The sequence below is a fragment of the Achromobacter aloeverae genome (assembly GCF_004121055.1).
Taxonomy (GTDB): Bacteria; Pseudomonadota; Gammaproteobacteria; order Burkholderiales; family Burkholderiaceae_B; genus Bordetella_C; species Bordetella_C aloeverae.
The window spans coordinates 455883-541329 of record NZ_PYAL01000005.1; the positions used below are offsets into that span (position 1 = coordinate 455883).

Genomic DNA, 85447 nt, shown 5'->3' on the forward strand with positions numbered 1-85447 from the left:
TCGGCGACATGCCCCTGACTTTGCAAGCGCGCCTGCTGCGCGTGTTGCAGGCGCGCGAAGTCACGCCGCTGGGCGGCGGCCGCGCGGTTCCGGTGGATTTTGCTTTGATATGCGCCACGCACCAGGCGCTGGACATCGGCATCGGGCGTGGCGCGGTGGTCGACGGCGGCGGTCTCGGCGCGGCGGGGTCGGGTGGCGTGGCGCCGACCGGCCGCGTGGGCGCGACCGGAGCGCCGCCCGTGGCAGTGAGCGGGCCGGTGCGCAGCGACCTGTATTTTCGCATTGCCGAATATACGGTGCGCCTGCCCGCCTTGCGCGAGCATGCGGACCGCGCCTCGATCGTGCGTGCACTATGGCAAGCGGCGTGTGGTGATGGCGGTCCGCGCTTGTCGGCCGACGTGGTGCGTCTGCTGTCCGATTACGCCTGGCCGGGAAATTTTCGCCAGTTGTCGACGACCCTGCGTACGCTGCGCGTTCTGGCGGGTGACGAAGACGTGCGGGTGGATATGCTGTCGGCCGATATCCGCGGCGCCTTGCCGGTATTGGGCGCGGAGGCCGTCGCCGGGACGCTGCAAGGCATGACCGACGCGGCCATCCGTACTGCCTTGCAGGCCTGCGACGGGAATGTCAGCCAGGCGGCGCGCCGCCTGGGCGTGCACCGCAGCACCTTGTACCGCCGGGTCAAGAGCGGCGCGGACTGAACGCACCGCCTGGCGCGGCGGCATGATCGCCGCCGCATATCCTCGGTGTCATCGGCGCCGTGTGCTGCACGCCTGTGACCGATCCAATGTGATCGACGCCATGTGATCGACGCCGATTGCCACGGGCCCGCGCCTTCGTCAGGCGATCAGGCGCGCCAGTTCCGCGCCCGGATCCGGCGCGCGCATGAAGGCTTCGCCCACCAGGAAGGCATCGACGCCCTTGCCGCGCATCAGCTGGACATCCTCGGGCTTGAGGATGCCGCTTTCCGTGACGACGCGGCGGCCCGCGGGTATGCGGGGAAGAAGGTCGAGCGTGTTGCGCAGCGACGTTTCGAACGTGCGCAGGTTGCGGTTGTTGATGCCCAGCAGCGGCGTGCGCATGCCCAACGCCACATCCAGTTCCTGGGCGTCATGCACTTCCACCAGCACGTCCATGCCCAGCTCCATCGCGCACGCTTCCATGTCCTTGAGCTGGGACGGCGTCAGCGCGGCCGCGATCAGCAATACGCAGTCCGCGCCCAGCGCGCGCGCATTGATGATCTGGTAGGGATCGATGACGAAGTCCTTGCGCAGGACCGGCAGCGGGCACGCCGCGCGGGCTTGGCGCAGATGGTCGTGCGAGCCCTGGAAGAACTGCACGTCGGTCAGCACCGACAGGCAGGCGGCGCCATGCATCGCGTACGACGCCGCGATTTCGGCAGGGTTGAAGTTTTCCCGCAATACGCCGCGCGAGGGCGAGGCTTTCTTGATTTCGGCAATGACACCGGGCTTGCCGGCGGCGATCTTGTCTTCGATGGCTTGCGCGAAACCGCGCACGTCCTGGCGGGCTTGCGCTTCGCGCAGCAGTTCCGCTTCGCTGCGCAGCTGGCGCGCGGTGGCGACTTCCTCGGCCTTGACGGCGAGGATCTTCGCAAGAATGTCGTTCATTTCAATGTTTTCCCGTTCATACCTTCCGGGTGTAGGCGCAGAATTGTTCCAACTTGTCCCGGGCAGCGCCGTTAGCAATGGTTTCAAAAGCGAGCTTCAAACCCGCGTCGATGGAAGGCGCGCCATTCCCGGCGTAGATCGCCAGGCCTGCGTTCAATGCGACGATGTCGCGCGCGGGCCCGGCCTTGCCGGACAAGGCCTCGACGATCAGCTCGCGCGATTCCTCCCGATTGGACACCTTGATGCCGCGATTGGACATCATGGATAGCCCGTAGTCCTCGGGATGGATCTCATACTCGCTGACCACGCCATCCTTGAGCTCGCCTATCATCGTGGCGGCGCCCAGCGAAGCCTCGTCCATGCCGTCCTTGCCATGCACCACCAGCACGTGGCGGGAGCCGAGCCGCTCCAGCACACGCACCTGGATGCCGACCAGGTCCGGATGGAACACGCCCATCAACTGGTTCGCCGCCCCGGCGGGGTTGGTCAATGGACCCAGAATATTGAAAATGGTTCGCACGCCCAGTTCCTTGCGCACCGCCGCGACGTTCTTCATGGCGCCGTGATGGGCAGGCGCGAACATGAAGCCGATGCCGGTGGCCTCGATGCATTCCGCCACTTGCGCGGGCGTCAATTGCAGGTTGGCCCCCAGGGCTTCCAGGACGTCGGCGCTGCCGGAGGAGGACGATGCGCTGCGGTTGCCATGCTTGGCGATCTTCACGCCGGCCGCGGCGGCCACGAACATGGCCGTGGTCGAGATATTGAAGGTGTGGCTGCCATCGCCGCCGGTGCCGCACATGTCCAGCAGCCGTTCCGGATAGGGCGTTTCCACCGGCGTGGCGAACTCGCGCATGACCTGGGCGGCGGCGGTGATCTCGCCTATGGTTTCCTTCTTGACGCGCAGCCCCATCAATAGCGCGCTGGCGATCTGCGGCGACATTTCACCGCGCATCAGCAGGCGCATCAGGTGAAGCATTTCGTCGTGAAAGATTTCACGGTGTTCGATGCAGCGGGTCAGTGCTTCGGTGGGAGAGATGGTCATGGTCTATGCCTTTGCGGCTTATCGTCAGATATTCAGGAAGTTGCGCATGAGGGCGTGGCCATGCTCGCTCAGCACCGATTCCGGGTGGAACTGTACTCCGTAAATCGGCAGTGTTTTATGACGCACGCCCATGATGTCGCCATCCTCAGCCGTGGCGGTCACTTGCAGGCAGTCCGGCAGCGTGGCGGGGTCTATGGTCAGGGAGTTGTAGCGGATCACCGTATAGGGCGAGGGCAGGCCCGTGAAGATGTCCGTGCCCGTATGCGTGATGCGCACGGTCTTGCCATGCATGATGTGCGGGGCGCGCACGATGTCGCCGCCAAACGCGGTGCCGATGGCCTGGTGGCCCAGGCATACGCCCAGGATGGGCAGCTTGCCGGCGAATTCCTTGATCAGCGCCACGGAGATGCCGGCTTCGTTCGGCGAGCAGGGGCCGGGCGAGACGCAGATGCGGTCCGGCTTCATGGCGTGGATCTCTTCCAGCGTGATCTGGTCGTTGCGGGCCACCTTGACGTCCTCGCCCAATTCACCGAAGTACTGCACGAGGTTGTAGGTAAAGGAGTCGTAATTGTCGAGCATGAGCAGCCGGGACATAGTCAACCTCTGGAGCGGGAGCGCGTAGCGGGGAAAAGGGAGAAAAAGCAGGGCAGGGCGGGCTGCATGGCGCACGCATGGCTGGCGCGGGCCGGGCCGGCGGCTGGCGGGGAGGGATGGGTAAGGCGGTGAGGCATCGGGCAATCTCCTGGATTCTTGGAGCCGCCGTGCCGGATAGCCGTCTGGATGGGACCTTGCTGCCGGTACGGCGGCAAGGTGCGATCTACATACGCAACAACGTGCCGCTTCTTAAAAGAAGCGCCACCACTGAGTGTTGAGCGTTGCGTAAGTCATCACGGATGAAAGTACCGGAATTGGATGCGGGAGCGATTCCGCTTGCGGGTTGCCTGACCGCCGCGCACTGTGTGCAGCCAGTCAAACGCCGTCGAGTGTATCGCAAGTCGCGCGCGCCTGTCGACTGCGCATTTATTAGATGATGTCCATCATATTAAATAGTATGATGATCATCATCTAATGGCGGGGCGTCCTGCCCGCCATGCAACCGGAGTGCTTTTCCATGCAGAACAGTCAGGCTGCCGGCGACGGGCCGGCCGCACCCGAGGTCGTCCGCAAGCGGCGGCGGCTGCCCCTGGTCCTGCTCATGGCGGCGTGTGTCGCCGCGATCGCGGGCGGGGCCTATTGGGGATTGGAAGGACGGTTCCAGGAGTCCACCGACGATGCCTATGTGGGCGGCAATGTCACGGTGATCTCACCCCGTGTGTCGGGCTACGTCGCGCGCATCCTGGTGGAGGACAACGCGTTCGTCCATGCGGGCCAGCCCTTGCTGGAACTGGATCCCGCCGACTTCCAGGCGCGCCTGGACGCCGCCCGCGCCGAAGCCGATGCCGCGCGCGCCGCGTTGTCTCGCCTGGCGGCGCAGGCGGACCTGGCGCGGGCCGATATCGACCAGGCCCAGGCCCAGGCCGCGGTGGAACAGGCCGCCATCGACCTGGCCGAGCGGGACGACCGCCGCTACGCCAACCTGGCCGATACGCATTCGGGGACCCAGCAAGACGCCCAGCGCGCACGGACCACCTTGACGCAGGCGCGGGCTCGCTTGCGGGCGGCGCAGGCCGCCGTCAGTGCGCGCCAGCACGAGGCGGCCGTGGTGGCGGCGCAGGCGGGCGAGGCGCGTGCGCGCGTCGAGCAGGCCGATGCCAGCCTGCGCGCGGCCAGCCTGAACGTGGGCTACACGACGCTGATCGCGCCGATCGATGGATACGTGGGCAACCGCTCGGCCCATCCAGGCACGTTCGTCGCCGCGGGCACCCAGCTGATGTCGCTGGTGCCGGCGCAAGGGCTGTGGGTGGATGCCAATTTCAAGGAAGACCAGATCCGCGACATGCGGCCCGGCCAGCCCGTACGCATCGCCGTCGACGTCGATAGCGGCCTGCGCGTCACAGGCCGCGTACAAAGCGTGGCGCCGGCCACGGGCGCCATCTTCAGCGTCATTCCGGCGCAGAACGCGACAGGCAACTTCACCAAGATCGTGCAGCGCGTCCCCGTGCGTATCGTGCTGGACCAGGCGCTGGCATCGGTAGGGCCGTTGCGGGCGGGGCTGTCGGTGACCGCCACGGTCGACATCCGGGATGCCCGGCCATGAACGCCGCTGCCACAGGCGTATCGGGCGGGGCGGCGCCGTCGAGTGCGGGGGCTCCCCCGCATCCGCCGGTGCTGCCCTTCGCGATCATGTGCATGGGCATGTTCGTGGCGCTGCTGGACATCCAGATCGTCGCCGCGTCGCTGCAGGATATCGGTGGCGGCCTGTCGGCGGGACAGGACCAGATCGGCTGGCTGCAAACGGCCTACCTGATCGCCGAGATCATCGTGATCCCGATGTCGGGATGGCTGACGCGCGTGTTCTCCACGCGCTGGCTGTTCTCGGTTTCCGCGCTGGGTTTCACGGTGGCCAGCCTGCTGTGCGGGCTGGCCTGGAACATCGAGAGCATGATCGTGTTCCGTGCGCTGCAGGGCTTGATCGGCGCATCGATGATACCGACGGTCTTCACGTCCACCTTCCACTACTTTCCCGGCAAGCGCCAGCCCCTCGCGGCGGCCACCGTGGCGACGATCGCGTCCGTGGCGCCGGCGTTGGGGCCGGTGATCGGCGGCTGGATCACGGACACCCTGTCCTGGCGCTGGATCTTCTACATCAATCTGGCGCCCGGCCTGCTGGTGGCATTGAGCACGGCCTCCCTGGTCGACATCGACGAGCCCGATTTATCCCTGCTAAAGGGCGCCGACTATCCCGGCATCGCATTGCTGGCGGTCTTCCTGGGATTTCTGGAATACGTGCTGGAAGAGGGCTCGCGCTGGAACTGGTTCGACGATGCCGGGATACGTCGCGCGGCATGGATAGCCGGGGCGGGAGGCGTGCTGTTCGTCTGGCGCAGCCTGGTGTTTCCACGGCCCGTGGTGGACCTGCGCGCGCTGGGCAACCGCAACTTCCTGATAGGCTGCATCCTGTCCTTCATCACCGGCATGGGCATCTTCAGCACCATCTACCTGTTGCCCCTCTTCCTCGGCTACGTAAGAGGCTTGTCCGCCTTGCAGACGGGGAGCATCGTCTGCGCGACGGGACTCGGCGCCCTGCTGGGAGTACCGGTATACGTGGCGCTGGCGCGCCGCGTCGACGCGCGATTGCTGATGACCGCGGGACTGGCCATGTTCGGCCTGTCCATGCTGAGCTTCAGCCGCATCACGTCGGACTGGGACGGCGACCAGTTGTTCTGGCCGCAAATCATCCGCGGCTTTCCGCAGGTGTTCGCGGTGGCGCCCGCCGTGACGCTGGGATTGGGCAGCCTGGCCATGGCGCGCCTCAAGTACGCCAGCGGGCTGTTCAACATGATGCGCAACCTGGGCGGCGCCGTCGGCATCGCCCTGTGCGGCGCGATATTGAACAACCGCACCAACCTGCATTTCGACCGCATCGCCACGGCGTTCAACAGCGCCAACGCGGCGATGCAATCGCTATTGGATGGCACGCAGGCCCGTTATGGCCAGGTCCTGGGCGACGCGGCCCATGCGCAGGCCGCGGCCCTGGCGCAGCTGCGCGCGCTGGCCTATCGCGAAGCGTCGACCATGGCCTACGCGGACGCCTTCATCGTCATCGCCACCGCCTTTGCCCTTGCCGTCCTGCTTGCGCCCATGCTGCGCAAGGTCGGCGCGCGCCCGGCCGGTACTGATACGGGACATTGAGATGGATGCCTTGAATAAACGAAACAAGTGCAATGATGGGCGCGCGCGGCATATGCGCGCGATGGTGGTCGCGCTTATCGGCGCCTCGCTCCTGGCCGGCTGCATGGTGGGACCGGACTACATCCGGCCCGATACCGCCATGCCGGGCCGCTACCGGGCCGACACCGCGTCGCTCGCGCGCGACCGCGTACCGGCCGAGGACCTGGCGCAGTGGTGGGCGGGATTCCACGATCCCGTGCTGGCGGGCCTGGTCCAGCGCGCATTGGGACAGAACCTCGACCTGGCCGCCGCGCAGGCCCGCGTGGCGCAGGCGCGGGCCGCGGCCGGCGTAGCCTCCACGGCATGGCTGCCGCAAGGCGCGGTGGACGGCAGCGTGACGCGCGAGCGGCAGTCGACCGTCGGCGCCCTGGGCACCATCGCCAGCCAGTCGCCCGGGTACGACCGCAACCAGACCGTGCGCGCGCTGGGCGCCGGCGCCAGTTGGGAACTGGATCTCGCGGGCGGCCTGCGGCGGCGGGCCGAGGCCCTGCGCGCCCAGGCCGAGGCCGCGGAGGCGGCTAGCATGGGAGTGCGGATATCCGTGGTTGCCGAGACAGCCGATGCCTATTTCCTGCTGCGCGGCGCGCAAGACGCACTGGCGCTGCTGCAATCGCAAGTGGACGCGGATGCGCGCTATGTCGCGGTCATGGAGGACCGGATGCGCCAGGGCGTCGCCGTGGATCGCGAACGGGACGACGCGCTGGCGCGCCGTCGGCAGGACGAGGCGCTATTGCCTGCCTTGCGCGCGCAGGTGGAGAAGCAGGGCAATCGCCTGGACGTGCTGGTGGGCGATCATGCAGGCACCGATGCGGCCGGCCTGCGCAAGCCGGAGATTCGCGCCCTGGTGGCCTTGTCCACGGCGAAGGGACCCGCCCTCGGTGTCGCCGACACTGAAGCCGACACCGAAGCCGACACCGACACCGGCGTCACGGGACGGCTGGCATGGACGCTGCCCGCCATGCCAGGCAGCCTGGAGCCCGCCGCGCTGCTGCGGCGCCGGCCCGATGTGATGGCCGCGGAGCGCCATCTGGCGGCCGCCACGGCCGGCATCGGCGTGGCGCTGGCACAGTACTACCCCGACGTATCGCTGGCCGGACTCCTGGGCTACGAGCGGCTGGGCAATGGCAATCTATTTTCCAGCCAGGCTTTCCAGCCGTCGGTGCTGGCCGGCCTGCATGGGCGCTTGTTCGATTTCGGCCGCGTGGATGCCGAAGTGCGGCAGGCCCGCGGTGCACGGGCGGAGGCATTGGCCGCTTATCGGCAGGTGGTGCTGCGTGCCGGCGAGGACGTGGAGGATGCACTGGTGACGCTGGCCCAGGTCGATGCGCAAGCCGGCGCGTTGCGGGCGGCGGCCGATGCCGATGACCGCGCCGAGCAATCGGCCCGGCGCGCATACGGCCAGGGGACGGCCAGCCTGGCCGAGATCCTCTTGCGCCGGCGCGAGCAACTGCAAGCGCGGCGTGCATGGGTGTTGGCGGAGGTCGATCGCGCCCGGGCCACCGTGGATGCCTATCGCAGCCTGGGCGGCGGCTGGGATCCCGGCGTTGCGTCCGGGGAAGGGGCGCTGGCCGATGGCGGCTGAGGGTGGCCGCGGCCGCAGCCGCGGCCACGGGCCGCACTCATGATATGTTGTATGTCATCCCATTGAGGTCCAGACCATGCGATATCGCCCCGAACATAAAGAGGAAAGCCGCCGCAAGGTGTTGGCGGCCGCCGCGCGCGCCATCCGCGCGCAGGGGCCCGATGGCGTCAGCGTTGCCGCGGTGATGGGCGAGGCCGGCCTGACCCACGGCGGCTTCTATGCGCACTTCCCGTCCAAGAGCGCGCTGATCGCGCAGAGCATCGATTTCATGTTCGAAGAGATGGCGGCGCGCCTGGATGAAGTCATGCGGGGCAAGCCGCCGCGCGAGGCGCTGGCGGCATACATCGACAGCTACTTGTCGGGCCGCCACTGCGAGATGCGCGATGCCGGATGTCCCGTCGCGGCCCTGGGATCGGAAGTGCCCCGGCTGGACGCGCCGGCCCGCGAGGCCTTCGCACGCGGAATGGCCCGGCGGCAGCAGCGCCTGGCGGGGCTGCTGGCGGCGATGGGCGTGGCCGATGCCGATGCCAGCCGCGAGGCGCGGTCCATGCAGTCCGAGCTGCTGGGCGCCCTGGTCAGCTCCCGCCTGGTGGAAGATGCCGACAGCGCCGCCATCCTGGATATTTCACGCCGCGCCTTGCATGCGCGCTACAAGCTGGACGGGGCCAACTGAGGGCGCGCAGGGGGATGTGCTGAGAGGCAGCGTCTCTTGGCACGCGCTGCCAGGCCCGGCTCAGGCCTCATGCTGCGCCCAGCTTCATGCCCGGGCCGTCAGGCCTTGCGGATCCGGCCTATTGGGCCTACCTGTCGGGCCTACCCATTGGGCCTACTTACTGGACCTACCTATTGGGCCTACCTATTGGACCTATTGAGGCGGCGCGGCCGCCTTGTCGACGAACCACAACAGGTCCCCGCGCGGCGCGACCAATCCCGCCGGTGTGCGGGCGTCGTGGCGCCGGGCCCGCGCGATCGGATCGCGCTTGGCCGCGCCCTGTGCCAGGAACAGGACGGTGTCGGCGCTGTCCAGCACGGGATACGTCAGCGTGATGCGTGGTTCGGATTTTTGTCCGACGACCGCCACCGCCCACTCCTTTTCCTCCAGCAACTGCGGCGCGCCGGGGAACAGGGACGCGGTGTGGCCGTCGTCGCCGATGCCCAGCAGGTTGACGTCGAACAGCGGTCGATTGATGTCCAGCTTCTCGGTGCCATAGAAATCGCGCAACGTCCGTGCATAGCGCTGCGCGGCCGACTCCGGCGTGCCGTCGGTGGGCACGGGGTGCACGTTGGCGGGCGGGATGGGCACGTGGTCGATCAGCGCCTGTTTCGCCATGCGGTAATTGCTGTCCGGATGATCGTGCGGCACGAAGCGCTCGTCGCCCCAGAAGAGGTGGACGCGCTGCCAATCGATGCGGCTCGCCAGGTCGGGCCGGGCGAGTCTTTCATACAGGGGCTTGGGGGTGGACCCCCCGGACAAGGCCAGGGCGTAGCGGTCCTCGCTGGCCTCGATGTGTTCGACCAGCCATTTGGCGGCACCCTCGATCAATTCGGCGGGCGTCGCGTAGACATGCAAGGTGCCGCTGGCGGCGGGGGTACGGGAAGATCCGGTCATGGCTTGCTCCAGGTAGAGGACGCTGTGCACAGGTCCTTGGGGGTTGGGGCCAGGGTGGCGGTTTCATCCAGGTAAGGCCGGTCCGCGGCCATGCCGGGGCCGGCGCCCCGGACATGCACGCGGCATGCCCAGGGTCGATGATGCTAGTCCTTCTTTTCAATATGACCGCCGAAGCCGAACCGCATGGCGGACAGGACCTTGTCCGCATACGTGTGTTCCTGGCGTGAGCGGAAACGCGCGAACAGGGCGCCGGCCAGGACCGGCACCGGTACGGCCTGCTCGACCGCGGCGTCGATGGTCCACCGGCCTTCGCCGCTGTCGGCCACTTCGCCGGAGAAGGTGCTCAGCTCGGCATCGCGCGCCAGCGCGATCGCCGTCAGGTCCAGCAGCCAGGACGACACCACGCTGCCGCGTCGCCATACTTCTGCAACGTCGGCGACGTTGATCGACAGGCGCTGGTCTTCCGGAACGGCGTCCGTACCCTTGGAGCGCAGCAGGTCGAAGCCTTCCGCGTAGGCCTGCATCAAGCCATACTCGATCCCGTTGTGCACCATTTTCACGAAATGCCCGGCGCCGGCGGGGCCGGCGTGGATATAGCCCTGCTCGGCGCGCGGATCGCTGCCCTCGCGGCCCGGCGTGCGGGGGATGTCACCCAGCCCGGGCGCCAGGCAGGCGAAGATGGGATCGAGATAATCGACCACTTTCTTCTCGCCGCCTATCATCATGCAGTAGCCGCGTTCCAGGCCCCACACGCCGCCGGACGTGCCGACGTCGACATATTCGATGCCGCGTCCGGCAAGGTCGCGGGCGCGCCGCATGTCGTCCTTGTACATGGTGTTGCCGCCGTCGATGATGACGTCGCCGGCCTGCATCAGCCCGGCCAGCTCGTCGACCGTGGCTTGCGTGACGGCGCCGGCGGGCAGCATGACCCACACCACGCGAGGCGCGGGCAGGGCCTGCACCAGTTCGGCGACGCTGGCCGCGCCGCCGCCGCCATCGGCGCGCAAGGCGGCCACCGCGGCCTCGGCGCGGTCATATCCGGTCACGGCATGGCCGCCGCGCAACAGGCGGCGGGCGATGTTGGCGCCCATCCGGCCCAGGCCGATCAATCCTATATGCATATTTCTTCCTTCCATGGCTGGAGCTAGCGGGGGAGGCGACGCTGGCCGCCGCCTGGCCCGATTCTCGATACTTTATCGCGCTGGCGGGACTGACACCCAGCTGACGTTCACGGGGACGGCCTGAAGCGCGGTGGCGGAGAAATGTCGGTGCTGCTTTTATACAGGTAACCTTTGAAGGTAAACTTCATATATTCCATTGCGGGTCCATGGTCTGTACCCCATGGCAGGCACCCGCCCTCGAAGGACACCCATGAATACCCCTCCAGCCCGATCGGGCACCCAGGAGACGCTGCGGATCGCGGCCGACCTGCGCACGTCCATGAGCCGCCTGCGTCGGCGGCTGCGTGACGAGGCGCCCGCCGCCGAACTGACCTGGCCACAGATCAGCGTGGTGTCGCAGCTGGAACGGTTGGCGTGCGCCACGGTGAGTACGCTGGCGCGCGCCGAAGGGGTCAAGCCGCAAACGATGGGCGCCCTGGTGGCCGCGCTGTACGAAGGCGGCTATGTGGACGGCGTGGCCGACCCACACGACGGGCGCCAAACCCTGTGGTCGCTTACGCCCAAGTGCCAGGCCTGGTTCAAGACGCACCGCGCGGTGCGGGTCGATTGGCTGTCCGGCGCCATACATACGCAGCTGGACGCGACCGAACGCAAGACACTGGCGCAGGCGGTGCAACTCCTGGAAAGGCTGGCACAGGCATGAAAGCAACCTTGCCCCGCGTGCGCAACTGGGGCCTGCTTATCGCCGTGTCCGCCACGCTGGCCGCGCTGCTTCATCACGCCGGCCTGCCGGCGGGCTTGATGCTGGGCCCCATGCTGGCGGCCGTGCTGGCGATGGTGGTGGGCATGCAGGTGCGTTTGCCCGGTCCCTTGTTCGTGGCGGCGCAAGGCGTGATCGGCTGCATGATCGCGCGCGGCATTCCGCCTTCCGTGATCGGCACGGTGGCTGAAAAATGGCCCTTGTTCTTCGGCGGCGTAGCCGCCGTGACCATCGCGGCCAACGCGCTGGGGTGGGTGCTGGCGCGCTTGCGCGTCTTTCCGGGGACGACCGCCGTGTGGGGAGCGTCGCCGGGCGGGGCCTCCACGATGACATTGATGGCGGAGTCCTACGGCGCGGATACGCGCCTGGTCGCGTTCATGCAATACCTGCGCGTGGTGTGCGTGGCCGTGGTGGCTTCGCTGGTGGCGCATCTGTTCGTGCAGGGCGGTACGCCGCAAACGCCCCCGCCCGCGGCGGTGGTGGACTGGTTTGAGCCGGTCTCGCCCTGGCCCTTCCTGGCCACGCTGGTCCTGGCGGTGGGGGGCGCGTGGCTGGGGGGCGTGCTGCGTATCCCGGCCGGCGCGCTGCTGTTGCCCATGGCCCTGGGCACTGCCCTGCACCTGGTGGAAGGCGTGGCACTCGAACTCCCGCCCTGGCTGCTGGCATTGGCGTATGCCTTCGTCGGCTGGAACATCGGCATGCGCTTTACGCGGCCCATCCTGGCGGTGGCGTGGCGAGCCTTGCCCAAGGTGCTGATATCGACTTTCCTGTTGATCGGCATCTGCGGACTGTTCGCCTTGGCACTGGTGGACTGGGCCGGCGTCGATCCGCTGACGGCCTATCTGGCGACCAGCCCGGGCGGCGCCGATTCGGTCGCCATCATCGCGGCCACCAGCCATGGCGTGGACATGCCCTTCGTGTTGGCGATGCAGACCTTGCGTTTTGTGCTGGTGATGTTCACCGGTCCCGCGATCGCGCGGTTCATCGCGGGACGGGTAACGCGTGCGCGGGCGGCCACGGGCGTGTTGCCGTAGAGCCCGTCCGCGGGTTCGCGCGTTCAAGCCACTGGCAGGAGCCGCGTGCCGGCTGCCGCGATCGTGTCGGTCATCGTGCGAGGGTCGTGTCGTCCGCGTCGATAAAGGGAATGTCGCTGAAGCCTTCCTCGGACAGTTTCCGGTATTCGCCCGTTCCGGCCAGTTCAGTCATTTCCTTCATTTCTTGCTTTTCGGCCTGGTACGGCGCGCGCGGCACGGGCGTGCTGGCCGGCGCGGCTGCATGGCTTGGCGCCGACATGGTCCAGGCGCGGAGTTTCGCACTCACGCGATCGAAGAGATTCGCGATGGCGGCCGGGATGTCGCGCACGCCGCGCTGGATCCGGGTCCAAAGGCCGGCGATGAACGACGACGGGGCCGCCCCATCTCGCAGCGTCGCGGCCGGTGACGCCCCGTTCCTGGCATACAGCGGTTTGGGCGAGATTTCGCCGTCCGATGGCGGCGTGGTCAGCGCGGGTACTTGCAGGGTTTCATGCTGTGTTTTCTGCACCTGCTTGAGCGCTTGCTCCAGGCTGCCCAGATGCCGCATGTAGTCCGTTCGTAGTTGCACGTACCCGTCATCGCCGCCCGCGATCTTGGCTTGCTCCCTGTCGCCTTGCCCGCTATTGGGTTGCTTCGCATATGCACTCTCATTGCCCCAATGCGTCAGGAACGCGGAGGTCCGTGGCCAGTCCGGGAACGACGCGAGCGCATCCTTGTAGTTGGAGTCCAGATTGCGGCAGAGCGTGGCGACGCTGCGTAGCGGGCCGTCTCCCGCTCCTTTCGGTTTTCCTTCCTCGGCCAGCCCGCCGTTTCGGTAGTAGTCGTGTTGCTCCTCCAGGCTGCTGAGCTTGGGCAGGTCCTGGTACAGCTGGCGCGCCTTCGCCCAGGGTTTCTCCAGCATCCCCACGCGAATGGACTCCGGCGCTTCCTGCATAAGCCGTTCGGCCAGGGTGGCTTGGGCGGCGGCGCCGACTTGCGTGACCGGGCCGCGCGGCGCGGTGCCCGGCCGGACCGGCATGGCCGCCTCGGCGGCCGGGCCTCGTCTCTCGCTGTCCGGCGTGGCGCGCGCCGGTGCCTCGTCAGTCCCGCTGTGATAGCCGTCGTCCGAGGAGGCCTCGGAGGAGGCTACGGAGCCTTCCGATGCCCTGCGGGCAGCCAGCACGGCATCCTTGTGGCTGTCGGAGGATGGAAATGCCGCAAGGACGGCTTGTGGGGCCTCCGTATCCTGGCGGGGCGACAGGGTAGATGCCGGCCTCGCGCCGCAAGGCGCGGCGCGTTGTGCCGGGTGCGGGTCGACCCTCAGGACGCGCGGTTCGCGAACCCTGGACGCCAGGGGACCCTCGTTGGTGCGAAACAACGCCCTGCGCCTACCGTGCCTGGCCGTGACGGTCAGCGCCGTGCTGTCGGACTTCAGCAGCCCGCGGAGCCGGGACAGGTCCGATGCAACGTTGAGCAGGCTTGGTCCAAGGGAAGGGATGGAAGAGAGAGGAGAGAGCGGGGGCGAGGACAAGAGCATGATGGCGGACTCACTTTCAGCGTTTCAACGCTTGCACGTTTCAACGAGTTGAGCGCCAGGCCGGGCCGCAAGACCCGGCCTGGCCGATTGCGCTGATGAGTAACCACCCAAGCCGATAGGTTCGCTGCCCGCGCGCAACGCCGCTTGACGCCGCGTTGACGCTTGCCCCTTAAAGCCGGCATGGCGTGCCGATCATGCCTTAGATCGGTTCGTCCAATCCGTTCTGCACCTGCTCGGCCGCGCGCAGGACGGCGCGCGCCTTGGCCTCGGTCTCGGCCCATTCCGCTTCCGGGCTGGAGTCGGCGACGATGCCGGCGGCTGCCTGCACATACAGCGTGCCATTCTTGATCACGCCCGTTCGGATGGCGATGGCCACGTCCATTTCGCCGCCGTAGCTCAGGTAGCCCGCCGCGCCGCCATAGATGCCGCGGCGCACGGGCTCCAGTTCATCGATCAGTTCCATGGCGCGTACCTTGGGCGCGCCGGTCAGCGTGCCGGCGGGGAAGGCCGCGCGCAGGACGTCCATGCTGGTCATGTCGGGGCTCAGGTTGCCGGCCACGTTGGAAACCAGGTGCATGACGTGAGAGTAGCGTTCGATGGCCATGGTGTCGGTCACCTTGACCGAGCCCACTTCGGCGACACGGCCGACGTCGTTGCGCGCCAGGTCGATCAGCATCACGTGTTCGGCGATTTCCTTGGGGTCGGCGCGCAGTTCCGCGGCCAGGGCGGCATCCTCCTCGGGCGTGCCGCCGCGCTTGCGCGTGCCGGCCAGCGGACGGATGGTGATCTGCGACTTCTCGGCGCCCTGGTCGATCACGCGCTCCTGCCGTACCAGGATCTCGGGCGAGGAGCCCACCACCTGGAAGTCGCCGAAGTTCCAGAAGTACATGTACGGTGACGGATTCAACGAGCGCAGCGCCCGATAGAGCGACAGCGGGGCGTCGCGGAAGGGCTTGGCGATGACCTGTCCCACCTGCACCTGCATCAGGTCGCCCGCGGCGATGTACTCCTTGGCGCGCCGTACGGCGGCCAGGTAGTCTTCCTTCTTGAAGTCGCGCCGCTCCTCGGTCTGCATGCTGGCGTGGCTATAGGGAATTTCCACGGGCTTGCGCAGCTTGGCGCGCAGTTCGCGCAGGCGTTGCTGGGCTCGTCCGTAGGCCTCGGGCTGGCGGGGATCGGCGTAGACCATCAGGTAGATGCGGCCGGCCAGGTTGTCGACGATGACCAGTTCGTCGACGTGCAGCAGCATGATGTCCGGCGTGCCTTCGTCCATGCCGGCGGGAAAGGGCTTGACCGCCGGACCCAGGCGCGGCTCGATGTGGCGCACCGTGTCATAGCCGAAATAGCCGGCCAGGCCGCCGGCGAAGCGGGGCATCCCCGGGCGCAGCGCCACCTTGAAGCGGGCCTGGTATTGCTCGATGAAGGCCAGCGGATCGCCTTCGTGCGTCTCCACCACCTGGCCGTCGCGCAGGACTTCGGTCAGCGTGCCGCGGGCGCGGATCACGGTGCTGGCGGGCAGGCCGATGAAGGAATAGCGGCCGAAGCGTTCGCCGCCGACCACCGATTCCATCAGGCAGCTCATGCGGCCGCCTTGCGGGCCGGCGTGGGCCAGTTTCAGGTAGATCGCGAGCGGGGTGTCCAGGTCGGCGTAGGTCTCTGCCACCAGGGGGATGCGGTTATAGCCTTCCTTGGCCAGCGCTTTGAATTCCAGTTCGGTCATGTCGGTCTCGGGTGGGGGTTCGTTGCCAGCCGGGTGTAAACAGCAAAAAGCCCGGCCATCATATGGTTCCGGGCTTGGGGATTGTCCTGCTGTGTGCGGCGCCGTGTACGGATACGTTCAGCGCGGCGCGTCGGTCATCGCCACCCGGAAGACAAACGCCACCAGCGCCAGGTGGCGCGAGCGGGTTGCGACAGGGTCAGGGCGATCATGATCGTTGACGTTTGCGGTGTGGGGGCTGCGTGGGGATTGCTTGCGAGAAGGCAGTCTTCAAAGGCAGTCTTCAAGCCAGGCAGTCTTCAAGCCGTTTTCGGGATGGCGCCATCGCGCGCGATCCAGTCGGCGGCGTCGACCAGCGAGGCAACTATACCATCGACTTCCAGCGTACGCACGTCCACCCCCTCGTTGTAGCCGTAAGGCACCACCAGCACCCGCGTGCCCGCGCCGCGGCCCGCCTGGGTGTCGTTCAGGGAGTCGCCGATGGTGACGGCGCGCGCCGGCGGCACGTCCAGCAGGGTGCAGGCGTGCAACACGGGCTGCGGGTCGGGCTTCTTGCGTTCGCAGGTGTCGCCGCAGACCACCGCCTGGAAAAAACCGGCCAGGCCGGTGCGTTGCAGCAGGGGCAGCGTGAATTCGGTGGGCTTGTTGGTGACGACGGCCAGCTTCAGGCCCAGGTCGCGCATTGCTTTCAGGCCGTCCAGGACGCCGTCGAACACCACGGCCTTGTCGCCGTTGACCAGATGGTAGTGGCGGTAGAAGGACTCCCGGCCTCGCTGGAACAGCGCTTCGTCGCACGCATCGCCTTCCAGCGAGGCGGCCAGCGTGCGGCGCACCAGGTTATCCACGCCCTTGCCGACGAAGGTTGCGATGACGTCCTCGCGCAGCACGTCCATGCCCAGCTCCACGCGCATGGCGTTGGCGGCCATCGCCAGGTCGGGAATGGAGTCGAGCAGGGTCCCGTCGAGATCCAGCAGGGCGGCGCGGAAGGAGGTCATGAGCGTGGGTTCCTGCACAAGAAGGCGTAAGAGAAGGCGTAAGGACCGCGGCGGCGGCCGTCGTGGATGGGATTGCGGGATCAGGCGGGCAGCGTCTTGGCGCGCGCCAGTTCCTGGCGCATGGCGTCGATGACCGCCTTGTAGTCGGGCTTGCCGAAGATCGCCGATCCGGCGACGAAGGTATCGGCGCCGGCCGCATGGATCTGCGCGATGTTCTCCACTTTTACGCCGCCGTCGACCTCCAGCGCGATGTGATGGCCGCCGGCTTCGGTCCAGCGGTCGATGCGCGCGCGCGCCTGGCGCAGCTTGACCAGGGCGTTGTCGATGAAGCTCTGGCCGCCGAAGCCCGGGTTGACCGACATGATCAGCACCAGGTCCAGCTTGTCCATCACATAGTCCATGTGCTCCAGCGACGAGGCCGGATTGAAGACCAGGCCGGCCTTGCAGCCATGGTCGCGGATCAGCGACAGCGTGCGGTCGATATGACGCGTGGCTTCCGGGTGGAAGGAAATGATGTCGGCGCCGGCCTTGGCGAACTCCGGGATGAGCGCGTCCACCGGCTCGACCATCAGGTGCACGTCGATGGGCGCCTTGACGTGCGGACGGATTGCGGCACAGACCATGGGGCCGATGGTGAGGTTGGGGACGTAATGGTTGTCCATGACGTCGAAGTGGATCCAGTCCGCGCCGGCCTCGACGACGTTGCGCACTTCTTCGCCCAGGCGGGCGAAATCGGCGGACAGGATGCTGGGGGCGATGCGGGGGGCGGGAGTCAGGGACATGATCGGCGGCGCTCGTGCAAGGAAGGAGGGCGGCGGGAATTCAGGGGATAATGTGCCATTATTGCAGTTTGCCGCGGCGGACGCGGCGGGCGGGGCGGCCTCCTGGCCGCGCGGCGTGTTCCCGTCCTTCCGCCGGGCGGGCTGTCACGCCACCCTGGAGAGCCGGAAATCCCGTGAAACCCTACGATCTTTCCGTGACGGTCGAGCCGCGCTTCGTGCCCGACCAGTCCGACCCCGGCGAGCAGCAATATGTGTTCGCCTACACGGTCCGTATCACCAATACCGGGCAGAACCCGGCGCAGGTCATCAGCCGCCACTGGATCATCATCGACGGCAACGAGCGCGTGCAGGAAGTGCGCGGCCTGGGCGTCGTCGGCCAGCAACCCCTGCTGGCCCCGGGCGAGACCTTCGAATACACCAGCGGCTGTCCGCTGCCCACGCCCGTCGGCACCATGCGCGGCACCTATCATTGCGTGGGCGAGAACGGCATACCCTTCGAAGTGGCCATCCCCGAATTCCTGCTGGCGATGCCGCGGACCTTGCATTGAAAGCGCCCCGCGCGCCGGCCTCATGACGACGATCATGCCGGCCGGCGGCGGCGTCCGCCCGCATGGGCCGCCGGCCCCTGTGGCCATTCCGGCCGGACCTTACCCGTATGTCTCAGAATTCCCGAAGATTTTCCCGCATGAACCGTTACGTTTTCTTGACCATGGGCCGTCCTGGGGCGAAAACGCCGCCCGCGACAGTCCATGACGCCGGCCGCGCGACGCGAAGACATGCGCCCGTGGCCGCGATCCTGGCCGCGACCGTCGTGCTGGCCGGCTGCTCGACCCTGGAGTCCGAACCCGAGACGCCCGAAACCCCGAGCGTGCCCGCCGTCATCGCGCCGGAAAGCCCCCTGACGGTGCCGCCCCTGTCGGCCCTGCCGGACACCGCGCCGCGCGCCCTGGCCGGACGATTCCAGCGCGTCAACTACGCCGACCTGCCGCGTTGGCGCGACGACGACCTCGCGCACTTCTGGCCGCTGTTCCTGCGCAATTGCAAAGGCCTGATGCGGCCGACGTCGGGCAGCCTGGCGGTGCCCGCCCGCGCGGCGCCGCGTGCCTGGCAGCCGGTCTGCGCGGCCGCCATCGACCCTGCCCGCATGCCTGCCGCGAACGACCCCGAAAGCGTCCGGCGCTTCCTGCAGGCCTACCTGCAACCATGGCGCCTGCTGGGCGCCGACGGCAAGCCGGCCAGCAATACGGTCACCGGCTATTACGAGCCGCTGGTGCGGGGCTCGCGCACGCAGGGCGGGCTGCACCAATGGCCCCTGTACGCGCCGCCGGCGGACCTGCTGACCATAGACCTGGGATCCATCTATCCGGAACTCGCGGGCAAGCGGGTGCGCGGCAAGCTGGACGGCAAGCGCGTGGTGCCCTATGACACCCGTGCCGCCATGGACGCCAATCCGGCGCGCCGGCCGCCCGCGCTGGTCTACGTCGACGATCCGGTGGACAACTTTTTCCTGCAAGTGCAGGGCTCCGGTCGCGTCCTGCTGACGGACGGCCCGGACGCGGGCAAGACCATACGCCTTGCCTATGCCGATCACAACGGCCAGCCGTATATGTCGATCGGCCGCTGGCTGGTGGAAAAGGGCCAGATGACGGCGGACCAGGCGTCGATGCAGAATATTCGCGCCTGGGCGCAGCGTAATCCGGGCCGCGTGCAGGAAATGCTCAACGCCAATCCGGCGGTGGTGTTCTTCCGGGAAGAGCCGGTGACGGATCCCGAACTGGGACCGCGCGGGGCCTATGGCCTGCCGCTGGCGCCCCGCCGGTCCGTCGCGGTCGACGCCAGTTTTGTCCCGCTGGGCACGCCCGTATTCCTGGATACCACCATGCCGGCGTCGGAGCAGCCGTTCGACCGGCTGGTCTTCGCCCAGGATACGGGGACGGCCATACGCGGGGCGGCGCGCACCGACCTTTACTGGGGCTACGGCGACGAAGCCGGACAACTGGCGGGTCGCATGAAGCAGCGCGGCCAGATGTGGGTGTTGTGGCCCAAACAGGCAGGGGAGCCGTCGGCGCGATGACCAAGGAAATTCTCGTTTGCGGCGCCGGCATCGTCGGCCTGGCGACCGCGCTGGCCCTGGCCAGGCGCAAGCAGCCGGTGGCGATCCTGGCTCCCGCGGCGGCGCCGCTGCCGGCGGCCGGCGACCCGTATTTCCCGCGGGTGTACGCCATTTCCCCGGCCAGCCAGCGTTTCCTGGCCGAACTGGGCATCTGGGACGCGCTGCCGGCCGACCGCATCATGCCGGTGGATGCCATGGAAATCCATGGCGACGCCGACGGCAGCGTGACGCTCGACGCCTGGCAGGCGGCCGTGCCGCGCCTGGCCTGGATCGCCGAGTCCAGCGAAATCGAGCGTGTGCTGATGCAGGCCGTCCGCTGGTCGGGCATTTCGTGGGTCCAGGACCGCTGCGTCGGCTACCAGGGCGGCGCGGTGTTGACCGAGCAGGGCGGGCAATTGCGCGCCAGCCTGGCCATCGGCGCCGACGGCGCCCGGTCGCCCCTGCGCGAGGCAGCAGGCTTGCAGCAGCAGTCGCGGCCCTATGACGACATCGCCCTGGTCACGCACCTGGATGCGGAAATACCTCATCAGGGCGCTGCCCTGCAGTGGTTTCGCGAAGATGGCGTGCTGGCGCTGCTGCCCTTGCCGGACAGCGCGCGCGGACCACAGGTCTCGCTGGTCTGGTCGCTGCGCAGCGACGCCGCCCGGGCCATCCAGGCATTGCCGCCGGCGGAGCAGGCCGTGCGGCTGGAGGCCGACCTGGCGCTTGCCACCGCCGGCCGGCTGGGCCGGTTGACCGTCAACGCGCCGATACACGGATTTCCGCTGTTCCTCGAACAATCGCAAATGATCGCCCCGGGCGTTGCCCTGGTGGGCGATGCCGCGCATCGCGTGCATCCGCTGGCCGGACAGGGGTTGAACCTGGGCCTGGGAGATGCCCAGGCGTTGGCGCAGGCCGTGGCCGACCGGGAATCGTTCCGCGAAGCCGGCGACATCCGGGTGCTGCGGCGTTATCGCCGCGCCCGGGCCGAGCCGCTGCTGGCCATGCGCCTGGCCACCGATGGCCTGCACCGCCTGTTCGGCAGCCACGCCACGCCCCTGGCCTGGCTGCGCAATGCCGGCATGTCCTGGGTGGACCGGACGCCCATGCTCAAGCGTCGCCTGATTGCGCAGGCCTCCGGGCTATGATCGGCAGCCGTGGTCCATGGATATCGCCGACTCGCTCGGCCGCCATCGCCCGGGCCGTGGATCCCTGGACCCATGAACCCTCTGGATGGATCGGTGTCCAACGCCTATGTCCTGTCGGTATCGCGGGAAAGCTGTCGTCGCGTCCTGTCGCTGTGCCGCTGTCTGTGTCGCCGTCTGTGTCGCTTTAGGAGATGTAATGAATTTTCGACTCTGGTCCGCCGTCGCGGCCCTGGCGGGCGCGCTGGCCCTGTCCGCGCCCGCGCAGGCGCAGGACAAGACCATTTCCACGCAATCGGCTGGCCAGCCCGCCGGTCCGGGTGAAAAAGTCACCGGCACCGGCCAGCCCGCCGGCCCGGGCGACAAGGTCTATGGCACCAACCGTCCGGCGCCCGCCGGCGCCAAGGTTGTCGGCACCAGCCAGATGCAGGGGTCGGCCGACCCGGCTGCCGACGAGGTAAAGCGCCGTTTCGCGGAGCGCTTCCCGGACATGCAGGTCACCGCGGTGCGCCGCACCCCCTACGGTCCCTTCGAGGTGCAGCTGGGCATGGACCTGGTCTATACCAACGAGGCGGTTTCCTGGGTGATGGAAGGACCGCTGATCGACGCCGCCACGCGCCGCGACATGACGCGGGAAAGCCAGGAGAAGATCGGCGCCGTCCCCTTCGACCAGCTGCCGCTGGACCTGGCCATCAAGCAGGTGCGGGGCAATGGCTCGCGCAAGGTGGCGATTTTCGAGGATCCCAACTGCGGCTACTGCAAGCAACTGCGCCACACCCTGGAAGGGCAGACCGACCTGACCATCTATACCTTCCTCTACCCCATCCTGGCGCCGGACTCCAAGACCAAGGTGCGCGATGTCTGGTGCGCGTCCGACAGGGCCGCCACCTGGGACGACTGGATGCTGCGCGGCAAGACGCCGCCGACCGCGAATTGCAGTGCGCCCGTGGACAAGCTGCTGGCGCTGGGCCAGCAGCTGATGGTGCGCGGTACTCCCACGCTGTTCTTCGCCAACGGCGCGCGCGTCAGCGGCGCCTTGCCGGTCGAGGAATTGCAGGCACGCCTGAACGCCAAGTAGGCGCAGGGTCATGCCTTGCCCGGTGTCGGGCAGGGCAAGCGTCCATGCACGTCGCCGTCGCTTTGCGACGGCGATTCTTTTATGCTCGCAGGAAATACGGGATAGCCTCAAGAAGTACCGACCAGGAGCGGTACCGCACCCAGGGAATTCCGGTATCGGCAGATCTGCCTCGGCTCGCGCCCCCTCATTTTTCCCTCCCCAGGAGACGGCTTTGAATATCGCGATTCTTGACGACTACCACGGCGTCGCCGCCGATTACGCCGATTGGTCGGCATTGGGCCCGCAGGCCAAGGTGCAGGTTTTTCGGGAGGCGCTGGCCGAAGCCGACCGCGCCAGCGCGCTGCAACCTTTCGACGTCATCGTCATCATGCGCGAGCGCACGCCGTTCCCGGCCGCGCTGGTCAATGCCCTGCCCAACCTGCGCCTGCTGGTCACCACCGGCATGCGCAATAACTCCATCGACATGGCGGCCTGCAAGGCGCGCGGTATCACGGTCTGCGGCGCGCCCGGCGCGGGCGATGCCGTGAACGCCACCGCCGAACTGGCATGGGCGCTGATCCTGGGCCTGTTCAAGAACCTGTGCACCGAGGATGTGAACATGCGCCGTGGCGGCTGGCAGACGGGCTTGCCCCTGCCGCTGGCCCGCAAGCGCCTGGGCGTGCTGGGCCTGGGCAAGCTGGGCCAGGCCGTGGCCCGCGTGGGCAAGGCCTTCGACATGGATGTGGTGGCCTGGAGTCCCAACCTGACGCAGGAACGGGCGCAGGAGGGTGGGGCGACCTATGTGAGCAAGGAGGACCTGTTCGCCACGTCGGATGTGGTCAGCGTCCACCTGATCCTGTCCGACCGGACGCGCAATGTGGTGGACGCCGCCTGCTTCCAGGCGATGAAACCCACGGCCTTCCTGGTGAACACCTCGCGCGCCGGCCTGGTCGACCAGGATGCCTTGATGAGCGCGCTGCGCCACAAGCGCATCGCGGGCGCGGGCCTGGACGTGTACGACCTCGAGCCCCTGCCCGCGGACGACCCGGTGCGCCATCTGGACAACGTGGTCCTGACGCCGCACCTGGGCTATGTCAACGAAGACAATTTCCGGGCCTTCTACACCAATGCCCTCGCCGCCATCCAGGCCTGGGCAGCCGGCAAGCCCATCCGCGAACTCTGATACGCCGCGCAGCCTGCGGCTTCAGGCCGGCTGCACCTGCGCGCGCACGGCGTCCGTTTCGTCGGCAACGGCCGCCGTCGCCGCCTCGGGCGGCGGCGCCGTGCGCTGGCGCAGGTGGATCGCGTGCTCCGCGCCGCTGTTCCAGATGCCGGCATGGACCCGGGCAAGCACCACGGGGTCGTCCAGCAGCTTGATCTTCTGCGGTTCGGTCAACACGTCCACGCCCAGGTCCAGTACACGCTCGACCTGCTGCCGCCGCTGCGCCTCGTTGAGCGCATTGGGGCGGTGCCGGCCGCCGGCCATGGCGCAGGCCAGGGCATTGACGGCCGGGTCGGCCACCGCGTCCTCGAACGTGGGAATGCGGGGCACGCCACGGTTTTGCGCGGTGTAGCGCCGGGTCGCCTGCAATTCCGTCGGCGGCTGGGTCTCTTCCGGAATGCGGAACAGGCGGTCCAGGTAGGCCCGGCGGCCCAGGTCGACCCGGCTGGAGTAGACCGACAGCGGGATGATCAACAGCAGGGCGGCCAGGATGGGCGCCATCCACAGCAGGAAGACGGGATTGAGCCAGGCCACCAGCGCGGCCCAGCAGATACCCAGCAAGGTCTGGCCGCCGTGGCGCTTGAGCGCGTCGCCCCAGGTGGTCTGGTCATTGTCGCGCGCCGGCGAAATCCATTTGGCCGACAGGCCCAGGAAGGCCGCCACCACGAAGCGCGTGTGGAACAACATGCGCACCGGCGCCAGCAGCATGGAGAACAGCACTTCCAGGAGCATGCTGCGCAAGGCGCGCTCGCGGCCGCCATACAGGCGCGCGCCGCGCGCCCAGACCAGTACCACACCCAGGATCTTGGGCAGGAACAGCAGGACGAAGGTGGTGGAGAACAGCGCGATGGCCTTGTCCGGATGCCACTGCGGCCAGATCGGGAACAGCTGGCGCGGCTCGACGAAGTACTGCGGCTCGGTCAGCGTATGCACCGCCAGCAGCGCGGTGGACAACAGCAGGAACAGGAACCATAGCGGCGCCGACAGGTAGGACATCACCCCGGTCAGGAACACGGCTCGGTGCACCGGGTGGAAACCGCGGATGAAGAACAGCCGGAAGTTCATCAGGTTGCCGTGGCACCAGCGCTGGTCGCGTTGCAATTCCTCGAGCAGGTTGGGTGGCAGTTCTTCGTAGCTGCCCGGCAGGTCGTAGGCTATCCATACGCCCCAGCCGGCGCGCCGCATGAGGGCGGCCTCGACGAAGTCGTGCGAGAGTATGGCGCCCGAGAACGATCCCTTGCCGGGCAAGGGCGCCAGCACGCAATGGCGCATGAAAGGCGCCAGTCGGATGATGGCGTTGTGTCCCCAATAATGAGATTCCCCCAGCTGCCAGTAGTGCATCCCGGCCGTGAACAGCGGACCGTAGACGCGCGTGGCGAACTGCTGGATGCGGGCGTAGAGACTGTCCATGCCGCTGGCCTGGGGCGAGCTCTGGATGATGCCGGCATCGGGGCTGGCTTCCATCAGCTGCACCAGCTTCTTGAGACAGTCGCCGGTCATCACGCTGTCGGCGTCCAGCACCACCATGTAGCGGTAATTGGCGCCCCAGCGGCGGCAGAAGTCGTCGATGTTGCCGCTCTTGCGCTTGACGCGGCGGCGACGGCGGCGATAGAAGATGCGGCCGAAACCCTGCACCGCCTTGCACAGCTCGACCCAGGCGCGCTGCTCGGCCACGCAGATGTCGGCCTTGTAGCTGTCGCTGAGGACGAAGATGTCGAACCGGTCCAGTGAATCCGTCTGGGCCAGGGACTCGTAGGTCGCCCGCAGCCCGGCGAAAACGCGGGAGACGTCCTCGTTGCAGATCGGCATGACGATGGCCGTGCGGGCATTCGGCTCGATGGCCTTGTCGTCGAGCCCGCGCGCCGAAATGCTGTAGCGGTCGCGGCCGATGAGCAGTTGCAGGAACCCCATCATGGCGGTCCAGAACCCCGCCGACACCCAGCCGAACAGCAGGGCGAAGAGGAAAAGGATGCCGATTTCGAGGATTTGCCTGCCCTGGTAGGGCAGCACGCCCTTCATGTAGTAGGTGGCAATGACCGTCTGCACCACGACCAGGAACAGCAAGGCCAGGCGCCGGCGGCTGCCGGCCTGGCGCCAGCGCGGATCCATGCGGGGGGCGACGGCGTTGTAGTCCTCGGCCGTGCTCGGGACCTGGCCGCGCAGGCGGCGCCACCCGCGTACCAGCGGATTGGTGATCCAGGGCTCCGGCGACATGGGCGTGCGATTCAGCGGCGGGGCCGAGGGCAGGCAGATGCCCGAAAGCTCGGTCTGCGTCGCGCGCTGGGCCGCTTCCTGGTCCACCGCGTCGCCGGCGGCCAGCCGGCCGCGCGCCGATGCGGCCACCACGTCGTCCGCCGGCGGCGCGCCGTCGGCAAGCTGGCGGTGCACCGCGGACAGCGGTGCCTCGCCCGCGCCAGCCGCCTGCGCCGCCAGCCGCTCGAACGCCGCCCGGTTTTCGGGCGGGAGGGCCAGGCGGTTCAGGTAGTCGGAAACGTCGTCCAGGGAAGAGGGGTTATTTTGCTTCGGGTTCATTGGGCAGGCGGTAGCTCCAGGTTTCCGACAAGGGCGCTTGGCCGTTGGTCAGGAAAGCCCGCATTTCCACCGGTTTGGTCTGGTCTTTCACATTCACCCTCAGCGTCAGGCGGCGGCCGCCTGTCACGGTGTTGGGACGTACGCTGTTTTCGACGATCTGGCCGTTGCCGTCGACCCAGGTGTCGGCGGTGACCGTGGCGTCCGCGGCCAGCGACTTGAGCGAGTCGCCGACGAAGTCCACCACGAAGGTGATGCTGCCGTCGGAGCGGCGCACCAGGTCCGCGCCCTTGACTTCGTCGCGCGACCGGCGGGTCTGCGCGACCCAGGCCAGCGGCGTGGTGTGCGCCTTGCTGTCATTCATCGTCCAGGTCATCCGGTAGTCCGCGTCCAGCGGCTCCCCCTTGCCGGGCGGTTTCTCCGGCACCCAGAAGGCGACGATGTTGTCATTGGTTTCATCTTTGGTCGGGATCTCGATCAGCTGCACGCTGCCCTTGCCCCAGTCGGTCTTGGGCTCGATCCACAGGCTGGGCCGTTTTTCGTAGTGATCGTCCAGGTCTTCATAGCGGCTGAAGTCGCGGCCGCGCTGGAGCAAGCCGAAGCCCTTGGGGTTTTCCGCCGAGAAGGCGCTGACCTGCAGCCGGCGCGGATTGGTCAGCGGGCGCCATATCCATTCGTCGTTGCCGGTATGAATGGCCAGGCCATCCGAGTCGTGCATTTCCGGGCGGTAGTTGGCGACCGGCGAGGGCTGGTTGGACCCGAACAGGTACATGCTGGTCAGCGGCGCCACGCCCAGGCGGCCCACCTGGTCACGCAGGAAGATGCGCGCCTTGACGTCGATCACCGTGTCCTGGCTGTTGGGTCGCAGCACGAAGCGATAGGCGCCGGTGGCGCGCGGCGAGTCGAGCAGGGCGTAAATGGTGAGGTAGGTGTCCTCGGGGGCCGGGCGGGCGATCCAGAATTCGCGGAAGCGCGGGAATTCCTCGCCCGAGGGCAGGGCCGTGTCGATGGCCAGGCCGCGCGCCGACAGGCCATAGGTCTGGCCCTTGCCGATGACGCGGAAGTAGCTGGCGCCCAGGAAGGAGGCCAGTTCGTCGTCCTTCTTGTCCGGGCTGTTGACCGGATACAGCACGCGGAAACCGGCGAAGCCCAGGTTCTTCAGGGCCGACGGGTCCAGTTTCAGGCTGCCGTAATCGAAATCGCTGGGATCGAACTGGATTTCATGCACGCCGGCGGCGTCGATCTCGTTGATCTTCACGGGGGTGTTGAAGTGCATGCCCTCGTGATAGAAATTCAGCTGGAACTTGGTGCCCGCGCCACGCCAATGCAGGCGGTCATTCTTGTAGCGGACTTGCTGGTAGCCGGCGAACTTCAGTTCCTGCAGCGAGTCGGGCAGGTTGGGCTCGGGCGCCTTGTAGCTTTTGTCGGCCAGTTCCCTGGCTTGCTTCATGACGTCGAAAAACGAGAAGGCGCGCGCGGACGGGGCGTACCCGATTCCGGCGATGACGGCCGTGACGGTCGCGGTAAAGACAAGGGCAGACAACGCGCCGGTCAGCCGGCGATAGGAAAGCGAGAACACGTGGGTCGGCCTCTGGCTCCGGGAGGTGGGAGGGATGTTACAGCGCGATTTTTGCACAATGTCCATGCTTGTTGGGCTGGCGGCCTGGGAAACGTGAAATAAATTCTTGCGAGGCGTTATGCCTTAATTCCGCGGGGGCGATGTCGACAATTCCAGTTAATGGAAATTTGGGGGACGAAATGGCGGTCTTGGCTTGGTCTTGGCTCGGTCTTGGGTTTTACACTGCCGGACACGGGCAGGATGCCGCGCGGCGCTGCCTTCCCATGGCTTGAACCCGGAACAGGCAGCACCTCCATGCATATTGCGATTCCCGACGACTACCAGGATTGCGTGCGCGGCCTGGATTGCTACGCCTCGCTGGCGGCGCACCAGGTGACGATCTATCGCGACCACACCAAGGACCCGGACGAACTGGCGCGCCGCTTCGCCGACGCCGACGCCATCGTGCTGACCCGGGAGCGGACGGCGGTGGATGCGGCGCTGCTGGACCGGCTGCCGCGGCTGCGCCTGATCAGCCAGATCGGCAAGACCGCCGCCCACATCGACCTGGCGGCCTGTACGGCGCGCGGCATCGCGGTGGCCGAAGGCAGCGGCAGCGGGGCCGCCACGGCCGAATTGACGTGGGCCTTGATGCTGGCCAGCCGCCGCCACCTGGTGAGCGAGGTCAACGGCCTGCGCGCCGGCCGCTGGCAGGCCTCGCTGGGCCAGCAGTTGCGTGGGCAGCGCCTGGGCGTATGGAGCTACGGCCGCATCGGGCGCCAGGTGGCGGCCTACGGGGCGGCCTTCGGCATGAAGGTATGGGTGTGGGGCGGTCCTGGATCAACCGCGGACGCGCGCGGCGACGGCGTCGAGGTGGCGCCCACGCGGGAGGCCTTCTTCGCGCGCAGCGACGTCGTGACCCTGCATTTGCGCCTGAGCGGCGCCACCCGCGGCGCCGTCACCGCGGCGGACCTGGCGCGCATGGGGCCGCGAGCCCTGCTGGTGAATACCAGCCGCGCGGAACTGATCGAGGCCGGCGCCCTGGAGGCGGCGCTGCGCGCCGGCGCGCCAGGCTACGCAGCGGTCGATACCTTCGAGTCGGAACCCGTGCTGGGTGCCGACCATCCCTTGCTGCATCTGGACAACGCGCTCTGTACGCCCCACCTCGGTTTCGTCGAAAAGGACAACTACGAAGCCTATTTCGGCACGGCCTTCGACAACATCAACCGCTTTTTCGCCGGTACGCCGGCGAACCTGGCCAACCCGGAAGTGTTGGGGCACTTGCGCGCATCGTAGTGCGCCATAGTGAGTGCGCCATGGTGCGTCATGGCACGCACGCAACGGATGCAAGACGCATGGGGCCGGGCGGCGGCCGGGCCAGCCGCCCGGATGCCTATTGCTCGAAATCCCCAGTTCCCAGCGGCGTGATGCCGTCGGTAGGCGCGTTGAGGGCTTCCTCGGCCGCGGCGCGTATGCGTTCGCTGCCGCGTTCAAAGGCCTTGAGCAGGGCGCTGCCCGTGCCGTCCTCGGCACCGAAGCACTCCCGCAGCGCATCGCCGGAAATTTCAAACTTGCGTGGCTCGCCCTTGATGATCAGGGAAAAGACGATGTCATCGTCCTTGACCTGGGCCTTGGTCGCGCTGGCAAAAGTTCCCATGTTGCGTCTCCCGTGCGTGAAGCGAGCGTCATGCGCAAGGCCTCTCGGCATGTGCGCATGACGATCAGAAACGGGCCGCCGCCTGCCTCGGCGCAAGCCGGGGCGAGGGCGGCCTCACGCTTAGCGGGAGCCGCCGGTGGCGGGGGCGGAATTGCTCGGCTCGGCCATATTACCGCCGGTGCCGGGATTCATGGTGCCGGAACTGCCGCGGTTCATGGTGCCCGAACCGTGCGTGCTGCCCGATTTGCCGCTGTGATGAGTGGCATCGCTGTTCCGGGTGCCCTTGTGCGTATTGGAGCTGGGCGTGGCGCCGGAGTTCTTGGACGTCGGATTGGCGGTGCCGGGAGGGACCTTGGCGTTATTGGGCGGGGTCGCGGTGGTGTCGTTCGGGGTGGTCGCCGGCGTGGTGGGCGACGAGCTCTGTGCCTGGGCTGCGCCCGCGACGCAGAACGAGGCGATGGCCAGAGCGGTGGTCAGGCGGCGTAGCTTCATGAGTAACTCCTTACCGGTGGTTGGATCGAGCCTTCCACCCCGCAAGAGCCGTGCCGTCCCTGCCACATGCGCGTGTCGTCGCCGCCCTGCAGAGCAGCGCGGTCACCCGCCTTGCGTCGGCGGCGGGTGCAGCCTGGAGCGGGGACCGGCCTTCAGCAGCTGGCTGGGCACGTCATGGCCCACCATCGCCGGCAGGTCGGCGCCGATATCCAGCAGCTGCTGCACGTCGATGCCTGTGTCGTAGCCCATCAGGTTGAGCATGTGCACCAGTTCCTCGGTGCAGGCGTTGCCGCTGGCGCCGGGCGCGTACGGACAGCCGCCCAGTCCGCCCAGGGAGGCGTCGAAGCGGTCCACGCCCTCGTCCAGCGCCGCCAGCGTGTTGGCCAGCGCCATGCCGCGCGTATTGTGGAAATGCAGCGTCAGCGCCAGGTCCGGGAACAGCTTGCGCGTCTCCCGGGCAATGCGCGCCACCTGCGACGGATAGGCCATGCCCGTGGTGTCGCAGAGGGTCACGCCATGCGCGCCCAGCGTGGCGAAGCGGCCCACCAGCTCGAAGACCTGGTAAGGGTCGATGTCGCCTTCCATGGGGCAGCCGAAGACGGTGGAGAGCGACACGTTGATGGCCACGCGGCTGTCGCGCACCGCCGAGATGACGTCTGCCAGCTGGTCCAGGGACTGGGCGCGGGTCATGCGCAGGTTGGCCTGGTTGTGCGTTTCGCTGACCGACATCACCAGGTTCACTTCGTCGACATTGCATTCCAGCGCGCGCTGCGCGCCCCGCACATTGGGCACCAGGACGGTATAGACCACGTCCGGATTGCGCTGGATGCGGTGCATGACGACTTCGGCGTCGCGCAGCGCGGGTATGGCCTTCGGCGAGGTGAATGACGTCACCTCGATCTTGGCGTAGCCGGCGGCGGACAGGCGATCGATGAACGCGATCTTGTCCTCGGTTTCGATGAACTGTTTTTCGTTCTGGAAACCGTCGCGCGGGGCGACTTCCTGGATGTGCAGTTTCTTGCCGCGATGGGGCTGCTGTGCAGGCATGGTGCCGCTCCTCAAATGATGCCGCGCGCGCGCCAGTCGGCGCGGCGCTGCGCGTCCACGCCCAGGGCATCCAGCACTTCGTCCGTATGCTGGCCGAGGGTGGGCGCGGGACTGCGCACTTCGCCCGGCGTGGCCGACAGCTTGGGCACGATGCCGGGCAGCTGGATGGGCGTGCCGTCCGGCAGCTGGTCGTCCAGGATCATGCCGCGGGCGCGGTAGTGCGGATCGGCCGCGATATCGGCCACGTCGTAGATCTTGCCGGCGGGAATCTGGCCTTCGTTCAGGCGCTGCAACACCTCGTCCATGCCATGGCGTCCGGTCCATTCGGAAATCGCCCCATCGAGCATTTCGACATGGCGCACGCGGCCGCTGTTGCTGGCGAGTTCAGGCAGCTCGGCGAGGTCGGGCCGGCCGATCACGCCCATCAGGCGCTTGAAGATGCTGTCGCCGTTGCCGGCGATCAGGACATACTTTCCATCCTGGCAGCGATAGGCATTGCTGGGCGCGATGCCGGGCAGGCTGCTGCCGGCGGCCTGGCGCACCTCGCCGAACACCGCATATTCCGGCAGCAGGCTTTCCATCATGTTGAAGACGGATTCATAGAGGGCCACGTCTATCATCTGGCCCGTGCCGGCCTGGTCGCGGCTGCGCAGCGCCAGCAGGATGCCGATGACGCCGTGCAAGGCCGACAGCGAGTCGCCGATGGAAACGCCCACGCGCACCGGGGTACGGCCCGGCTCGCCGCTGAGATGGCGCAGGCCGCCCATGGCCTCGCCGATGGCGCCGAAGCCGGGCAGGTCGCGATAGGGGCCTGTCTGGCCGTAGCCCGACACGCGCAGCATGACCAGCCGCGGATTGATGGCGCGCAGGTCTTCCCAGCCCAGGCCCCACTTTTCCATGGCGCCCGGCTTGAAGTTCTCCACCACCACGTCGACGTCCTTGATCATCGCGCGTATGAGGTCCTGGGCTTCCGGCTGGCGCAGGTCCAGGCTGACGGACTTCTTGTTGCGCGACTGCACCTGCCACCATACCGAGGTGCCGTCGTGCAGCAGGCGCCAGTTGCGCAGCGGGTCGCCCTTGCCGGGGGGTTCGATCTTGATCACCTCGGCGCCGAATTCGGCCAGCATCTTGGCGGCGAAGGGGCCGGCAATGAGTTGGCCGAGTTCGAGCACGCGGATGCCGCTCAAAGGTTTGGTTGACATGATTGCCTCTTGAATCAGTGTTTCTGCTTGCCCAGATAGGCTTCGCGCACGCGATCGCTGGCCAGCAATTCCTGGCCGCTGCCTTCCATGACGATGTTGCCGACTTCCAGCACGTAGGCGCGGTCGGAGATGGCCAGGGCCTGGTTGGCCATCTGTTCGACCAGCAGGATCGTCATGCCGCTTTCCTTCAGGGACTTGATGATGCGGAAGATCTCCGCCACGATCAGCGGCGCCAGCCCCAGCGAGGGTTCGTCCAGCATCAGGATGCGCGGCTTGCCCATCAGCGCGCGGCAGATCGCCAGCATCTGTTGTTCCCCGCCCGACAGCGTGCCGGCATACTGGCCTCGCCGCTCCTTCAGGCGGGGGAACATCGCGAAGCAGGCTTCGATTTCCGGCATCAGCGCATCGACCGGCTCGCGGCGCAGGAAGGCGCCCAGCAGCAGGTTGTCGAACACGGTCTGGTCCGGGAAGACCTGGCGGCCTTCGGGCACGTGGGCGATGCCCAGGCCCACCCGCTTGTGGGCGGGAATGCCCGCCACGTCCTGGCCGTCGAACAGCACCTGGCCGGTGGATTTCTCGATGCCGGACAAGGCCCGCATCATGGTGCTCTTGCCGGCGCCGTTGCCGCCGATGATGGTGACGATTTCATTGCGGTCGACGTGCAGGGACACCTGCTTCAGGGCGTTGACCGCCCCATAGCTGACCGCGAGGTTCTTGATCTCGAATAATCGGGTCATGGCCGTCTCCTATGCTGCCGCGCCCAGATAGGCTTCGATGACTTTGGGATTTTCCTGGATGTGGTTGGGCAGGCCAGCGGCGATCTTCACGCCGTAGTCCAGCACCACGATGTGGTCGGAAATGGCCATCACCAGGTCCATGTGGTGTTCGATCAGCAGCACGGTCAGGCCCTTGGCGCGCAGCTTCACGATGAGTTCGGTCAGTTCGTCGGTCTCGGCCGGATTCAGGCCGGCGGCCGGCTCGTCCAGCAGCAGCAGGTCCGGCATGGCGGCCACCGCGCGGGCGATCTCCAGGCGCCGCTGCAGGCCGTAGGGCAGGCTGTTGGCGATGTCGTCGGCATAGCGCTGCAAGCCGAAGAACGAGAGGATGGCATAGGCTTCGCGCCGCATGCGGCGTTCTTCCGCCAGGGCGCCCGGCAGGCCCAGCAGGTTGGCGAGGAAGCCGGATTTCTGCACCCGGTAGAAGCCGACCATCACGTTTTCCAGTGCCGTCAGGCCTTCGAACAGCTTGAGGTTCTGGAAGGTGCGGCCGATGCCGGCGCCGGCGATCTGGCTGGCGGACAGGCCCACCAGGGCGCGCCCCTGGAAATGGATGGAGCCGGCGTCAGGCTTGACCAGTCCGGACAGCAGGTTCAGCGTCGTGGTCTTGCCGGCGCCATTGGGTCCGATCAAGGACACGATGTCGCCGCGCTTCAGCGAGAAGGAAACCTTGTTGGTCGGCACCACGCCGCCGAAGGCCTTGTACAGGTCATGGACTTCCAGCAGGGCGCCGCCCGCGGCGGCGTGGCCCGCGGTCGGCCGGGTCGGCGACCAGTCGCCCGCCTGGGCCCGGTCGGCGTCCGACAGCTTGCTGCGGCGGGGCAATACCTTGGCCAGCAGGCCGGACAAGCCTTCGGGCATCGCGTACAGCGCGAACAGCAGGATCAGGCCGTAGGCGAAATGCTGCACCTCGGGCCAGCGCGCCAGCATGGCGTCGATGATGGTCAGCACCACCGCGCCCAGGAAAGAGCCGGCCGGCGTGCGGCCGCCGAACAGCACCAGCACCAGGAAGAACACCGACAGGTTGAAATTGACGAAGTCCGAATTGATGTACTGGTTCTGCTGCGCCACCAGGCCTCCGGCGATGCCGCAGGTGATGGCGCTGATGGCGAAGGCCAGGATCTTGAATCGGTAGACGCTGATGCCCACGCTTTCGGCGGCAATTTCCGACGTGCGCACGGCGGCGAAGCCGCGGCCGAAGCGCCCGTTGAGCAATAGCGACGTCATTGCGTGCAGCAGCAGGCCGATCGCCACCACCACGATGACCCACTGGCGGCCGTCCAGCGGCGCGCCGTTCAGGGTCAGGCCGGTGATGCCGTAGAAACCTTCCTGGCCCTTGAAGACGTCGGTCCATTCCGAAACGATCTTCTCGATCAGCAGGCCGAAGGCAATGGTCACCATCGCCAGGCTGGGGCCTTTGACCTTCAGGGCCGGGATCGCGATCAGCACGCCGAACACGCCCGACACCGCCACCGCGGCCAGCAGGGCCAGCCAGGGGTTGACCTGGTAGTTCACCGTCAGCAGGGCGACGGTATAGGCGCCGACGCCGAACAGCCCGGCGTGGCCCAGCGACTTCTGGCCGGTCTGGCCGACCAGGATGTTGAAGCCGGTCGCGGCGATGTAGTAGATGCCGATGTTGAAAAGGATCAGCAGGTAGAAATCGTTGAGGCCGGAATAAGCGACGCCCACGACCAGGGCGGCGATGACCAGCGGCGCGAGGATTTTGGGGAGGTTCATACTTTCTCCGCGTGCACGCGGCCCAGGATGCCGGCCGGACGGAAATACAGCACGACGATGATCAGGCCGAAGACGGCGATCTCGCGCAGGTTGGAGTACCACAGGCCGATCAGGGATTCGAGCAGGCCGATCAGGAACCCGCCGAAGATGCAGCCGCGCGGATTCTCCAGGCCACCGAGGATGGCGGCGGAAAAGGCCTTCAGCGACAGCAGCGTGCCGACGAACACGGAAGCGGTGGCGATGGGGGCCACCATCACGCCCGCGACGGCGGCCAGCGCCGAACTGATGGCGAAGACGCCGATGGCCACCGCGTTGGCATTGATGCCCATCAGGCTGGCGGTGGTCTTGCTGAACGCGACGGCGCGCACGGCCTTGCCCATCTTGGTCTTGTGCAGGATCCAGTCGAATACGAGCATCAGCACCAGGGTGGTGCCGAACACCAGGATTTCCTGCGGCCGCACGCCCGTGCCCAGCACGTTGACGATCCCGTCGCCCAGCGGCGAGGCCAGCGCGATCGGGGCCGGGCCCCAGATCAGCAGCGCCAGGTTCTGGATGATGATGCCGAAGCCGATGGTGCTCATGACCCACGACAGGCCTGCCTCGCCCACGAAGTGCTTGATGGCGGTGGCGTACAGCAGGTAGCCGAGCAGGGCCAGCACCAGCATGGCGGCCAGCAGGGCGAAGAGGAAGGCGCCCCAGGTGACGTCGGCGGGATCCGGAAAGCCGGTCAGGCGGCCGTGGCTGAACAGCACGATGGCGCTGACGCCGATCAGGCCGGCCAGCGCCAGGAACGCGCCCTGGCCGAAGTTGAAGGTCTTGGTGGTCGTGTAGGTAATGCTGAAGCCGAACGCGACCAGGGCATAGACGCTGCCCATGGCCAATCCACTCAATATGGCTTGTAGTATCTGCATGCTGGGGCCCCTCGGGCGCCGCCGCCCCCGGTGGCCGTGGCGACGGGGGCGGGACGGGGTAACGATGGAAACGTGGTGCTTAGAGCTTCAGGTCGGCCGGCGTGATGGCCTTGGTGATGTCGTCGTCGACCGAAACCACCTTGCCGTCGATCCAGCGCACCAGGCGGAAGTCCTTGACCGACAGGGCTTCGTGGTTGTCCGCGGTGAACGGTTTTTCATAGGTCTTGATCACGCCCTTGGCCTGGGCCAGGTTTTCCAGCGCGGCCTGCACCTTGTCGCCGTCGGTGGACTTGGCCTGCTCCATGGCGGCGGCGAACAGCTTGACCGAGTCATAGGCCTGGGCCGCCATCACGTACGTGGGCAGGCGCCCTTCGCGCTTGAGCAGGGTCTCGTACAGGGCCTTGGACTGCGGCGAGGAATCTTCCGTGATGGAGGCGGTGAAGATCATCTTCCTGGCCAGGTCGGGGCCGGCGATGCGCAGGAACGGCGAGCTGAGGTTGGCCCAGGAAGCCAGCGTCACCGGGAAGTAGTTGATCTTCTCCAGGCTGCGCATGACGTGCGCGTTCGAGTCGGCCAGGGCGTAGACGATCAGCGTATCGGCGCCGGATGCCTTGATCTTGTTCAACTGCGAGGTCATGTCCGTGTCCTTGGGACCGAACTTCTCGTTGGCGACCGGCGTGATCTTGTGCAGGGCGAGGATTTCCTGCGCGTCCTTGGCGCCTTGCTGGCCATAGCCGGTGGTGTCGGCGATGATGGCGACCTTGCCGTTCTTGCTGGCGCGCGCGGCATAGGCGGCCAGCAGGGCGATCTGGTCGCGGTCGCGCATGGACACGCGGAAGATGTAGTTGGGCGGCTGCTTGGCGTAGCGCGCGGTGATATCGGTGGCGGTGGCCACGGGAGAGATCGTCGGGATCTTCTTCTGCTGCACGATGTGCAGCCAGGCCAGCATGTTGCCCGAGTTCACGCCGCCTATCATGGCGCTGACTTTCTCGTTGTCGACCAGTTCGTTGGTGTTCTGGATGGCCTTGGGCGGCGCGCCGACGTCGTCGCGGGCCACGATGACGACCTTGCGGCCCAGCACGCCGCCGGCGGCGTTCAGCTCGTCGGCGGCCTGGCGGGCGCCGGCCAGTGCGGAAATGCCGAAGTCGGCGCTGCCGGTGGCGGACATGTCGCTGTTGAAGCCGATCTTTAGGTCGTCGGCCAGGGCGGCGGCGCTTGCGCCGGCCAGGGCGGCGGCCAGCACGGTGGCGTGCAGGCGTTTGATGAAGGTCTTGTTCACTGCGTCTCTCTCCTTGGGGGACACCGCCGGGACGGCGGGGGTCGCGATAGCTATCGGTTCTGTATTGACGGGGACTGCGTTCGCGGCGGGCTACGTTCCTAACCCTGCCGGATCAGGTCGGCGCCCTTGTTGCCTATCATCATGGTCGCCGCGCAGATGTTGGCCGACGGCATGGCCGGGATGACCGACGAATCGACCACGCGCAGCGCCTGCACGCCGCGCACGCGCAGCTGCGGGTCGACCACCGCCAGCGGATCGTCCGCCGGGCCCATGCGCGCGGTGCCGTTGACGTGATAGGACGACACGCCGTAGCGGCGCGCGAAATCCAGCAGCTCGTCGTCGGACTGGCACAGCGCGCCGGGCAGCGATTCGCCGTCGAAATACCGCGTCAGCGCCTGCGATTGCAGCAGGCTGCGCGCCAGGCGGATGCCGCGCACCAGCGTGATCTGGTCATCGGGATGCGCCAGGTAGTTGGCGTTGATGACCGGGTCCTGCATGGGGTCGTTGGAGCGCACCCGAACCTGGCCGCGGCTTTGCGGCCGGTGCTGCCACACGCCGGTGGTCATGCCGGGGAAGTCGTCGAGCACGCCGACGTAGCCTTCCTTGTAGCTGGCGGGGGTGAAGACGCCTTGCAGGTCGGGCGCGTCCAGGCCGGGTCGCGACTGCCAGAAGTAGTGCAGCAGCGAGGGGCTGAGCGCCATGATGCTGGGTTGCTTCAGCAGCCAGCGGCTGATCTGGCCGGCCAGCCGCAATCCCTTGACCAGCTGGTTCATGGTCTGCATGTTCTTCACGCGCGCCACCACCCGCACCGAGTAATGGTCGCTCAGGTTCTCGCCTACCCCGGGCAGGTCTCGCACGACCGCGATGCCTTGCTCGCGCAGGAAATCGGCGGGGCCCAGGCCGGACAATTGGAGCAGCTTGGGCGTATTGATGGCGCCGCTGGACACGATGACTTCGCGGCGCGCCTTCACGGCGCGCGTGGCCGTGGGCTGGCGCGGATCGCAGTAGGCCACGCCGGTCGCGCGCAGCCCGTCGAACAGGATGCGGGTGGCCTGGGCGTAAGTGCGTACCGTCACCTTGTGGCGCGCCTGGGCCGGCTTCAGGAAGCAGCGCGCCGTGCTCATGCGCCAGCCGCGGTCTATGGTGCGCTGGAAGTAGCCGACGCCGGCCTGGCTGGCGCCGTTGTAGTCGGGGTTGCGCGGCATGCCCAGCTCCTGCGCGCCGGCCATGAAGGCTTCGCACAGGGGATGTATCCAATCGATGTCGCTGACGGGCAGCTCGCCCTGGCGGCCGCGATAGCAGTCGTCGCCGCCGACGCGACGCTCCATCGATTTGAAATAGGGCAGCACGTCCTCATAGGACCAGCCGGCGTTGCCCAGGCTGGCCCAGTGGTCGTAGTCGGCCGCCTGGCCGCGGTTGTAGACCAGGCCATTGATGGACGTGGATCCGCCCAGCGTCCGGCCCTGCGGGATGGGGACGCGGCGGCCATTGGTCAGGGGCGTGGGTTCGCTGGAAAACTGCCAGGCATAGGTCGGATTGAATACCGCCTTGATGAAGCCGGCGGGGATGTGCAGGAAGGGACTGCGGTCGGGCGGGCCGGCCTCCAGCACGCACACCGAGGCGCCGCCGGCGCCCAGGCGATTGGCCAGGATGGAGCCGGCCGCGCCGGAGCCGACGATGACGTAGTCGAAGGTGTCGGCATCGCGCAAGGATGCCTGTTGTGCTGGATTCATGATCTATACCCAGGCGACGGACGCCCGTTCATGCAAGGCAAAAAGGACCGGAAGCGAACGTCGCCCGCATTCCGGACAAGACCTGACACTGAGTTAGCGCGCCGCGTTGAGCGACTTGCCCGCGAGGCAGACATACTTGAGTTCGAGGAATTCCTCGATCCCGTACTTGGAGCCTTCGCGGCCCACGCCGGATTCCTTGATGCCGCCGAACGGCCCCACTTCGTTGGAAACGGCGCCAGTATTCACGCCGACGATGCCGTACTCCAGCGCTTCCATCACGCGCCAGACACGCTCCAGGTCGGCGGTATAGAAGTAGGCGGCCAGGCCCGACTCGCTGTCGTTGGCTCGCGCCAGCACGGCGGCTTCCGATTCGAAGGTGCACAAGCCGACCACCGGGCCGAAGATTTCCTCGTGGGCGATATCCATGTCGTCCGCGATGCCGTCCAGCAGCGTGGGCTGGAACAGCAGCGTGCCGGGCTGGGCCAGGCGGCCGCCGGCCAGCAGGCTCGCGCCCTTCGCCGTGGCGTCGGCTACCAGGCGGCTGACCTTGTCGACCGCGCGCTGGTCGATCAGCGGGCCGATGGTGACGTCCTGGTCCAGGCCATTGCCCAGGCGCATGCGTTCGATCTCGGCGCGCAGCTTCGCGCCGAAGGCCTCGGCCACCGTGCTGTGCACGTAGACGCGATTGGCGCATACGCAGGTCTGGCCGGCGTTACGGAACTTGGACGCCATCAGGCCTTGCACGGCCTCGTCCAGGTCGGCGTCCTCGAAGACGATGAAGGGGGCGTTGCCGCCCAGCTCCAGCGACAGCTTCTTGATGTTCGATGCGCTCTGCTGCATCAGCAGGCGGCCGGTGGCCGTGGATCCGGTGAAGGTGAGCTTGCGCACCGTGGCGTTGCCCGAGAGCTCGCTGCCGATGGGCGCCGGATCTCCGGTCACCACGTTCAGGACGCCGGGGGGAATGCCGGCCTGTTCGCCCAGCCAGGCCAGCGCCAGCGCGGTGTAGGGCGTCAATTCCGACGGCTTGAGCACCACGCAGCAGCCGGCGGCGAGCGCCGGGCTGACCTTGCGGGTGACCAGGGCCGACGGGAAATTCCACGCGATGATGGCGGCCACGACGCCCACCGGCTGGCGGATCGCCATCAGGCGCTGGTCGCCGCGCGGCGTGGGCAGGACATCGCCGTAGATGCGCTTGGCTTCCTCGGCGAACCATTCGACGAAGGACAGCGCATAGTTCAGTTCGCCGCGGGCCTCGGCCAGGGGCTTGCCTTGTTCCAGGGTGAGCAGCAGGGCCAGGTCGTCGCTGTGCTGTTCGATCAGCTGGTGCCATTTGCGCAGGATGGCCCCGCGCTCCTTGCCGGTCTTGGCGCGCCACGCCGGCAGGGCGCCATCGGCTGCCGCGATGGCACGCGCCGTTTCGGCCGCGCCCAGGTTGGGAACCGTGCCGAGGGGACTGCCGTCGTAGGGATTGCGCACCGTAATGGTGGCTTTGCTGTCGGCATCGCACCAGATGCCGCCGATATACGCCTGCTGCCGCAGCAACTGGCCGTTCTTCAAAGTCATGCCTGTCTCGCTCACTTCTTCCGGCGGCATACGGTTTTCCGGGAGGAAGCCGCCACTTGCTGGATTTTTTTCGAGTCTAGCAACGCCTCTAGGCCGGTCAAAAGCAGCCATTTGTGATGCTGCCATCGCCGTTTGCGATGGCAGGGGCGCGGGGTGGCTACAATAGGCGCGTATCTTGTCTCGTCCCTGCGTGCCATGCGTCTCGATCCGCTCTCCCTCAAGCTTTTCATCAGTGTGGTCGAACTGGGCACCATCGCCGCCGCCGCCGAGCGCGAGCATCTCGCCGCGGCCGCGGTCAGCAAGCGCATCAGCGAATTGGAAGAGACGCTGCGCATCCGGTTGCTGATACGCACGAACAAAGGCATACGGCCGACGCCGGCGGGGATGGAGCTGTCCACGATGGCGCGGCGCGCCTTGCACGAGCTGGATGAAATCGCCGTGCACATGCGCGAGTACGCGGTCGGCCTGCGCGGCTTCATCCGCGTGCAGGCGAATATTTCCGCCATCACCCAGTTCCTGCCCGACGACATCAAGCGGTTTCTCGCCGAGTATCCCAATGTGCAGGTGGACCTGGAGGAGAAGATCACCTCCACCATCATCAAGTCCGTGGCGGACAACGCGGCCGACGTCGGCATTTTCTCGGGGGAAGCGACCGGGTATGACGTGGAGGTGTTTCCCTATCGCGAGGACGTGCTGGCCCTGGTGGTGCCGGCCGGTCATCCCCTGACCGACAAGCCGGGGTTTCGCTTCGCCGATGCCCTGGACTACGACTTCATCGGCCTGCATCGGGGCAGCGCCATCAACCGCGTGCTCACGAACGCCGCCAATGACGAGAAGCGCAATATCCGGCTCAAGGTGCAGTGCACCGGCTTCGACGCCCTGTGCTTCATGGTCAATTCAGGGCTGGGCGTGGGGGTGTTGCCACTGGAGCTCGCGCAACGCTATTCGGTGATGTTCGACTTCCGCATCATTCCCCTGTCCGAGGCATGGGCGCGGCGCAAGATCCAGCTTTGCGTGCGCGCCTTCGATGCCTTGCCCACCGCCGCCAAGCTCTTCGTCCATCACCTGGGCAAGCCCCTGGAGGCGGAGCCTGGGCACGGCAAGGCCATGGCGCGGTGAGCCGCGCGGCGCTTCAGGGCGACGCGGGTATCCATCCGAGCAGCTTGAACCATCCGTAATCCAGCGGCACCAGCACGACGAAGGTGATGGCGGCGATGACCAGGCATAGCCGGAGCCCTTCGCGCGGCGGCACCTTGCCCATGCCCATGGCGACGACGAAAGGCGCGGCCTGGTAGGGCAGGACCGGCGTGGCGTAGCCGATCACTTGTATCATGAGCACCGTCAGCAAGGGCAGGCCGCTGGCATCGGCCAGGGCCTGTGCCAGCGGGGTGTACAGCGCCGGCACGCCGTTGGCCGTGACGACGAAATTGAGCACCGTGGTCAGGCCGGCCAGCGAATAGAACGTGCGCAGCGGTTGCGCCGGGTCCAGCGGCAGCAGGGCCAGCAGCCAGCGGCCGATGGCGTGGCCCAGGCCGGAGGCGGTGACGAGGGCGGCCAGGCCCAGGATGGCGGCAACGTAGAGGCAGGTGCGCACATTCACGCCGGCGGCGAATTCGTCGCCGTTCAGGAAGCCCACGCGCGGAAGCAGGCAGACGCAGGCGGCGGCCAGGCCTACCCAGGCGGGCGAGATGCCATGCCAGGCATCGGTCATCCACAGCACCAGCGTGATGACCAGCAGCGCGCTCAGGCGTTTTTCGGCACGGCTCAGGGTCGTGCGGGGGGCGCCGGCGGCGCCGGCTTGCGGACGGGCGGGGAACATCAGGCAGATGCAGGCCAGCAGCGCCAGCCCCTTGAGGATGCCCATCACGGGCGTATGCAGCCAGAGATACGAGAGATAGGCGAAATGCAGGCCGTAGGCCTGTTCCGCCGCGCCCGCCATGACCAGGTTGGGGACGTTGGCCGGCAGGATGCTGGCCGACAGTTGGTAGGTGCCCATGCCCACCGCCAAGGCCAGGCCGATGCGTCCGCGGCTACCCTCGGCCAGCCCGGCGTGGTCGGCCAGCGCCATCACGATGGGCATGAGCAGGGCGATGCGGCCCATGTTCGACGGCATGACGAAGGCCAGCCCGTAGGTCAGCAGGATCACGCCGCCCACCATGCGGGGCCATGAGCCATCCAGGCGCGCCGCCAGCGCGCCGGCCATGCGATCGGCCAGGCCGACCTTGCGGATGGCCAGGCCCAGCACGAAGCCGCTCAATACCAGCCAGAACGCCGCCGACGCGAAGCCCGAGAAAATGACGTCTACCGAAGAGATATGCAGGATCGCGGCGGCCGCGAAGAACAGTAGCGCGACCAGGTATTCGGGCAGGCGCCCGGTCGCCCACAATACGATGGTCACGGTCACCAGGATGGCGGCCGGCAGCAAGCCATGATCCACGACGTTCTCCTCACCCTATCTTCATGTTTGGCGCGGAGAATAAAGCGAAACCGTGAATTTGGAAAATCGCGCGGATCGCGTGGCTGGCGGCGCGGGGGACGGCGCCGTCGCCCCGTGTCGCTTCACGGTGCAGCTATTGTCATGCCTTGCGCGAGGGTATCTGCCGATACACTTCGTTCTTGTCGCGACGACCCACTGACAAGACCAGTACCGTGATGGTACGGTCATGCACTTCATAGACCAATCGATAGCCTGCGTCGCGCAGCTTGATCTTGGCGCCAGTCCTTCAGCGCGGCTTCGTGGAATTCGAGCTTATAAGTCGTCAAGTGTCACCTTGACTGTCTTTCCGCCACGTCGTTTTCGGACGGTATCAGCCAGTTCCGCGTCCTCCAGCCGATCCATCAGTTCCTCGTAGACGCGAGCCGAAATCACATAAGCCGTGGCACGGTTGTGATTCAGGACGGCCACTGGTGCTTTATCCGCCTCGTCAATAACGGCGTTGGGATTGCGGCGCAAATCGGTGATGCTGACAGTAAACGGCGCAAGAATGGGGCGAACGCTCATGGCAAAAGCCGCTTTGAAATGCTGCATTATTGTATGCATTATTTTGTGCTATTTCAGAGCAGGCTATAAACGAGCGGATGAGTTTGATCAATGACCTACATGGCGTGTTGCGCGCATGTTCAGCCTGAGTGGCTTGAAGCGGGTGGCGGTTCCCGGAGCAAGGCGGTTTTTCGAACGCGTACAAGGCGTCCAGGACGCTTCTTGCGCGCGGACGCGGAGCCGCGCCCTCTCCGGGGCATGTGATGGATGCCCGGTCAGGCAGAGATCCCCAGCTTGCCGACCAGCGCCTTCCACTTGGCGATATCCGCCGCGATCAATGCGCCGAACTGGCCGTTGCGCGCGAACGCCGGCTCCACGCCCTGCATCTGGAGCTTCTTGCGGAAATCCCCTTCCTTCAAGCAGGCGTCGATGGTATCGCCGAGCGAGGCGGCGAGCGTGCCCGGTAGCCGGGCCGGCGCCAGTACGCCGTACCAATTGTCGATCAGGTAGCCCTTCAGGTCAGGCGTGTCGGCCAAGGGGGGGACGCCCGGCAGCGAGGCCAGCGGCGTAGCGCCGGTAACGCCCAGGGCCCGCAAGGCGCCGCTCTTGATAAAAGGCAGCGCGGTCGACACGCCCGCGAAATAAAGCTCGACCTGGCCGCCCACGGTATCGGTCAAGGCCGGTCCGCCACCCTTGTAGGGAACATGCAGCATGTCGATCCCGGCCAGGCTGCACAGCAGGGCGCCGGCCAGGTGCGTAGGGCTGCCGACGCCCGCCGACGCATAGGTGATCTTGCCCGGCGCGCGCCGGGCCGCCGCGATGACGTCGGCGGCGGTCTTGTAGGGGCGTGCGGGATTGGCCACCATGACCATCGGGCTGCTGGCCACGCGTGCGATAGGCGCGAAATCCCTCATCGGGTCGTAAGGCAGGTTCTTTTTCATGGCGGGGCTGATCGTCATGGCCCCGGCCGAGGCAAACAGCAGCATGCTCCCATCGGCCGGTCCGCGCGCCACATAGGAGGCCGCCAACTCGCCGTCGGCGCCCGAACGGTTTTCCACCACGATGTTGCGCTTGAGGCGCTCCGACAGGAGCGGTGCCAGCAGGCGCGCGATCAGGTCATTCGGCCCCCCGGGCGGGAAGCCGACGACCAGGGAAACCATCGAGGGCGCGGGACCCATGCCCGCAAGCGGGCTGCCGTGCCAGCCGGCCAGGGTGGCGACGCCCATGGCTGCCAGCAGGCGTCGCCGGCCATCAAGGGCGTGCATGCGGTGGGCATTATCATGCGCGGCGCGGAGGGGCTTCACGAGTGTTCTCCTCAAGTATCGGCATGCCGAAGGGGGCAAGTCGGGCGCGCAGGCCCGCATGGCAATTTCCTAACATCCAGCCAGTTCGTCGATCAGCCCCTGCACGGTGTCGAACACCCGTGCGCCGGCGTCGCGCAGGGTGCGCTGTTTCGAAAGCAGCGAGCCGCGCTCGCCCATCACCATGGCGCCGGCGTGGCCCATGGTGACACCTTCCTTGGCTTGCGCCCCGGCGATCAGCGCAAGAACCGGCTTGGGGCTGCCCAGCGCCTTCCACGCATCGGCGAACGCTTCTTCCTCGTCGCCGCCGATCTCCCCGACCAGCACCACGGCGTCCGTACGCGGATCACGGGCGAAGTCCGCGGCCAGGTCGGCAAAACGTGTCCCCTTCACGGGATCGCCGCCGACGCCTATCCAGGCGCTTTGCCCCAGGCCCATGGCCACCATGCGCCGGCCCACCTCGTAGGACAGCGTGCCGCTCTTGGACATCACGCCTATGCGGCCGGGTCGCAGCGACACGTCGGGCAGGAAACCCATCTTGATCCTGCCCGGGATGCACAGTCCGGGCGTGGATGCGCCCAGCCAATGCATGCGGGCCGACCGGGCCAGGGCATGGATGCGCAGGGCATCGTGCACGGGCACGCCTTCGGCCACGGTGACGACCACGGAGATCCCGGCGTCGGCGGCTTCGGTGACCGCGGCCAGCGTGGCCGAGGGCGGCACCAGCGCGATGCTGGCCACGGCGCCTGTTGCCCGAACGGCCTGCGCGCAGTCGGCGAATACCGGAAAGAGCGGTGTTTCGCCGGGTTTGGCGCGGCCCGTGCCGCCCACGATGCGCGTGCCATAGCGTTGCATCAGTTCGGCATGTTTCTGGCCCATGCGGCCGGATATGCCTTGCACGATGACGGGCGTTTGTTCATTCAGGTCAAGCAGCATGATGAGCCCGGGACGAAAGCGGGTTGGCCAGCAATCCGGCTGTCAGCGCGATGGCGCGCTCCAGGTCCGGCTCGAAGTGGATGTGCAGGTCGGGATGGGCGGCGATGATGCGTTGCGCCGCCGCTTCGCCATTGCCCACCAGGCGCGCCACGATGGGGCGTCGGGAGGCGGGCCGTTCACGCAGCGCGTCGATCAGTAATTGCGTGAACTCGGACAGGTCGGTAATGCCGGCGAAGATGTTCACCAGGATCACGCGCACGTCCGGCGCCGCCTCCAGCCAGTCGAAGATGCGCAACAGGCGCGCGGGGCTGCCCCGCATCTGGCCCGTGCGCATGTCGCAGAAGTTGAAGGGCTTGAGTCCGCGCCCGACCATTTCATCGATCAGCATCATCGACAGGCCGGCCCCTGTCGTCACCAGGCCGATCTGGCCCTGGCGGTCGATTTCGACGAAGTCGAAGTCCTCGGCCAGCTTGCGCCAGGCATCGGGATAGTGGTCCTGTCTTCGTTCGATGATTTCGCGCAGTTCCGGTTGCGCGGGCAGGGCATTCATGTCGATGACGACTTTCGCGTCGCCGGCGACATAGCGGCCGTCCGGCAGGGCGAATAGCGGATTGATCTCGGCCAGCATCAATTGGCGTTCGAAGAACAGGTCGGCCAGCCGGGCGGCCGCCGTGCGCAGTCCTTCCTGCCGGTGCGCCGGCAGGCGCCGGACCAGGCGGGCCAGGGCGGCCTCGACCGCCTGCCTGTCCAGGGGCAGCAGTTCGTTGAAGTCATCGGTGGCGCCGGCGTGGGATTCCACATTCATCCCGCCCTGCACGCTGTGCATCAGGCGGATGCCGCCGGCGCCGGCGTCGACCATGATGGAAAGATAGTGCTCGTCGCCCGACGACACCTCCTCCACCAGGACCTCGCGGGTAACGCAGCCCTTGATCTCCAGTCCCAGCAGCTTGTCCAGCACGCCGGGCAGCGCGCGCTGATCGGCCACGGGCAGCACGCCGCCCGCCTTGCCGCGACCTCCTGCCGGCACCTGGGCCTTGGCGATCCAGGGGCCCGGGCCGGGCAGGGACGCGGCCTGCGCCCCATCGGCCAGCAACACGCCCTCAGGCGTGGCGATGCCTGCCGCGCGGAACAACTGCTTGCCGTCCGCCTCCAATAACAACATGCGTGTCTCCTCTTGGTCCGTTCATATGCGGATCTCAGGGGTCAAAACTTCGGGGTCGAAAATTCGGCGTCAAAACCTCGGGGTCAAACCATGGCCAGGGACAGGATGCCGTCCGGCGAATCCCCCTCGTTGATGACTTTCTTGGCGATCAGGTCCTTGAGCGTCTCCGTGGCGCCGCCGCCCAGCGTGCCGTAGCGTGCGCCGCGGAAAAGCCGCGACACCAGGTATTCGTCCGTGAACCCATAGCCGCCATGCACCTGTATGGCTTCGCTCGTGACCTTGATGGCCGTTTCGTTGCAGGTGATCTTGGCCACCGCCGACAGGAAGGGGTCGGGAAAGGGGTTGGCCGACAGGCAGGCCTTGTACAGCAGGCCGCGCGCCCCTTCGATTTCCCGGTACATATCGGCCATCTTCCAGCGCACGCCCTGGTAGTCGCTGATGTGCTTGTCGAAGATCTTGCGATCCTTGACGTACTTGACGGCCTCGTCGAAGGCGCCTTCGGCCAGGCCCAGGGAAATGCTGGGGTTGAGGCAGCGCTGCGTATTGAACGCGGTCAGCAGCTTGCGGAAGCCGTCTTCGCGGATGACGAGGTTCTCCAGCGGCAGCTCACAGTCATTGAACTGGACTTCGTGCAGGTTTTCGCCGCCCATCGTGTGATAAGTACCGGTCACCGCGAATCCCGGGGTGTCGGGCTCGACCAGGACGCAGCCTATGCCTTCGCGTCCGGGCTTGCCGTCGACGCGGGTGAAGACCACGAACATGCCGGCCTCGGCGGCGCGGCTGATCAGCGTCTTGGTGCCATTGAGCACCAGGCGGTCGTTCTTGACGACGGTATTGGTGCGGTAGTTGGCGACATCGGTGCCGGCGTGGGGCTCGGTCATGCAGACGGCCAGGATGCATTCGCCCGTGCAGACCTTGGGCAGGATGCGCTCGCGGATTTCCTTGGGGGCGTAGGTGGAGATCACGCGGGTTTGCACGCCTGCCTCGCCCAGCACCGCCATGGCCGTCACATAGCAGACCTTGGCGATTTCCTCCAGGATCAGCGCGGTGTCGAAGACGGGCAGGCCCAGGCCGCCGTACTCTTCCGGCACGGACATGCCCAGCACACCCAGATCGGCCAGCTCCTTGATGTTTTCCCAAGGGAAGGTGCCGTCGAAGTAGCGCAGGCCGCGTTCCCTGAATTTGCCTTGCGCCAGATTGCGCACCGACTCGATCATGAGCCGACGTTGTTCGTTGATGATGGGGTCCACCAGGCTTCCTCCCGCAGGGTCGGTTTGTCGAGAGGCAGTCTAGGGCGGACGATCGGGGGCTACAAACGATCTTATGTAGGCCCGAGGCTTACCTTTGGTTAGCCTCGGCGATGGGTGGGGCCGGGATTTCGGCCGCGTGACTCTCCAGCCAGCGGAAAAAGGCTTCGATCTTGCTTTTCCCCGCGCTGTCGTGGCGGACCAGGGCGTAATAGCCCAGGTCGCGCCGCAGCACGATGTCCGACATTTCGACGAGATTGCCGGCGGCCTGCTCTTCCTCGATATAGCGCCGCTGGGCCAGTGCCACGCCCAGGCCGCGGCGCGCGAACTCCAGCGCGACGGTGAGGTCTTCGAAGGTCTGGATGCCTTCCCGGGGCGGCTTCAGGCCGCTTAGCGCGAACCAGTCGGCCCAGTCCTGGCGCCGCGCGTCCAGCAGCAGCAGCGGCATGCGCGCGATCTGTTCGGGCGTGGACAGGGCCTGCTTTCCGCGCCCGTTCTTGACCAACCGCGGGCTGCACACGGGGACCAGCTCGTCCTGGAAAAGCAGCGTGGCGCGGGCGTAGCCGGTCCACTGTCGCGGCTCGCCGTAGCGGATCGTGATGTCGCTTTCCTTGCGGGGGGACAGCGTGGCCGGACCGCTGATCAGGCGCACCTTGATATGGGGATGGCGGGCCTGGAAGTCCGGCAGCCTGGGCACCAGCCAGCGCACCAGGAAGGTGGTGTAGCCCTGTATCGTCAGGATGATGGACGTATGCTGCGTGCGGAACTCTTCGGTGGCGGCGGAAATCTGCCGGAACGCCTTGCCCAGGGCCTGCGAATAGGCCCGGGCTTCCGGCGTCAGCGTGACACCGCCTGGCTCGCGTTCGAAGAACTCCACGCCGAAATAGTTTTCCAGCAGCTTCACTTGCCGGCTGATGGCGGCAGGCGTGACCGAAAGCTCCGTCGCCGCGCGCGAAAAACTGCCATGCCGGGCCGCCGTCTCGAAAGCGTGCAGGGGATTGAGAGGAGGGATGCGACGCGCCATGGGGGTGCCAGTGGGGGGGCATGTAATGGCGTCGATCGTATCACCGGGATAGCAACCGCGATATTGCGATAGTCACTGACCGGCCGAGCGTCGCTGAGTATTTTTGGGGCCGCTTGGTAATCTCGACATTCCAGGAATCCATCAGCCGTGTCGCATCGTCATAGTGAAGTGAGGCCAGCATTTGCGGCGCCTCGACAACTTCACGAAGGACATAGCCATGCTGCTCATAACCGGTGGAACGGGCCAAAATGGCCGCGCAACGCTCAGCGAGTTCATCCGCGAGAAGCGGAACGTAAGAGTCCTGGTTCGAAGCCTGGAAAAGGCGTCCGGATTGGGACTCGACAAATTTCCCCAGGTCGAACTGGTTCAGGGGGACATGGGCAAACCCGGGACTCTTCAAGCCGCGCTTGCGGGCATCGAGCGCGTCTTGATGATTTCATCCCCAACACCGGACATGCTCGACACCCAATGTCGCTTCATCGATGCGTGCAAGAGCAATAACGTGCGGCACGTGATCAAGTTTTCCGGCGCGGAATCCGGCATCGGTTTCGACCCGTCCAGGTTTCGATTTACCCAGATGCACGAAGATATCGAAGACTATCTGGAAGGGTCGGGCCTGGCTTGGACGCATGTCCGTCCGTCGCAGTTCATGCAGGTTTACCTGCGCGAGGCCGGTGACGTCGCGAAAGAGGGCGTGTTGCGGCTACCCTTCGGAGAGATCGAGCTGTCGCCCATCGATGTTTCGGATATCGCAAAGGTTACTTATCGTTTGCTTCGGGAAGGCGGGCACGAGGGCGTGAGCCTCGATATGACAGGTCCCGAGGCGTTGACGATGAGTGACATTGCCGAGCGTATCGCCGCCGCCACGGGTGCCCCTGTTCGCTACGAGCCTATCACCGCGCGGGAGCGCCGCGAGAGGTTGCTGGCCAGCGGCATGCCGCCGAGCCTTGTCGATGCACTCGATGAACAACTGGCGGAACGCCTTGCGCGGCCGAAATCTCGTGTCGATTTGAGTGCCCACGCGATGTTCGGCATCTGGCCAACCACGTTCGCCGAATTCGCCAAGCGGCACGCGGCGGCCTTTCGTCCTGGTGTTTGACCGCATAGGCTCCGAAGGTGCTACGCGCCGACCGCATAGCGTACGACGGCGATGCCGCATGCATAGGCGTCGGCGCCCAAGAGGCGGAAACGGCTGACACCTTCGGCAAATATCGTACGGCCATCGTGCACGGTCGCCGGATTAACAAAGAGTTGAAGCTCGTCCACCAGGCGGAGCCGCAACAATTCCGAAGCGAAGGTCACGCCACCGAAAGTGAGGATATTGCTTCCGGACTCCGCCTTGAGTTCCGAGATCGTCGAGGCCAGGTTCCCGACCACGGCGCGCGTCCGTGGCCATCTGGGCGAAAAGGCATGCCGTGACGCGATCGCTTTTTCGATTTTTCCGACGCGGCGGGCAAAATCAAAGGCGGGATTGCCCGCTTGATCCACTGCCATCCTGGCCCAGTGATCGATGAAGCCGCCTTCCGCCATGTTGCGGCTCAGAAGCACGCAGTCTGCCTTGGCATATTCGTCGTTGAAATAGCGCTGCAGCGGAACATCCCAGGTGCAGTCGGGGCCCCAGTTCCAGACCTGCCATGGTTTGCCATCGGAAGCTTCGACAAAGCCGTCCATCGTGCTCTGCATCTGCAAGATCAATTTACGCATCTTCTTCTCGCCTTGTTACTCCAATAACAACCACATCAAGTCGTCATGATGACCCGTCCGGCGTCCCATGCGCGATCACTTCCGCGTCCGCCACCGCGTACCGGGCGTGTCGAAAGTCCCGGATACTGCATATCCTGGAGCCGTCGAATTCAAGCAGCACAAAGTAGCTCGGCGTCGCCGCCGGCTGCTGGGGATCAAACACCAGCAATGCCGCTCGCCCGTCCACCAATCCGGGGACCAATCTCCAGTCGAACACTTGGGAGTAATTTCCGAAATAGGTCGAAACCGACGGCTTGCCTTTCAGGTGCGTCCGGGTCACCACTTCGAGCCGCACGTCGTCGGCGAGCATGTCGCGAACGGCATCGAAATCTCGCGCGTTGAAATGTTCGACATATAGGGACAAGCGCGCCAGGTCGGCCTGGCTCAGGTGGACGTCCTCGCGCGTGGGCGGTTCATCCGCCAGTTCGCGCAGACGCGCGCGCCCGCGGTGAAGGGCGGCCTTGATCGCAGGTATGGTCATGCCCGTGATCGCCTCGGCCTCCTTGAGGGAATGGCCCAGCACATCGACCAGGGCGGTGCATCCGCGCTGGGCCACGGGGAGCCGCATGAATTGGCGCAAGCCCGCACGGGCGACGATACGTCGCGTAGCATCGGCCTGGTCATCGATGGTCATGTCGGGATCCTCATCCGAGGAAAACTTGTCCATACGCGATCGACGCCTGATGAAGTCGATCGCCGCGTTGTGGGCAATGTGAAACACCCAGCGCTCGACACTTTCGAATTCCTGGTCAGCGTAGGCCGTCAGGGCCTTTACCAAGGTTTCCTGGACAACATCCTCTCCATCGATGACCGAACCCACCATGCGTGCGCAAAACCGGTGCAGCGCCGGGCGCAGGTCCGCGAGGCGCTTTTCAAAGGCATGCCGTCTTAGGGCAGTCTGGTTCACGTCTGTCAACTGCGGCCTCCCCTGTGGAATGGATCGAAAGCTTCCTACGTAGTGCGATGATGATTTCGCGGCCGTTGCTACGCTGCATGACTTCAAAGTGAAGTTTTTCGCGCTGTCTATATCTATAAAGACGGCTCGGCGGGCCAGAAAGATTCTCTCGGGGAAAATTTCTTCACACGACGCAGCGGCTTCAGGGCTGTGCCACCCTGCCCACGTCCAGATCGCTCCAGGCCGCGGGCGCGGCCAGGCCCTGCAGCGCGGTGCCCATCAATTCCCGCAAAACCAGCTCATCGTCCTCCAGGTCGATCATCGGGTCCGTACCGGCCAGGGTCTGGAACTTGTGCGACAGCGGGTCGCAGTTGGCTAGCAGGTGCATGGTCAGGCCGCGGATGAATTCATAGCGCCAGATCAGTTCGGCGCGGCTGAAGCGCGGCAGCGTCTCCGCCAGGGCATCGATGAACAGTTGCGCATAGACGTCCATCTGGTGCGCCATGAACTGCGCGTAGTCGCTGCCGGGCACGGCGCGCAGATGGCTCTGCGTGCGGATGATCAGGCGGCCGCCGTCGGCGCCGCGCTCCGCCGCCACGATGGGCCGCAGCATTGCGTCCAGGATGTCCGGCACGGGAATGGGTGCGGGTGTGAACCGGCGCCTGGCGGCCGCGAGGCGCTCCCGGCGGTCAATGTTGACCGGCTCAAGAATGGACAGCAGCGCAGCGCGGACCAGAGCGTCCTTGGAGCCGAAATAATAATGCACTGCAGCAACATTGGCGTTCGAGGCCACGCAAATATCGCGAATCGTGGTCGCCACGGGGCCTTTTTGGGCGATCAACGTCCTCGCTGAACGAAAAATGCGGGTAGATGCATCATGATCGGCGCTTTTCGGACTATTTTCCGGCTTCCCAGGTACTGCCTCCGATGCGGATTCAGGCGGACTCATGTTCCCTCCCGCTTAAATTGATCGTTTGGTTTTCAATCTGAAATAAAGGTCGATCGCAGCAAAATTTATGACAAAAATGCCGAAACACAGGGTATTTACCAATATTGCTCGCCTTTAATCGTTCTCAGAATAAAACAAATGTTTTATTTGTGCATGACGAGCAAACCACAATGACAACGGTAATGTGCGATTGCAGCATCGCGTGCTACCGACATTTCAAGGGGTTGAGCATGTCCGTGAGCACCGCAGCCTCGGCGGGAGAACCCGCTACGTCCGAGCAAATCCTCATCCTGCTGCAGCAGGCTGAATTTGTCTTGCCCGAGCCTTACCTGTCCGAAATTATCAGCGCCTACGGCTACGTGCGGCGCCTGGTGGCGCGCATACACCGCGGTTACCGGTTCGACGAGGAGCCGGCCCATGTCTTCAATCCGCTGGCCTTCGGCCGCGCGGCCGCCGCCGAGGTGGCGAAATGAGCGACGACCTTTCCTTCCTGACACTAGCCGAGGCCAGCCGGCTTGTCGCCGCCCGGAAGCTCTCGCCCGTGGAGCTTGCCGAGGCCTGCCTGGCACGCACCGAGGCCGTCGACGGCGCGCTGTGCAGCTTCATCACGCCCACGCCCGACCTGGCGCGACAGCAGGCCAGGCAGGCCGAAGCCGACATCATGCGCAGCGGTCCCCGCAGTGCGATGCACGGCATTCCATACTCGCTGAAAGACATCTACGAAACGGCGGGCATCCGCACCACGGGCCAATCCCGCACGCTGGCCGATAACGTCCCGTCCACCGACTGCCATATACACTGCCGGCTGGTCGAGGCTGGCGGCGTGCTGATGGGCAAGGCCACTACCTGGGAATTCGCCCATGGCGGGCCGGCCTGGGACGTGGTGGCGCCGCCCGCGCGCAATCCGTGGGACATCTCGCGCACACCAGCAGGCTCGTCGTCAGGCTCGGCCGTCGGCGTGGCCGCTGGCCTGGTGCTGGGCTCCATGGGCTCCGACACTGGTGGTTCGATCCGCCAGCCGGCGGCGGCTTGCGGCATCGCGGGCATCAAGCCCACCTACGGGCGGCTCAGCCGCCGCGGCATCCTGCCCAACTGTTTCACGCATGACCATGCCGGCCCGCTGGCCTGGACCAGCGAAGACCTGGCGATCCTGATGAACGCGACGGCGGGCTACGATCCCCTGGACCCGGGCAGCGTAGACCTGCCCGTGCCCGACTTCCGGGCATCCCTCAACGGCGATGCCAAGGGGCTGGTCATCGGCGTGCCCTGGAAATGGATCGACGAGGAATTTCCCGTCTCGCCAGCCAGCCGCAAGGCCCTGGCCGACGCGCTGGAAGTGCTGGCCGGCCTGGGCGCCACGGTGCGGCACATCGACCTGCCGCCCATCCTGGCGTTCAACGACAGCAAGCGCGTCATCGCCATGTCCGAGTTGTTCTCCATCCACGAACCCATGCTGCGTACGCGACCGGACCTGTTCGGCCGCAGCCTGCGATATCGCATCATGTGTGGCGCCCTGCTACGCGCGGAGGACTACGTGCAGGCCACCCGCATGCGCGCCCGCCTGGCGAGCGCCGTGCAAGCCGCCCTGCACGACGCCGACGTGATCGTTCTGCCGTGTGCCGAGCCCGCCGGCAAGCTTGAGGCGGCCAGCCCCGAGTCGATGTTCGACGACCCCAGCTACACCGTACCCTTCAACGTGTCTGGCAACCCGGCGCTGTCGGTCTGCAACGGTTTCTCGGAAAGCGGCATGCCGTTCTCCATGCAGATCGCCGGCCGCCTGTTCGACGAGGCCACGGTGCTGCGCGTGGGCGACGCCTATGAAAAGGCGACCGCGTGGCGCCAGCGCCGCCCCCACCTCGCCGACCTGGCAAGGCAGTCCACGCAGGCCCAGGCAGCATAGCCGGCGCCGACGTCCCGTTTTCCTGGCTTTCCGGGCAGGCCCTTCACCACGCTCCCCTTCTATCGTTTCTTCCCGCAGTCGAATAAAGCCGCACGGCTTGCGCTTTACTACTGGAGAAATACCTTGGCCATCAAACGATACGTGGCTGCGCTTTGCGCCGCGCTCGCCCTTGTCCTCCCCACGCTCGACGCCCACGCGGAGAAAGTCCTGCGCGTGGCCTCGACCATGGCCGACATTCCCTTGACCACCGGACAATCCAGCCAGGGCGGGGAGGGTACGCGTTTCATCGGCATCACGCTATATGACCAGCTCATTCGCTGGGACCTGTCGCGCTCCGACGTGCTGGCCAAGCTGGTGCCGGGCCTGGCGCTGAGCTGGTCGGTGGACGAGGCCACCCACAAGGTCTGGACGTTGAAGCTGCGCCCAGGCGTGAAGTTCCACGACGGCTCGGACTTCAATGCCGACGCCGTGGTCTGGACCTTCGACAAGCTGCTCAACCGCAAGGCGCCGCAGTTCGACCAGTCGCAGGCAGCGCAGATCAGCCAGTACATCGCCAACTTCGACACCTATCGGGCCATCGACCCGATGACGGTCGAGATCACCACCAAGGTGCCCGATGCGACCTTTCCTTACATGCTGGCGGGCATCAACATCGGCAGCAGTCCCGCTCGCTACAAGGAACTGGGCGGCGATTGGAGCAAGATCGCGTTCAAGCCCTCGGGCACCGGCCCGTGGATGCTGGACAAGCTGGTTCCGCGCGAGCGCGCGGAGATGGTGCGCAACCCCAACTATTGGGACCCCGCACGCGTGCCCAAGTCCGACCGCATGATCCTCTTCGCCATGCCCGACCCCAACACGCGCGTCGCGGCCCTGCTGTCGGGCCAGGTCGACTGGGTCGAGGCGCCGCCGCCCGACACCATCCCGCGCCTGAAGTCGGCGGGCATGCAGATCATCACCAATGTCTACCCGCACGTGTGGCCCTACATCCCCAATCTGGGCCCGGCCTCGGTGTTTCATGACATCCGCGTGCGCAAGGCAGCCAACCTGGCCATTGACCGCGTGGGCCTGTCGGAATTCCTGGGCGGCACCGCCATGCCCGCCCAGGGCGCCATCGACCCCAAGCATCCGTGGTTCGGCAAGCCGAATTTCAAGATCGAATACAACCCCGAGGAAGCCAAGCGCCTGATGAAGGAAGCGGGCTACGGTCCCGACAAGCCCGCCAAGATCCGGATCGCCGTGTCGACCTCGGGCTCGGGCCAAATGCAGCCGCTGCCCATGAACGAGTTCATCCAGGAAAACCTGAAGGAAGTCGGCTTCGACGTCGAGCTGGTCGTCATGGAATGGGAGGAGCTGCGCTCGCACCGCCGCGCCAGCGCTGACGAGCCGGCCAACAAGGGCATAGACGCGCTCAACAACAGCGTGGCGTACTGGGACCCCTACAGCGGCCTGATAGGCGTGGCCGATTCGCAGCTGCGTCCGCCCCGCGGCTACAACTGGGGGGGCTACAACGACCCCGAGGCCGACCGGCTGGCGCGCGCCGCGGCGGTGGAGTTCGACCCCGCCAAGCAGGACAAGCTGCTGGGACAGCTGCACTCCCGCATCGTCGACCAGGCCATGTGGATCTGGGTGGTGCACGACTTGAACCCACGGGCGCTCAGCCCCAGGGTCAAGGGTTTCGTGCAGGCACAGAGCTGGTTCCAGGACCTGACGCCCGTTTACGTAGAGTAGGACTCGTCACCATGCTGCGTTATGTGCTGCGTCGCATCCTGTATGCGATCCCGATCGCCCTCGGCGTGTCGCTGGTCTGCTTCTCGCTGGTCCACCTGGCCCCCGGCGACCCGCTCAGCGCGGTGCTGCCCGAGACCGCCACGCCGGAGCAGATCGCCGAGATCAAGGCCGACTACGGTTTCGACAGACCCCTGCCGATTCAATACCTGAAGTGGCTGGGCCGGGCGCTTGTTGGCGACCTGGGCTCGTCCATCAAGACGGGCCGGCCGGTAATGCAGGAGATCGCGCCAGCCATCGGCAACTCCATCCTGCTGGCGGTGGCGGCCATCTTGCTGGCCTTCTTCGTCGGCTCTGCCCTGGGCGTGCTGGCCGGCTACGCGCGCAGCCGCGCGGCCGACAGCGTGGTGACGGCCGTGGCGATCACCGGCGTGTCGATCCCGCACTATTGGCTGGGCATGGTGCTGATCGTGATCTTCTCGGTCGAGATGAACCTGCTGCCCGCCTCGGGCATGGGTGCGGCGGACTGGCAGCACATGATCCTGCCGGCGGTCACGCTGGCCTCCATCCCCATGGGGATCATCGCCCGCTCGATACGCGCGGCAGTCATCGAGACGCGCAAGCAGGAGTTCGTGCAGACGCTCTACGCCAAGGGGTTGCCGAGCCGGAAAGTATTCCGCCACGTGGCCAAGAACGTGGCGCCCACCGTGATGGCCGTCATGGGGCTGCAGTTTGCCCAGATGCTGGGCGGGTCGATCCTGGTTGAGACCGTGTTCGCATGGCCCGGCACGGGCTTCCTGATGAACTCGGCGATCTTCACGCGCGACCTGCCCATTCTGCAGGGGACGATCCTGGTGCTGGCGATGCTGTTCGTCGCCATGAACCTGGCCGTCGACATCCTGCAGATGCTGATGGATCCGCGGATCAAACGCAACTGATGACGGGTACGCCATGAACACGATCACGACCTCCGCTACCGCTACCGCCACCGCGTCGGCCCCCGCCGGGCCAGCGGCGTTCCGCCGGGCCAGCAAGGGCTTCTGGCACACCGTGGGGCGGCGCCTGGCGCGCGACCCCATCACCATGATCTGCGCGGTCATCCTGCTGCTGATCGTGTTGGCCGCGGTCTTCGCGCCCTGGCTGGGGCTGGACGATCCCTTCAAGCAGAGCATGGCGCGCCGGCTCAAGCCTTTCGGCTACCAGGGCCACTGGCTGGGCACCGACGAGCTGGGGCGCGATATGTTGTCGCGCCTGGTGTTCGGCGCCCGCATGTCGCTGTTCACGGGCTTCGTGCCTGTGGCCCTGGCCACGCTCATCGGCGGCTCTCTGGGCGTGGTGGCCGGTTATGCCGGCGGGCGCGTCAACATGGTCATCATGCGCTGCATCGACGTGTTCTACGCCTTTCCGTCGGTGCTGCTGGCCGTGGCGATCTCGGGGTTTCTCGGCTCCGGCCAGGTCAACGGCCTGGTTTCGCTGACCCTGGTCTTCGTGCCGCCTGTTGCCCGCATCTCGGAAAGCGTCACCACCCGCGTGCGCAACGAGGACTTCGTCGAGGCAGCCCGCGCCACGGGCGCCCCGACGCTGTCCATCCTGTTCACGCACGTGCTGTCCAACGTACTTGGCCCCATCCTTGTCTATGCCTCCAGCCTGATCAGCGTCAGCATCGTGATCGCCTCGGGCCTGAGCTTCCTTGGCCTTGGGGTCACGCCGCCCAACGCCGAGTGGGGCCTGATGCTGAGCACGCTGCGCCAGGCCATCTACGTCGCGCCGCTGACCGCCATCCTGCCCGGCGCCATGATCTTCATCACGTCGATGTGCTTCAGCCTGATGAGCGACGGCTTGCGCAACGCCATGGACGTCAAAGTCTGAGAGGGAAACCATGATCCTTGAAGATATGCACCGCGCCCCCGTGAATGCCCCGATCGGTCATGTGGCGCAGAGCGGCGAGTCCGACCCGAAACGCGACCGCGGCGGTCCGGCGCAGCCCATGCTGATCGTGCGCGGCCTGAAGAAGCATTTCGAGATCGGCGGGTCGGCGCTGGGCAAGAACAAGACCGTGGTGCGCGCCGTGGACGGCGTGAATTTCTCCGTGGGCAAGGGCGAGACGCTAGGCATCGTCGGCGAATCGGGCTGTGGCAAGTCGACCACGGCGCGCCTGCTGATGCACCTGATCACGCCGGATGCGGGCGACCTGATCTTCGACGGCGAAGAGGTCGGCAGCGTGCGCGGCATCAACGTCCGCGACCTGCGGCAGAACATGCAGATGGTGTTCCAGGATAGCTACGCCTCGCTGAATCCGCGCCTGACCATCCGCGACAGCATCGCCTACGGCCCGCGCGTGACCGGCATCGGCAAGGCCGAAGCCGTGGCGCGGGCCGAGAAGCTGCTCGGCATGGTCGGCCTGGAGCCTGGCATGTTCGCCCTGCGCTATCCGCACGAGCTGTCCGGCGGGCAGCGCCAGCGCGTCAATATCGCCCGCGCGCTGGCCATGGAGCCGCGCATGTTGATCCTGGACGAGTCGGTCTCGGCGCTGGACAAGTCGGTCGAGGCGCAGGTGCTGAACCTGCTGCGCCAGCTCAAGCGCGAGCTCAACCTCACCTACGTCTTCATTTCGCACGACCTGAACGTGGTGCAGTACGTCAGCGATCGCGTACTGGTGATGTATCTGGGCCAGGTGGTCGAGTCGGGGCCGGTCGGCGCCATCTACGGTGGCGCGCGCCATCCCTACACCACGGCACTGCTGTCTTCGCGGCCTTCGATGGATCCGCGCCGGCGCGTCGAGACGCCGCCGCTGTCTGGCGACCCGCCCAATCCGATCAATCCGCCCAGCGGCTGTCGTTTCCGCACGCGCTGCCCACATGCGCAGGCGCGCTGCGCCGAGGAGGCGCCGACCCTCGCTCCGTCGCCATTGGACCCGAACCATCTGGCGGCCTGCCATTTTCCACGAGCGGCCGCGGCCAGGGCCGCCTGACTGGAGTTTCATCATGACCCATATGCGTTCGCAGGCGGCCGGGCCGCTGGTGCAAGTCGAAGACCTGTCGGTACGCTTCGTGTCCCGCGACATGAACGTCCCCGTGGTCAACGGCGTCTCGTTCACCCTGGATCAGGGCGAGGTGCTGTGCCTGCTGGGCGAGTCCGGCTCGGGCAAGAGCGTGACCATGCGCGCGCTGATGCGCTTGCTGCCTCCCACCGCGCAGCTGGGCGGCAAGATCGTCGTCGACGGCGTGGACGTGCCGGCCCTGCCGCGCAACCGCCTGGGCGAGATCCGAGGCTCGCTGGTCTCGATGATCTTCCAGGAGCCGCTGACGGCCCTGGACCCCGTCTACACCATCGGCCAGCAGATCGGTGAGGCCGTGCGCGAGCACGAAGGCGTGAGCCAGCGCGACGCGATGCGTCGCGCGCTGGAGTTGCTGGAGCTGGTCCAGGTGCCCTCGGCCGCGCGCCGCCTGGCCGCCTATCCGCATGAACTGTCCGGTGGACTGCGCCAGCGCGCCATGATCGCCCTGGCCCTGTCGTGCCGTCCCAAGCTGCTGCTGGCCGACGAGCCGACCACGGCGCTGGACGCCACGGTGCAGATCCAGGTGCTGCTGCTGCTGCGGGAGCTGCAGCGCGAACTGGGCATGGCCACCATCTTCGTCACCCACGACCTGGGCGTGGCGTGCGAGGTGGCCGACAAAGTGGCGGTGATGTATGCCGGCCGTTTCGTCGAGACCGGCTCCATCGAGGACATCATGGACCGGCCCGCGCATCCCTACACCCAGGGCCTGTTGAATTCGACGGTGTCGGAAAACGACCGCGACCGCGACCTGGTCTCCATCCCCGGCGCGCCGCCCGACCTGACGGCCCTGCCGCCGGGCTGCAGTTTCGCGCCGCGCTGCGCCCAGCGCCGCCCCGAATGCGAGGCCCGGATGCCGGCGCTGTCCGGGCCGGCCGGGCACCAGTCACGCTGCATCCTGCCCGCCATACGCGCGGCGGCCTGAAACCGGCGGCATGACGCCGCCATGTTGTGCGAGGAACCACGCATGAGCACCCCGGAGTTGCATTTCCTGACGGCGAGCGAAGCTGGCCGCCTGTTGCAGGCGCGCAAGCTGTCGCCCGTCGAACTGCTGGACGCCTTCCTGCAGCGTATCGAGGCCGTCGACGGCAGGCTGAAGAGCTATCTGCTGATGACCGCCGACACAGCGCGCGCCGCTGCCAGGAAGGCGGAAAGCGACATCATGGCCGGCCGCTGGAAGGGTCCGCTGCACGGCATCCCCTATGCCGTGAAAGACAACTACTACACGCGCGGCGTACGCACTTGCGTGGGCTCGCGCGTGCTGATGGATTTCGTGCCCGACCACACCGCCACGGCCATCGACCGGCTCGATGGTGCCGGCGCCATCCTGCTGGGCAAGCTCAACACCTGGGAGTACGGCACGGGCAACGGCGGGGTGTACTTCGACCTGCCTTTCGAACCGGCCTGCAACCCGTGGGACCTGGACCGCTTCACCGGTGGCTCCTCCACCGGCTCGGGCGCCTCGGTCGCGGCCGGCACCGCCATGGCCGCCCTGGGCTCCGACACAGGTGGTTCGGTGCGCCTGCCCGCGGCGGCCTGCGGCTTGCAGGGTATGAAACCCACCTATGGCCGCGTCAGCCGCCACGGCATCCTGCCCAACTGCTATACCCTGGACGCGGCCGGGCCCCTGACCTGGACGGTCGAGGACAACGCGTTGATGCTGCGTGCGATCGCGGGGCACGATCCCGCCGATCCGGGATCGGCCAGGGTCGACGTGCCGGATTTCCTGGAAAACCTGGAAGCCGGCGTGCGCGGCATGACCCTCGGCGTGGTGCGCTACCTGGACGACGCCGATTCCGCGCTCGATGACAGCAACCGGGCCGCCATGGAAGACATGATCGCGGTGCTGGCAGGGGAGGGCGCGCATATCGTGGAGGTGAGGCTGCCGGTCCCGCTGGCGGAATACCGTAAGGTCACGTCCGTCATCAACTGGACCGAGTCGAGTTCCATCCACGAACAGGACTTCCTCGCGCATAACGAGCGGATGGGCCAGGCCCTGCGTGAGAAGATGATGGCCGGCTCGATGACCCGTGCGGTCGACTACCTCGCCGCCCAGCGCCGCCGGCGAGAGCTCGCCAACGCCACCAACGCCCTGGTCTGCAGCGTCGACGCCCTGGTGCTGCCGTGCGCCTTGCACGTCGCGCCGCCGTTCTCGGACTTCGACCGGGTCAAGGCGTTCACCACCGACACGGCCTGCCCTCCATTCAATGCCTCGGGACACCCGGCCATGTCGGTGTGCACCGGCTTTGACGCCGACGGCGTTCCCACCAACGCGCAGATCGTCGGCCGCTGGTTCGACGAGGCCACCGTCTATAAAGTCGCGCGCGCCTATGAACGCGCCACGGGCTGGCGCGCCGTCCGCCCCCAACTGTGAACGGGAGCGACGCAGCATGTCCAACACCGAATTGTTCCACCTGAGCGCGGGCGAGGCCGGACGCCTGCTGCAGGCGAGAAAGCTGTCTCCCGTCGAACTGGTCGAGGCATTCCTGCAGCGCATCGACGCCGTCGACGCCCGCGTGAAAAGCTACCTGCTGGTGATGGCCGACGCGGCCCGCGATGCTGCCAGGAAGGCGGAGGGCGACATCATGGCCGGCCGCTGGAAAGGCCCGCTGCACGGCATTCCCTACGCCGTCAAGGATAACTACTACACGCGCGGCGTACGCACCTGCGCGGGCTCGCGTGTGCTGATGGATTTCGTGCCCGGGTACAACGCCACGGCGATCGACCGGCTCGCGGACGCGGGCGCCATCCTGCTGGGCAAGCTCAATACCTGGGAATACGGCACGGGCAACGGCGGTGTGTACTTCGACCTGCCCTTCGAGCCCGCCTGCAACCCCTGGGACCTGGATAGATTCACCGGTGGCTCGTCCACCGGCGCGGGCGCCTCGGTCGCCGCCGGCACCGCCATGGTGGCGATGGGTTCGGACACGACCGGCTCGGTGCGGCTGCCCGCGGCCTCCTGTGGCCTGCAGGGCATGAAGCCCACCTACGGCCTGATCAGTCGCCACGGCATCCTGCCCAACTGCTTCAGCATGGACACGCCCGGCCCGATGACCTGGACGGTCGAGGACAACGCCATCATGCTGCGCGCCGTGGCGGGCCACGATCCCGCCGATCCCGCCTCGGCCCGGCGGCCGGTGCCCGACTATCTGGCCAATCTGGAAGCCGGCGTGCGTGGCCTGACCATCGGCATCCTGCGGGAGTTCGGCCCCGAGGGCCAGCACCTGGACGACGCAAACCGCGCGCAGCTGGAGGACATGGCCGCCGTGCTGGCGCGCGAAGGCGCCCGCATCGTCGAGGTCGAACTGCCCGCGCGGATCGCCGACTATCGCCGCGTCACCACCGTGATCGGCCACAGCGAGTCCGCCACCATCCATGAGACCGACCTGCTGGCGCGCGGCGCCGAGATGGGCTTTGCGTTGCGCGACAAGCTGATGTCCGGCGCCATGATCCGCTCGCTGGACTATCTGGCCGCGCAGCGCCGCCGGCGCGAACTGGCCTGCGCCACCGACGCCATGGTGTGCTCGGTCGATGCGCTGATCGCGCCGTGCGCCTTCCATGTCGCGCCCCCGTTCGCCGACAACGATGTCCTGCGGACCCTGACCAGCCAGAACTGCTGCCCGCCCTTCAATGTGTCGGGCCACCCTGCCATGACCGTCTGCACCGGCTTCGACGGCGACGGCCTGCCCACCAATGCCCAGGTTGTCGCCCGCTGGTTCGACGAGGCAACGGTCTACCGCGTGGCCCGCGCCTACGAGCGCGCCACGGCCTGGCGCGACAGGCGTCCCGTCCTTTGACACTTTTTCGATTCCCTTCAGGAGACCTGCCATATGAACACCGATACGACCGGAAGCTGGACCTACGACGAGATCGTGGCGCACTGCAGGCGCTACGGCATCGTCCTGCCTGAAGCACAGATCAAACGCATGCACGAGCTGTCGGCCACCGTGTCCCAGACGGGACTGGGTATTCCGCGCATGCCGTCGAAAGACCGCGAGCCGGCCCTGACCTTCGTGATGCCCACCGAATAAGCCCCTTTTCCAGGAAACGCCATGGAACCCTATGAGTTGACCGCCACCGCGGCCTCGAAGCTGATCGCCGAGAAGAAACTGTCCTGCGAAGAACTCGCCCGCTCGACGCTGGCGCGCATCGAGGAACGCGAACCCGTCGTCAAGGCCTGGAGCTACGTTGACCGCGATATGGTCATCCGCAAGGCGCGTGACCTGGACAAGACGCCGCCGAAGACTCCGCTGCATGGCCTGACCTTCGGCGTGAAGGACGTGATCGAGACCGTCGACATGCCTACGCAGCAGAACTCGCCGCTGTACGCCGGCCACCAGAGCGGCCAGGATGCCGCCTGCGTGGCGGTGGTGCGCCACGGTGGCGCGCTCATCGTGGGCAAGACCGACACGGTGGAATTCGCCTCGGGAGGCCGTATGGCCGCGACGCACAATCCGCACAACGGGGCTCACACGCCGGGCGGCTCGTCCTCCGGCTCCGGCGCGGCGGTGGGCGACCTGCAGGTGCAGTTGGCCTTCGGCACGCAGACTGGCGGCTCGCACATCCGCCCGGCCGCCTTCAACGGCATATACGGCATCAAGCCCACGCACGGCGCGGTCAGCCGCGAGGGCGCCAAGAACTACTCTCACACGCTGGACACCATCGGCTGGTACGGCCGTTCGGTGGACGACCTGGAACTGGTGGCCCGCGAATTCCGCCTGTTCGGCATCGATGCGCCGGAGACGGTCGCGCTGAAAGGCCTGCGCGTCGGCTTGTGCCGCACGCCCTATTGGGACAAGGCCGACGGCTATGCCAAGGCGGCGCTGCTGGAAGCGGGCCGCCGCCTGGAGAAAGCCGGCGCCATCGTGGTCGAGTTCGACCTGCCCGCTTCCTTCGCCGGCCTGGACGACGCCCAGCACGCCGTGATTTACGGTGAAGGCCGCGGCGCCTTCCTTCCCGTCTACCTGGGCCCCCAGCGTCACCTGTTGGCCCAGCACTTCGTCGACATCGTCGAGAATACGAAGAACGATCCCCAGATCACGCCGAAGATGCTGGTGGACGCCTACGATCTCGCCGCCAGGTGCCGCATGGAGTTCGACGCGATGATCCCCGGCACGGTGGACGTTGTGATGGCGCCGGCCTCGCCGGGCGAGCCGCCCGAAGGACTGTCCTCGTCGGGCAACCCGGTCTTCAATGCCATGTGGACGCTGCTGCACGTGCCCTGCCTGGCCATCCCGGTGGGCAAGAGCCCGCGCAACCTGCCGCTGGGCATCCAGCTGGTGGGACCGCGCTTCGCGGATGCCCGGCTGATCCATATTGCCCACGCCTGCGCGCCCGCCATCCACGAAAACAACGCGCTGGGCGTTATCCAGGCTTGACGCAGGCAATCCACACCGTGCCCTCCCGATCCTGTGTTACGCAATGGGGCCTGCTGGTCCTGTTGTCCGCGTTGTTCGGTACAGCCGCCGTGTCGGCCGGACTCAGCGGCGGCGTCCTCGTCTCCGCCATGGCCGCCTCGGTCCTCATGGGCTTGCGCGGCGCCCGCATCGCGGTGCCGCTGCCGGTCTTCGGCGTGGCCCAGGGCGTCATCGGCTGCGTCATCGCTTCCACGCTGGAAATCAGCGTGCTGCAGAGTGTCGGCCTGCACCTGTGGCCCATGGTTGTCTCGGTCACGCTGACGATGCTGGCAGCCGTGGCTACGGGCGTCGTGCTGGCACGCTGGGGATCCCTGCCGGGAAGCACTGGGGTCTGGGGCATCATGCCCGGCGCGGCGTCGGCGATGTCCGCCATGTCGGCGGATTTCGGCGGCGATCCTCGCATCGTCGCGCTGATGCAGTACACGCGCGTGCTGATCGTGGTGCTTTCGACCACGGCGGTATCGCATCTGCTGATGCAGCCGGGCGAACCGGCCCCACCCCTTACGGCGGCGGGCGTGCACACCGCGCAGGGATGGCAGGCGTGGTTTGCCGCCGCCGCAACCCTGCTCATCGCGGTGGCGGGCGCCATGCTGGGGCGTGCCATGCGCATGCCGGCGGGCACGCTGTTCATGCCCCTGATGCTGGGCAGCGTATTCAAGTTGAGCGGCACGATCGACCTGCACGTGCCTTACTGGTTGTCCATTCTGGCGTTCTGCACCATCGGCTGGACCATCGGCCTGAAATTTCGCCGCAACCTGCTGCTGCCCCTGGTGCGGACCATGCCCGCCATCATCGTGGGCATCCTGGCGCTGATCTTCCTGTGCGGGGTGTCGGGCTGGGTACTGACCCTGACGGCCGGGGTCAGCCCCATGACGGCCTACCTGGCCACCAGTCCGGGCGGGCTGGATTCGGTGTCAGCCCTGGCGCTCAGCGTGCAGGCGGACATGCCATTCGTCGTTGCGCTGCAGACATTCCGGCTGTTCGTGGTGATCCTGGTGGGGCCTTTCGTGGGGCGCTGGCTGGCCAGGGCTGCATTGGCCTGAGCGCGAGCCGTTCCAGGACCGGGCCGGGCAGGGCGCGGCCCCGCCCGGCCGGACCCGCTTACGCGGGCTCGATCACGCCCAGCGCATCGTTCTCGTGGATGGCCGGCGCGCAGGCCCGAGCGATGTCCAGCACGCGGTCGTCGGCGAAGCGCGGCCCCACCAGCTGGACGCCCAGCGGCAGGCCTTTCGGCGTCTTGCCCACGGGAATTCCCACGCACGGCACGTGCAGCAGCGTCCACATGGAGTTGAAGATGGGGTTGCCCGTGTCGCCCAGCCCCTGCGGCGGCTCGCCGGGTGAGGCCAGCGCCAGCACCACGTCCAGCCCGGGGCCGAACAAGGCCTCGAAGTCCATTCGGCATCTCGCGGCCAGGTCGTAGGCCGCGCACATCTTCTGGGGCGTGATGCCGTGCAGGTTGCCGACCACCTCGCGATAGTGTTCGGCCAGCAGGTGGCTGCGGGGGCCGAGGTAGTCCGCCAACAGGGCGCCGCGCGCCTCGCCATACATGATGGTGTTCTGCGCGTCGAACATGCCGGCGAACGCCGCGGGCAGCGCCAGTTCGGTGACGATGGCGCCGGCGGCCTCCAGCCGGCGGCCGGCCGCCTTGAGCGCGGCCCGGCCGTAGGCGTCCGCGTGCTGCCAGGCGGGAGATGGACACAGGCCCACCTTCAGGCCCTTGAGCGCGACTGGCCGGGCCGCCTCGGTGCCGAACAGCCGATAGGCCTGGGCCAGTAGCGCCAGGTCGTCCACCGACCGGCCGTACCAGCCGATGGTGTCCAGCGTGTGCGAGGTGTTCTTGGCGCCTTCGCGGCTGACCGCGCCGTGCGTGGGTTTCATGCCGTAGATGCCGTTATAGGCGGCCGGGCGGATCACCGAGCCCGCCGTCTGCGTGCCGAAGGCCAATTGCACCTGCAGGTCGCCCACTGCCGCACCCGAGCCCGAGGACGAGCCGCCCGGCGTGTAGTCCAGGTTGTGCGGGTTGCGCGTGGCCGCCTTGCGGCCCCGGAAGGCGAATTCGACCGTGTCGGTCTTGCCCACGATGAGTGCGCCGCTGTGGCGTACCACCGCCACGCAGGCGGCATCCTGGCCGCTCTGGTGGCCCAGGTACAACGGCGAATTGTGCTGCGTCGGCATGTCCGCCGTCTCGATGATGTCCTTCACGCCTACCGTCAGCCCGTGCAGCGGGCCCTTGGGCGGCGTCTTGTCCAGCTCGCGGGCGTTGCGGATCACCATGTCGCGGTCGACGTAGCTCCAGGCCTTGACGAGCGGGTCGCGCGCCTCGATGCGGGCCAGGGTCGATCGCGCCAACTCCTCGCACGACAGTTTCTTCTCCGCGATCAGCGCCGATGCCTGCGACGCGGTCAGCTCATACGGTTCCATGCGTTTTCTCCAGGAAGGATCTTGTTCACTCGACGTAGACCGGCGTCAGGTCCTGGTACCAGCTCTGCGCCTGCACGAAACCCTTGACCTTGGGTCCCAGGGCGCGCGGGTTCAGGTCGTGCACCACCCAGATCCACATGGCCTGGTCGACGATGCGCGCGTGCAGCTGGGCCAGTATCTCGTTCTGCTTGGCGGGATCGAATTCGTTGAACGCGGCATCGACCAGCCTGTCGGTCTCCGGGTCGCTGAAACCGCCCCAGTTGTAGCCCGCCGGCGGGCGCAGCTTGGAGCCCGCCACGCCCAGCAGGCCGATGAACGGATCCCAGTAGCCGAAGCTGTTGTTGATGCCCGCGATGCCCTTGTTGGACGGGTCGTCCGAGCCGGCGCGCCGGTGGGCGCGCAGTTCCTCCCACTCCATTACCACCAGTTCGGCGTCGATGCCGACTTCCTTGAAGTTTTCCTGGATGAACTCGTTCATGGGCAAGGGCTGCATCTGGCCGGATCCCGCGGTCGACACCGCCAGCTTGATCTTCAGCGGCTTCTCGGGCGTGTAGCCGGCCTCTTTCATCAGGCGCCTGGCTTCCGTGGGGTTGTATTCGATCTTGAAGTTCGGCTTGCCGAACCACGGGTGCTTGGGATCGACCATCCCTCTGGCCGGCATGGCGGTGCCGCCCAGGAATTCCGACAGGCCCACCCGGTCGATGGCCAGGTTCGCTGCCTTGCGGATGCGGATGTCCCGGAACGGCGAATCCGGCGAGTAGCTCAGCTGATAGGGCCAGATATGCGGATAGATGTTGGTCACGATCTGCATGCCGCCGGACTTCAGGCGCGGGATCGTGTCGGGCGGCGGCGCCTCGATCCAGTCGACCTGGCCCGACAGCAGTGCCGCGACGCGCGTATTGGAGTCCGGCATGGCGAGCACCACCAGGCGGTCGGACTTGGGCACGCGCGCCGGGTCCCAGTAATTGGGATTGCGCACCATCTCGATCTTCTCGCGCGGCACCAGCTTGTCCAGCATCCACGGGCCGGTGCCCGAGGGCTTGAACGCGATCTTGCTCCAGTCTCCGCCCAGTTCCTTGTAGCGGGCCGGACTGCTGATCATGATGCCCGCCACCATATATGGAAACGTCGCATCCGCTGCCTTGGTGGCGATCTCCACCGTCAGCGGATCGACCACGCGGTAAGAGGCGATGTTCAGCACATACTGGCTGGCCTGCGTGGCCTGGGCCTGGTCGAACTGCGCCGCGCCGCGGTTGAGCACTTTGTCGAGGTTCCAGACCACGGACTCGGCGTCGAAGGCCGAACCGTCGTGGAACTTCACGCCCGGCCGCAGCTTGAACGTCCACACCTTGTGCGTGGCCGCATCGGATGACCAGCTCTGCGCCAGGCCCGGCGCCAGGGAGGCGGCCACGTCGGCGCGCGACAGATCCCACCGGATCAGCGCGTCATAGAGCTGATAGCCGACGAACCGCTGGCCCTCGCCGCCCTGGCTGGGCTGGCCGGTGGTCAGGGGTATGTCCGCGAAGGTGGCGGCGACCCGCAGGACTTTTTCAGCCTGCGCGCCGGCCGCGGGCGAGGCAAGTACCAGGGCGGCGCAAAAAGAGGCCGCAAGACGTTTCACCGCCGAAACCGCGGATCCAGGCATGGCAGAATTCCCCTGTTTGGCAAGCCTGCCCGCCGCGCGGGGTGCGCGTCAGATCTGGGATTGCCAGTGTTGTATTGGCCAAAAATAAAACATTTGTTTTACTCTATAGGCCAAGCCGGCGTCTAAATATTGGGGTTTCCACTTAAAATATCGCGAAATGGCGCGTAGATCCCCTCAGTGGTGAGCGCTGTGCTTATAAAACAAAACAGGAAATTCAAACATAAGGAGGAACCTGTGGCGAACTTTCCCCTGCTGCGCGCCGACGCGGCCAGGCCCGGCACGCCCGACGTCCCAGCCCCCCCAAGCGGCGCCGATTCCCCCGTCGCGGAACGCATCCTGCAAGCCGCCCGGCAACTGATCGCCCTGAAGGGGCCTGCCACCACGACGGTGCGCGACATCTGCGACGCCTCCAGCGTCAACGTCGCCGCCGTCAATTACTACTTCGGCTCGAAAGACGCGCTGGTCCGCGCGGCGCTGATGTCCATCCTGGAGCCCGTCAACATCGAGCGGCGCAGGCTGCTGGAGGATGCCAAGCAGCGCTTCCGGCCGAACCCGGTGCCGATCCCGGTCATCCTGGACGCGCTGTTCCGGCCGATCGTGCAAAGCGAGCGCGCCGCCGACGGCGGGCGCCTGTTCATCCGTGCCGAGAACCACCTGCGCGCCGTGCCGGACAGCGACTACACCTTGTACATAGGCCGCCAGTTGAACGACTACGCGGAGATCTTCATCGACGCCATGGCCGACAGCCTGCCGCAACTGACGCGGGCGGAGCTGATCTGGCGCTATGAATTCGCCCGCGGCGCGGCCATGCACCTGCTGTCGAACTGCGATCCGTTGTCGAGGAAATTCCAGGTGCTGTCCGGCGAAGGCGCGATGATCGACCTGGACGACGACGAACTGGTGCTGCGCGAACTGGTCATCAGCACCCTGCTGGGACTGAGCGCGCCCGCCGTATGGAGCGACCAGGACCTGCGTCCCGGGCAGGGCGCGCCAGCGCTGCGCGAAAGCGCGCCCGCCGAGCCGGCGCGCTGAGGGATGCCGCGGACCACAGCGCGGGTCCGCGTGGCCTGGCGCCTTTAGCACTAGTGCGCTCACCCGCTTGGCGAAAGCCGCCGGATCCGCAATCTGCGGGCCCTCGGCAAGCTCGGGGCGGTCAATCACACCGCGTACGAAGCGCAGGTACGCGAGTGACAGCCGCTCGACGCCGTCCATGATGAAGACGCGAAGATGTTTACCGAAAACGGTCTGTGGTTCGATCCCAATACCGTAGGGTTGACAGGATCGCGGCGCGTCCCATCGCGTTGGATGCAAGTCCATCGTACCTATACGTCAGGTGCGTTCAAGCGAGATTCCAACGCTTCGATGACATGCAGCACGTCCTTGATCTCAGGCAACGGTCCGAAGATCATCCCACCCATCGCCACGTAGTCGCGTGCAAGGGCCTCGCGCATGGACTGCGACGGCGTCAGGGTGAAAGTGCCGTGTGCTGCAGTATCCAGTCCCAGGTCGGCGCTGCCGAAGAACAGTCGGGCGTGCCGCGCGCAGTCTTGCGCCAGCTCGCGGTTGGCCCGCCAGGCCGTCACGTCGGGATGCTGCAGCAGGCGGTAGATGTCGTAGTAGTGCCGCGAGACGCGCTGGCCACCCTGACGCAGTTGCCCCCGGCGGTCGTGCCACTGGAGCAAGCCATGCAGAATCATGATCTTGTCCCAGAATGTGCGTTCAGGCTTGACGGTAGTGACGTTGTGCACGGCCATGTCGAGGTCGGGTAGATCGTCGGCGATGTAGGGGATGACGGTGGCCGCTTCGTGCGGGTCAAGCGCCGATTTGGCGCCGGCCTCGATCTTCACGGCTGAGCGGATGTAGTCGCCCGGTGCGGCAGTCACGGCGGGGTACCAGAAAAGCAGCGTTTGCTGGTCGGGATCGTCGGGGTCCAGGTCCACGCGGAAACGGTCGGCGGGTATGGCCCGCGAAGCGATCTCGCGGAGCTGCACTGCCATGCCCTCGACGATGTATTGCTGGCAGGCCACGCGGATGCGTTCGAGCCGGATGCGCCGCTGCTTGCCGCTCAGGGCGTCAAGATCCGCGGCCTCGATCGGCTCGCCGATGTCTTGGCGAAACACAGTGATGTCGATGTCTTCGGAAAACCGCGAAATCAGTCCGAATGCCTTCGACAGCGACGTGCCGCCTTTGAACAGCAGCCGCGGGCCGCCTGGCGGCATGCCGTTGAACAGCGCATCTAGGGTCCAGCACACCCAGAAGTCCTTCTCGACGTTCTGGACCGCTGTGCCCAAGCGAGCGGCCGCCGTCAGGAACAGGCCGCGCCGTTCCTCGTCGCTCGCCTGGATGATCGTATTGAAATTCGGGTTCATTCCAGGGCCTCGGCGCGAGTGCGGCGCCCGGGAGAGCCGGCCGCCGACGCCTCAGATGCGCCGGCCTGCGGGTCGCAGCCGGGCAGTTCGCGGACGACGGCCTGCATCCACGCCGGCAGCGTGTGAAAACCGGCCAGCAGGTCTTGGCGGATTGCGTCGCCCTGCGCTGGATCGTCCAGCAGCGCGGACAGCCGCTTGACGATGCGCGGCTTGTCCGCCGGCAAGGTGTCCTTGATCCAATGCAGCGCCTGCACGACGCGCATGGCCGGCCGGCCGGCCCAATACAGGCGGCTCGGCGCCGTCAGCTTGAACTGGATCGTCAGTTTGTCGAGTTGGATACTGCGCCGGCGCGCGTCGGTGTGGATCGTGACGTGTGCGGGCACGGCATCGGTCAGGCCCAGGTCGTTGGCTGCGGTCATGCCATCGACCAGCAGGCGCAGTTGATCGCGGCGGGCGATGGCGTCCACGACCGCGCGGTAGTCCGGGGCCGTGGGCTTCTTGGTCAGGCTGTTCATCTTGGGGCGGTCGTACAGGCCACGATCGATGCGACGCAGTTGGTCCGATGCGACCAGGCGCTGCAATGCCTTGTCCACGGCATCGCGGCCGCCAAGATGGACGAAATCGGTCGGCACCCACACTTGGCCGGGGGAGGCCGTGTCCATGTGGGCCAGGATCTGGCTCTTGAGAACGGTCATAGAGTACCTCTGTCCGATATTTGTATATCTTTTTCGGACTATTGGCAACCGTGTCCGAAATTTGTGATCAATCCCAGACAGAAGATGCCCATGTGAGCCTTCAACCGTCCCCGTGACCAATCTGGAACGAACGCTCATCGATATCACGGTACACCCCGCCTATGCCGGCGGGGTGTTCGAGGTACTCAATGCTTTCCAATTGGCTAAAGAACAGGTGTCGGTCGATGCCTTGGCAGCCATGATGAAGGTGATTGGCCACACTTATCCCTATCACCAAGCTATCGGATTCTATGTGGAGCGAGCGGGTTATCGGTCCAGCTTGTTGGATCTGATCAGGCAAGTGCCGATGAACTATGGGCTTGCCCCGTTCCGCCGGACAGGTTGTTTAACCTAACAAGTCGCCGCCTGGAACTGCATGGGGCTGACGTATCCCAGCGTTGAGTGCTGGCGTCGTGCGTTGTAGAACCGCTCGATGTAGTCGAACACGTCGGCGCGACATTCATCTCGGGATCGGTGGATTCGTCGGTTCAGGCGTTCGGTTTTCAGCGTGGAGAAGAAGCTCTCCATGGCGGCATTATCCCAGCAGTCCCCCCGCTTGCTCATGCTGCACACGATCCCGGCGTCGGCCAGCAGCATCTGGAACTGCTCACTGGTGTACTGGCTGCCCTGGTCGGAGTGATGCAGGACTTCGCGCGGTCGGCCTCGCCGATGCAACGCCATCATCAGGGCGTCGGTCACCAACTGCGACGTCATGCTGGCCTGCATGGACCAACCGACGATACGTCGTGAGTACAAGTCCATGACGGCCGCCACGTAAAGCCAGCCCTCCGCGGTCCAGACGTAGGTGAAGTCAGCCACCCATTTCTGGTTGGGCGCGCGGGCCGTAAAGTCTCGATCCAGCACGTTGGCGGCGATCGCATGAGCCGATCTTGGCCCCGTATCTGACGGATGGCGACGGCGCCTGGTTCGTGCCACGAGGTTTGCGCGACGCATCAGACGTGCCACTCGATGCCTACCGCAGTGCTCGCCCCACGCGCGCAGATCCCGCCATACCCGAGGGCTGCCGTATGTCCGATCGCTGGCCTGGAAGCTCTCTCGGATACGGCCAGTCAATCGCTCGTTGGCCTGTTCCCGAGCGCTGGGCGAGCGGCCATGCCATTCGTAAAAGCCGCTGCGCGATACGCCCAGGGTTCGACACCGCTCGCTGACCGACCAGACGGCCCGATGTCGGGCGATAAACGGATACTTCATGTCTGGTCCTTGGCAAAGTATCCGACCGCTTTTTTTAGTATGTCCCGTTCGGTCTTGACCTTTGCCAATTCCCGGCGCAACTGCTCGATTTCCTGCTGTTGGGCGCTCTTGAGCGGTTTACCAGCAGTCGGCTCCCATGTGCCGCCACGCATTTGCGTCACCCACCGACGCAGTACGCTGGGATCTACCCCAAGATCCTGGGCGATTTTCGATACGTTGCTATCCGGCTGTTCAGCCAGGCGTACCGCCTCGCGCTTGAACTCGTCCGTGATGGTTCTTCTGGTCCGTGCCATATTTCTGCTCTCCAGGCATCATCATGCCATCTGATGTGTCCGGAGAGATAGGGCAAGCCCACTGTGCGAGCGCTTGAATATCTCGCCCCGTACGTTGGAGAATATGGTGAATGCCGGCACCTTTCCGCCATCCGTACGGGTAGGGAAGTATGTCTACTGGAGCGAAGTTTCCGTGAATTCTTGGCAGCGCCGGATGTTTTCGGCGCAGGAAGCTTGGACGCTGCATTAGTGACTTGCCAGGCGCCCAATAGCCTGAGCGAGGGTCCTGGCTTGCAGTGGCAGCGCTCCAACTGCCACCATACTGAGCCCCTAGCTCCCGCGAGCTCCTTGGTGCTTGGGCTCTTCGGGAGATCTACTCAGGACAACTTCTGGGTGCTGCAGACCGGGTGGCCTGCCGACGCTATACCTCATTATCCGGCAAAGGGATAATTGTCCTGCTGCCGGATAATGAGGTATAGAAAGCCCTGGGGCCCGTCTTTCATCCTCATGAGCTAGCCGCAGTGGCGAGAGGGCAGACTGGACATGATTTGTGCAAAAGAAAGGCAACCTCTACTCGGGTTCGTAGGTTAGGAGCGTTACCTTGTGCCCAAAGTCCTGAACCAAAGTCTGTTCGTAGATTGTCTCAGGCTGATGAGAGCGACCCGTCGGCTCCGCAAGCCACCAGTGGGCTTCAATTTCGTGCCACTCCTCCGGGTCGCTCGTGGCGTTACGGCTGGGGCTTTGGGCAGGTAGCCGGTCCCCCTTTCGAACGCTTAGCCATTCTGTGAAGAACTCGCTGCGAATTGTGTAGCGCACAACGTCGTCCTTGGAGAAGACAACTGCGCAAGCATAATCATTGAGCTCCACGACTCGCCGAGCGGTCATCTCAAAACTAGTCCCGAACTCGTCGCGCAGCTGAAGAATGTGGACGAGCTCAGGCTCCTTGAGCGGGCGAAGCAAGCGCCTGACCAGCGGTTCCGGCGCGAGCAACTCTGCGGCGAATTGGTTTGCCTGGAGTTCCCAATCCTTTTTGCTTCGCGAACTGATGTCCTCCGCTGTGCACTGAAAGGATGTCTGCCGATGCCACGGGAGCAAAAAATGCCCAAGCTCATGGCCGATTGTGAATCGCTGGCGTGGGCGAGGGCTCAGTGAGCTGAAAAAGATGGCTCCCTCCGACTTGGTCGCATTGGTCAGGAGGGCGCCCTCGAATCCGACGCTGTCAAAAGCCTCAATCTTCGAGATGCCTGCCAAGTGCGCCAATTCTTCGATGGGCACCGGGATTGGGAGCTGCGGATTCTGCCTAAGGATTTCCGCAACAAGTTGTTCTGGCCGAACAAGGTCGGCAAGTTCAATTAGGTCAAGTTGAACCATCTATCGGCGCCTTCTTGCTTTTAAAAAGCTGCAGCGTTTGCTTCAACACGTCCTGTTCAGCTTCCGATAGAGACTTGAAGTCGCGGAAAAATTGTTGCGCCTCGACGTCCTCCAGTGTGGATTCGTCGTCTGTGCCTGCCAGATACGACATTGGCACAGAAAAATGGTCAGCTAACTTGCGAAGTAGTTCCAGAGACGGGTTCCCACTGCTGCCCTTCTCCATATGCCATATATGCGTCTTGGACACGTCCGCCGCATTGGCAACGTCTTGCAAGGATTCGCCTTTACGCAGGCGCAACTCTGTCAGTTTGGCACCTAGGGACATTGCGTGCTCCTAGCCAACGAAATGCTTCTCATCAAAGAATTCTATGTCAAAAACGACTCGTATCACAATAGTTGACGACAATGAGATCGTTAGATTAATATAACGACGCGTTCTCGGAAGGTGTGAGGCCGCAGATGCTTCCGCCCCTAGGGGTGCTTTCTTACAAGGAAAAAGTTATGAATTCCGAGCATTCCGCAGAACAAACGGCCGCCGCTCCTAGCAAGGAAAAAACGTACGACATCGTCATCAACGGCCAGCAAGAGACGGTGTCTGACCATCATCTGACGTACGAGCAGGTGGTGCGTCTCGCCTTCCCTGGGGGCCCGTTCGACATCCTCTATTCCGTCAGCTACGCGAACCCGCATGGTCATGATGGCACTCTGGCCCCGGGCCAGAAAACCGTAGTCAAAGACGGGATGAGCTTCAATGTCATCAAAACCAATCGCTCCTGATTCGGGCCTGCAACAGCTTGTTGACGCCGGCTACGAAGTCGAAATGCGCCAGCAACATTTGCTGGTGCACCGCGTACCCTACGTAACGGCTGACAAGCAGGTCAAGCTGGGCATGATGGTCTGCCTTTACCTTCAAAGCGGCGGCAGCGTGATACCGCCCGACAACACAAGGGGCGATACGCACCAGGTTTGGTGGGCGGGCGAGTATCCCTGCTTCGCGGATGGTAAGCCGATGTCGCAGCTTGAAAACGAACACACGCGCCAAGAGCTCTTTCCCGGCTGCACCATTGACCATCGCTTCTCCAACAAGCCCTTTGGTACTAACGGCTACCAGGACCATTACCAGAAGGTCACGCACTACGCGAACCTGATTCAGGCTCAAGCGCGCGTGTTGGAGCCTTTGGCCACCGCGCAGACAGGCCGCCTAACCATTGCAGAAGAGGGGACATCGGTTTTCCGTTACGCGGACACGGCGTCGGCCAGGGCGGAAATCATGACGACGTCTGCTCGCCTAGCCATGGAAAAAGTCGCCGTCGTCGGCTTAGGGGGTACGGGCTCCTACGTGCTTGACCAGCTCGCGAAGACGCCTATTCATGAGATTCATATGTTTGATGGCGACCTCTACATGCAGCACAATGCCTTCCGGTCACCCGGTGCCGCTACCGCAGAGGAAATCGACGCGAGGCAATTCAAGACGGAATACTTCCATGGCAAATATGATGCCATGCACCGAGGCCTGAAAAGCCATCCATACTACCTGGACGAGTCGAACGTCAACGAGCTCCAAGGTTTCGACTTTGTCTTCATTTGCGTGGACAAGGGTGCCGCGCGCAAACTCATCTTTACCTACCTCCTGGCGCAGGGCATCCCCTTCATTGATGTTGGGATGAATTTGCAACTAGTGAAGCAGTCTATGAAGTTGCTGGGCAGCTGTCGGGTAACAATCGCGACCCCAGAGCGGAACGACCACTTGGAGCAGTGCGTCCCTACGGACGATGGTGACGAGGATGTTCTATATCGGCAGAGCATCCAAGTGGCGGACATGAACGCACTGAACGCTCAGCTCGCAGTCATGCGATGGAAGCAGCACTGCGGTTTTTATCAGGCAGACTTCGACACAAACAATATGCTGTTCTCCGTCAATATGCCCTCCCTTGCAAGGCAAGTACCTACCGTCGAGACGCAGCCATGAAGTTGGATGCGATCAAGCCGAAATTCGTAGAGTTTGTCCCGAAGGTGCTTGAGCCTGGAGTCTTGTATATCAGTCAAAAATACAAGACCGCATCTCATCTTTGTGCGTGTGGTTGTGGGGAGAAAGTGGTGACACCTCTCTCGCCTGTGGAGTGGCAGCTACGAAATGAAGGTGGTCTAGTAAGCCTTTATCCATCCATCGGCAACTGGAACTACGCGTGCCATTCGCACTACTGGATTCGGCGCAATCGAATCGCTTGGTCCGGTGGCATGACCCAGCAGCAGATTGCACGCGTTCAAGCACGCGACCGTGTAGACAAGACCCGATACGTTGCGATGGTAAACAAGGAGAAAGACCGTGCTGCGCAGGCAGAAAGCGCGAAAACGGAGACCTTGGGTTCGGTCATCCGACGGCTCTGGACTGCATTGCTGCGTTGGTTTGGCTCGTAATTGATTCGTTCGGGCGGTGCCTCACTGTGCCTGATGGTCGCCGAGTGATGGGCTTACCGTCCCAGAAGGGCGCGGCACTGTTCTAACTCTTTAATGAGCGCGTCTATCTCCGATTGCAAGCCCGCCGAGCGCCTGAGTAGTTGGCCAATTTGATACCAGTAGGCATGCCCGATGTCACCGTCAGCTACACCTAGCTCGTGAAATTTCTGAAGCGCAATCTCAATATCAATGCCGTTATCTTCGGTCATGCCGTAGCCACCCCTGTCAACTAGACAACGGCCGATAGAGATTCGGAGCATGGGTTAGCCGGGGCATGTACTGCACCGGCGGGACGCCACCCAGGGCTTCATGGGGACGGTATTCGTTGTAATCGACCAGCCACTGGTCGGTGATGGCCTGGACCTGCTCCAGGTTGGCGAACAGATGTGCATCGAGCACTTCCGTGCGGTACGTTCGGTTGAAACGCTCGATAAAGGCATTTTGATTGGGCTTGCCCGGCTGGATGTATCGAACCGCGATGCCTTTTACCGCAGCCCATTCGGTGAATGCTTGGGAGACTAGCTCCGGCCCGTTGTCCAGCCGTATGGCATCCGGCGCGCCGTAGCAGTCGACCAAGCGACTCAAGACGCGGATCAGCCTGGCAGATGGGATCGACGTGCCAACCTCGATGGCCAAGCATTCCCGATTGGCCTCGTCGATCACATTGAACGTTCGGAACCGCCGGCCTCAATACAGGGCGTCGTGCATGAAGTCCAATGCCCAGCAGCGGTTTGGCTCGCTTGCCAGGTCCAGCGGCTGGCGAGGGCGGTCTGGCAACCGCTTCTTGCAACGCCGAGGCAAATTCAAACCCATATCGCAGTACACCCGATGCACACGCTTTTTGTTCCAGCAGCGGCCATCGAGCCGCAACCGGGTAAAGCACTTCCAGAATCCCCAGCGCCCGTGCCGGCTGACGATGGCATTGAGCGCTTCGATCACATCGGCATCTCGCTCAGATGCCGAGGCCGGCCGCTTGTAGTACGCCGCCCGCGACAGGCCAGCAATGCGACAGGCACGCGTGATCGACAAGCGGGCTTGCACCAACTGCTCGACCACCTCGCGCCTGGCCGACGGCGTCAGGATTTTCGGTTCAGAACATCCTTGATCGCCGAATTCTCCAGGGCGAGATCGGCGTACATGCGCTTAAGCTTGGCGTTCTCGGCCTCCAGCTCGCGCAACCGTTGCAGCTCGGACACCTGCACGCCCGAGTACTTGCTCTTCCACTGGTAATACGTGGCGTTGCTGATGCCGTGCTTGCGGCACAACTCGGCGACCGGAACTCCGGTCTCGCCTTCCTTCAACACCGCAACGATCTGGCTTTCTGTAAACCTGCTTTTCTTCAAGGGAGTCTCCGACTTTGGAGGCTCCGAAATTCTACTGGCTGATGCCTACCCAGTGGGGGGAGCTTACGGGACCACCAGTAGCACCGACAGAAAAACGTCAGAACACATCCCAGAAAGCACTTAGCCCAGCGCGGTGGCTGGGCTAAGTATTTGATTCTATTGGGATTCTTGGTGGCCTGGGGCGGAATCGAACCACCGACACAAGGATTTTCAATCCTCTGCTCTACCGACTGAGCTACCAGGCCAACGAAGTCCGCAACTATACACAATTTTTTGCTCTCGTGCAGACCAAGCCGCAGAAAATTTGAGGAAAGCCAAGGTTCCTTCTCGCCCAGCCCGTCGCAATCTGTCATTTTTACGCCAAGCGTTATAATCGTTTGCCCTGGGAGTCCCGCGTCTGGCGATCCGCCCGGTTCCACCACGCCCCGGCTCCCCCGCCCGCGTTGCACGCGGATTACGCCCAAATGTCGGTAGACGTCCTTACTTTCGGCCTGAATCACACCTCCGCTCCGGTTTCGGTGCGCGAGCGCGTGTCGATGCCCGTCGACCTGCTGCGCCCGGCCCTGGAGGGCCTGCGCGCCGCGTTCGGCGGCAAGGTGCGCGAAGCGGCCATCCTGTCCACCTGTAATCGCACCGAGGTCTATTGCGCGGCCGAGCCGCAGGTGGCCGAGCAACTGCCCGCGTGGCTGGCCGACGTGAACCGCATCCAGGCCGTCGACCTGCAACCGCATCTGTACCGCCACCAGCAGGACGGCGCCGTGCGCCACGCCTTCCGTGTGGCCAGCGGCCTCGATTCGATGGTGCTGGGCGAACCGCAGATCCTGGGCCAGATGAAGGACGCCGTGCGCGCCGCCGGCGAAGCCGGGTCGCTCGGCACGCTGCTGCACCAACTGTTCCAGCGGACCTTCTCGGTCGCCAAGGAAGTGCGCTCGCAAACCGCCATCGGCGCCGAGTCGGTGTCCATGGCCGCCGCCGCGGTGCGCCTGGCCGAGCGCGTCTTCGGCAATATGGCCGATGCCCGCACGCTGTTCATCGGCGCGGGCGAAATGATAGAACTCTGCGCCACCCATTTCGCCGCCCAGAAGCCGCGCGAGATGGTGGTCGCCAATCGCACGGCGGAACGCGCCGAAACCCTGGCGGGCCGCTTCGGCGCGGGCACCATGAAGCTGGCCGACCTGCCGGACCGCCTGGCGGAATTCGACGTCATCGTGTCCTGTACGGCAAGCTCCCTGCCCATCCTCGGCCTGGGGATGGTGGAGCGGGCTACGCGCCAACGCCGCCACCGCCCCATCGTCATGATCGACCTGGCGGTGCCGCGCGATATCGAGCCCGAAGTCGGCCGGCTGGACGACGTCTACCTGTATTCCGTCGATGACCTGGGCCGCGTGGTGCAGAGCGGCGCCGACGCGCGCCGCGCCGCCGTGGTGCAGGCCGAATCCATCATCGAGAGCCGTGTGCAGAATTTCATGCACTGGCTGCAGACCCGCGCCGTCGTGCCGGTCATCCAGGACCTGCACGCCGCCGCCGACGATGTCCGCGCGGCCGAGCTGGAACGCGCCCGCCGCCTGCTGGCGCGCGGCGAGTCTCCCGAGGCCGTGCTGGAACAACTGGCCCACTCGCTGACACAGAAGTACCTTCACGCGCCGCTGGCCGCCCTGAACCGCAGCGAGGGTGAAGACCGTACCCAGCTGCTGGCCATGGTGCCGCGCCTGTTCCCCGGCCGCGACAACCGGCGTTAGCGACCCTCGTCGCAGATCGCCCCGGCGCGGCCGTCCTGGTCCGCGCCCTTGTTTCCCCGTTTTCCCTTCCTGCGCTGACCTATGAAATCTTCCATGCGTGACCGCCTGGAGCAATTGTCCAGGCGGCTGATCGAGCTGGATGCCCTGCTCGCCGAGCCCGATGCCGCGTCCGACATGGACCGCTTCCGCAAGCTTTCGCGCGAACGCGCGGAAATCGAACCCGTGGTGCAGGGCTTTGCCGCCTATACGCGGGCCGAGGACGACCTGGCCACCGCGCAGGAGCTGCTCGCCGATCCGGAAATGAAAGCCATGGCCGAGGACGAGATCAAGAGCGCCAAGGCCAGGATAGAAGAGCTCGGCGCCTCGCTGCAGGTGCTGCTGCTGCCGCGCGATCCGGACGACGGCCGCAGCCTGTTCCTGGAAATCCGCGCGGGAACCGGCGGAGACGAAAGCGCGCTGTTCGCCGGCGACCTGCTGCGCATGTATACGCGCTATGCCGAACGGGTGGGCTGGAAGGTCGAGCTCATGTCGGAAAGCCCGTCCGAACTGGGTGGCTACAAGGAAGTCATCGTCCGCATCGACGGCGATGGCGCGTACGGCCGCCTGAAATTCGAATCCGGCGGACATCGCGTGCAGCGAGTCCCCGCCACCGAAGCGCAAGGACGCATCCATACGTCGGCATGCACCGTGGCGGTGATGCCCGAAGCCGACGAGATGACCGATATCGTCATCAATCCGGCCGACCTGCGCATCGATACCTTCCGTGCCAGCGGCGCGGGCGGCCAGCACATCAACAAGACCGATTCCGCCGTCCGCATCACCCACCTGCCGACCGGGCTGGTGGTGGAATGCCAGGACGACCGTTCCCAGCACCGCAACAAGGACAAGGCCATGCAGGTGCTGGTGGCGCGCCTGCGCGACAAGGAGCAGCGCGAGCGGCAGAGCAAGGAAGCGGCCCAGCGCAAGAGCCTGATCGGCAGCGGCGACCGGTCCGAACGCATCCGCACCTACAACTTCCCGCAGGGCCGTCTGACCGACCATCGCATCAACCTGACGCTATACAAGCTGCTGCAGATCATGGAGGGCGACCTGGATGAACTGATCGGCGCCTTGATCGCCGAGCACCAGGCCGAACTGCTGGCCGCCCTGGGCGAGGACTGAGGAAGTGGCCACCGCCAAGGACATCCTGTTCGCCGCCGGCTTGCCCCGGCTGGAGGCGCGCATGCTGCTGGAACACGTCCTGCAGAAGCCGCGCAGCTGGATCCTGGCACACGACACCGACCCGCTGCCCCCGGAAGCGGTGCGCGCCTACACCGTGCTGGCGGCCCGCCGCGCGGCCGGCGAACCCATCGCGTATCTGCTGGGCGAGCGGGAATTCATGGGGCATGCGTTCAAGGTGGGGCCGGATGTGCTGATCCCTCGCCCGGAAACCGAACTGCTGGTGGAAACCGGGCTGGAATGGCTGCAAGGCTTCGACTCGTTGTCGGTGCTGGACATGGGCACGGGTAGCGGCGCCATCGCCATTTCCATCGCGCTGGCCCGGCCTGACGTGGCGGTGCTGGCCACCGACTACAGCCTGGCCGCGCTCAAGGTGGCGGCGGAAAACGCGCTTCGGCTCAAGGCCAGGGTGCATTTCGCCCCGGGCGACTGGTACCAGGCCCTGACGGCGGTGCGCAAGTTCGACCTCATCGTTTCCAACCCCCCTTATATTTCCCGCCAGGACCCCCATCTGGAACAGGGCGACCTGCGGTTCGAGCCGCGCCAGGCCCTGACCGACGACGCCGACGGCCTGGCTGCCCTGCGGACCATCATCGCAGGGGCGCCCGAGCACCTGAAACCGGGCGGCGCCATCTGGGTCGAACACGGCTGGGACCAGGCGCCCGCGGTGCGCCGCTTGCTGGAGGCGGCCGGCCTGCGCGGGGTCGCCAGTCGGCGGGACCTGGCCGGCATAGAGCGGATTTCCGGCGGGTACCTATAATCACCCCATTGATTACCCATTATTCATACCCCCCATTCTTTCCATACGGGCCAGCCGGCCCAGCGAGTGAGCCATGAGCGACGTTCAAGAATTCCTCCGTGAAACCGTCACCCAGCACCCCGTGGTGCTGTTCATGAAGGGCACGGCCCAGTTTCCGCAATGCGGTTTTTCCGGCCGCGCCATCCAGCTGCTCAAGGGCTGTGGCGTGAAGAAGCTGGTGACCGTCAATGTGCTGGAGGACGACGAGGTCCGCCAGGGCATCAAGACGTTTTCGAACTGGCCCACGATTCCCCAGCTGTACATCGCCGGCGAATTCGTCGGCGGTTCGGACATCATGTCCGAGCTGAATGAAAGCGGCGAGCTGAAGAAGATGCTGGAAGCCGCCGGAGCCACTGCGTGACGCAGTCCAGGCGCCGGCTGGTGGTCGGCGTGACGGGCGCCACCGGGTCTCTCTACGCGGTGCGCCTGCTGCAGGCGCTGCAAGCGGTTCCCGACGTCGAGACGCACCTGGTGGTCTCGGCGTCCGGCGTGCTCAACGCCAAGCACGAACTCGACATGGGCCGGCAGGCCCTGCATGCATTGGCGGACCATGCTTATAGCGTGCGCGACGTCGGCGCCACGCTGGCCAGCGGCGCGTTTCCCACCGCCGGCATGGTGATCGCGCCATGTTCCATGCGCACGCTGGCGGCGGTGGCGCACGGCCTTTCCGACAACCTGATAACGCGTGCGGCCGATGTGACGCTCAAGGAGCGTCGCCGCTTGGTGTTGATGGTGCGCGAAACGCCCTACAACCTGGCGCACCTGCGCAACATGACGGCCGTCACCGAGATGGGCGGCATCGTCTTTCCGCCCTTGCCGGCCTTCTATTTCAAGCCGTCCTCGATCGAGGAAATGGTCGACCACACCGTGGCGCGGGTACTGGACCTGTTCGGTATTTCCGTGCCCGCCCCGCAGTGGGAAGGCACCTGACGCATCATCGACCGGACGCCGCCGCGGACGATGCGCCACGGCGGCGCCGGCGGTTCATTCGAACCTGACGAAGGTCAGTCTTGCCTCGCCGTCCTGCGGCGAGGAGGGCGCGCAGCCGTCTTCGCCGCCAGGCGCCTGTCCGTCGCCAGGCGCTTCCTGGTCGAACGCCGTGTCCCCGTTCGCGTCAGGCCGCCCGGTGGGACGCAGGCCCGCGAAATCGAAGAGCTGGCGGTCCATGAGGTGCGAAGGCGCCACGCTGGAAAGGGCATTGAAGACGCTCCAGGAGCGCCCCGGGTACTTGCGGTCCCACTCCCGCAGCATGCGCCCGACTTCCTTGCGCTTGAGGTTTTCCTGCGAACCGCACAGGTTGCAGGGAATGATGGGGAAGTTCTTCTCCGCCGCATAGGCCGCGAGGTCGGATTCCTCGATATAGGCCAGCGGGCGGATGATGGTGTGGCGGCCGTCGTCGGACACCAGCTTCGGCGGCATGGCCTTTAGCTTGCCGCCATAGAACATGTTCAGGAAAAACGTGCCCAGGATGTCGTCGCGGTGATGGCCCAGGGCGATCTTGGTACAGCCCAGTTCGTCGGCCACACGGTACAGGATGCCACGCCGCAGGCGCGAGCATAGCGAGCACATGGTCTTGCCTTCCGGCACCAGCCGCTTGACCACGGAATACGTGTCGCGCGTCTCGATGTGGAAGGGGATGCCCAGTCCACGCAGGTAGTCGGGCAGTACCTCGGAGGGGAAGTCCGGCTGCTTCTGGTCGAGGTTGACCGCGATCAGCTCGAAGGGAAAGGGCGCGCGTTCGCGCAGCCGCATCAGCACGTCGAGCAGGCTGTACGAGTCCTTGCCGCCGGACAGGCAGACCATGACGCGGTCGCCGGCCTCGATCATGTTGTAGTCGGACAGGGCGCGCGTGGTTTCGCGTGCCAGCCGCTTGGCCAGTTTGTTGGATTCGAGGCGGGCCTTGGAGCGGGTGGCCTTGGCGGCTTCCGCGACCGCGGTGGAGTCGGGGGCGTTCATGATGGGGCAGGGGAGCGAGGGGCCAGCGGCTGAGTCAGCGGTTGAGTCATCGACTGAGTCAGGGGCCGAGGTCAGGGGCTGAATCAGCGACTGGTATAGATCTCCACGCCGACGGCGGCGCAATCGGAAAAGGCCATGGGCTTGCTGATGCGGATGCGCACTGCCCGGATGTCCTTGAAGTCCTTCATCAGGCGCTCCGCCACCTGTTCGGTCAGCGTTTCGATGAGATTGACGTGCGAATGCGTGCAGACCGCCACGATGGCCTCGCGCAGCGCGCGGTAGTCCAGCACGCTGTGGATGTCATGGTCGTCCACGTCGCGCGTGATGTCGACGTCGATTTCGGCATCGACGTGCAGCGGTTGCGTGGCGCGGCGCTCGTGCTCCAGGATGCCGATGCGGGCGTCGAGGGCGAGGCGGGAAAAGATGATGCGGCGGGTAGGCATGATGGCGGGGAGAAGAATAAGCCCCCGCATTGTAAATCCGTGGCGGGGTATGCCGCGTCGGCACGCGCCGTGACCCGCGCCGGCGGCGCCTGGCGGCACGCGGCCCGGAGAGCGTGCGCGGGGCCGCGCCCCAATGTGTGTGGTGCCCCAATGTGGCTCCTCAATGTGGGTCCCCGCTGGGGCTGCCATGAGAGGCGGGCCGTCGCCATGCGGATCCGCTGGAGGCCGCCGCTACAATTCTCCTCATATCAACTTGAGCAAAAATTGAAATGCCGCAATACAGCGACGCCATCATCGTGGGAGGCGGCCCGGCAGGGGCGTCTTGCGCCGTTTGGCTGGCCCGGCTGGGGCTGGCGCCGCTGCTGGTGGAGACCGGCGCGCGCCCGGGCGGCCTGCCCAACGACAATCCCTTCGCGGACGATTGGATCGCCGCCTTGCCGGGCGTGACTGGCCAGCAGGTGGGCGCCAATATCGCCCGCAGCATAGAGGCGGCGGGCGTGCCGGTGCGTTGCGGGCGCCGCGCCGTGGCGGTGGCGCGCACGGACGAGGGGTATGCCGTGACGGTGCAAGCTACCGGTGCCGGCGGACAGGCCCCGCATGGCGCGAGCTGCGTGGTCGATGGTGCGTCCGATAGTTGGCGCAGCGCCGGCGCGCGTCCCGACGTCGGGAGCGAAGGCCTCGAAGTGCTGTACGGCCGCCACCTGGTCATCGCCTCCGGGGTGCGCGCACGCAACCTGGCGGACGCCGCGCCCGGAGACCGCTGGCCCGGCGTGCTGGTGGGGCCCGGATCCGCCATCGTGGAACAGGACTATGCAGGCCTGTCGGTGGCCGTCCTGGGCGGCGGCGACAACGGTTTCGAAAACTACGCCTATGTGAAGAGCCGCGGCGCGCGCACCGTGCATCTGTATGCCCGCACCGTGCGGGCGCGACCGCAGCTGGTCGACGCCGTGCCGGCAGCGGACCTGCGGCTGGGCGCGTACCGGGCGGATCCCCACGCGCGCCAGGTCGATGGACAGGCCTACGACCTGCTGCTGGTGTTCCACGGCTGGGAGCCGCAGGCGGATTTCGCCGCCTCGCTGGCGCTGCGGCGCGACGAGCGCGGATATATCCACACCGACTTCGCCACCGCGCGTGCCAGCGCGGAGGACGTCTACGCGATCGGCGAGGTCGCCAATCGCATGCACCCCTGCGTGGTGACCGCCATGGCGGACGGCGTGGTGGCGGCCAAGGCAATACAGGCCGCCATCGAGCGGCAGGCCGGCCGGGAAGGCGGCACGCGTCCGTTCCGCCGGTAGGGGCAATAGATGTTATTTATCGATGGAATAGCCGTATTTGCTAGTTTTTTGGAAAAGTGATTTAGCGGTTCAAGGGTTTATCCCTAGTCCCAGCCGGCGCAGAATGCAGTCATCGGGAACAGCAACAGACCCCTACGGAATGACCCGAACCGGTCTGCTCCCACTGACAAGGACTAGGAGAACTGCCATGAAGACCATCGCTACCTCGCTGATTGTTTCGTT

General features: G+C 65.9%; 80 protein-coding genes, 1 tRNA gene and 2 pseudogenes (1 of these 83 running past the window's edge). 39 read left to right on the forward strand and 44 right to left on the reverse strand.

What is annotated here, in order from left to right:
* Window positions 1–701, forward strand: the 3' end of a protein-coding gene (locus C7R54_RS18825; RefSeq protein WP_192903694.1) for a sigma-54-dependent Fis family transcriptional regulator. It extends 1513 nt beyond the left edge of the window; 701 of the gene's 2214 nt are visible here — the last part of the coding sequence; its start codon lies beyond the left edge, outside the window; its stop codon occupies window positions 699–701.
* Between the two features lie 138 nt (window positions 702–839).
* Here the strand turns inward: C7R54_RS18825 and trpC are convergent, their stop codons facing one another.
* Genes trpC through C7R54_RS18840 form a run of 3 tightly spaced genes read right to left on the reverse strand, consistent with a single transcriptional unit; the run spans window position 840 to window position 3264 of the window.
* Window positions 840–1628, reverse strand: a complete 789-nt coding sequence (gene trpC / locus C7R54_RS18830; RefSeq protein ID WP_129151942.1) for an indole-3-glycerol phosphate synthase TrpC — start codon at window positions 1626–1628, stop codon at window positions 840–842.
* Between the two features lie 16 nt (window positions 1629–1644).
* Window positions 1645–2670 (reverse strand): anthranilate phosphoribosyltransferase, encoded by a 1026-nt coding sequence (trpD, locus tag C7R54_RS18835; RefSeq protein ID WP_129151943.1) that lies wholly within the window; start codon window positions 2668–2670, stop codon window positions 1645–1647.
* 24 nt (window positions 2671–2694) lie between these two features.
* On the reverse strand, window positions 2695–3264 hold the full coding sequence (locus C7R54_RS18840; RefSeq protein ID WP_129151944.1) for an anthranilate synthase component II: 570 nt from the start codon (window positions 3262–3264) through the stop codon (window positions 2695–2697).
* Between the two features lie 517 nt (window positions 3265–3781).
* Between C7R54_RS18840 and C7R54_RS18845 the strand changes: the two genes are divergently transcribed.
* From C7R54_RS18845 to C7R54_RS18860, 4 genes are all read left to right on the forward strand, one after another.
* Complete coding sequence (locus C7R54_RS18845) at window positions 3782–4867, forward strand: HlyD family secretion protein (RefSeq protein WP_129151945.1); 1086 nt, start codon at window positions 3782–3784, stop codon at window positions 4865–4867.
* Complete coding sequence (locus tag C7R54_RS18850) at window positions 4864–6462, forward strand: MDR family MFS transporter (protein ID WP_129151946.1); 1599 nt, start codon at window positions 4864–4866, stop codon at window positions 6460–6462. Before C7R54_RS18845 ends, C7R54_RS18850 begins: the two co-directional genes overlap by 4 nt.
* Before the next feature lie 10 nt (window positions 6463–6472).
* A complete protein-coding gene (locus tag C7R54_RS18855; RefSeq protein WP_240039594.1) occupies window positions 6473–8083 on the forward strand; it encodes a TolC family protein in 1611 nt (536 codons plus the stop codon).
* Window positions 8084–8159: 76 nt separating this feature from the next.
* Window positions 8160–8756, forward strand: a complete 597-nt coding sequence (locus C7R54_RS18860) for a TetR/AcrR family transcriptional regulator (RefSeq protein ID WP_129151947.1) — start codon at window positions 8160–8162, stop codon at window positions 8754–8756.
* 192 nt (window positions 8757–8948) lie between these two features.
* Here C7R54_RS18860 and pgl read toward each other — a convergent pair whose 3' ends face one another.
* Window positions 8949–9692 carry a 6-phosphogluconolactonase gene (gene pgl / locus C7R54_RS18865; protein WP_129151948.1) on the reverse strand — a complete coding sequence of 248 codons (744 nt, stop codon included), beginning with the start codon at window positions 9690–9692 and terminating at the stop codon, window positions 8949–8951.
* Window positions 9693–9835: 143 nt separating this feature from the next.
* Window positions 9836–10828, reverse strand: coding sequence for a phosphogluconate dehydrogenase (NAD(+)-dependent, decarboxylating) (gene gnd, locus C7R54_RS18870; RefSeq protein WP_275669696.1), 993 nt, complete (start codon window positions 10826–10828; stop codon window positions 9836–9838).
* A gap of 235 nt (window positions 10829–11063) precedes the next feature.
* Here gnd and C7R54_RS18875 point away from each other — a divergent pair, with 235 nt between their 5' ends.
* Window positions 11064–11516: a MarR family winged helix-turn-helix transcriptional regulator gene (locus C7R54_RS18875; RefSeq protein WP_129151950.1), complete on the forward strand. Its 453-nt coding sequence runs from the start codon at window positions 11064–11066 to the stop codon at window positions 11514–11516.
* Complete coding sequence (locus C7R54_RS18880; protein ID WP_129151951.1) at window positions 11513–12607, forward strand: AbrB family transcriptional regulator; 1095 nt, start codon at window positions 11513–11515, stop codon at window positions 12605–12607. The genes C7R54_RS18875 and C7R54_RS18880 overlap by 4 nt, the downstream gene beginning before the upstream one ends.
* Before the next feature lie 70 nt (window positions 12608–12677).
* Here C7R54_RS18880 and C7R54_RS18885 read toward each other — a convergent pair whose 3' ends face one another.
* The 4 genes from C7R54_RS18885 to rpe form a co-directional block, all read right to left on the reverse strand.
* On the reverse strand, window positions 12678–13769 hold the full coding sequence (locus tag C7R54_RS18885; protein WP_129151952.1) for a hypothetical protein: 1092 nt from the start codon (window positions 13767–13769) through the stop codon (window positions 12678–12680).
* 553 nt (window positions 13770–14322) lie between these two features.
* Window positions 14323–15843 carry an anthranilate synthase component I gene (gene trpE / locus C7R54_RS18890; RefSeq protein WP_129151953.1) on the reverse strand — a complete coding sequence of 507 codons (1521 nt, stop codon included), beginning with the start codon at window positions 15841–15843 and terminating at the stop codon, window positions 14323–14325.
* Between the two features lie 296 nt (window positions 15844–16139).
* Window positions 16140–16835, reverse strand: a complete 696-nt coding sequence (locus C7R54_RS18895) for a phosphoglycolate phosphatase (protein WP_129151954.1) — start codon at window positions 16833–16835, stop codon at window positions 16140–16142.
* Window positions 16836–16915: 80 nt separating this feature from the next.
* Window positions 16916–17617, reverse strand: a complete 702-nt coding sequence (rpe, locus tag C7R54_RS18900) for a ribulose-phosphate 3-epimerase (protein WP_129151955.1) — start codon at window positions 17615–17617, stop codon at window positions 16916–16918.
* Between the two features lie 173 nt (window positions 17618–17790).
* Here rpe and apaG point away from each other — a divergent pair, with 173 nt between their 5' ends.
* The 5 genes from apaG (at window position 17791) to C7R54_RS18925 (ending at window position 23094) form a co-directional block, all read left to right on the forward strand.
* On the forward strand, window positions 17791–18165 hold the full coding sequence (apaG, locus tag C7R54_RS18905; RefSeq protein WP_129151956.1) for a Co2+/Mg2+ efflux protein ApaG: 375 nt from the start codon (window positions 17791–17793) through the stop codon (window positions 18163–18165).
* A gap of 236 nt (window positions 18166–18401) precedes the next feature.
* A complete protein-coding gene (gene mltA / locus C7R54_RS18910; protein WP_377813937.1) occupies window positions 18402–19691 on the forward strand; it encodes a murein transglycosylase A in 1290 nt (429 codons plus the stop codon).
* Window positions 19688–20857, forward strand: a complete 1170-nt coding sequence (locus tag C7R54_RS18915) for a UbiH/UbiF family hydroxylase (RefSeq protein ID WP_129151957.1) — start codon at window positions 19688–19690, stop codon at window positions 20855–20857. Before mltA ends, C7R54_RS18915 begins: the two co-directional genes overlap by 4 nt.
* Window positions 20858–21053: 196 nt before the next feature.
* Window positions 21054–21932, forward strand: a complete 879-nt coding sequence (locus C7R54_RS18920; RefSeq protein WP_129151958.1) for a DsbC family protein — start codon at window positions 21054–21056, stop codon at window positions 21930–21932.
* Between the two features lie 211 nt (window positions 21933–22143).
* Window positions 22144–23094 carry a D-2-hydroxyacid dehydrogenase family protein gene (locus tag C7R54_RS18925; RefSeq protein ID WP_129151959.1) on the forward strand — a complete coding sequence of 317 codons (951 nt, stop codon included), beginning with the start codon at window positions 22144–22146 and terminating at the stop codon, window positions 23092–23094.
* Between the two features lie 21 nt (window positions 23095–23115).
* Here the strand turns inward: C7R54_RS18925 and mdoH are convergent, their stop codons facing one another.
* Entirely contained in the window at window positions 23116–25665 is a 2550-nt protein-coding gene (gene mdoH / locus C7R54_RS18930) for a glucans biosynthesis glucosyltransferase MdoH (RefSeq protein WP_129151960.1), read from the reverse strand.
* The gene (locus C7R54_RS18935) at window positions 25646–27307 is read right to left on the reverse strand and encodes a glucan biosynthesis protein G (RefSeq protein ID WP_129151961.1); all 1662 of its coding nucleotides are present in this window, start codon (window positions 27305–27307) and stop codon (window positions 25646–25648) included. The genes mdoH and C7R54_RS18935 overlap by 20 nt, the downstream gene beginning before the upstream one ends.
* Window positions 27308–27535: 228 nt before the next feature.
* On the opposite strand from C7R54_RS18935, the gene C7R54_RS18940 reads away from it, so the two are divergent.
* Window positions 27536–28516 (forward strand): D-2-hydroxyacid dehydrogenase family protein, encoded by a 981-nt coding sequence (locus C7R54_RS18940; RefSeq protein ID WP_129151962.1) that lies wholly within the window; start codon window positions 27536–27538, stop codon window positions 28514–28516.
* A 97-nt stretch (window positions 28517–28613) separates the two neighbouring features.
* Here C7R54_RS18940 and C7R54_RS18945 read toward each other — a convergent pair whose 3' ends face one another.
* The 10 genes from C7R54_RS18945 to C7R54_RS18990 form a co-directional block, all read right to left on the reverse strand.
* Window positions 28614–28877: a DUF1488 family protein gene (locus C7R54_RS18945; protein ID WP_129151963.1), complete on the reverse strand. Its 264-nt coding sequence runs from the start codon at window positions 28875–28877 to the stop codon at window positions 28614–28616.
* 120 nt (window positions 28878–28997) lie between these two features.
* Entirely contained in the window at window positions 28998–29369 is a 372-nt protein-coding gene (locus tag C7R54_RS18950; RefSeq protein ID WP_129151964.1) for a hypothetical protein, read from the reverse strand.
* A gap of 102 nt (window positions 29370–29471) precedes the next feature.
* Window positions 29472–30416 (reverse strand): hydroxymethylglutaryl-CoA lyase, encoded by a 945-nt coding sequence (locus C7R54_RS18955; protein WP_129151965.1) that lies wholly within the window; start codon window positions 30414–30416, stop codon window positions 29472–29474.
* 11 nt (window positions 30417–30427) lie between these two features.
* Complete coding sequence (locus C7R54_RS18960; protein WP_129151966.1) at window positions 30428–31618, reverse strand: CaiB/BaiF CoA transferase family protein; 1191 nt, start codon at window positions 31616–31618, stop codon at window positions 30428–30430.
* A gap of 14 nt (window positions 31619–31632) precedes the next feature.
* A complete protein-coding gene (locus C7R54_RS18965) occupies window positions 31633–32355 on the reverse strand; it encodes an ABC transporter ATP-binding protein (protein ID WP_129151967.1) in 723 nt (240 codons plus the stop codon).
* 9 nt (window positions 32356–32364) lie between these two features.
* The gene (locus C7R54_RS18970; RefSeq protein ID WP_129151968.1) at window positions 32365–34131 is read right to left on the reverse strand and encodes a branched-chain amino acid ABC transporter ATP-binding protein/permease; all 1767 of its coding nucleotides are present in this window, start codon (window positions 34129–34131) and stop codon (window positions 32365–32367) included.
* On the reverse strand, window positions 34128–35006 hold the full coding sequence (locus C7R54_RS18975; protein ID WP_240039612.1) for a branched-chain amino acid ABC transporter permease: 879 nt from the start codon (window positions 35004–35006) through the stop codon (window positions 34128–34130). The genes C7R54_RS18970 and C7R54_RS18975 overlap by 4 nt, the downstream gene beginning before the upstream one ends.
* Window positions 35007–35121: 115 nt before the next feature.
* A complete protein-coding gene (locus tag C7R54_RS18980) occupies window positions 35122–36321 on the reverse strand; it encodes an ABC transporter substrate-binding protein (protein ID WP_129151970.1) in 1200 nt (399 codons plus the stop codon).
* Between the two features lie 98 nt (window positions 36322–36419).
* On the reverse strand, window positions 36420–38054 hold the full coding sequence (locus C7R54_RS18985; protein WP_129151971.1) for a GMC family oxidoreductase: 1635 nt from the start codon (window positions 38052–38054) through the stop codon (window positions 36420–36422).
* Between the two features lie 93 nt (window positions 38055–38147).
* Window positions 38148–39617, reverse strand: a complete 1470-nt coding sequence (locus C7R54_RS18990) for an NAD-dependent succinate-semialdehyde dehydrogenase (protein WP_129151972.1) — start codon at window positions 39615–39617, stop codon at window positions 38148–38150.
* Between the two features lie 195 nt (window positions 39618–39812).
* On the opposite strand from C7R54_RS18990, the gene C7R54_RS18995 reads away from it, so the two are divergent.
* Window positions 39813–40736: a LysR family transcriptional regulator gene (locus C7R54_RS18995; protein ID WP_129152059.1), complete on the forward strand. Its 924-nt coding sequence runs from the start codon at window positions 39813–39815 to the stop codon at window positions 40734–40736.
* A 13-nt stretch (window positions 40737–40749) separates the two neighbouring features.
* Here C7R54_RS18995 and C7R54_RS19000 read toward each other — a convergent pair whose 3' ends face one another.
* From C7R54_RS19000 to C7R54_RS19035, 8 genes and pseudogenes are all read right to left on the reverse strand, one after another.
* The gene (locus C7R54_RS19000; RefSeq protein WP_204524356.1) at window positions 40750–42054 is read right to left on the reverse strand and encodes an SLC13 family permease; all 1305 of its coding nucleotides are present in this window, start codon (window positions 42052–42054) and stop codon (window positions 40750–40752) included.
* Between the two features lie 139 nt (window positions 42055–42193).
* A pseudogene (locus C7R54_RS29510) lies at window positions 42194–42328 on the reverse strand (type II toxin-antitoxin system RelE family toxin); the annotation flags it as partial.
* 38 nt (window positions 42329–42366) lie between these two features.
* Window positions 42367–42645, reverse strand: coding sequence for a type II toxin-antitoxin system Phd/YefM family antitoxin (locus tag C7R54_RS19010; protein ID WP_240039595.1), 279 nt, complete (start codon window positions 42643–42645; stop codon window positions 42367–42369).
* A gap of 227 nt (window positions 42646–42872) precedes the next feature.
* Window positions 42873–43901 carry a tripartite tricarboxylate transporter substrate binding protein gene (locus tag C7R54_RS19015; protein WP_158021241.1) on the reverse strand — a complete coding sequence of 343 codons (1029 nt, stop codon included), beginning with the start codon at window positions 43899–43901 and terminating at the stop codon, window positions 42873–42875.
* Window positions 43902–43970: 69 nt separating this feature from the next.
* Window positions 43971–44834 (reverse strand): succinate--CoA ligase subunit alpha, encoded by an 864-nt coding sequence (locus tag C7R54_RS19020; protein WP_129151974.1) that lies wholly within the window; start codon window positions 44832–44834, stop codon window positions 43971–43973.
* Entirely contained in the window at window positions 44824–45996 is a 1173-nt protein-coding gene (locus C7R54_RS19025; RefSeq protein ID WP_129151975.1) for an ATP-grasp domain-containing protein, read from the reverse strand. The genes C7R54_RS19020 and C7R54_RS19025 overlap by 11 nt, the downstream gene beginning before the upstream one ends.
* Before the next feature lie 83 nt (window positions 45997–46079).
* Window positions 46080–47246 (reverse strand): acyl-CoA dehydrogenase family protein, encoded by a 1167-nt coding sequence (locus tag C7R54_RS19030; protein WP_129151976.1) that lies wholly within the window; start codon window positions 47244–47246, stop codon window positions 46080–46082.
* 88 nt (window positions 47247–47334) lie between these two features.
* Window positions 47335–48267: a LysR substrate-binding domain-containing protein gene (locus C7R54_RS19035; RefSeq protein ID WP_129151977.1), complete on the reverse strand. Its 933-nt coding sequence runs from the start codon at window positions 48265–48267 to the stop codon at window positions 47335–47337.
* A gap of 217 nt (window positions 48268–48484) precedes the next feature.
* Here C7R54_RS19035 and C7R54_RS19040 point away from each other — a divergent pair, with 217 nt between their 5' ends.
* Entirely contained in the window at window positions 48485–49366 is an 882-nt protein-coding gene (locus tag C7R54_RS19040; protein ID WP_129151978.1) for an SDR family oxidoreductase, read from the forward strand.
* A gap of 20 nt (window positions 49367–49386) precedes the next feature.
* Here C7R54_RS19040 and C7R54_RS19045 read toward each other — a convergent pair whose 3' ends face one another.
* The 3 genes from C7R54_RS19045 to C7R54_RS19055 form a co-directional block, all read right to left on the reverse strand.
* Window positions 49387–49971, reverse strand: a complete 585-nt coding sequence (locus C7R54_RS19045) for a dihydrofolate reductase family protein (RefSeq protein ID WP_129151979.1) — start codon at window positions 49969–49971, stop codon at window positions 49387–49389.
* A 43-nt stretch (window positions 49972–50014) separates the two neighbouring features.
* Window positions 50015–50917 (reverse strand): sigma-70 family RNA polymerase sigma factor, encoded by a 903-nt coding sequence (locus C7R54_RS19050; RefSeq protein WP_129151980.1) that lies wholly within the window; start codon window positions 50915–50917, stop codon window positions 50015–50017.
* A gap of 190 nt (window positions 50918–51107) precedes the next feature.
* The gene (locus C7R54_RS19055) at window positions 51108–51854 is read right to left on the reverse strand and encodes a TetR/AcrR family transcriptional regulator (RefSeq protein ID WP_129151981.1); all 747 of its coding nucleotides are present in this window, start codon (window positions 51852–51854) and stop codon (window positions 51108–51110) included.
* A gap of 230 nt (window positions 51855–52084) precedes the next feature.
* Here C7R54_RS19055 and C7R54_RS19060 point away from each other — a divergent pair, with 230 nt between their 5' ends.
* The 12 genes from C7R54_RS19060 (at window position 52085) to C7R54_RS19115 (ending at window position 64994) form a co-directional block, all read left to right on the forward strand.
* Window positions 52085–52327, forward strand: coding sequence for a hypothetical protein (locus tag C7R54_RS19060; RefSeq protein ID WP_129151982.1), 243 nt, complete (start codon window positions 52085–52087; stop codon window positions 52325–52327).
* Entirely contained in the window at window positions 52324–53754 is a 1431-nt protein-coding gene (locus C7R54_RS19065; RefSeq protein WP_129151983.1) for an amidase, read from the forward strand. Before C7R54_RS19060 ends, C7R54_RS19065 begins: the two co-directional genes overlap by 4 nt.
* Window positions 53755–53877: 123 nt before the next feature.
* Window positions 53878–55482 (forward strand): ABC transporter substrate-binding protein, encoded by a 1605-nt coding sequence (locus C7R54_RS19070; RefSeq protein ID WP_204524357.1) that lies wholly within the window; start codon window positions 53878–53880, stop codon window positions 55480–55482.
* Between the two features lie 14 nt (window positions 55483–55496).
* Window positions 55497–56417, forward strand: coding sequence for an ABC transporter permease (locus C7R54_RS19075; protein ID WP_204524361.1), 921 nt, complete (start codon window positions 55497–55499; stop codon window positions 56415–56417).
* Window positions 56418–56430: 13 nt separating this feature from the next.
* The gene (locus tag C7R54_RS19080; protein ID WP_129151985.1) at window positions 56431–57348 is read left to right on the forward strand and encodes an ABC transporter permease; all 918 of its coding nucleotides are present in this window, start codon (window positions 56431–56433) and stop codon (window positions 57346–57348) included.
* Between the two features lie 118 nt (window positions 57349–57466).
* The gene (locus C7R54_RS19085) at window positions 57467–58450 is read left to right on the forward strand and encodes an ABC transporter ATP-binding protein (protein WP_240039613.1); all 984 of its coding nucleotides are present in this window, start codon (window positions 57467–57469) and stop codon (window positions 58448–58450) included.
* Window positions 58451–58463: 13 nt separating this feature from the next.
* Entirely contained in the window at window positions 58464–59459 is a 996-nt protein-coding gene (locus tag C7R54_RS19090) for an ABC transporter ATP-binding protein (RefSeq protein ID WP_240039597.1), read from the forward strand.
* 42 nt (window positions 59460–59501) lie between these two features.
* Window positions 59502–60908 carry an amidase gene (locus tag C7R54_RS19095; protein WP_158021242.1) on the forward strand — a complete coding sequence of 469 codons (1407 nt, stop codon included), beginning with the start codon at window positions 59502–59504 and terminating at the stop codon, window positions 60906–60908.
* 16 nt (window positions 60909–60924) lie between these two features.
* Window positions 60925–62331, forward strand: coding sequence for an amidase (locus C7R54_RS19100; RefSeq protein ID WP_158021243.1), 1407 nt, complete (start codon window positions 60925–60927; stop codon window positions 62329–62331).
* A gap of 33 nt (window positions 62332–62364) precedes the next feature.
* Window positions 62365–62565 (forward strand): hypothetical protein, encoded by a 201-nt coding sequence (locus C7R54_RS19105; protein ID WP_129151988.1) that lies wholly within the window; start codon window positions 62365–62367, stop codon window positions 62563–62565.
* A gap of 21 nt (window positions 62566–62586) precedes the next feature.
* On the forward strand, window positions 62587–63912 hold the full coding sequence (locus tag C7R54_RS19110) for an amidase (RefSeq protein WP_129151989.1): 1326 nt from the start codon (window positions 62587–62589) through the stop codon (window positions 63910–63912).
* Between the two features lie 17 nt (window positions 63913–63929).
* Complete coding sequence (locus tag C7R54_RS19115) at window positions 63930–64994, forward strand: AbrB family transcriptional regulator (protein WP_158021244.1); 1065 nt, start codon at window positions 63930–63932, stop codon at window positions 64992–64994.
* 58 nt (window positions 64995–65052) lie between these two features.
* Here the strand turns inward: C7R54_RS19115 and C7R54_RS19120 are convergent, their stop codons facing one another.
* Both C7R54_RS19120 and C7R54_RS19125 read right to left on the reverse strand, forming a co-directional pair.
* Window positions 65053–66372 (reverse strand): amidase, encoded by a 1320-nt coding sequence (locus tag C7R54_RS19120; RefSeq protein ID WP_129151991.1) that lies wholly within the window; start codon window positions 66370–66372, stop codon window positions 65053–65055.
* Window positions 66373–66397: 25 nt separating this feature from the next.
* The gene (locus tag C7R54_RS19125; RefSeq protein WP_129151992.1) at window positions 66398–68017 is read right to left on the reverse strand and encodes an ABC transporter substrate-binding protein; all 1620 of its coding nucleotides are present in this window, start codon (window positions 68015–68017) and stop codon (window positions 66398–66400) included.
* Between the two features lie 234 nt (window positions 68018–68251).
* Here C7R54_RS19125 and C7R54_RS19130 point away from each other — a divergent pair, with 234 nt between their 5' ends.
* Complete coding sequence (locus C7R54_RS19130) at window positions 68252–69049, forward strand: TetR/AcrR family transcriptional regulator (RefSeq protein WP_158021245.1); 798 nt, start codon at window positions 68252–68254, stop codon at window positions 69047–69049.
* Between the two features lie 290 nt (window positions 69050–69339).
* Here the strand turns inward: C7R54_RS19130 and C7R54_RS19135 are convergent, their stop codons facing one another.
* Both C7R54_RS19135 and C7R54_RS19140 read right to left on the reverse strand, forming a co-directional pair.
* Window positions 69340–70386: a nucleotidyl transferase AbiEii/AbiGii toxin family protein gene (locus tag C7R54_RS19135; protein ID WP_129151994.1), complete on the reverse strand. Its 1047-nt coding sequence runs from the start codon at window positions 70384–70386 to the stop codon at window positions 69340–69342.
* A complete protein-coding gene (locus C7R54_RS19140) occupies window positions 70383–71081 on the reverse strand; it encodes a DUF6088 family protein (RefSeq protein ID WP_129151995.1) in 699 nt (232 codons plus the stop codon). Before C7R54_RS19140 ends, C7R54_RS19135 begins: the two co-directional genes overlap by 4 nt.
* A gap of 112 nt (window positions 71082–71193) precedes the next feature.
* Here C7R54_RS19140 and C7R54_RS19145 point away from each other — a divergent pair, with 112 nt between their 5' ends.
* The gene (locus C7R54_RS19145) at window positions 71194–71475 is read left to right on the forward strand and encodes a hypothetical protein (RefSeq protein ID WP_240039598.1); all 282 of its coding nucleotides are present in this window, start codon (window positions 71194–71196) and stop codon (window positions 71473–71475) included.
* Here C7R54_RS19145 and C7R54_RS19150 read toward each other — a convergent pair.
* Window positions 71472–72625, reverse strand: a protein-coding gene (locus tag C7R54_RS19150) for an IS3 family transposase (RefSeq protein WP_240039599.1) whose coding sequence is annotated in 2 segments (ribosomal slippage) — window positions 71472–72358 and window positions 72358–72625 — 1155 coding nt in all. Because the reading frame shifts where the segments join, the coding sequence is not laid out codon by codon here. The two genes, C7R54_RS19145 and C7R54_RS19150, sit on opposite strands and share 4 nt — an antisense overlap.
* A 73-nt stretch (window positions 72626–72698) precedes the next feature.
* Here C7R54_RS19150 and C7R54_RS19155 point away from each other — a divergent pair.
* Entirely contained in the window at window positions 72699–72854 is a 156-nt protein-coding gene (locus tag C7R54_RS19155) for a helix-turn-helix transcriptional regulator (RefSeq protein ID WP_275669697.1), read from the forward strand.
* A gap of 320 nt (window positions 72855–73174) precedes the next feature.
* Here the strand turns inward: C7R54_RS19155 and C7R54_RS19160 are convergent, their stop codons facing one another.
* Both C7R54_RS19160 and C7R54_RS19165 read right to left on the reverse strand, forming a co-directional pair.
* Window positions 73175–73975 (reverse strand): ImmA/IrrE family metallo-endopeptidase, encoded by an 801-nt coding sequence (locus tag C7R54_RS19160; RefSeq protein ID WP_129151997.1) that lies wholly within the window; start codon window positions 73973–73975, stop codon window positions 73175–73177.
* The gene (locus C7R54_RS19165) at window positions 73962–74300 is read right to left on the reverse strand and encodes a helix-turn-helix domain-containing protein (RefSeq protein ID WP_129151998.1); all 339 of its coding nucleotides are present in this window, start codon (window positions 74298–74300) and stop codon (window positions 73962–73964) included. Before C7R54_RS19165 ends, C7R54_RS19160 begins: the two co-directional genes overlap by 14 nt.
* Before the next feature lie 176 nt (window positions 74301–74476).
* Between C7R54_RS19165 and C7R54_RS19170 the strand changes: the two genes are divergently transcribed.
* Genes C7R54_RS19170 through C7R54_RS19180 form a run of 3 tightly spaced genes read left to right on the forward strand, consistent with a single transcriptional unit; the run spans window position 74477 to window position 76393 of the window.
* On the forward strand, window positions 74477–74752 hold the full coding sequence (locus C7R54_RS19170; RefSeq protein ID WP_158021246.1) for a multiubiquitin domain-containing protein: 276 nt from the start codon (window positions 74477–74479) through the stop codon (window positions 74750–74752).
* Window positions 74727–75944, forward strand: coding sequence for a ThiF family adenylyltransferase (locus tag C7R54_RS19175; RefSeq protein WP_129152000.1), 1218 nt, complete (start codon window positions 74727–74729; stop codon window positions 75942–75944). The genes C7R54_RS19170 and C7R54_RS19175 overlap by 26 nt, the downstream gene beginning before the upstream one ends.
* Complete coding sequence (locus C7R54_RS19180; RefSeq protein ID WP_129152001.1) at window positions 75941–76393, forward strand: ubiquitination-like system serine protease family protein; 453 nt, start codon at window positions 75941–75943, stop codon at window positions 76391–76393. The genes C7R54_RS19175 and C7R54_RS19180 overlap by 4 nt, the downstream gene beginning before the upstream one ends.
* Window positions 76394–76446: 53 nt before the next feature.
* Here C7R54_RS19180 and C7R54_RS19185 read toward each other — a convergent pair whose 3' ends face one another.
* The 3 genes and pseudogenes from C7R54_RS19185 to C7R54_RS19195 all read right to left on the reverse strand — a co-directional run bounded on the left by C7R54_RS19185 (window position 76447) and on the right by C7R54_RS19195 (window position 78020).
* Window positions 76447–76641, reverse strand: a complete 195-nt coding sequence (locus tag C7R54_RS19185) for a hypothetical protein (RefSeq protein ID WP_129152002.1) — start codon at window positions 76639–76641, stop codon at window positions 76447–76449.
* Window positions 76642–76657: 16 nt separating this feature from the next.
* Window positions 76658–77775 (reverse strand): annotated as a pseudogene (locus C7R54_RS19190) (IS3 family transposase).
* A 169-nt stretch (window positions 77776–77944) separates the two neighbouring features.
* A tRNA-Phe gene (locus C7R54_RS19195) sits at window positions 77945–78020 on the reverse strand.
* Window positions 78021–78239: 219 nt separating this feature from the next.
* Between C7R54_RS19195 and hemA the strand changes: the two genes are divergently transcribed.
* The 5 genes from hemA to C7R54_RS19220 all read left to right on the forward strand — a co-directional run bounded on the left by hemA (window position 78240) and on the right by C7R54_RS19220 (window position 82461).
* The gene (hemA, locus tag C7R54_RS19200; RefSeq protein ID WP_129152003.1) at window positions 78240–79514 is read left to right on the forward strand and encodes a glutamyl-tRNA reductase; all 1275 of its coding nucleotides are present in this window, start codon (window positions 78240–78242) and stop codon (window positions 79512–79514) included.
* Between the two features lie 81 nt (window positions 79515–79595).
* Window positions 79596–80675, forward strand: a complete 1080-nt coding sequence (prfA, locus tag C7R54_RS19205) for a peptide chain release factor 1 (RefSeq protein ID WP_129152004.1) — start codon at window positions 79596–79598, stop codon at window positions 80673–80675.
* 4 nt (window positions 80676–80679) lie between these two features.
* Window positions 80680–81492 carry a peptide chain release factor N(5)-glutamine methyltransferase gene (prmC, locus tag C7R54_RS19210; RefSeq protein WP_129152005.1) on the forward strand — a complete coding sequence of 271 codons (813 nt, stop codon included), beginning with the start codon at window positions 80680–80682 and terminating at the stop codon, window positions 81490–81492.
* Between the two features lie 73 nt (window positions 81493–81565).
* Window positions 81566–81892: a Grx4 family monothiol glutaredoxin gene (gene grxD / locus C7R54_RS19215; protein WP_129152006.1), complete on the forward strand. Its 327-nt coding sequence runs from the start codon at window positions 81566–81568 to the stop codon at window positions 81890–81892.
* Window positions 81889–82461 (forward strand): UbiX family flavin prenyltransferase, encoded by a 573-nt coding sequence (locus C7R54_RS19220; RefSeq protein ID WP_129152007.1) that lies wholly within the window; start codon window positions 81889–81891, stop codon window positions 82459–82461. Before grxD ends, C7R54_RS19220 begins: the two co-directional genes overlap by 4 nt.
* A gap of 54 nt (window positions 82462–82515) precedes the next feature.
* On the opposite strand, the gene ttcA is transcribed toward C7R54_RS19220, so the two are convergent.
* Both ttcA and folB read right to left on the reverse strand, forming a co-directional pair.
* The gene (gene ttcA, locus C7R54_RS19225; RefSeq protein ID WP_129152008.1) at window positions 82516–83487 is read right to left on the reverse strand and encodes a tRNA 2-thiocytidine(32) synthetase TtcA; all 972 of its coding nucleotides are present in this window, start codon (window positions 83485–83487) and stop codon (window positions 82516–82518) included.
* An 83-nt stretch (window positions 83488–83570) separates the two neighbouring features.
* Window positions 83571–83930 carry a dihydroneopterin aldolase gene (gene folB / locus C7R54_RS19230; RefSeq protein ID WP_129152065.1) on the reverse strand — a complete coding sequence of 120 codons (360 nt, stop codon included), beginning with the start codon at window positions 83928–83930 and terminating at the stop codon, window positions 83571–83573.
* Window positions 83931–84199: 269 nt separating this feature from the next.
* Here folB and C7R54_RS19235 point away from each other — a divergent pair, with 269 nt between their 5' ends.
* Window positions 84200–85225: an NAD(P)/FAD-dependent oxidoreductase gene (locus C7R54_RS19235; RefSeq protein ID WP_129152009.1), complete on the forward strand. Its 1026-nt coding sequence runs from the start codon at window positions 84200–84202 to the stop codon at window positions 85223–85225.
* Window positions 85226–85447: the final 222 nt, after the last annotated feature.

Coding starts and splice junctions, on each gene's coding strand:
- trpC (WP_129151942.1), bottom strand. CDS start 1,628: ATGAACGACATTCTTGCGAAGATCCTCGCCGTCAAGGCCGAGGAAGTC.
- trpD (WP_129151943.1), bottom strand. CDS start 2,670: ATGACCATCTCTCCCACCGAAGCACTGACCCGCTGCATCGAACACCGT.
- C7R54_RS18840 (WP_129151944.1), bottom strand. CDS start 3,264: ATGTCCCGGCTGCTCATGCTCGACAATTACGACTCCTTTACCTACAAC.
- C7R54_RS18845 (WP_129151945.1), top strand. CDS start 3,782: ATGCAGAACAGTCAGGCTGCCGGCGACGGGCCGGCCGCACCCGAGGTC.
- C7R54_RS18850 (WP_129151946.1), top strand. CDS start 4,864: ATGAACGCCGCTGCCACAGGCGTATCGGGCGGGGCGGCGCCGTCGAGT.
- C7R54_RS18860 (WP_129151947.1), top strand. CDS start 8,160: ATGCGATATCGCCCCGAACATAAAGAGGAAAGCCGCCGCAAGGTGTTG.
- pgl (WP_129151948.1), bottom strand. CDS start 9,692: ATGACCGGATCTTCCCGTACCCCCGCCGCCAGCGGCACCTTGCATGTC.
- gnd (WP_275669696.1), bottom strand. CDS start 10,828: ATGGAAGGAAGAAATATGCATATAGGATTGATCGGCCTGGGCCGGATG.
- C7R54_RS18875 (WP_129151950.1), top strand. CDS start 11,064: ATGAATACCCCTCCAGCCCGATCGGGCACCCAGGAGACGCTGCGGATC.
- C7R54_RS18880 (WP_129151951.1), top strand. CDS start 11,513: ATGAAAGCAACCTTGCCCCGCGTGCGCAACTGGGGCCTGCTTATCGCC.
- trpE (WP_129151953.1), bottom strand. CDS start 15,843: ATGACCGAACTGGAATTCAAAGCGCTGGCCAAGGAAGGCTATAACCGC.
- C7R54_RS18895 (WP_129151954.1), bottom strand. CDS start 16,835: ATGACCTCCTTCCGCGCCGCCCTGCTGGATCTCGACGGGACCCTGCTC.
- rpe (WP_129151955.1), bottom strand. CDS start 17,617: ATGTCCCTGACTCCCGCCCCCCGCATCGCCCCCAGCATCCTGTCCGCC.
- C7R54_RS18915 (WP_129151957.1), top strand. CDS start 19,688: ATGACCAAGGAAATTCTCGTTTGCGGCGCCGGCATCGTCGGCCTGGCG.
- C7R54_RS18920 (WP_129151958.1), top strand. CDS start 21,054: ATGAATTTTCGACTCTGGTCCGCCGTCGCGGCCCTGGCGGGCGCGCTG.
- mdoH (WP_129151960.1), bottom strand. CDS start 25,665: ATGAACCCGAAGCAAAATAACCCCTCTTCCCTGGACGACGTTTCCGAC.
- C7R54_RS18935 (WP_129151961.1), bottom strand. CDS start 27,307: ATGGACATTGTGCAAAAATCGCGCTGTAACATCCCTCCCACCTCCCGG.
- C7R54_RS18940 (WP_129151962.1), top strand. CDS start 27,536: ATGCATATTGCGATTCCCGACGACTACCAGGATTGCGTGCGCGGCCTG.
- C7R54_RS18945 (WP_129151963.1), bottom strand. CDS start 28,877: ATGGGAACTTTTGCCAGCGCGACCAAGGCCCAGGTCAAGGACGATGAC.
- C7R54_RS18950 (WP_129151964.1), bottom strand. CDS start 29,369: ATGAAGCTACGCCGCCTGACCACCGCTCTGGCCATCGCCTCGTTCTGC.
- C7R54_RS18955 (WP_129151965.1), bottom strand. CDS start 30,416: ATGCCTGCACAGCAGCCCCATCGCGGCAAGAAACTGCACATCCAGGAA.
- C7R54_RS18960 (WP_129151966.1), bottom strand. CDS start 31,618: ATGTCAACCAAACCTTTGAGCGGCATCCGCGTGCTCGAACTCGGCCAA.
- C7R54_RS18965 (WP_129151967.1), bottom strand. CDS start 32,355: ATGACCCGATTATTCGAGATCAAGAACCTCGCGGTCAGCTATGGGGCG.
- C7R54_RS18970 (WP_129151968.1), bottom strand. CDS start 34,131: ATGAACCTCCCCAAAATCCTCGCGCCGCTGGTCATCGCCGCCCTGGTC.
- C7R54_RS18975 (WP_240039612.1), bottom strand. CDS start 35,006: ATGGGCAGCGTCTATGCCCTGGTCGCGTTCGGCTTCAGCATTACCTAC.
- C7R54_RS18985 (WP_129151971.1), bottom strand. CDS start 38,054: ATGAATCCAGCACAACAGGCATCCTTGCGCGATGCCGACACCTTCGAC.
- C7R54_RS18990 (WP_129151972.1), bottom strand. CDS start 39,617: ATGACTTTGAAGAACGGCCAGTTGCTGCGGCAGCAGGCGTATATCGGC.
- C7R54_RS18995 (WP_129152059.1), top strand. CDS start 39,813: ATGCGTCTCGATCCGCTCTCCCTCAAGCTTTTCATCAGTGTGGTCGAA.
- C7R54_RS19010 (WP_240039595.1), bottom strand. CDS start 42,645: ATGCAGCATTTCAAAGCGGCTTTTGCCATGAGCGTTCGCCCCATTCTT.
- C7R54_RS19020 (WP_129151974.1), bottom strand. CDS start 44,834: ATGCTGCTTGACCTGAATGAACAAACGCCCGTCATCGTGCAAGGCATA.
- C7R54_RS19025 (WP_129151975.1), bottom strand. CDS start 45,996: ATGTTGTTATTGGAGGCGGACGGCAAGCAGTTGTTCCGCGCGGCAGGC.
- C7R54_RS19035 (WP_129151977.1), bottom strand. CDS start 48,267: ATGGCGCGTCGCATCCCTCCTCTCAATCCCCTGCACGCTTTCGAGACG.
- C7R54_RS19040 (WP_129151978.1), top strand. CDS start 48,485: ATGCTGCTCATAACCGGTGGAACGGGCCAAAATGGCCGCGCAACGCTC.
- C7R54_RS19045 (WP_129151979.1), bottom strand. CDS start 49,971: ATGCGTAAATTGATCTTGCAGATGCAGAGCACGATGGACGGCTTTGTC.
- C7R54_RS19055 (WP_129151981.1), bottom strand. CDS start 51,854: ATGAGTCCGCCTGAATCCGCATCGGAGGCAGTACCTGGGAAGCCGGAA.
- C7R54_RS19060 (WP_129151982.1), top strand. CDS start 52,085: ATGTCCGTGAGCACCGCAGCCTCGGCGGGAGAACCCGCTACGTCCGAG.
- C7R54_RS19065 (WP_129151983.1), top strand. CDS start 52,324: ATGAGCGACGACCTTTCCTTCCTGACACTAGCCGAGGCCAGCCGGCTT.
- C7R54_RS19080 (WP_129151985.1), top strand. CDS start 56,431: ATGAACACGATCACGACCTCCGCTACCGCTACCGCCACCGCGTCGGCC.
- C7R54_RS19085 (WP_240039613.1), top strand. CDS start 57,467: ATGCTGATCGTGCGCGGCCTGAAGAAGCATTTCGAGATCGGCGGGTCG.
- C7R54_RS19090 (WP_240039597.1), top strand. CDS start 58,464: ATGACCCATATGCGTTCGCAGGCGGCCGGGCCGCTGGTGCAAGTCGAA.
- C7R54_RS19095 (WP_158021242.1), top strand. CDS start 59,502: ATGAGCACCCCGGAGTTGCATTTCCTGACGGCGAGCGAAGCTGGCCGC.
- C7R54_RS19100 (WP_158021243.1), top strand. CDS start 60,925: ATGTCCAACACCGAATTGTTCCACCTGAGCGCGGGCGAGGCCGGACGC.
- C7R54_RS19105 (WP_129151988.1), top strand. CDS start 62,365: ATGAACACCGATACGACCGGAAGCTGGACCTACGACGAGATCGTGGCG.
- C7R54_RS19110 (WP_129151989.1), top strand. CDS start 62,587: ATGGAACCCTATGAGTTGACCGCCACCGCGGCCTCGAAGCTGATCGCC.
- C7R54_RS19120 (WP_129151991.1), bottom strand. CDS start 66,372: ATGGAACCGTATGAGCTGACCGCGTCGCAGGCATCGGCGCTGATCGCG.
- C7R54_RS19125 (WP_129151992.1), bottom strand. CDS start 68,017: ATGCCTGGATCCGCGGTTTCGGCGGTGAAACGTCTTGCGGCCTCTTTT.
- C7R54_RS19135 (WP_129151994.1), bottom strand. CDS start 70,386: ATGAACCCGAATTTCAATACGATCATCCAGGCGAGCGACGAGGAACGG.
- C7R54_RS19140 (WP_129151995.1), bottom strand. CDS start 71,081: ATGACCGTTCTCAAGAGCCAGATCCTGGCCCACATGGACACGGCCTCC.
- C7R54_RS19160 (WP_129151997.1), bottom strand. CDS start 73,975: ATGGTTCAACTTGACCTAATTGAACTTGCCGACCTTGTTCGGCCAGAA.
- C7R54_RS19165 (WP_129151998.1), bottom strand. CDS start 74,300: ATGTCCCTAGGTGCCAAACTGACAGAGTTGCGCCTGCGTAAAGGCGAA.
- C7R54_RS19170 (WP_158021246.1), top strand. CDS start 74,477: ATGAATTCCGAGCATTCCGCAGAACAAACGGCCGCCGCTCCTAGCAAG.
- C7R54_RS19175 (WP_129152000.1), top strand. CDS start 74,727: ATGTCATCAAAACCAATCGCTCCTGATTCGGGCCTGCAACAGCTTGTT.
- C7R54_RS19180 (WP_129152001.1), top strand. CDS start 75,941: ATGAAGTTGGATGCGATCAAGCCGAAATTCGTAGAGTTTGTCCCGAAG.
- C7R54_RS19185 (WP_129152002.1), bottom strand. CDS start 76,641: ATGACCGAAGATAACGGCATTGATATTGAGATTGCGCTTCAGAAATTT.
- hemA (WP_129152003.1), top strand. CDS start 78,240: ATGTCGGTAGACGTCCTTACTTTCGGCCTGAATCACACCTCCGCTCCG.
- prfA (WP_129152004.1), top strand. CDS start 79,596: ATGAAATCTTCCATGCGTGACCGCCTGGAGCAATTGTCCAGGCGGCTG.
- grxD (WP_129152006.1), top strand. CDS start 81,566: ATGAGCGACGTTCAAGAATTCCTCCGTGAAACCGTCACCCAGCACCCC.
- ttcA (WP_129152008.1), bottom strand. CDS start 83,487: ATGAACGCCCCCGACTCCACCGCGGTCGCGGAAGCCGCCAAGGCCACC.
- folB (WP_129152065.1), bottom strand. CDS start 83,930: ATGCCTACCCGCCGCATCATCTTTTCCCGCCTCGCCCTCGACGCCCGC.
- C7R54_RS19235 (WP_129152009.1), top strand. CDS start 84,200: ATGCCGCAATACAGCGACGCCATCATCGTGGGAGGCGGCCCGGCAGGG.